70 protein-coding genes, 1 tRNA gene, 1 pseudogene and 1 riboswitch are annotated in these 93,384 nt (G+C 60.7%); of the genes and pseudogenes, 46 read left to right on the plus strand and 26 right to left on the minus strand.

What is annotated here, in order from left to right; translation table 11 throughout:
- Positions 1 to 342: transposase (locus ACLIRY_RS21250; RefSeq protein WP_413207432.1), on the plus strand; the 342-nt coding region annotated here is incomplete at its 5' end.
- 281 nt (positions 343 to 623) lie between these two features.
- Here ACLIRY_RS21250 and ACLIRY_RS21255 read toward each other — a convergent pair.
- Genes ACLIRY_RS21255 through ACLIRY_RS21270 form a run of 4 tightly spaced genes read right to left on the minus strand, consistent with a single transcriptional unit; the run spans position 624 to position 5,220 of the window.
- Positions 624 to 1,184, minus strand: coding sequence for a class I SAM-dependent methyltransferase (locus tag ACLIRY_RS21255; RefSeq protein ID WP_413207433.1), 561 nt, complete (start codon positions 1,182 to 1,184; stop codon positions 624 to 626).
- Complete coding sequence (locus tag ACLIRY_RS21260; RefSeq protein WP_413207434.1) at positions 1,181 to 1,876, minus strand: hypothetical protein; 696 nt, start codon at positions 1,874 to 1,876, stop codon at positions 1,181 to 1,183. Before ACLIRY_RS21260 ends, ACLIRY_RS21255 begins: the two co-directional genes overlap by 4 nt.
- A 3-nt stretch (positions 1,877 to 1,879) precedes the next feature.
- A complete protein-coding gene (locus ACLIRY_RS21265) occupies positions 1,880 to 2,803 on the minus strand; it encodes a hypothetical protein (RefSeq protein WP_413207435.1) in 924 nt (307 codons plus the stop codon).
- Between the two features lie 32 nt (positions 2,804 to 2,835).
- Positions 2,836 to 5,220 carry a tetratricopeptide repeat protein gene (locus tag ACLIRY_RS21270; RefSeq protein WP_413207436.1) on the minus strand — a complete coding sequence of 795 codons (2,385 nt, stop codon included), beginning with the start codon at positions 5,218 to 5,220 and terminating at the stop codon, positions 2,836 to 2,838.
- Positions 5,221 to 5,411: 191 nt separating this feature from the next.
- Between ACLIRY_RS21270 and ACLIRY_RS21275 the strand changes: the two genes are divergently transcribed.
- The 8 genes from ACLIRY_RS21275 (at position 5,412) to ACLIRY_RS21310 (ending at position 17,074) form a co-directional block, all read left to right on the plus strand.
- Complete coding sequence (locus ACLIRY_RS21275; protein WP_413207437.1) at positions 5,412 to 7,394, plus strand: methyltransferase domain-containing protein; 1,983 nt, start codon at positions 5,412 to 5,414, stop codon at positions 7,392 to 7,394.
- Between the two features lie 279 nt (positions 7,395 to 7,673).
- Positions 7,674 to 8,576, plus strand: a complete 903-nt coding sequence (locus tag ACLIRY_RS21280) for a hypothetical protein (RefSeq protein WP_413207438.1) — start codon at positions 7,674 to 7,676, stop codon at positions 8,574 to 8,576.
- A 567-nt stretch (positions 8,577 to 9,143) separates the two neighbouring features.
- On the plus strand, positions 9,144 to 10,046 hold the full coding sequence (locus ACLIRY_RS21285; RefSeq protein ID WP_413207439.1) for a hypothetical protein: 903 nt from the start codon (positions 9,144 to 9,146) through the stop codon (positions 10,044 to 10,046).
- A gap of 379 nt (positions 10,047 to 10,425) precedes the next feature.
- The gene (locus ACLIRY_RS21290; RefSeq protein WP_413207440.1) at positions 10,426 to 11,280 is read left to right on the plus strand and encodes a flagellin; all 855 of its coding nucleotides are present in this window, start codon (positions 10,426 to 10,428) and stop codon (positions 11,278 to 11,280) included.
- A gap of 391 nt (positions 11,281 to 11,671) precedes the next feature.
- Positions 11,672 to 12,163: a flagellar biosynthesis repressor FlbT gene (locus ACLIRY_RS21295; RefSeq protein WP_413207441.1), complete on the plus strand. Its 492-nt coding sequence runs from the start codon at positions 11,672 to 11,674 to the stop codon at positions 12,161 to 12,163.
- Positions 12,129 to 12,443, plus strand: coding sequence for a flagellar biosynthesis regulator FlaF (flaF, locus tag ACLIRY_RS21300; RefSeq protein ID WP_413207442.1), 315 nt, complete (start codon positions 12,129 to 12,131; stop codon positions 12,441 to 12,443). Before ACLIRY_RS21295 ends, flaF begins: the two co-directional genes overlap by 35 nt.
- A gap of 26 nt (positions 12,444 to 12,469) precedes the next feature.
- A complete protein-coding gene (locus ACLIRY_RS21305; protein ID WP_413207443.1) occupies positions 12,470 to 15,415 on the plus strand; it encodes a tetratricopeptide repeat protein in 2,946 nt (981 codons plus the stop codon).
- Positions 15,416 to 15,445: 30 nt separating this feature from the next.
- Positions 15,446 to 17,074: a tetratricopeptide repeat protein gene (locus ACLIRY_RS21310; protein ID WP_413207444.1), complete on the plus strand. Its 1,629-nt coding sequence runs from the start codon at positions 15,446 to 15,448 to the stop codon at positions 17,072 to 17,074.
- 290 nt (positions 17,075 to 17,364) lie between these two features.
- Here ACLIRY_RS21310 and ACLIRY_RS21315 read toward each other — a convergent pair whose 3' ends face one another.
- Entirely contained in the window at positions 17,365 to 19,530 is a 2,166-nt protein-coding gene (locus ACLIRY_RS21315) for a hypothetical protein (RefSeq protein ID WP_413207445.1), read from the minus strand.
- 527 nt (positions 19,531 to 20,057) lie between these two features.
- Here ACLIRY_RS21315 and ACLIRY_RS21320 point away from each other — a divergent pair.
- Together ACLIRY_RS21320 and ACLIRY_RS21325 are read left to right on the plus strand one after the other, a co-directional pair.
- Positions 20,058 to 20,885 (plus strand): DUF6134 family protein, encoded by an 828-nt coding sequence (locus ACLIRY_RS21320; RefSeq protein WP_413207446.1) that lies wholly within the window; start codon positions 20,058 to 20,060, stop codon positions 20,883 to 20,885.
- Positions 20,886 to 21,164: 279 nt separating this feature from the next.
- On the plus strand, positions 21,165 to 21,656 hold the full coding sequence (locus ACLIRY_RS21325) for a nuclear transport factor 2 family protein (protein ID WP_413207447.1): 492 nt from the start codon (positions 21,165 to 21,167) through the stop codon (positions 21,654 to 21,656).
- Here ACLIRY_RS21325 and ACLIRY_RS21330 read toward each other — a convergent pair.
- The 4 genes from ACLIRY_RS21330 to ACLIRY_RS21345 form a co-directional block, all read right to left on the minus strand.
- Positions 21,604 to 22,146, minus strand: a complete 543-nt coding sequence (locus ACLIRY_RS21330; protein ID WP_413207448.1) for a DUF3833 domain-containing protein — start codon at positions 22,144 to 22,146, stop codon at positions 21,604 to 21,606. The genes ACLIRY_RS21325 and ACLIRY_RS21330 overlap by 53 nt on opposite strands.
- Before the next feature lie 1,275 nt (positions 22,147 to 23,421).
- Positions 23,422 to 23,856 (minus strand): MarR family winged helix-turn-helix transcriptional regulator, encoded by a 435-nt coding sequence (locus tag ACLIRY_RS21335; RefSeq protein ID WP_413207449.1) that lies wholly within the window; start codon positions 23,854 to 23,856, stop codon positions 23,422 to 23,424.
- 214 nt (positions 23,857 to 24,070) lie between these two features.
- Positions 24,071 to 24,760 (minus strand): ChrR family anti-sigma-E factor, encoded by a 690-nt coding sequence (locus ACLIRY_RS21340; protein ID WP_413207450.1) that lies wholly within the window; start codon positions 24,758 to 24,760, stop codon positions 24,071 to 24,073.
- Complete coding sequence (locus ACLIRY_RS21345; RefSeq protein ID WP_413207451.1) at positions 24,757 to 25,428, minus strand: sigma-70 family RNA polymerase sigma factor; 672 nt, start codon at positions 25,426 to 25,428, stop codon at positions 24,757 to 24,759. The genes ACLIRY_RS21340 and ACLIRY_RS21345 overlap by 4 nt, the downstream gene beginning before the upstream one ends.
- Before the next feature lie 255 nt (positions 25,429 to 25,683).
- On the opposite strand from ACLIRY_RS21345, the gene ACLIRY_RS21350 reads away from it, so the two are divergent.
- Genes ACLIRY_RS21350 through ACLIRY_RS21360 form a run of 3 tightly spaced genes read left to right on the plus strand, consistent with a single transcriptional unit; the run spans position 25,684 to position 29,215 of the window.
- The gene (locus ACLIRY_RS21350) at positions 25,684 to 27,090 is read left to right on the plus strand and encodes an NAD(P)/FAD-dependent oxidoreductase (protein WP_413207452.1); all 1,407 of its coding nucleotides are present in this window, start codon (positions 25,684 to 25,686) and stop codon (positions 27,088 to 27,090) included.
- A complete protein-coding gene (locus ACLIRY_RS21355; protein WP_413207453.1) occupies positions 27,087 to 27,920 on the plus strand; it encodes a DUF1365 domain-containing protein in 834 nt (277 codons plus the stop codon). The genes ACLIRY_RS21350 and ACLIRY_RS21355 overlap by 4 nt, the downstream gene beginning before the upstream one ends.
- A 41-nt stretch (positions 27,921 to 27,961) precedes the next feature.
- Positions 27,962 to 29,215 carry a class I SAM-dependent methyltransferase gene (locus tag ACLIRY_RS21360; protein WP_413207454.1) on the plus strand — a complete coding sequence of 418 codons (1,254 nt, stop codon included), beginning with the start codon at positions 27,962 to 27,964 and terminating at the stop codon, positions 29,213 to 29,215.
- 94 nt (positions 29,216 to 29,309) lie between these two features.
- On the opposite strand, the gene ACLIRY_RS21365 is transcribed toward ACLIRY_RS21360, so the two are convergent.
- Positions 29,310 to 30,188 (minus strand): diguanylate cyclase, encoded by an 879-nt coding sequence (locus tag ACLIRY_RS21365; RefSeq protein ID WP_413207455.1) that lies wholly within the window; start codon positions 30,186 to 30,188, stop codon positions 29,310 to 29,312.
- Positions 30,189 to 30,694: 506 nt separating this feature from the next.
- Entirely contained in the window at positions 30,695 to 31,069 is a 375-nt protein-coding gene (locus ACLIRY_RS21370) for a response regulator (RefSeq protein ID WP_413207456.1), read from the minus strand.
- A gap of 783 nt (positions 31,070 to 31,852) precedes the next feature.
- Between ACLIRY_RS21370 and ACLIRY_RS21375 the strand changes: the two genes are divergently transcribed.
- From ACLIRY_RS21375 to ACLIRY_RS21465, 19 genes are all read left to right on the plus strand, one after another.
- Positions 31,853 to 33,022, plus strand: coding sequence for a patatin-like phospholipase family protein (locus ACLIRY_RS21375; RefSeq protein ID WP_413207457.1), 1,170 nt, complete (start codon positions 31,853 to 31,855; stop codon positions 33,020 to 33,022).
- 66 nt (positions 33,023 to 33,088) lie between these two features.
- Entirely contained in the window at positions 33,089 to 34,324 is a 1,236-nt protein-coding gene (locus tag ACLIRY_RS21380) for an alpha/beta fold hydrolase (RefSeq protein WP_413207458.1), read from the plus strand.
- Positions 34,321 to 35,895: a phosphopantetheine-binding protein gene (locus ACLIRY_RS21385; RefSeq protein WP_413207459.1), complete on the plus strand. Its 1,575-nt coding sequence runs from the start codon at positions 34,321 to 34,323 to the stop codon at positions 35,893 to 35,895. Before ACLIRY_RS21380 ends, ACLIRY_RS21385 begins: the two co-directional genes overlap by 4 nt.
- Positions 35,882 to 49,351, plus strand: coding sequence for an SDR family NAD(P)-dependent oxidoreductase (locus ACLIRY_RS21390; protein ID WP_413207460.1), 13,470 nt, complete (start codon positions 35,882 to 35,884; stop codon positions 49,349 to 49,351). The genes ACLIRY_RS21385 and ACLIRY_RS21390 overlap by 14 nt, the downstream gene beginning before the upstream one ends.
- Positions 49,329 to 51,740 (plus strand): ACP S-malonyltransferase, encoded by a 2,412-nt coding sequence (gene fabD, locus ACLIRY_RS21395; protein WP_413207461.1) that lies wholly within the window; start codon positions 49,329 to 49,331, stop codon positions 51,738 to 51,740. The genes ACLIRY_RS21390 and fabD overlap by 23 nt, the downstream gene beginning before the upstream one ends.
- Before the next feature lie 167 nt (positions 51,741 to 51,907).
- Positions 51,908 to 58,030, plus strand: coding sequence for an AAA family ATPase (locus ACLIRY_RS21400; RefSeq protein ID WP_413207462.1), 6,123 nt, complete (start codon positions 51,908 to 51,910; stop codon positions 58,028 to 58,030).
- A gap of 256 nt (positions 58,031 to 58,286) precedes the next feature.
- Positions 58,287 to 58,775 carry a chemotaxis protein CheX gene (locus ACLIRY_RS21405; protein WP_413207463.1) on the plus strand — a complete coding sequence of 163 codons (489 nt, stop codon included), beginning with the start codon at positions 58,287 to 58,289 and terminating at the stop codon, positions 58,773 to 58,775.
- An 8-nt stretch (positions 58,776 to 58,783) separates the two neighbouring features.
- Positions 58,784 to 59,158, plus strand: a complete 375-nt coding sequence (locus ACLIRY_RS21410; RefSeq protein ID WP_413207464.1) for a response regulator — start codon at positions 58,784 to 58,786, stop codon at positions 59,156 to 59,158.
- A gap of 257 nt (positions 59,159 to 59,415) precedes the next feature.
- The gene (locus ACLIRY_RS21415; RefSeq protein ID WP_413207465.1) at positions 59,416 to 60,861 is read left to right on the plus strand and encodes a sigma-54 interaction domain-containing protein; all 1,446 of its coding nucleotides are present in this window, start codon (positions 59,416 to 59,418) and stop codon (positions 60,859 to 60,861) included.
- Positions 60,862 to 61,139: 278 nt separating this feature from the next.
- Positions 61,140 to 62,366 carry a substrate-binding domain-containing protein gene (locus tag ACLIRY_RS21420; protein WP_413207466.1) on the plus strand — a complete coding sequence of 409 codons (1,227 nt, stop codon included), beginning with the start codon at positions 61,140 to 61,142 and terminating at the stop codon, positions 62,364 to 62,366.
- Positions 62,367 to 62,449: 83 nt separating this feature from the next.
- Positions 62,450 to 63,229, plus strand: a complete 780-nt coding sequence (locus ACLIRY_RS21425; protein WP_413207467.1) for an ABC transporter ATP-binding protein — start codon at positions 62,450 to 62,452, stop codon at positions 63,227 to 63,229.
- The gene (locus ACLIRY_RS21430; protein WP_413207468.1) at positions 63,222 to 63,989 is read left to right on the plus strand and encodes an ABC transporter ATP-binding protein; all 768 of its coding nucleotides are present in this window, start codon (positions 63,222 to 63,224) and stop codon (positions 63,987 to 63,989) included. Before ACLIRY_RS21425 ends, ACLIRY_RS21430 begins: the two co-directional genes overlap by 8 nt.
- Entirely contained in the window at positions 63,986 to 64,999 is a 1,014-nt protein-coding gene (locus ACLIRY_RS21435) for a branched-chain amino acid ABC transporter permease (RefSeq protein ID WP_413207469.1), read from the plus strand. Before ACLIRY_RS21430 ends, ACLIRY_RS21435 begins: the two co-directional genes overlap by 4 nt.
- A gap of 3 nt (positions 65,000 to 65,002) precedes the next feature.
- On the plus strand, positions 65,003 to 66,067 hold the full coding sequence (locus ACLIRY_RS21440; protein WP_413207470.1) for a branched-chain amino acid ABC transporter permease: 1,065 nt from the start codon (positions 65,003 to 65,005) through the stop codon (positions 66,065 to 66,067).
- Positions 66,064 to 66,912: an alpha/beta fold hydrolase gene (locus tag ACLIRY_RS21445; RefSeq protein ID WP_413207471.1), complete on the plus strand. Its 849-nt coding sequence runs from the start codon at positions 66,064 to 66,066 to the stop codon at positions 66,910 to 66,912. Before ACLIRY_RS21440 ends, ACLIRY_RS21445 begins: the two co-directional genes overlap by 4 nt.
- A gap of 400 nt (positions 66,913 to 67,312) precedes the next feature.
- Complete coding sequence (locus tag ACLIRY_RS21450; RefSeq protein WP_413207472.1) at positions 67,313 to 67,492, plus strand: hypothetical protein; 180 nt, start codon at positions 67,313 to 67,315, stop codon at positions 67,490 to 67,492.
- On the plus strand, positions 67,489 to 67,941 hold the full coding sequence (locus tag ACLIRY_RS21455) for a PadR family transcriptional regulator (RefSeq protein WP_413207473.1): 453 nt from the start codon (positions 67,489 to 67,491) through the stop codon (positions 67,939 to 67,941). The genes ACLIRY_RS21450 and ACLIRY_RS21455 overlap by 4 nt, the downstream gene beginning before the upstream one ends.
- On the plus strand, positions 67,941 to 68,363 hold the full coding sequence (locus tag ACLIRY_RS21460) for a DUF2218 domain-containing protein (protein WP_413207474.1): 423 nt from the start codon (positions 67,941 to 67,943) through the stop codon (positions 68,361 to 68,363). Before ACLIRY_RS21455 ends, ACLIRY_RS21460 begins: the two co-directional genes overlap by 1 nt.
- A gap of 55 nt (positions 68,364 to 68,418) precedes the next feature.
- A riboswitch (yybP-ykoY riboswitch) is annotated at positions 68,419 to 68,608 on the plus strand.
- Between the two features lie 8 nt (positions 68,609 to 68,616).
- Complete coding sequence (locus tag ACLIRY_RS21465; protein ID WP_413207499.1) at positions 68,617 to 69,192, plus strand: TMEM165/GDT1 family protein; 576 nt, start codon at positions 68,617 to 68,619, stop codon at positions 69,190 to 69,192.
- A 418-nt stretch (positions 69,193 to 69,610) separates the two neighbouring features.
- Here ACLIRY_RS21465 and ACLIRY_RS21470 read toward each other — a convergent pair whose 3' ends face one another.
- Positions 69,611 to 72,154 (minus strand): plasma-membrane proton-efflux P-type ATPase, encoded by a 2,544-nt coding sequence (locus ACLIRY_RS21470; RefSeq protein ID WP_413207475.1) that lies wholly within the window; start codon positions 72,152 to 72,154, stop codon positions 69,611 to 69,613.
- A 261-nt stretch (positions 72,155 to 72,415) separates the two neighbouring features.
- On the opposite strand from ACLIRY_RS21470, the gene ACLIRY_RS21475 reads away from it, so the two are divergent.
- From ACLIRY_RS21475 to ACLIRY_RS21495, 5 genes are all read left to right on the plus strand, one after another.
- Complete coding sequence (locus tag ACLIRY_RS21475; RefSeq protein ID WP_413207476.1) at positions 72,416 to 73,504, plus strand: ABC transporter ATP-binding protein; 1,089 nt, start codon at positions 72,416 to 72,418, stop codon at positions 73,502 to 73,504.
- Positions 73,505 to 73,543: 39 nt separating this feature from the next.
- On the plus strand, positions 73,544 to 74,500 hold the full coding sequence (locus tag ACLIRY_RS21480) for an ABC transporter substrate-binding protein (protein WP_413207477.1): 957 nt from the start codon (positions 73,544 to 73,546) through the stop codon (positions 74,498 to 74,500).
- Between the two features lie 10 nt (positions 74,501 to 74,510).
- Positions 74,511 to 76,196: an ABC transporter permease gene (locus ACLIRY_RS21485; protein ID WP_413207478.1), complete on the plus strand. Its 1,686-nt coding sequence runs from the start codon at positions 74,511 to 74,513 to the stop codon at positions 76,194 to 76,196.
- 235 nt (positions 76,197 to 76,431) lie between these two features.
- Positions 76,432 to 77,718 carry a guanitoxin biosynthesis MBL fold metallo-hydrolase GntH gene (gene gntH / locus ACLIRY_RS21490; protein WP_413207479.1) on the plus strand — a complete coding sequence of 429 codons (1,287 nt, stop codon included), beginning with the start codon at positions 76,432 to 76,434 and terminating at the stop codon, positions 77,716 to 77,718.
- A gap of 5 nt (positions 77,719 to 77,723) precedes the next feature.
- Positions 77,724 to 78,803 carry a CobW family GTP-binding protein gene (locus ACLIRY_RS21495; protein WP_413207480.1) on the plus strand — a complete coding sequence of 360 codons (1,080 nt, stop codon included), beginning with the start codon at positions 77,724 to 77,726 and terminating at the stop codon, positions 78,801 to 78,803.
- 150 nt (positions 78,804 to 78,953) lie between these two features.
- On the opposite strand, the gene rlmH is transcribed toward ACLIRY_RS21495, so the two are convergent.
- The 8 genes from rlmH to rplU all read right to left on the minus strand — a co-directional run bounded on the left by rlmH (position 78,954) and on the right by rplU (position 85,046).
- The gene (rlmH, locus tag ACLIRY_RS21500; RefSeq protein WP_413207481.1) at positions 78,954 to 79,412 is read right to left on the minus strand and encodes a 23S rRNA (pseudouridine(1915)-N(3))-methyltransferase RlmH; all 459 of its coding nucleotides are present in this window, start codon (positions 79,410 to 79,412) and stop codon (positions 78,954 to 78,956) included.
- A 156-nt stretch (positions 79,413 to 79,568) separates the two neighbouring features.
- Positions 79,569 to 79,964, minus strand: coding sequence for a ribosome silencing factor (gene rsfS / locus ACLIRY_RS21505; protein WP_413207482.1), 396 nt, complete (start codon positions 79,962 to 79,964; stop codon positions 79,569 to 79,571).
- Positions 79,945 to 80,538 (minus strand): nicotinate-nucleotide adenylyltransferase, encoded by a 594-nt coding sequence (locus tag ACLIRY_RS21510; RefSeq protein ID WP_413207483.1) that lies wholly within the window; start codon positions 80,536 to 80,538, stop codon positions 79,945 to 79,947. The genes rsfS and ACLIRY_RS21510 overlap by 20 nt, the downstream gene beginning before the upstream one ends.
- 104 nt (positions 80,539 to 80,642) lie before the next feature.
- Positions 80,643 to 81,932 carry a glutamate-5-semialdehyde dehydrogenase gene (locus ACLIRY_RS21515; protein WP_413207484.1) on the minus strand — a complete coding sequence of 430 codons (1,290 nt, stop codon included), beginning with the start codon at positions 81,930 to 81,932 and terminating at the stop codon, positions 80,643 to 80,645.
- 32 nt (positions 81,933 to 81,964) lie between these two features.
- The gene (proB, locus tag ACLIRY_RS21520; protein WP_413207485.1) at positions 81,965 to 83,194 is read right to left on the minus strand and encodes a glutamate 5-kinase; all 1,230 of its coding nucleotides are present in this window, start codon (positions 83,192 to 83,194) and stop codon (positions 81,965 to 81,967) included.
- Positions 83,182 to 84,294: a GTPase ObgE gene (gene obgE, locus ACLIRY_RS21525; RefSeq protein ID WP_413207486.1), complete on the minus strand. Its 1,113-nt coding sequence runs from the start codon at positions 84,292 to 84,294 to the stop codon at positions 83,182 to 83,184. The genes proB and obgE overlap by 13 nt, the downstream gene beginning before the upstream one ends.
- Positions 84,295 to 84,434: 140 nt before the next feature.
- Positions 84,435 to 84,692: a 50S ribosomal protein L27 gene (gene rpmA, locus ACLIRY_RS21530; protein WP_413207487.1), complete on the minus strand. Its 258-nt coding sequence runs from the start codon at positions 84,690 to 84,692 to the stop codon at positions 84,435 to 84,437.
- Between the two features lie 51 nt (positions 84,693 to 84,743).
- A complete protein-coding gene (rplU, locus tag ACLIRY_RS21535; protein ID WP_413207488.1) occupies positions 84,744 to 85,046 on the minus strand; it encodes a 50S ribosomal protein L21 in 303 nt (100 codons plus the stop codon).
- Positions 85,047 to 85,585: 539 nt separating this feature from the next.
- On the opposite strand from rplU, the gene ACLIRY_RS21540 reads away from it, so the two are divergent.
- The 3 genes and pseudogenes from ACLIRY_RS21540 (at position 85,586) to ACLIRY_RS21550 (ending at position 87,032) form a co-directional block, all read left to right on the plus strand.
- Positions 85,586 to 85,675 (plus strand) — tRNA-Ser (locus ACLIRY_RS21540).
- A 162-nt stretch (positions 85,676 to 85,837) separates the two neighbouring features.
- Positions 85,838 to 86,014: pseudogene (locus tag ACLIRY_RS21545) on the plus strand (integrase arm-type DNA-binding domain-containing protein); the annotation flags it as partial.
- Between the two features lie 145 nt (positions 86,015 to 86,159).
- Positions 86,160 to 87,032, plus strand: a complete 873-nt coding sequence (locus ACLIRY_RS21550; RefSeq protein ID WP_413207500.1) for a tyrosine-type recombinase/integrase — start codon at positions 86,160 to 86,162, stop codon at positions 87,030 to 87,032.
- A gap of 33 nt (positions 87,033 to 87,065) precedes the next feature.
- On the opposite strand, the gene ACLIRY_RS21555 is transcribed toward ACLIRY_RS21550, so the two are convergent.
- From ACLIRY_RS21555 to ACLIRY_RS21570, 4 genes are all read right to left on the minus strand, one after another.
- On the minus strand, positions 87,066 to 87,575 hold the full coding sequence (locus tag ACLIRY_RS21555; protein ID WP_413207489.1) for a hypothetical protein: 510 nt from the start codon (positions 87,573 to 87,575) through the stop codon (positions 87,066 to 87,068).
- A gap of 192 nt (positions 87,576 to 87,767) precedes the next feature.
- Positions 87,768 to 88,061 (minus strand): hypothetical protein, encoded by a 294-nt coding sequence (locus ACLIRY_RS21560; protein ID WP_413207490.1) that lies wholly within the window; start codon positions 88,059 to 88,061, stop codon positions 87,768 to 87,770.
- A 493-nt stretch (positions 88,062 to 88,554) separates the two neighbouring features.
- The gene (locus ACLIRY_RS21565; protein WP_413207491.1) at positions 88,555 to 89,358 is read right to left on the minus strand and encodes a hypothetical protein; all 804 of its coding nucleotides are present in this window, start codon (positions 89,356 to 89,358) and stop codon (positions 88,555 to 88,557) included.
- Between the two features lie 11 nt (positions 89,359 to 89,369).
- Positions 89,370 to 89,603 carry a hypothetical protein gene (locus tag ACLIRY_RS21570; protein WP_413207492.1) on the minus strand — a complete coding sequence of 78 codons (234 nt, stop codon included), beginning with the start codon at positions 89,601 to 89,603 and terminating at the stop codon, positions 89,370 to 89,372.
- A gap of 139 nt (positions 89,604 to 89,742) precedes the next feature.
- On the opposite strand from ACLIRY_RS21570, the gene ACLIRY_RS21575 reads away from it, so the two are divergent.
- From ACLIRY_RS21575 to ACLIRY_RS21595, 5 genes are all read left to right on the plus strand, one after another.
- Positions 89,743 to 90,336, plus strand: coding sequence for a tyrosine-type recombinase/integrase (locus ACLIRY_RS21575; protein WP_413207493.1), 594 nt, complete (start codon positions 89,743 to 89,745; stop codon positions 90,334 to 90,336).
- Between the two features lie 197 nt (positions 90,337 to 90,533).
- On the plus strand, positions 90,534 to 90,773 hold the full coding sequence (locus tag ACLIRY_RS21580) for a hypothetical protein (RefSeq protein WP_413203293.1): 240 nt from the start codon (positions 90,534 to 90,536) through the stop codon (positions 90,771 to 90,773).
- Positions 90,766 to 91,053 (plus strand): type II toxin-antitoxin system RelE/ParE family toxin, encoded by a 288-nt coding sequence (locus tag ACLIRY_RS21585; RefSeq protein ID WP_413207494.1) that lies wholly within the window; start codon positions 90,766 to 90,768, stop codon positions 91,051 to 91,053. Before ACLIRY_RS21580 ends, ACLIRY_RS21585 begins: the two co-directional genes overlap by 8 nt.
- A gap of 14 nt (positions 91,054 to 91,067) precedes the next feature.
- Positions 91,068 to 91,415 carry a hypothetical protein gene (locus tag ACLIRY_RS21590; RefSeq protein WP_413207495.1) on the plus strand — a complete coding sequence of 116 codons (348 nt, stop codon included), beginning with the start codon at positions 91,068 to 91,070 and terminating at the stop codon, positions 91,413 to 91,415.
- 91 nt (positions 91,416 to 91,506) lie between these two features.
- Entirely contained in the window at positions 91,507 to 92,103 is a 597-nt protein-coding gene (locus ACLIRY_RS21595) for a hypothetical protein (protein WP_413207496.1), read from the plus strand.
- Here ACLIRY_RS21595 and ACLIRY_RS21600 read toward each other — a convergent pair.
- Together ACLIRY_RS21600 and ACLIRY_RS21605 are read right to left on the minus strand one after the other, a co-directional pair.
- Complete coding sequence (locus tag ACLIRY_RS21600) at positions 92,100 to 92,465, minus strand: DUF3768 domain-containing protein (RefSeq protein ID WP_413207497.1); 366 nt, start codon at positions 92,463 to 92,465, stop codon at positions 92,100 to 92,102. The genes ACLIRY_RS21595 and ACLIRY_RS21600 overlap by 4 nt on opposite strands.
- 44 nt (positions 92,466 to 92,509) lie before the next feature.
- The coding region (locus ACLIRY_RS21605; RefSeq protein ID WP_413207498.1) for a type IV secretory system conjugative DNA transfer family protein at positions 92,510 to 93,384 on the minus strand (875 nt) is incomplete at its 5' end.

Below are 93,384 nucleotides of genomic sequence, written 5' to 3' on the forward strand. Positions count from 1 at the left end.
TGCTCAAGCAGCAAGGCGTCTTTCTCCGCTTCGCTAAGTCGATATGTCCGGGGCGTTTTCATACAAAGGTTGAATCACAACCCAGGCCGTCAGCCAACCGATTTCGCCAACCCCGTGAGCAATTACGACGCGGTAACACCTGAACAAATAGCTTCTCTCTATCGGTTACGCTGGAAAATCGAACTGGCATTCAAGCGATTGAAGAGCCTCTTAGGCATAGATGAATTGCCCGCCAAGGATCCGGATTTAGCGCGTTCCTGGCTATCGGCGAAGCTACTTACCGCTCTTTTGATTGATACCGACACCTGCAACCTGTCGGAAACTCTCCCCTCAGCACAGTAGAAGTCCAACTTTTTGGCAACTCTTCGCTTTGGCGTGGCAGCGTATTGTCGCGGCAATCATATCCCTCCGGTCCTCACAGCACCAGGAACCACCCAACATCAATCGTAAGCTTGCGGAACCAGCAAGGAGTAGAAAAGACCAAATCGATACCCTCTTAAGTTCACTATTCTAGCGCCTATGGGGCAAAGCCCTGTGAGGGGATTGTGGATTTCCTTCTAAGCTTGTTGGCGTCGGCGACGTGCTTCCAGCCCGGCTTAGGTTTTGCGTGCTTCCAGCCCGGCTTAGGTTTTGCGTGCTTCCAGCACGACTCTCGTCTGGGAAATCACATTATTATACCGTTTTTCCGCTTCGATCAGCTCGGTGCGGGAAATCTCCCCGGCCTGAGCGCGGGACAGCCAGGGGTCGTCAAGGAAATGTTCCAGCTCGACGATCGTCAGGTCGATGCCCAGGATCAGGCCGAGCGGTGTATTCCCCACCCCCTGTTCCGCCCATTCCAGGTTCCGACGCCGGTCGAACAGCAGGAGACCTTCCGGCGTGATGGGGCGGACATGGGTGGGGTCGTTGAGAAAACTGTCGTGTCGTGGATGGGGGACGATCACGGTGATGCGTGCACTCGGCGCGCTGACCCGCCACAGCTCGGTCATGATCGCCAGGAATTCTCGGGGGGTTGGTCCCAGGTGCTCCAGAACGTGGGAGAGGAGGATTTCCTCCGCAACGTTGTCCGACCAGGGCCAGGGAGTGCGTTCCAGGTCCACCACCTGATCGGGCATAAGGGAGGCTGCAGAATCGACATTCACCCAGCCTTCCAGCTTTTGCGAGCCACAGCCCAGATTCAGCTTCATGGGAGGGATCCTTTCTCCGCAGCTTCGATCCGGGCCAGGGCCGCGCGCATTTCCGCCAGTCTTTCCTCGATATTTCCCCGGCGGGTGTAATGCAGGATATGAGGGTCCGGATGGTCGCATTCCCCCGGCACACTGTTCCAGGACCAGTCGAGCCACTGGACTCGCTCCATGATCTCGGCCCGGGGCGCATTGACCGCTGTGGAGTCCAGCAGCCGGTGGTAGCCCATGAGGTCGATGACCGCTGCATTTTCCCACCAGGGGTGGGTGGTCCATTGGTCGGCCCCCCAAACCCGCTCCAGAAAGTCCAAGGTCCAGTCGCTCCGTCTCAATAGCATGATCCCCGTGTTGGGGACTTCAAAGCGTACGGCCATTCCTGGCATGGGGTGGACCCATTGGTGATGCAGGGACAGGTACAGGTCCTTGCCTTCCCTGATCTCGGTCCGAAGGTCTCCGTCCAACCGCCGTACAAGGGCATCGGCGTCGACCCAGACGACCCAGTCGTGGCCCTGGGAAAGCAGGGTTCGGATCAGCACCACCTTGTTCCAAGCCGGGGGGCGGTCGGTGACGAGTTTTCGTTCCACATGGACCTTGGCGCCCAGGCGGTCCGCCCAGGCCCGGAGGCGGGTTGCGGCAATATCTCCCATGGGGGCAAAGCCGTCGTCATAGGCCGTGGTCAGGATCAGTTCGGCCATGGATCAGAATTTCCACAAGGGGGGCTGGCCAGGTCCCTGGTCAAACAATTGGTCCAACGTGAGGGGAGAGGCATGGCGAAGCTCGAAAAAGGGGGCGGAGTCCAGTGAAGGCTTGAACAGGGCGAAGGCATTGGCAATAGCCTTGGTCGCCGCGGAATCCAAGGGTGTGATCCAGATCTCCCGGGTATCCAGGAACAAGGGATGGGTCGCCAGCCGCGCCATCTGGGCGGCATTCAGGAAAAAGCAGCCGGCATGGGGACCCACGGCAGGTTCCAGGGTCACTGTCATGCCCAGGTGGTCAAAGGCGATGGGTTGACCGGGGAAGATACTGTGCTCGCTGAGGCGCCAGTCGGGATAGCATTTGGTGAAAACTGACTTGCGTTCCCGGTCCCGTCCCAGGGGATCTTCCCAGCGGTGGGGCAACAATAAACGGGGCCTTTCGGCCAGGGGATGGGCTTCGAAGAGGCGATTCACTTGGGCGAGTTTGGCCAGGAAAAAGGCGTCCTGAAGGATCAAGTCGTCTTCCAGATAAATATACCAGTCATAACCTCCCGATCGGTCCCGCAGGACCTCTTGAGCGGCGAATCCCAGGAATAGGGGATCCTCCAATGGGACCTCCCGGTGTTCGTACCAGTCCGGAGGAATGGAGAGGTCGTCCAGCAGGTGGTGACCCCCGGTGGTGTTGACGACGATGTCCAGATCCACCGCCAGGGGATTGGCCGCAGGGTGGACCGTCGCCGTATCATGGCGGGCGCCATAGCGCCCCCGGTCGCCAAACAGGGCGGCCAGATGAAACAGGCAGGCTTCCAGATTGCGTAATCTTTCCTCCCGACGTGTGGGATTGAGCGAGGCATGTCCCGTCTCCGTCCCTGTGGGGCGGTAGTAATGCGGGATCGTCACCAGGGCCTTGGGGCGGGAAGAGGGCATCCTATGGGTTCGCTCGGCTTGCTGTTCTGGTTTCAGGGGCGCTTGTTGGTGCGGGCGCGGCTTCGCAGGATGGCCGTTTCCAGCGCGTTGGACAGGGCAAGGCCGGGGGAGGGGTCGGTGAACAGCCGGGTCTTGCCCCGGCTTGCCCGGGCCACCAGGGTTTCGCGCCAGGGGCGGTCTTGGGCCAGTCGGACGGCGATATCCACATAGGCCCCCCGGTTTCCGGCGATGGTTTCGGGGACCTCGAGGGACGTCAGGATGGCCGCGCTGTGACGGGACCACATGGTTTGGCCGGGAAGGGTGACGATTGGCAAGCCACAGTGAATGGCCTCCAGGGTGGTATTGCCACCGGACCAGGCCGGGGTGTCCAGGAAGACATCTCCCGCCAGATTGAGGCGACGGTATTGCTCCAGTGGCATCGGGGGGAGCATCAGAAGCTGGCGGTTTGGATCGGCGCCTTCGGCACGGAAGGCGGCCTCCAGCCGGGCGCGCAGCATTCCCTTGGGCGTGGGGGGGCGAGCATCGATGAAGGCCATACGGGATTCAGGGACCCGGGCAGCGATCCGACCGAGCAAGGTGTCGTCGTTGGGGTGGTACTTGGCGTGGGTTTGCAGGCTGAGGAACAGCGGGGTGTCTTCTTCCAGGCCCAGGGCGTGGCGGGCGGCGGCCCGGGCTTCGACGGCATCTTCCACGGCGAAGGCCGGGCTGTAGCGGATGGACAGGCCGGGCAAGCGGACCAGCCGTTCCGTATAGGCCAGATGGCCTGTCGGCGGTTCCATCAGGTCGCTCGACAGGAACAAGTCGATGCTGGGCAAACCGGTCGTGGCCGGATGCCCCCAGGACACCGCCTGCACCGGTGCCAGACGGATTGCGGCGAGCCGAAGCGTGTCATTGCTCATGCCCAGTTCGGGATAGAGGATCGCATCAGGTGCCAAGGTCCGCAACAGGGCGAGGGCGGGCAGGCCTCCCCGGGGAATGTGGTGGAACGCATCAGCGTTGCGGGCCACTTCGGCACTTTGCCCGTCAACCTCTTCGGCGAAGTGGAGAACGGTCACATGGAACCGGCTTCGGTCTATGTCGGTAACCCAGGCCTTGAAAAGTTTGCAGATCGTATGGTCGCGGAAGAAGGAGCTGGCCAGGACCACCGCATATCTGTCGCCCCGGTCCGGTCGGATACCCAAAGGCGTGGGGTGGAGCTTTGCCCAGCGTTCCTGGACCAGGGATAGATAGCGGCCCACGGCGCGTTGGGCGTCCAGATCGAGGGGGCCGTGGTAGGGGGCATGGAAGGGGTAGCCATGGGCTAGGGGGTCGGACTGGGCCAGTCGGTGGTCCGTGCCGGGGGCGTTGGTCGGCTGACATGGGTTGGTCGGTCGGCAGGGGTTGGGGCCAGTGCCGTCCAGATGGGCAGCCAAAGCCAGGGCAGCGGCATGGTGGTCCTTTCGGGCAGCCCGCCTTTCCCCGGCTGTCGCGTAAAGGGGGTGCAGGGCCAGAAGCATGCGCAGCCAGCGGGCCTCCAGATCCGAGGGATTCCGGGCCAGCAGGTCGTCCAGGACCGGCGGCGCTGCGGCGAAGTCACCGGCCCACCAGAGAGACAGGGCCAGGATGCGGGCGGCTTCCCCCATCTCGGGCAACCGTTTCAGAACCGTCCGGGCGAGTTGGGAAGCTTCCCCATGGCGGCCCAGGAAACGGGTTGCCCGGCAGGCCTGGTCCAAGGCTGTGGCCAGGGTCTCGCGGTTGAGTTCGGTCTGGGTCAACTGGGTGTTCAGGGTCTCCCGAGCCCGGGACAGGGCTTCCTCTCCCCGGTTCAGGCAAATCAGGGTGTCGGCGAGGACCAGGGCGGCTTGGCTGTCATTCGGATCAAGGGCGAGGGCTTGGCGGGCCTCCCTCTCCGCCTCTTCCCAACGGCGCGCCCGTTCCAGTATGCGTGCCCGACGGGCCCGGAAACGGGCGGGTCCTCCGGTGGATCCTGGTGCCGCGTCGATGGCGCTGTCGATGGCGGTTAAGGCCTCCTCCAGGCGACCCAATTGGGTCAATGCCACGGCTCGGTCATAGAGTAATTCGGGGGAGGGGGGCCCGAGAGTCAGGGCGTGGTCCAGGCTGGTCAGGGCCGGTCCGGGCGCCCCCATGAACAGTCGACTTCGACCTAGTCCTTGCCAGCCCCGGGGATCGTCCGGGCGGAGGTCCGTCAACCGGAGGTATTGGGCTTCGGCCTCCTGGACACGTCCCAGATCCAGGTTCAGCACCGCTGCAGTCAGGATCACATCAGGGTGGAAGGGGGCTTGGGACAGGGCTCTTTCGCAAGCCTCCAGGGCGCCTTCCCGATCTCCGCTGTCCATCAGGTGGAGACTCCAGCCCAGGTCTGCCCGAGCCCCGGTGGAAAGGCTGGTGGCAGCGGGGGTCCGGGAGGGCGATGGCATGGGGAACGTCCTGAATCGAAAAAGGAAGGAGAGGGGGCTGATGTCGACGGTAAGCCAATTTTTAACCTATGATAGAGGCGGAGTGTAGAAGGGAAAAGGGACCTCGGGCGGTTCTCTTTGGGATTTGTGCGCCTGGGGAAGATGTGGCACTGTTTCCATCTGTGATATGCTTGTGAAGATGGGAGACCTTCGTGGTGGTAGAGTCTGGACGGACGCTTCCCTGTCGTTTGTGTGGGGCGGCAACCTACCCCCGCTTTGAAGGAGCAATCCTAGGGAGAATTCCCAATATTTGGTGGCATTGCCCGAGTTGCGAATGCCTGCAGACAGACCCACCCCATTGGCTCGAGGAAGCCTACTGGCCGGAAAATCGGGCCGTAGACACGGGGATCGCCCAGCGCAATGTCTACCTGTCCTTGATCTTGCCCGTCCTGCTGTCGGTCTATGGTGTGACCAGGGATCATCGGTGGCTGGACCACGGGGGGGGGGATGGTCTGCTCTGTCGGCTCATGCGCGACCGGGGGTTCGATGTCTGGCGCTACGACCCCCTCTGCTCCAACCATTTCGCCATTGGGTTTGACAAGGGCGATGCCCAGCCGGGGCCTTGGCCCCTGGTGTCCCTGTTCGAAGTTCTGGAACACCTGCCCAATCCGGCCGAGGATCTGAGGGAATTGGCGGCCCTGGATGCCGACGTGATCATCGCGACCTCTGCCCCATATAGAGGTCAGGAGGCCGATTGGCCCTATCTCAGCCCTGAAATTGGCCAGCATGTCTTTTTTTGGTCGGCCAAAGGGTTGGACATTCTGGCCCAGCGGTTGGGTATGCGGCTGGTCACCGTGGCCGAGACCCACGTGTTGATCCGGCCTGAGCCCAAATACCTATCCTATGGTCCTGGGGCGGACCGGGAAACCATGCGCATTCTGTTCGATTGGGAGACAGCACTGGAGCTGGGCCTTCAAGCCTTCGGCTCCCATATGTCCAACCCCTACCGCTACGCCATATCGGATTCCGAGACGTGTATTCGGGATCTGGATGCCCGCAGGGGAACAACGAGTCAGCAGCCAAGGGGTGTGGTTGCGCAACCTTTGCCCCGTCGTCTGCCGGATCAACGGCCTCGGGTGTTGGTCGATGGGATTTTTTTCCAGCATATGAACACCGGCATTGGTCGTTATTGGGAGTCTGTCCTTCGGGAATGGGGGCAGGTGGCGTTCGGTGCGGGTGTGACTCTTTTGGATCGTTGCGGGACAGCGCCTCGGATTCCGGGAATCCGTCATCGGATCATCGGACCCCATAAATGGGGTGACTGGGACCATGAGAGCCAGCGGTTGCAGGAGATCTGCGACGAAGAACAGGCCGATGTTTTCTTTTCCACGTACTATACAGGCCCGTCTCGAACGCCCACGGGCATGGTTGTCTATGACATGATCCCGGAGCGTTTGAAGCATGACCTGACGGAGCCAGAGTGGCGGGACAAGAGAATGGCGATCGAAACGGCCGCCAGCCACCTGTGTATTTCCGAATCCACCCGAGCGGACCTTGTCGATCTCACCGGTTTGGATCCGGACAAAATCCCTATCGCCTATCCAGGTGTCGACCCGACCCTGTTCTTTCCGCCCGACCCGGTCGAGTCCAAGAGGATCGCAAAAGAACTTTATTTGCCAGAGCGCTATTTTTTGATGGTGGGATCACCAAGTGACTATAAAAACGGTGTCCTGCTATTCGACGCGCTTCGCAAAGATCCTGAACTGGCGAAGATTCCGGTGATCATCGCCACCAAGAATGGACGTTTGGACCAGGAGGATCGGGAGAATGCACAGGGTCTGACCGCCCTTGCCCATAATTTCACCGATTCAGAGTTGAACATCGTCTATGCGAGGGCGAGTGCCCTTGTTGTGCCCTCCCTGCTGGAGGGATTTAGCATGCCCCTGGTGGAAGGGGCGGCCAGCGGGTGTCCGGTCCTTTGTTCGCATATTCCCCTGTTCCGGGAGGTCTTGGGGGAGGCCGCGATTTTCTTCGATCCATTCAGCCCAGATGACCTGCTTCGGGCCCTGCGGATTGTCTTGGATGGAAAGGGAGTGGAGGCGCGTCGCTTGCTGGGATACGAGCGGGCGGCCCGCTATCGTTGGTCGAGCTGTGCCGACGTGCTGGAACAGGTTGCGCGGACCCTGGCCAGTTAAAGGACAGACAGGGGCCACGACAGGGGGTGTTTTCCCGTCACGGGGTTTTGTCCCGTCCCCCACTGGGGCCGAAAGGCCCCAGACCCAGGACATTTCTTGGCCGAAAGGCCCCAGACCGCGGGCACTTATTCATAAAAGAGAAATGGGGGTTTGGGGGCATTGGCCCCCAAATGGGTTTGGGCAATCGCCCAAAAAGGACGAGACACTGTCGTGTACCGTAAAGGACAGAGGGAAAAGGGGCCAAGGTGTTGGGAAATAGGAGTTTTTTGGGGAACTGCGATGACGGTAACTGAACCTGCCACACGGACGCCGGTGGCGCTGCTCATGTTCAACCGTCCCGGCCATGTGGCCGCCCAGTTGGACTTTCTGCGCGTCCATGTGCGTCCAGAGCGGATGTTTGTGGTCTGTGATGGCCCCAGGGGCAACCATCCGGAAGACCGGGAAAAGGTCGCCCAATGCAAGGCTTTGGTCGCCGGTATTGACTGGCCTTGCCAAGTGGAAACCGATTACGCTGAGGAGAACATGGGCTGTGGAGCCCGCGTGGCCCTGGGGTTAACCTGGGCCTTCACCCGGTCGGAACGGTTGATTGTCTTGGAAGACGATGTCCGCCCCGATCCCAGTTTCTTTCCTTATTGTGATGCGCTGTTGGGCTTGTATGCCCAGGATACGCGGGTGATGCACGTGGGGGGGAACTATTTCCACGGGACCAAGTTTCTCTGTCCCCATTCCTTTTATTTTTCTCGGTACATGCATTGTTGGGGATGGGCTGGGTGGCGGCGCGCCTGGGCGCTTTATGACCATGATATGGTGTATTGGCCGGAATTGAGGGACGAAGGATGGCTGTTTTCGTTCCTCGATTCCATGACCGCAACGTATTGGACCCGAGTCTTCGACGCGGTTTGGTCCGGGGCAATTGATAGCTGGGCTGGGAAGTGGCAATACGCCCTATGGCGCCATTCGGGCTTGGCGACCCATCCCCGGCTCAATCTGGTTTCAAACGTGGGGATGGGAGACCCGGACGCAACCCATACCCTGTCGAATAGGGGGCAAGGAGAGGAGTATCCACCCCGTGGAGCGCTCAAGATTCCCCTCGTGACGCCGCCTCATGTTCTGAGAAATTTTGTTGCTGATACGCTGCAGGAACGGACCATGTACAACGTCGACCGGACAAAAGTCTGGTGAGGAGGGCGCCGATGCAATGGAAAAGCGGGAAAGCTGGCGTTATTGAGGCTCTCTAAGAGCGCCTTCGAGATTACGTTGGGCCCCTTCTTGGCCATGGTACGCGACAGGGGGGGGGCCGTCACGGGGCTTTGCCCCGTCCCCCACTGGGGCTGAAAAGCCCCAAACGATTATTTTGGGCTGAAAAGCCCCAAACTATTATTTTGAGCCGACAAGCCCCATATTACTATTTCTGGCCGTTTGGCTCCAGACTCCGGGCTCTTCTTTTTAGATAGAGCAAATCCCGAGCAATCTGGAACAGATTGCGACGGGCGGAACGCACGCCGTAGGCGTGACGATTTGCTTCAATGTCAGAGGTTTAGAGCATGTTGCGTGAATCACATTTCACGCAACATGCTCTAAAAGAGAAATGGGGGTTTGGGAGAATTGGCCCTCAAATGGTCTTGGGCTATCGCTCAAATGGTCTTGGGCTATCGCCCAAATAAAGACCAGACACTGTCGTGTACCGTGAAGGACAGAGGGAAAAGGGGGCAAGGTTTTGGGAAATAGGAGTTTTTTTGGGGAACTGCTATGACGGTAACGGAACCTGCCACACGGACGCCGGTGGCGCTGCTCATGTTCAATCGTCCCGGCCATGTGGCCGCCCAGTTGGACTTTCTGCGCGTCCATGTGCGTCCAGAGCGGATGTTTGTGGTCTGTGATGGCCCCAGGGGCAACCATCCGGAAGACCGGGAAAAGGTCGCCCAATGCAAGGCTCTGGTCGCTGGTATTGACTGGCCTTGCCAAGTGGAAACCGATTACGCTGAGGAGAACATGGGCTGTGGAGCCCGCGTGGCCCTGGGGTTAACCTGGGCCTTCACCCGGTCGGAACGGTTGATCGTCTTGGAAGACGATGTCCGCCCCGATCCCAGTTTCTTTCCTTATTGTGATGCGCTGTTGGGCTTGTATGCCCAGGATACGCGGGTGATGCACGTGGGGGGGAACTATTTCCACGGGACCAAGTTTCTCTGCCCCCATTCCTTTTATTTTTCTCGGTACATGCATTGTTGGGGATGGGCTGGGTGGCGGCGCGCCTGGGCGCTTTATGACCATGATATGGTGTATTGGCCGGAATTGAGGGACGAAGGATGGCTGTTTTCGTTCCTCGATTCCATGACCGCAACGTATTGGACCCGATTCTTCGATGAGGTTTGGTCCGGGGCAATGGATACCTGGGATGCGAAGTGGCAATATGCCCTATGGCGCCATTCGGGCTTGGCGACCCATCCCCGGCTCAATCTGGTTTCAAACGTGGGGATGGGAGACCCAGACGCAACCCATACCCTGTCGAATCGGGGGCAAGGGGAGGAATACCCACCCCGTGGAGCGCTCAAGATTCCCCTCGTGACGCCGCCCCATGTTCTGAGAAATTTTGTTGCTGATTCGCTGCAGGAACGGTCCATGTATAATGTCTACCGGACAAGAGTCTGGTGAGGAAGGCGCAGGGGCGATGTTAGAGCGGAAAAATTGACGTCATTGCGTCTCTCTGGGTGATGGAAAAGTTGTGTTACGGTTTTGATATTTAATATTTTTTTTCCGGTTGGCCAGGTTCGTGCCCGATTTGGGAAACGCGTGAAGGCAAGTTCGGGTTTCTGAGCCAGTTTCAGGGCATTGACTCAGGTGGTGGTGGGGTATACGCTGTAGGCAATTGGAATAGGTCGTTTCCAGGGTATGCTGAATGGGCGGGTCCTGGTGTAGGTTGCGTGCAAAACAAAACGTTAAAAGTAACGTTGGGTCTTGTGCGCTATAAATCGACCACCCTCCGATGACATGAATGTCACCACGTACGGTCCTAGAAAAGGATATTTAGACCATGGCTGATCCAATCACTCTCTCGTCTGCCACACGGACAAACCTGCTGTCGCTGCAGCGCACGACCTCCCTGATCGGGAAAACGCAGGAGCGTTTGTCCACCGGTAAAGACGTGAACAGCGCCATCGATGATGCGCTGTCGTTCTTCAAAGCCCGTACCCTGAACTCCCGTGCGTCTGACCTCGCAACGGTGAAGGATGGCATCTCGGAAGGTATTCAGGTTCTGACTGCCGCTACCGACGCTTTGTCGAATGTGGAAGACATCCTGAAGCAGATGAAGGCCGTTGCCTCCTCTGCGAAGTCCACGGCTGCTGCCGATTCGGGCACCCGTATGAAGCTGGCCAGCCAGTTCAACGAGCTGCGCAGCCAGATTGATCACTTGACGCAAGATGCCAGTTACAACGGCATTAACCTGATTAAGTCGGGTGCTGATACCCTCACCGTCAAGTTCTCGGAATCTCCCTCCGCTTCCCAGCGTCAGCTGAAGGTCGAAGGGGATGTTACCGACGCGTCCGGGCTGAACGTTGCCTCTCAGAGCGCCGCCACGACTGGGTGGGGTGCGTCTGCCGGTTATGGGGCGACCATTGACAACGCGATCAATGATATCGACTCCGCGCTGACCACTGTGCGTGACACGGCTCAGACATTCGGTACCAATGCCTCCATGCTGCAAATTCGTAGCGACTTTACCGATAACCTGATCAACACGCTGGAAAATGGCGCGTCTGACTTGGTGAATGCGGACGTCAATAAAGAATCTGCCAACATGTTGTCTCTGCAGACCCGTCAGCAGCTTGGCACGATCTCCTTGTCCATTGCCCAGCAGTCCGAACAGGCTGTCCTGCGTCTGTTCTAATCGCTCTGGACGACCCCGAAGTTTTTTGGGAAAACGAAATCCCTTTGGGATGCGAACGGCGGCTGGGAAACTGGCCGCCGTTTTTGTATTTGATGTCTTGCTTCGGTCTTGCGTGGACGGGGGTGAATGCTAGGCAAAATGGGTACGGGGCCAGACCCATTGGATGAACATGGTGGCATGGGTTGGCCGAATCATGGAATATGCTTCACGGCGGTAGAGTTTTCGCCGATACTAGACCTTAGTCGTTCCACGTGCCGACGCTCACAGGGTGAGCTCACGTCCCGTGGTGCGGGAACGATGCGGGTAGCCCAAAGATAATTGGCTATTCGTGTTTCATTGGCTCGCCTGTGCGGATCTCTTACGCAACGGCATCTTTCTGGCAAAGTGTACCATGCCCCTTAAGGTTACCCTGAAGCCCAACGAAAAGATTTTGGTGGGCACTGCGGTCATCGCCAACGGTGCGACCAAGTCCGAATTGGTCATCCTTAATCGCGTGCCCGTCTTGCGTCAAAAAGATATTCTGACGGAAGAGCAGGCTGATACGGTCGTCAAGAAGCTTTATTTCGCGATTTTGAACATGTATGTGGCTCCAGATCGTGAGCGGGATTTCCATAACCTTTACTTTCTCCTGTTAAAACAGCTCATCCAATTGCCGATTGATGGGCGAGGGATCGACCTCATGCATGAGGTTTCCCTGTGCATCATCGGTGGTGATCACTACCGGGCCCTCAAGGTTTGCCGGAAACTCATCGATTATGAAGCGGAGGTTTTAAGTCATGGCGAAGGATCAAATCCAAGCCTATCAGCAGAACCAGAAGGCCAATCTGACGCCCCGCGAGGTGGAGGCGATGGCTTTCACCAAAGCTGCGGTGATGATGGATGATGCCAGGACCAAGGCCGATGACAAGGAAGCCCTGTCCCAGGCCCTAAGGTTCAATCACTTGCTTTGGACTATTATTCAAGCTGATATTACCGAGCCCAGCAATTCGCTGCCCCCGGAATTGAAGGCCAACATCATGAGCTTGTCCCTGTTCGTGGATAAGCAGACTACGGCAGTTCTGCGGTCGCGGAACGCTGAGGAAGTGGAAATTTTGATTACCATTAACCGGAACTTGGCCGCCGGTTTGCGGTCCAACCCGGGTGATCCGGTCGAAGGAAGCTGAGGCCTCGCCATGATTGCGGCCCGTTCATGAACAGGAAACAAGCCGTTGGGGTAAACCGGGGAGAAGACTCCGCAGGCGGAAAGACGGGCGCTCTTTCCGCTGCTCCCTTGGTTGTTCAAGCCGCTGCCCTTCTCGATGATGGCGATGCCCAGCGAGCAGAAATTCTTTTGGATATGCATCTGGAGCGTCATCCAGATGATCCTTTGGCTTTGGCATTTTGTGCTCTGACCCACTTGGCCCTGGACGATGCCACCGGTGCCGCAGACTTGGCCGGGCGGGCTTTGGGTCTCGCACCGGATGACGCGATATGCCTGTCCACCCTTGGTCAAATCTACTGGAAAACAGGGGATCTGCCTCGGGCAGAACAGTTCTTTCGTTTGGCCTTGAACCGTGAACCGGCCATGGTGAAGGCGGTCGAAGGGATGACTGCTGTTCTCAAGGCCACGAAGCGGTTTGATGATGTAGGCCCGGTTCTGGAAACCGCTGCCGCTGCGGCGCCCCAGAAAGCCATGTTTCCCCAAGCACTGTCCCATCATTATCGAGTCGTCGGTAAGGCAGACGAAGCTCTTGCCGCCGCGCGCCGGGCCGTGGCCATCGGTGAGGGGGAGGCTCGGTCCTGGCGGGAATTGGGCGTTTGCCTCATATCAACTGCCAAGGAAGACTCGGTAGAGGCGTTGACCCGGGCCGTTGCCCTGGGTGACGACAGTGCGGAAATCTGGAACATCTTGGGCGTTGCCCTGGGGTATCTTGAACGCCTTGACGAGGCGAGGGACGCGTTTCGCCGGGCCATAGAGCGGGCGCCTGATGGCGCCCAGCCTTGGACGAATCTTGGGAACCTGGAAACGAGGTTCAAGAAGGGAGAACGCTGCCTGGAAGACGGAATTGCGGCCTATCGGGAGGCTCTGGTCCGGGATCCGAATAGTTATGAGGTCCATAACAACCTCGCCCTCGCTCTGCGGGAATTGGGACAGAAAGAAGACGCCCTGGCTCACGCCAGGCGGGCTTTGGAGCTCCGTCCTGACGACGAGGTGGTCATGGGCACGCTGGCCAATCTGCTCCGCCACCTTGGAGAGCTGACTGAAGCCCGCGCGGTCATGGAAATGGCGTTGGAGAGGAGCCCCGATTCTCCAGAGCACCATGCCAACATGGGTCTGATTCTTCTCGTGGAGGGGGATCTGGAGGGGGCTGAACGCTATTTGCGAATTGCCGCCGAGGCAGCGGACAGCACCCCGGAAATTTGCTTGAATCTGGTCCAGTTTCTGATGGGGCAACATCGGTATGGAGAGGCTGGCGAACTGCTGAAGGGGATCCTGGCGGAGGATCCGGACCATGTTCGAACCCGTATGAGCCAAGCACTGCTTTACTTCAATCAGTATGAGTATGAAGAAGCAGAAAGAATATATCGCGATCTTTTGAAGGTTCTGCCGAAGGATTGGAATGTCCGCTATTCCCTTGGAGTCACACTCTGGAACCGAGGGAAGATGATTGAGGCGCTGGATATTGCCAAAGAATTGGTGAAGGAGCGGCCCAATGATTCGGGGGTGCTCAATTTGATTGGCTGTTGCGCCAATGATGTGTTGGAAGTGCCCTATGCCAATGGTCAGTTTCGCCGGGCGGTGGATGAGTCCCCACCGGGTACGGGTGCGAGTTTCCTGAGCAACCTGTGTTTCAACTCCCACTATGGAGATGGCCCGAGCAAGGAAGAGCTCTTCGCCATGCACCGGGAGTGGGATCAGCGCTTTGGTTCGGCTGTCACCACGCCGGGGCCAACCCATGAAAACGACCGGAATCCGGACCGTAGATTGCGTATCGGGTATGTTTCTCCTGATTTTCGCCGTCATTCTGTGGCGTATTTCATCGTTCCAGTGATTGCCAACCATGATCGCAATCAGTTTGAAGTAACCTGCTATTCCCTGGTGACGGCGCCGGATATGATGACGGACCTCATAAAGGAAAACTGTGATCGCTGGCGAGAGGCTGCGGCCTGGACCCACGACCAGTTCGCTGAAGAGGTCAAGCGGGATGAAATTGATATCCTTATTGATTTGTCCGGGCATACGGGAGACAGCGGCCTTCCCGTGTTCGTACGCAAACCGGCGCCCGTGCAGGTCACATACCTTGGGTATCCGAATACGACGGGCCTTTCTGCCATCGATTGGCGGTTGACCGATATCCATGCAGACCCACAGGGGCAGGACGAGGACCCGATGTCCGAGCGTCCCTATCGTTTGCCTCGAAGCTTTCTTCTTTACCGTCCCGTAGACGATTTGCCCGATGTCACGCCCCCGCCATTCCTGGAGAATGGCTATGTGACATTTGGGTCATTCAACAACCTGTCCAAGCTTAGTCGGACTTGCTTGCGGACTTGGATGGAAATCCTGGACGCGGTGCCGGACAGCAGGTTGCTTCTGAAAGCCAAGGTCCTGAGGGATCCGCCAACTCGGGAGCGGATCGCCCTGACATTGGCGGACTGGGGGCTGGATATGAAACGGGTGGACCTCGTCTCCTACGCCCCAACTCTGCGGACGCATATGCAGACCTACGGCAAGGTGGATATTGCTCTGGATACCTTTCCCTATAATGGGACGACCACCACCTATGAGGCCTTGCAGATGGGGGTTCCCGTGGTTGGCTGTCGAGGGACCCGCCATTCCGGACGGGTGGGAGCGAGTATTCTGACGAATCTGGGTTTGGCCGCAGATCTATTGGGAGAAGGTGCCGAAGACATGCGGGAGAAGGCCGTTGCCTTGGCCCATGACCTCCCCCGTTTAACCACCCTGCGGGCAACCCTAAGGGATATCCTGCGCGCCTCTCCCGGTCGGCAGACCATGGCCTTTATGGCCGACCTAGAAGTGGCCTATCGGGATATGTGGCGCCAATGGGTGGCCGGACCCCTAACCCATGGGTGGATCGTCACAGATCCCCGTCCCAGCAGGATTGAGGCGGAGGATGCCATCACACCCGAGCTTTAAGGGACGTGGCTGGGTGCCGTTGGTGATGGAATGAGCGCCGCTCTGCAATTGGCCCTGCGGTTTCTGGACGGTGGGATGATCGACTTGGCCGAACGCCAGGTCGCCCGTGCCTTGAAGGACACTCCCGAATCGGTGCAGGCGCATAGGGTCGCCGGACGAGTCGCCATAGCGGCGGAACGCTGGGAAGACGCTCTTGCGTTCTTGGACCGGGCCCTTGTCCTTGCGCCATTGGACCCGTCGATCCGTATCGACAGGGTGGATCCTCTTTGTGCCTTGGGGCAGACCGAGGTGGCGTTGGAAGGCCTGTTTCAGGCGGTGGATCTTGCCCCAGGTTTTGCGCCCGCCCATCATAACCTGGGGCGGCTTTTGATGAACTTGGGCCGGTTTGAAGAGGCTCTGCATGAATTGGAGCGGGCCCGGGACCTTCTGCCGGATTCCCTTGATGTGGCGGTGGATTTGGCCCGCTGTCTGCGGAGGTTGAATTGCCCCGGGCAGGCTCTCCCCCTTTTGCAGGAAGCTGTCGCTCGGGCTCCCGATCGTCCTGATCTGGTCGACGCCTTGGGGGGGGCTGCTTTGGCGGCGGCTCAGGCTGGTCAAGGTTCAGTGGCCGAGGGGGTCGATGTCTTCCGTGCAGCCTTGGCGCGTTGGCCTGACCGGGTGGAGAGCTGGGCGAACCTTTCTGCGGCTCTGATCGAAGCCCGGGACCTTCCCGGAGCCATTGCGGCAGCGGAGGAAGCTCTGCTTCGGGATCCCTCGGATGCGGGGGCCCTGGTCAATCGCTCCTTTGCCCTGTGTCTGTCTGGAGATTATGAGCGCGGCTTGGAAGACTATCGCCACCGCTGGCGGACGGATGGATTTTTGGGGAAATATGCCCCGGTTTCCTGCCCTGAATGGGATGGGGCTCCCTTGCCTGACGGGGTTTTGCTGACTCGGGGAGAACAGGGTTTGGGGGATCAAATCATGGCCGCCCGCTTTCTACCCTGGGCAGCGGAGCGGGTAGGGCGGGTGATTTTCGAATGTCATCCGACGCTGCACCGCCTGTTTCTCTGTTCCTGTCCTGGGGTGGATGTGGTGGCCCCTGGCATGGTTCCCCCTGGGTTGGATGCCTGGGTTGGCGCCATGGACTTGGCCCGACTTTCTGGAACGCGGGTGAACCATATGCCTGCCGTTGTTCCTTATCTGAGTCCACCGCCCGATGGGCCCTGTCCCCCGAAGAGCGATGGGCGCCCCAGGGTCGCCCTCGTCTGGGCCGGCAAGGACCGACCCCGGGACCGCTCTTGTCCCCTTGCGCCCTTGGCGCGCCTTTGTCAGGACGCGGGCATTCGGGCATTTTCCCTACAATTGGGGCCCCGTCGCACCGATTTGGAGATCCTGTCCGGGGAGGTTCCCGTCGAGGATTTGGCGTCGCATATTGGGGATATGGCCGACACGGCGGCGCTTCTGGCGGGAATGGACTTTGTGATTTCCGTTGATACTGGAGTCGCCCATCTCGCAGGTGCTCTTGGGGTTCCGGGCTATGTGCTCTTGCTGGCTACGCCCGATTGGCGCTGGGGGGAACGGGGTGATCACTGCATTTGGTATCCCTCCCTTCGTTTGGTCCGCCAACCCGAACCAGGGGATTGGACGGGGGCGTTTGGCGCTTTGGCCAGCTTGCTTTAGAGTGTTCCGAGATCAAGCACTGCAGGGGGACATGACAGGGGATATCTTCCCGTCACGGGGTTTTGCCCCGTCCCCCACCGGGGCCGAAAGGCCCCAGACCGCGGACATTTATTGGCCGAAAGGCCCCAGACTCCGGGCAGTTATACCAAGCGGCGCGGGTTGAAACCCAGGCCGCTTTTCTTGCGTTCAAACGCTACGCGGGCTTTTACCCGCCATAAGGCGCGGCGGCCACTTGGCCGCTTCCAAGCTGTGGACTCACCACAGCTTGGTATAACAAGCCAGTCGCCAAATTATAAAGGAAGGGGCAGGCGTCCTGTAACCAATAGAGCCGATACACTGGCCAATGCTATGATCACGGCTGCGGCCAGGATCCGGGCCAGGATTGGGCTTGTGCGGCTTTCTCTTTCCAGGGGCAAACTGTCCTCGAAGGGGGCGTCCACTTCTTCCTTCAAGTCGAAGTAACCACCCTTGGGCTTGAGATGGTCTGTCTGCTTCTGCTCTTGCCCCAATGGGGTATCTGCGAGGGGCGAGGTGTTTTCCTCAGAGTCTGCTTCGGAAGGGGCCTTTGGCTCTTCGATGCGAGGGGCCGGTTCCAGAGTCTGTGAGCTGGTGGTCGCGGCGCGCCGTTTGGCTTGCATGGAATAGGCGGCGTCTTCCAAAGCTCGCAAGTAGTCAACCCGAGGGGGGGCCTCCATGGGGGGCTCGGATGGGGCCTGTTTGGTGGCCATTTGGGCCGGAGCAGGTTGGGCCGCAGCGGGCGTGGTTTGCGCCGCGACATTGGCCTGTTCGGGCACGGGTTTTTTTTGAGTCGCAGCGGTTTGGGTCGTCGCCTTTGCCTGACTGGGGGCTGGCTTTGGGGTCGAAGCCGTTTGCGTCGCGACTGTGGCCTGTCCGGGTGTCGGCTTTTTTTGAGTCGGAGCAGTTTGTGCCGCGATTTTGGCTTGCCCGGGCACGGGCTTTTTTTGAGCCGGAGGGGTTTGGGGCGTCGCTTTTGCCTGACTGGGGGCTGGCTTTGGGGTCGAATCCGTTTGCGCCGTGACATTGGCTTGTACGGGTGTCTGTTTTTTTTGTGCCGGAGCGGTCTGGCTTGTGACCTGTGCCTGGACGGGTGCGGATTGTTTCGCCGTGACGGGGCCTGCTTCAACAGGAGCCTGGGCAGTGGGAGCAAGTCTGATTGCAGGTTTGTCGCTCTGGGTTTCTATTGGATCTGCGAGGCTGGCATTCACTTGGTTCTCCCCTTTCGACGAGGGAGAGGGTCGAGAAACATCGGGGAAATACGCAATGTTGGCTGCTTGATCGGAAGAGCCATCATTGACCGCGAAGGCCTTTGCGGGAACGGCGGATCGAATAGGCCTTCGAATTGGCTCTGCAGTCTTGGCTTCCCTACTTTGGACATCAGTGGGGAGAGCTTGCCTGGTCTCGGGCGCCTTTGGGGTTTGAGCGACAGCCTGAACGGACGCCGTGCGTTTGGCTTCGGGCGCCTTTACGGTCCGAGTGGTAGCCTGAACGGGCGTTATGCGTTTGGCTTCGGGTGCCTTTACGGTCTGAGCGACAGCCTGAACGGGCGCTGTGCGTTTGGCTTCGGGAGCCTTTACGGTCCGAGTGGTGGCCTGAACGGGCGCTGTGCGTTTGACTTCGGGGGCCTTTACGGTCCGAGTGGTGGCCTGAACGGGCGCTGTGCGTTTGGCTTCGGGAGCCTTTACGGTCCGAGTGGAGGCCTGAACGGGCGCAGTGCGTTTGGCTTCGGGAGCCTTTACGGTCCGGGTGGTGGCCTGAACGGGCGCAGTGCGTTTCACTTCGGGAGCCTTTACGGTCCGCGTGGTGGCCTGAACGGGCGCAGTGCGTTTCACTTCGGGAGCCTTTACGGTCCGAGTGGTGGCCTGAACGGGCGCTGTTCGTTTCACTTCGGGAGCCTTTACGGTCCGCGTGGTGGCCTGAACGGGAGCCGTGCGTTTGGCTTCGGGCGCCTTTGGGGTTTGAGCGACAGCCTGAACGGGCGCAGTGCGTTTGGCTTCGGGTGCCTTTGGGGTTTGAGCGACAGCCTGAACGGGCGCCATGCGTTTGGCTTCAGGCGCCTTTACGGTCTGAGCGACAGCCTGAATGGGCGCTGTGCGTTTGGCCTCCGGTGCCTTTGGGGTTTGAGCGACAGCCTGAACGGGCGCCATGCGTTTGGCTTCGGGTGCCTTTACGGTCCGAGTGGTGGCCTGAACGGGCGCTGTGCGTTTGGCTTCGGGTGCCTTTACGGTCTGAGCGACAGCCTGAACGGGCGCCGTACGTTTGGCTTCGGGTGCCTTTACGGTCTGAGCGACAGCCTGAACGGGCGCCGTACGTTTGGCCTCCGGTGCCTTTACGGTTTGAGCGACGGCCTGAGTGGGCGCCCTGCGTTTGGCTTCGGGCGCCCTTGCGGTTCGAGCGGGCGTGGCCTGTCTGGATGCGGCGGCTTGGTTGGCTTTCATCACCTCCGGCTCTGGGCGGGGCGCAACTTTTTTTGCATCGAGTGGAGAAGCTGACGTTTTTTGCTCATCTTCCACCAACCCCGTTGGTTGAGTCATGGTAGGGTCTTCTAAAATTTCGAGAAACCAATCGTCTGACGGCTTCTTCGTCTCGGTCGAGTCGCCAAGTAGGGAGCGCAATCCGCGGCCCCGTTCACCCGTGTCGCGAGGCCGTTCGATGCGCCGGTTTCTGTTGCCACCATCCGGCATTTCGCAATCCCTCTCAGGAGCTTAGGTCGATCCGTGCGTCTGGAGTCATCTTTGTTTCCCAGACACTGGCATCCTAGCCTCTGGTCTCTTAACAAAGTGTCTAAATAATCATAGTGCATTCGATATGATTGACGCGAGTCATCGGCGTTCGGGGCGTCTTCGGATCGTACTTAGGTCAAGACAGTCGATGGTATCATACTTCTTTTTGGCTATGGCAATGATCCTAATGCCCGTTCCGTTCGTTCAAAGGTGGACATCCCTCGAACGAACGGAACGGATCCATGGTTCACCATTCCTTGTTTACGCTGCTGACTGGCTTGCGCTTGCTTCTCGGGGGCGTGACGCCATTGGCCCTGGTCGGTGTGGCACCGGCCGGGGCCCAAGTCGGGGCCCAAGTCGGGGCCCAAGTCGGGGCTCAAGTTGGGGCTCCGGTCGGGGAAAGAGGAGCTCTGGGGCAGCCCCTGGAAGAGTTGGCCCGTCGCGCCATGGAGGCCGACCGGTTTCTTGGTGCCGAACTGGTTTGCCCCATCACGCGGGATGGGACACCTGTGGGAGAACATCGGGTGACCTTTAGACGCGACGGAGAGCTCCTGCGGGTCCATGCCCGCTCCAGCATCACGGTCACATTGGCGTTTATCCCGGTTTATCGTCTCGATTATGACAGTCGGAGTGTGTGGAGGAATGGGCTGCTGGACAGCCTGTCGGCCCATACAGACGATAACGGGAAGGAAACGAGGGTTGAGGTGTCCCGCAACGCCGAAGGCGCGCTGGTCTCAAAAGTGGGCGGTGAGTGGGCTCCCCGGAAAGGTGCGGTCTATCCCACCAACCATTGGAACCCGGCCGTATTGGGGAGTGAGGAGGTGTTGAACACCATTTCGGGAGAGATGAATCGCGTCACGTTGACCGATTTCGGGGTGGAGACACTGGATGCCGGGGCTGGCCCCATTTTGGCCCACCATTTCCGCTATGGAGGGCAATTACGGGCAGATGTCTGGTATGACGAGCGGAACCGCTGGGTGAAACTGGCCTTCGACGGATCCGATGGGTCCCGGATCGAATATCTTTGTGATAAACCTCGGGGGAAGAAATCCGCTTTGCGGGACGAATGATCCTGGGCCTTGTTGGGCAAGCTGACCAAACGGGACTTTTGTTTTCGAGAATTTTTTATTTAAAATCAATGGTTTCTCTTTATTCCCCGGGCTCATCTTTATAAAAGAGAAATGGGGGTTTGGGGGCATTGGCCCCCAGATGGGCTTGGGCAATCGCCCAAAAAAGACGCATCACTGTCGTGTACTGTGTTCGTCGCTTGTGGCCGGTCGACGGGGAAGCCGGTATCCACGGTTCCGCAAAGTGTTCGAGCCACGGCTTGATTCCACGGGATTATCGCTATGACAGAGTCTTCTTCCAACGCATTAACCGACGCCCTTGCCTTAGAGGCTGGGGCCAATGCCTATTTGGCGTTTTGGAGTGGTCTCACGCCCTTGACCTTGGATCGTCTTGATACGGTTGTCGCCGACGAGATCCACTTCAAGGACCCCTTTAACGACGTTGTGGGAAGAGAGGCCTTCCGCGCAGTTCTGGCCCATATGTTCGAGAAAACCAAGAATCCCTCGACTACAATTGTCCATTGGGGGTGGGGCGGACCGGATTTGGTCATGGTTCGCTGGCGCTTTTCCGCAGATGTCCCGATTCTGGGAAAATGGGTGGTGGAAGGAATGAGCGACATTCGCCTCGGCGCGGATGGGCGTGTGGTGTCCCATATGGATCACTACGACGCCGCAGAGCAGCTCTATGCCCGCTTGCCTGGCCTGGGCGGGCTGTTGGGGCTCATTCGGCGGCGGATGTCTGCGGGTGTGCGTCCTGGTGGGACGGTTGGGTGATAGGGGGGGCTGGTTTGGCGAAGGACAAGGTGACGCGGCCGATATCGATTCCCCAGCGACTGACGGTGGCCTTGTTAAGCATCACACCACCGGGCTGAAGGAACATCCAGTCGTCGAAATTGACCCGCCATGTGGACTCCCCCACAGGCAGGTTCAAGGTATATTGGAAACGGAAGGCATTGCCCGCCCGTTCTCCCTTGGCGACACCGATGACATCCTGGGCGAGGCCCTCATAGGTGGTTTCGCCCGTCTTGGTCAAATGCCAGACCCGACGCTCCTTTGCTCCGTCGGCGTAGGAGAAGTGCTCGTCCAGGGTTAGAATGTTGTTTTCCCAGGTGCCCGCTATATCGACGGTGAACTGGCGCCGAACGGTACCAAAGCGGTCCTCGAAGAAGCCCCAAGCCTTGGTGGTTCCCTGGAAATAGTCCTCCAGGACGAGTACGGGTGGGGTGTCGTTGAAATCCGAGAGTTTCATGGGCGCACATCCCATCAGAGAGGAGATACCCAGGGTTAAGACCAACGCGAAGGGCGCGCAGACATAGCCGGTCTCCGCCGAGGGTGTCGTGATGCCCTGCTTACGTCCCCCTTTGGGGAGTAGATCAGTTGTTTCTGAATCCTCCGGTCTTTCCCCGGGCCAAATCGCCCTGAAACGACGTTTCGTTGGACGCGTCGAGATATGCACTGCTGTGAGGGAAGGCAAAAAAAGACCCGGAGCATCCGCTCCGGGTCCAGTTTACATCGTCCCCGCTATTGGGTCCGTTTCCTTGCCAGCAATGGGACTTACTGGAATGGAAGGTAAGTCCCGCTGTCCTGCCAGACAAAGCGCCACGAATCAGGACGATGGAGGGGCATCGGAGAGTCCCTTGATTGCAGGTGGAATTGTATACATGCTAAGCCGACGTCGTCAATGGGGCGGGTCTTAAAGATCTTCTCTTTTGCCATTATGCAACTGATTATAGAAGAATTTATATCCCTTTTCCCAGATCTGAAGGTGCTGTGCGGAGTCCAAGAAGGTGGTCTGGGCGGTGTCGTTGAAAACATGTATACAATGAGGCAGGTTGCCGCCTGCCTGCTTTTCGATGGGGTGAATGCTCAAAAATCAAATGTTTAGATGAAATTGGATCCGCTTGACCACGGTACACGATAGGGAATGTTTTCCCGTCACGGGGCTTTGCCCCGTCCTCTACTGGGGCCGAAAGGCCCCAGACCCCGGGCTAAAAAAGGGAGGTTTGGGCAATCGCCCAAAAAAATATAAGAGACCGTCATGTCCCGTGCCGCTAGGTTTAAGGATATGATTTTAGGTCAAATGATCCGCCTTAAATCGATTCCGATTTAGGGCGATTTCATCTAAGGATCGCTATCCTGCTCGAATGCGCGATGGGTATAGGGATTACATGTGACGCCGTCGCTGCCGATCACCTTCGACTCCAGAGAATCGTTTCCGCTCCCACATTTGGCCAGAAGCCGGTTTGGTGGGAGAAGAGCATTCCGATAAGCGGAGATGGCCTGGAGGTGGTTGCGATTATAGGGGCGATCGGCCATCAAATTTGTTGACTTGGGGGATAACGCTTTGACCCAGGATGGGAAAGGCGGCGCTTTCTTTTTGTCCCCCGATCCGATCTGGGCCATGGGTCTTGCCTTGCCCCAATGGCCCCGGCTCGACAGAGAGCACAAGGCTCTGGCTGATTCGTCAGGGGGGGCGGTATGCTCTTGGCCCTGGTTGCAGCCTTGTCTTACCGAGGGACGGGGAAGGTGGAGGACTTCCTCACCCGCTCCCGAAGCGGATATGGTCGGTCCAGGCCCGTTCCACCTTGGCCAGGGATTCATTGGCCGAGCTGAGACCGGTCGGGGACAGCTCAAAGCGGCTCAATCCGTCGGCGAGCTGTGCTTGCATGCTTCGCATGGACTCGCACAGAGCAAGCCCCTTGTCAGTCAGTTGCAGGCGTGTGGCTCGTCGGTCGTGTGTACTGCGTTCCTGGGAAATGTAGCCCGATTCGGTCAGTTTTTTGATGTTATAGGAGACGTTCGAGCCGTGGTAATATCCTCTGTCCTTGAGGTCGCGGATCACCACGTCCTCAGTTCCGATGTTATGGAGGAGGAGTGCTTGAACTGCGTTGATGTCGTCCACGCTTAGTCGGCGCAGTTCCGCTCGGATGACATCGAGAAAATGTCGGTGCAGACGCTCAATGAGGCGCACCATGTCGTGATATTGCTCTTGCAAGGGTTGATCGTCCCTAATCGTCGCGACCTGTGTTCGCGATAGTGAACCACTTATGATCTTTTGGTTATCCTGAGTAAAAAGGCAAGCTTTTGAGCTTGATTGCCCCTTTTTTTGTGAGGATGGAGATAAAATTATTACGCCTCCATTCCAATAAACGTTTGGAATGGCGGTCATACCGGGGTGGCGTTTAAGCCTACAGGCCCGTGAAGGGTTGGATCATGCGGCCGAGCAGGCTGGTATATCGCAGGGGCGCATCGGTTATGATGAGGCAAATGCACCCCTCAGCACCGGTCAAAGGGGCATGGATCGTGTCCTGGGTGGCTTCTGCCACGTCACCCCGGGCAAATCTTTGGGAATCATCGGTGAAGGAGCCGGTGAGCACCAGGGTCCATTCGCTCCCCTTATGTCCATGGGTCGGCAGGGGGGTGTGGGCAGCCACCTTGAACAGGCGGGCATTTGAGCCTTCGGCGCCTCGGGGCATCAGGCGGATGTGGCGGACGCCAGGAGCGAGACGTTTCCAGGGAAGTGGGCCGCTTTCGTCTGAAAGAGAAAGATAGGCGCGAATGGGGGCAGGCAAGGCCGCAAGTTCCCCTCCGCCCCCCTTCGGCGGGACGGGGGGAGGGGGAGAAGGAGACACCTCCTCCGGTTCATCCAGGCGGGCGAGCAACCTGTCCAAGGCGTCTTTGTTCAGGGAGTCAGGCTCCAAAGCGTCGAGCAAAGCCCCTCCCACCCGTTCCAGGTCGGCGACTGCAGCTCGACAAATGGGGCAGAAGGTGAGGTGGGCGGCCACCAACAGGGAGATTCCCTCGCCCAGGGTGCCCGAGGCATAGGCCGCCAACACCTCGGGTTCCAGGTGGTGCATGGGAAGGATGGCGGGCGTCATGACGGGTCTTCTCCAATGGTTCCGCGTAGCCGGTCGAACGCCAAGCGCAAACGGGATTTGACCGTACCGAGGGGCAGTCCGAGTCGCTCTGCCACTTCCATGTGGGTCAGGTCCTCGAAAAAGGCCAGATGAACCACTTCGGCTTGCTTTGCAGGAAGGCCCTCCAGGGCCTTCTTCACGCGATTGTCCCGCTGTTCGCTTTCCAAGACATTGTCTGCGTTCTCAGGCCCTTCGGGGGTCAACAGGGGGTCGCAGGGATCCAGTTCCGGTCGTCGTTCCTTGCGAATGCTGTCTATCCACAGGTTCCGGGCGATGGTGAAAATCCAGGTGCCGGGCCCTGCTTTGGCGGGATCGAATCGGTCGGCCTTGCGCCAGACGGACAGCATGGCCTCCTGCGCCATATCCTCAGCGACCGCATCGGATGCTCCCTTGCGGCGAAGATAGCTTTTCAGCCGAGGGGCATAATGTTGGAACAGGGCGATGAAAGCCGCCCTGTCCTGGCGTTGGGCAACCCGGACGATCATGGCACCGTGTTCCGCAGTCAATCCAGATGACGTGGTGACTTTGGGGGTGGGGTCCAGGCTCACGGATGCGCTCCGCGAGGCGAGGAAGGCCGATATGGATCGCTGGGCGTCCCATCCGGTCGCGCTGGTGCGTGGCTCATTCATACCCTTTCTTACGATCCGGATCTTTCTCTGGATCACTGCTTTAGGGTGTCACCCTATTCGGCTCTTCTTTCTATTCCCCAAATATTTTTTTACCATTCCGCAAGGGGTTTGCCGGGCAGGCTGAGGAGATGAGGGCAAAGGGAAGCTTCAAGAGGTGGTGAACCAATTATCGCTTATATGCGTAGTCAGTACCACATACTCTTAAATAGGGTGCCGCTGTGTCGCGGTAAACCAATGCCACAGGGAAACAACGCCGTGCCACCCATTCCCGACAGTCTCTCTCTTCCGTCTCCGCCGATTTCCCGCCTGTCCATTGCTGTTGTTGGGACGGGGATCGCAGGTCTTTCCGCGGCGTGGTTGCTCGCTCAACGACATGACGTGACCCTGTTCGAAAAGGAAAGCCGTTTGGGCGGTCATTCCAATACCGTCGAGGCCCCCCTTCCCGAGGGAGGGACCATTGCAGTGGACACGGGGTTCATTGTTTACAATGCCCCGAATTATCCCAACTTGGTGGCCCTGTTTGATCATCTGGGGGTGACCACGCGGGATACGGATATGTCCTTTGCTGTCTCGGCAGACGGGGGCGGTCTCGAGTATTCGGGAAGCGGGTTGGGTGGAGTGCTGGCCCAGCCGAGCAATGCCTTGCGTCCCCGCTTCTGGTCCATGATGCGTGATTTGGTCCGTTTCTATCGGACGGCAGCGAAAAGCTTGAAGGATCCGGAGATCACGGCCCTGTCCCTGGGAGACTTCCTGCGGCGGGAGCGGTACGGCAAGCCCTTCATCGAGGATCATTTGCTGCCCATGGGCGCGGCCATCTGGTCGGCTCCCCCGGCAGAGATGGAGGCCTACCCGGCGGCCGCCTTCATCGAGTTCTTCCGGAACCATGCGTTGCTGGACTTGGGAAACCGGCCCCCCTGGCGGACGGTTGTCGGCGGATCGCGGGAATACGTTATGCGGTTGCGCGCGGCCTTTGCTGTTCCTCCGAAGCTGGGCCTGGGTGTCCGAAGGATCAAGCGGGATCCCTCGGGTGTTATCGTTCAGGACGGTTCTGGGAAGAACCATGGCTTTGATCATGTTGTCATTGCCACCCATGCCGACGAGGCCCTCGGTCTGTTGGCTGATCCGTCTGGGGAAGAGCGCCGTTTGTTGGGGGCGTTCAAATACCAGGCCAACGACACCTGGTTGCACCGGGACAGTGACTTGATGCCCCGCCGACGCCGGGCCTGGGCTGCTTGGAACTTCCTGCTCGATCGGCGCGAGGGACGGAATGTTCCGCCAACGGTGACCTATTGGATGAACCGCTTGCAGCATCTGGAGACAACGCACAACCTGTTCGTCACCCTGAACCCCCCTCGCCCCCCCAGGGAGGATCTGGTGCTGGAACGGTTCAGGTATGACCATCCCCTGTTCAATGGCTTGGCGATGCGCGCCCAAAAGGAACTGTGGCGCCTTCAGGGGCAGGGAAATACCTGGTTCTGCGGGAGTTACTTCGGGGCAGGCTTCCACGAGGACGCTCTCCAATCCGGGTTACTTTGCGCCGAGCGCTTGGGTGGCGTCCGTCGCCCCTGGCGGGTTGGGAACGAAAGCGCCCGGATCGCCCCCTGGCCGAACGACGTCAAGGGGCCCGGGGGGGTGGGGATGAACGCCATGGCCGCCCAATGAGCGTCTCCCCTCTCTCTGGTGCCATCCTCTATCATGGTTCGGTGCTTCACCGACGTCTGAGGCCCAAGCGGCACCGGCTGTCCTATAAGGTGTTTTCCCTGGCGGTGGATCTGGAGTCCCTGGACAGGTTGGACCGGGAATTCCGCCTGTTCGCCCATAACCGCTGGGGATTGTTCTCCTTCCATGACCGGGACCATGGGGCATCTGATGGGACGCCCTTGCGTGCCCATGTGGAGGGGGTGCTGGGCCGAGCCGGGATCAATCTGGCCGGGGGGAGTATTACCCTGTTGTGTTATCCGCGTATCTTGGGCTTCGCCTTCAATCCGCTGAGCACCTATTACTGTCGTGACAGCCAGGGGGCATTGCGGGCGATTCTTTACGAAGTGCGCAACACGTTCGGGCAGTGTCATTCCTATTTGATTCCCGTCGAGGACCCAGACGCCCCCCTTGTGCGGCAAACCTGTCCCAAGGTGTTCTATGTCTCGCCCTTCATGGAGATGGAGGGCGCCTACCACTTCCGCATGTTGCCTCCGGGCGAGCGGGTGGCCCTATCCATTCAGCAGACGGATGGGGAGGGGCGGACATTGCTTCACGCTTCCTTCGTCGGCGAGGGAGAGGGGATGACCGACCGGGCGCTGCTGCGGGCCTTCCTGCGGTATCCATTGATGACCGTGAAGGTCGTGGTGGGAATCCATTGGGAGGCGTTGCAACTGTGGATGAAGGGGATGCGGCTCGTGCCGCGGCCTGCGCCTCCTGGCGAATCCGTGAGCCTGCATCCACCAAAAAACGATACCGTCGGAGATCCGAAGACAGGCTCTGTTCGTAGGTAGAACAAGACAACGTTCGGACGATCCAAAAGAGGTAACTCTCCATGGCTTCACGGAAATCCGCCAGCACGCTGGTTCTCGCCCTCAGCGCTCTCCTGCCCGGTGCAGAGGCCCGGCAGCCCTGGAGTCGTGGCCTTGCCCGTCTGGCCGGAGAGTTGCGGATTGGGCGCCTAACCCTGGAAACACCCAATGGTGAGCGCATGGCCTTCACCGGTCGGGACAGTGCCGATGGCCCCCGGGGCGTCCTGACCCTGCGCTCCGATAAGGGCGCCAGGGCCATGTTCACCGGAGGGGAAGTGGGCTTTGCCCAGGCCTATATCGACGGCTATTGGGACAGCCCCGATTTGACGGCCCTGATTCGATTGGCTGCGGTCAATCAGAATCACATCGGGCTGTCGCGCATGGGGCTGGCACCGGCCCATTTGGTCAACCGCTTACGCCACCTGTCCCGGCCCAATTCGAAAAAGGGGGCAAAGCGCAACATCGCCTACCACTATGACCTGGGGAACGCGTTCTACGCTTGGTGGCTCGACCCGTCGATGACCTATTCCTCGGCCCTGTTTGAGACGGGAGAGGAACACCTGGTGGATGCCCAGCGCGCGAAGTATCACGCCTTGGCCAGGGAGTTGGACCTGAAGCCCGGGATGTCGGTTCTTGAAATCGGTTGTGGTTGGGGGGGCTTTGCGGAAGTGGCGGCCAAGGACTACGGCGCTAAGGTCGTGGGGATTACTCTGTCAAAGGAGCAATTGGCCTATGCCCAGGAACGGATCAACAGGGCGGGTCTTGCCGAACAAGTGGAGCTCCGCCTTCAGGATTACCGGGATGTGCCCGGACAGTTTGACCGGATCGCCTCTATCGAAATGTTCGAGGCGGTGGGGGAGGAGCATTGGTCCATGTATTTCGATGTAATCAAGGATCGACTGCGGCCCGGTGGCCGGGCGGCCCTGCAGGTGATCACCATTGCAGAGGATCGGTTCGAGACCTACCGAACCGGGGCTGACTTCATTCAAACCCACATTTTCCCGGGTGGCATGTTGCCCACCGTGCCCCTTCTGCGGGAGAGAATCACCCAGGCGGGACTGCAATTCCGCGAAGTCCGGCGCTTCGGGGAATCCTACGCCCGGACCCTGGCCCTCTGGCAGAGGGATTTCCAACGGTCCTGGGGGGAGATCGCCCGGATGCCCGGATTCGATCGGTCGTTTAAACGGATGTGGGAATACTATTTGGCCTATTGCGAGGCAGGATTCAGCGAGGGATCCATCGATGTGGGACTCCACCTCGCCTTGAAACCCCAATAGCATCCCACTTTGCGCAAATTGCCCTAAAAGGGGAGGGGGTGGGTGCGCACCGCCTGTTTCCGTTTCCTATGAAAACCGGGTTTATGGAGGCCGCTTATCCGAACTCGACCCGGTTGCGTCCATTTTCCTTGGCTTTGTACAAATACTGGTCGGCGCGTCGGATCAGTTCGGTGACCGCCTCGCCGGGCCTGTAGATGGTGACGCCAAAAGACATGGTCTTGTGGCCGACCTGGGGCAGTTCGTGTTCCGCGACGATGGACCGGAGTTTTTCGGCCAGCTTCGTAGCGCCTTCCAGGGAGGTTTCGGGGCAAATAACGGCAAATTCCTCTCCTCCCCAACGACCGAGTATATCCATTTGGCGGATGTTGTCTCTCAGGATATTCGCCATTTGGATCAAGACGGTGTCGCCTACCGGATGGCCGTGTTGATCATTGATCAACTTGAAACCATCCACATCGCCGATCATGACGGTCAGCGTCGTTCCATAGCGATTGGCTCTCTCCACCTCGGACCGGAAGGTCTGGTCGAGAAAACGGCGGTTTCTAAGGCCGGTCATTTGGTCCGTGACAACCAGTCTTTCAAGTTGACGGCTTTTCAAGGTCAGTTCAGCGTGCGCTTCCACCAGGGCGTTTTGCGCTTCCTTCAGGGCGGTGATATCCACGGCGATGGAATACTTGGCCATCTGACCGTCATGCCAGGGGATCAAGGTTTCTTCCATCTGATACCAGCGGTCGTTGGCCTCATTGAAATGTTCGAAAACGATTTTTCCGCGCCCGTTTCTTTTCCGGTTTGCGACCATTTCTTCCAGTGGGCAATGGATACAGCGGGTGTCCTGACCATAGATACGGCTGTGGCAGGTGTCGCCGATTCCTGCGCCCGCCAGTTTGCGCATGGCGGTGTTCACGGCCAAGATCTTCAGTGTTGTCGCGTCGACCACATATACGGGGAAGGGAATGGCATCTTGTGCCGCCATCCAGGAATCCCAAGGATCGAATGCATCAGATGAGTCGACATAAATCATAGGGTTTCGAACCGCGTCTTATTCCCCTGCCAAGGTGGCCAGCGGAGCTAATACCATGATTGGTTTGGTGAACCAACTTACAGGTCCGGCTATCGGTGCGTCTACAATCATTCTCGCTCCGACATGGAGAGGGCGCGGATTGAGGGGGAATTCGAGGGGAGTTGGAAAAGAGGGGCCGGATTCCTCGGGAAATAAGCGCTACTAGAAGGTGTGGAGCTCAGTGGAGCGGCTTCTTTGCGCGGTCATGCCCTTTTTTCAGCATACGAGAGTGTTTGGGGGAAGCCTCGTAGCGCGGCGCGAGCGTCTGTCGGTGCCTCGAATTGGGGATCAGGGATTCCGGATTCGGCAGAGGGCTGGATTGGTCAAAGGACCTGTCTTGCCGAACGCCTTGAGCGTGTCGTGACAAGGGTAGGGCTCAGGCTTCGTCTGGCCTTATGTGAGGGCGCGTGTTTGGACTTTTAGATGTAATGCTCGATTAGGTTGTTGAGCAGGGTGGAGAATTTTTCCTGGTTGATTGGTTTTAGGATGTATCCTTTTGCTCCGGCGTTTATCGCTTCCATGACCATGCTTTCCTGCCCCAGGGACGTCACCATGATAATCAAGGTGTTGGGTTTATCTGCTAGGATTCGGCGGGTGGCCTCGATACCATTCATATCGGGCATGGTGATGTCCATTGTGATCAGGTCCAATGCCATATTTTCGCATTGCTTTATCGCCGCTGCGCCGTTTTCGGCCGTTGCGACGACCTTGTGGCCCAACTCCATAACCATGCGTGAAATCTTCTTCCGCATGATCAGGGAATCGTCAACAACGAGAACTGAAAGACTGTTCATATCTAGTATTCCTCTTTCATCTCCGTATAATCCAAAGAAATTTTTATGAAAAAATAGAGTGTTTCTCTATTTTTTCATTCCGTTGAATGGGTTTCTGCGTTCCCAATTCAAATTTATTGTGTTTTCCTTTTTAGGATCTAGTCTCGGGTCTGATTTTTGCTGGGCGATGATCAGTGCGATGGGTTCAGTGTCTCTCGTCTCTTTCCGAGGTCAGAAGTGATGGCAGGAACCTCCTTACTTTAGGTGATCTTCCCGTCGGTTTCGCGAGATGATTTCAAGGTCGTTTGATCTACTTGAAATCATCATGTTTCTCGTTGATCATCTTTTTGTTGTTGAGCTGACCGTATCGCAGAAAACTTGGTGTTCTGTCCAGGGCTTTCCGACGTCCGGGATGGGTCTATTTTGAAGGGGCAGGGAAGGGATGCACATCCGGGAACTGAGTTTATGGAGATGTAAGGCTGGGAGCGATACGGGGATTTTGGCAATTGGCCGTCTGGCTGTGTTGCAAGGTCCCTCGTCGGCGGCGCGGTGGCGGGATTTTTCCTGAGGGAATAAGAGGCCATTGGGAAGGCGTGTTTGGCGAATGGTTACAGTAAAAAGTAGCAAAAATTTGCCAGAAATTGTTCCTTGCATGTTTCTCATCTTTAAGGCTAGCTAGTGCTGCAAATACATCCGAGGTCGGGGAGAGACAGGTTGGCAAAGACGGGGGCGATGAAGTCCACGGCAAGGCCATTTCTTGTTCCAAAGGCCATTCTTGACGTCAAGGCAGAGGGGTGATGGGCGATGGCTACAGTAAAAAAGCAGAATTCGACTGTTGGGGATGAAGATCCGCTTCGGCGGATGTTGGCCATGGACGGAGGCGGCATCTACGGCCTGTTCACCGTGCTTATGCTCAAGGCGCTTTGCGCCGAGAATAGCCGGTTTCTTAAGAAAGGGGATGTCCGGGTATTCGCGGGCACCTCGGCCGGGGCGCTTTCCGCCCTGTCGCTGGCCGCAGAAGAGGACCCCAGAAGCATTGTCGTGAATGGGCATTTGGAGGAGATGTTCGAGGATCCCCGCCTGTACGGCATCAAGCCGGGCCTGAGGCGGGCCCTGGGAACCCTCGGCCTGACCTCCTGGACGGGCGCCCGGGATTCGGAAAGCCTGATGCGCGAGAAGTTTGGCGAGATGACTCTGGGTGATTTGCCCAATAAAGTGGTGATCTGCACCTTTGACCTGTTTGGTGACCCGGATATGGGGGGGCAGCAAAAGTGGCGTCCTCGCATGTATCACAATCTGAAGGGACAGAAGCAGTCCGTCTTGGATCTGCCGGTATGGAAGCTTGCCTTTGGCGCCACGGCGCCGGTGGGCTGGCGATCTGTTCGGCACGGGATCACCGATGGCGGTATTTTCGCCGACAACCCTATTCTACCGTCTATCGCGACACTGTTGCAGGCAGAGAAGTTGTGCGCCCGTGAGGGGGATGAGGAGCATCGTCTTGCAGAAACCCTTCCCGACGATTACGCCTGCCTTGCGAACTTTCGGATGCTGTCCCTGGGGGTCGGAAACAAGATTCCCCATTATCAATGGCGGAACTTTGACCTGGGCTACCTCAGCTTCAACCTGTTGCCCACGAATATGAAAGACAAATTCTATTGGGCGCCCTTATGGCACCTGCTGTTGGAACCCGGCGTCGAAGGGGCAACCGAACAGGCCTATGCGTTCTTGGGGAAAAGCCATTTCCATCGGCTGGATCCGGGTGTGCTCGGCTTTCCCATTCCTCCGGTTCTCGGAGCAATGTACCTTTGCAAGTATAATTCCTGGCGGGATTTCATCGCGAAGAACATTCGCAAAGGGATGAACGAAGAGTTGGCCCGTTTGGACATTCAGCAAACTCTGGGTTGGCTATCAGAGCAATGGCACTCGACTTCCGAAGAGGTGGATGGCCCGTCAAAAACCGTCGCTGCGGAGTAATTGGGCAATGGCTAAGAAGGAGAAAGCGGTCAAACGCCCATGAGCTCGCACAGGACGGTGGGGCGTATGAAAGTGGAGCAAGACAGTTCGGGTACATTTAACAGGTTGACGGCCAAGCAACGCCTGCTGCTCGAGACGGTCCTGAAGGATCGAACCCGAGCGGCTCAGGTGGCGCGCGATTATGGTCTGACACCCCCTTGGGAGCAAGGCGCACCGGGGGAGCAAGCTGCGCCGGTTAAACGTTCCGAAGCCCGTAAACCCGATATCGGCCAAGCTGATATGGGCGAGCCTAGTCGACGCTCCCCCGATGAGTCGCGCCAGAGAGAGGGAGGATCCTCCACGGCAGATGCCAAAGGGAACCTCTCTTCGGTTGGGTTGGGGGCAGGGCCGGGGAAACCGCTGTCTCGTTTGGCCGGGGCGCTGTCCAAGGCGTCCGGGTCGATGGCTGCGCTCGCCAGCGGCAACCCCATCACGGATATGGCGCGTCTGCTCGTGACCCTCCTCGGGGATGCACTGCGGGTCCAGGGCGAGGTGGAGGAGGGGCGCGAATCCCCGCTTGTCGGCATGCGCACGCAGGGAACGCGCTCTCCCTTCTTTTGCATTCACGCCCTGCTGGGCTCCACCTTTCACTATTTCGCTTTGGCGAATTTGTTGAGTGAAGACCAGCCGTTTTACGCCCTTCAGGCACCCGGCCTGGAAGGGGGGGCGGGCTTGAAGCGGATTGAGGATTTTGCGGCCTTCTACCTTCCCTTCATCCGCGAGGTGCAACCGAGGGGGCCCTATCGGATCGGAGGATATTCCTTCGGTGGTTTGGTGGCTTACGAGATCGCCCGCCAGCTTTCTGCGCAAGGGGAGGAGGTGAGTCATCTGGTCATTTTTGGCACCGATGTGCCCGTCTCCCAGTCCCTTCCGAAGCTCTTCACGGCTGTGGAGTTTGCCAGTCGGTTTGGCGAAGATGCCTTGAAGAATTTGGTGATGCCGTTCTTCTCCTATGACAAGCGCATTGAAGTAGAGCAGGGAGCGGGGGCCTCCACTTATTCGCCCGCATTGGTGCGCGTGGTGACGGCCCATTGCCTTGCTGCGGCGCGCTATTCTCCAAAGCCCTATCCCGGTTCCCTGACTCTTCTGGAAACCTTGGAACAGCAGATTTTGAATCCCCTTGATGCGGCACGGGGTTGGGACCGCCTGGCTGTTGGCGGTGTCGAGACCCTGACCGTTACCGGCAACCACTTGAGCATGCTCGACGAGCCCCACATCCAGGACTTGGCGCGCAAGCTCGACATGATTCTCGCGGGACCATGAACGCACCCCTTTCTTCTCCGAGCGGACGGGTTCCGCCGACACAGTGGCACCTTTTGCTCCTATCGGCAAAATCCGAACCGGCGCTCAGCGGGCTTCTTGAGGACGCAGCGCGTTATTGCGCTTCACCAGGGGCGGCAAAGCTGGCGGATGTCTCCTTCACGCTGTTGAGGGGGCGCGAGCGCTTTCCCTTGCGCCGGGCCCTGGTCTGTCGTGATGCCCAGGATGCTGCGGCGGTTTTGGCGGGGCAGTATCCGGAGCGCATGCTGGCCGCAAAGACTGCCGTGAAGGACCGGGGGGTCATCTTTTCGTTTGGTGGCGCGGGGCAGGGGGATGAGGCCTTAGGCGGTGCACGCGCGCTTTACCGGTCGGACCCCGACTTTCGCGAGGCGGTGGACCGTTGCATGGTCCTTATGGACGATCATACCTCGGGGGATTGGCCGGGCGTGTTTCTTTCGGACGACCCGGGGCGGGACCGGATGACCCTGGTCCTCGACAGACCGGACATCGGCGGATCGGTCCTGTTCATTTTCGAATACGCCTTGGCTTCGTCTTGGATCAAGCGCGGCTTGCGGCCTCAAGCTTTAACCGGCCGTGAGGGGGGGGAGGCGCTCGCCGCCCATCTCGCCGGGGGGTTGTCCCTGGGGGACGCCCTGGCCTGGGCAAAGGCGCCGGGCGCAGCGCCCCTGTCTCTGGGCTCGACCTCCATTCCGGTCCATGCGGCGGACTCCATTCCCGATGATGGCGCTCCCCTTATCCTGGAGGTGGGCAGTGGCCGGATCATTGAGGGAGGGGGCGACCGTGGGGGCCTCCCGCCAAAGGGGGGCGATGTCTGGTTGGGCGTTTTTGACGGCGTTCATTGGATGATGAATACCCTGGCTGAGCTCGCCATTCGCGGCGTCGCTGTGGATTGGTCTGCCTATTTTGCCCATCGGCCCGGGCGGCGCGTGTCCTTTCCTACCTATCGCTTTGACCGCCGGTCCCATTGGTTCCCCGTGGAGAGGGAGGCCGAGCCGCAGCCTTTGGGATCCCTGTCCGAACGGCGAGGCCTTGGGGAAGGGGAGGACATCAGGCAACCCTCCCCCCCGCCCGCCCGGTCAATGCAGCCTCCCCAGGTGGTCCTGCCCCAACCGGTGGAAGAGCCCAAGGTGTCCGCGTCGCGGCAAGGGGAGATCGCGGCCTTTTTGCGCGATACCTGCCAGACCATGCTGGGGATCGAACAGATCGAATTGGACGATAACGTCATTCAAATGGGCATGGATTCTCTGAACGTCATGCAATTGAGTAAGCTCGTAACCGAGACCTTCGGAGTTCGGATCGCCCCCCATCACCTGTTCTCCAGGCCCGATATCGGCAGTCTCGCGGAGAAGATCGCAGGCTTGTGCCCGGAGGCTTCCCCGCCGATGCGCCGACCGGCGGCTGAGGATGACCCGAGCCCACAGGAGGATCCACCCTTGGATAACGCGGCGACCTCTCGTTTGGTGGATTTCGTGTCGGGGCTCTCCGACGGACAGATCGATCTGATACTCAAGAAACTGGGCGGTCCGGAGGCCAATCGTAATGTCCGAGGGTAAGGGGGGCGAGGCCTTGTGGAGCCCGGTGTGTTTTCAGGCGGAGGATCTTCGGCGGTTCGCCAAGGAAAGTTATGACGTCAACCCGTTGCATATGGACGAGGCCTACGCCCGGAAAAGCGCCTTTGGGCGGCGGGTCGTGTTCGGGGCACTGGGGGCTTTGGCCTGTTTGGAGCGTCTGCCGATCTGTCCGGGCCAGTGGTTGACTCATGTTACGGTGGAATTCCGCCAACCCATTTTTCTGGACCTTGAGTATGCGGTGCATGTGGTGCGTCCGGCAGACGGTGCGCCAGGATCCGAGAGCGAAACCCGTGTCGAACTGCGTGACGGGGATCTTGTCCTGTTGCGGTTGATCGCCGGGTTTGGCGAGGGCGTCCCCCCGTCGCCGGGTCTTGAGGACCAACCAGGGGAGGCCTTTCCCCAAACGGCGGATCCGCGCCGGATCCCCCAGGTCCTGTCCGACGCGGAATTGCTGGCCGAACCCATGGTGGAGGGCACCCACCAAGCGCGGGCGGAAGCGGGGCGCTTCCCGGCTTGCGAATTGGCCCTGCGTCTGGCGAGCTACCTGATCGGCATGGAACTGCCCGGACGGCGGGCGCTGTTCTCCCGGGCGACCCTGCGGTTTCCCAAGGGGCGGCCGGTGGCGGTGGATGACATTGTCCGTTATCGCCTGACCACCCGCAGTTTCGAGGATACCTTTGGCGCCTTGTCCCTTGATCTGCGCGTCTGGTCGGCAAATGGTCTGGTGGCGGAAGGGGAACTGGCGGCCTTTGCCCGGAAGGACATCCCTGTCGCCGCGAAAGGGGGGCAAGGGGTCCGGGATTCCTTGGATCGTCGCTTGGCTGGCAAGGTGGCTCTGGTCACCGGGGGCTCCCGGGGGCTGGGGGCAGCCTTCGTCAAGGCTCTGGCTTGGCGGGGGTGCCATGTGGCGCTCAATTACCGGTCCAGTCAGGAGGAGGCGGAGGCTCTGGCCGATTCCCTTCAGGATGCGCCGGGGAACCTGCTCCTGCTGCGGGGGGACGCAGGGGATCGGGCCTGGTGCGAGGAGGCCCGCGCCCAGGTGCTTCGGCGGTTCGGCAAGCTCGACATTCTGCTGTCCAACGCCTGTGCACCGCCGGTCACTTTGGGCACCTCTGAGTCGTCCAAAGCGGCGGTCCGGCGCTATATCGACGAGAATTATGCGCTGGCGGTGACGCCCATGGAGGTTTTTCTGCCCGATGTGGCGGCCCAGGGCGGGGCGGTGGTGGCCCTGTCCTCGATCATTCTGGAGACGGAGGGGGCGGAATGGCCCCAGTACCGTCGCTTGAAAACGGCGGTCGAGGCCTTCGTCCAATCTGCGGCGGCCCGGGAAGACGGGGTGTCTTTCCTGCTGGTCCGCCCGCCCGCCCTTCTGACCGAGATGAGCAATACGCCAGCCCGGGCAGCTCAGGCGCTGGATCCGGCTTTGGTCGCTGGCCGGGTGGCGGATGCGCTCGCCCAACCGGAGACGGGTCCTGTCCGGATTCTCAACGACTTTACCCTGTCGCCTGCTGACACGATCCCAAACGACACGATCCCAAACGACACAGTCCCAGACGACACAGTCCCGGACGACACGATCATGGTGGCGGCCAGCTTCACCCATGATGGCCTGCGCCCCTCCGTGGAGCACTGGCTCCAGACCTTGGGGCGCCCCGCGGCCCTCCAGTTGACACCCTATGCCCAGATGTTCCGCGACATGCTGGACCCGGCGGGCCTTCTGGTGGCGAACCCCCAGGGGCTGAATGTCCTGTTGATTCGGGTTGAGGATTGGCTGCGCAACGCCACCGAGGACCCGGAGGAAGGGCTGGATCGAACGGTCCCCCCCTCGGCGCGCGAGCGGGCATTGTTGCGGGATAGTCTTGCCGCTTTTCTCGAAGCCCTGGGGGCTTACGGCAAACGGGGCCGGTGCGTTACGGCCCTGATCCTCTGCCCGGCGTCGCCCGCCAAGGGCCAGCATCCGGAATGGGGGACGCTGCTGTCCGAAGCGGAACAGGGCCTGCGCGAGGGCGCGCCCAAAGCGGTCGCCGACTTGATCTTCCTGGCCGCCGAGGATTACCACCGCGCCTATGGGGTGGTGGAAACAGGCGCCGGGGAGAGCGCGGAGGACATCCACGATCCGGTGCGCGATGCCCTGGGCCATATCCCCTATTCGGCGTCCTATTTTAATGTTCTGGGGACCCTGGTCACGCGCTGTTACGCCCATGCCCGGCGCATGCCCTATAAGGTCTTGGTCCTCGATTGCGATAATACCCTTTGGGGAGGGGTCTGTGGGGAGGCCGGGCCAAAGGGTGTTCAGGTGGACGGCCCCTATCGGGCGTTCCAGTCCCTTCTGGTGGAGCAGTCCAAGCGCGGCATGCTGCTTTGCCTGTGCAGCAAGAACCAGGAAGAGGATGTCTGGGCCGTCTTCGACGCCAATCCGGACATGCCCTTGCGGCGGGAGCATATCGTTGATGGCCGGATCAATTGGGAGCGGAAATCGGAAAACCTCCGTTCCCTGGCCGAAGCCCTGAACCTGGGGCTCGACAGTTTCGTTTTCCTCGATGATTCGCCGGTGGAATGTGCCGAGGTCCGCGCCGCCCGACCGGAGGTCACGACCATCCAATGGCCGACCGATGCGACGGCTATCGCGCGGTATCTAGAACACCTCTGGGTCTTCGACCGCTTCCTTGCCACCGACGAGGACGCCAAGCGCAGCTCCCGCTATCGCTCCCAGGTGGAGCGGGGGCGTTTGCTGGACCAGTCTTCGGATTTCGCCACCTTCCTGCGCGACCTCAACCTGACCATTGACGTTGCCCCCCTGGCAGAGGCGGACCTGCCCCGGGCCGCGCAGCTCACCCAACGGACCAATCAGTTCAACTTCTCCACCCGGCGCAAGACCCTGGGAGAGGTGCGCCAATGGCTTGGCGAGCCAGGGCACGAAGGCTGGTCCGTGCGCGTCAGCGACCGGTTTGGCGACTATGGCTTGGTGGGTCTCCTGCTGCTGTGCGAGACAGGCGACAGCGCCCTGGAGGTGGACACCTTCCTGCTGAGTTGCCGTGTTTTGGGGCGCGGCGTCGAACATCGAATGTTGGCCCATGTGGGGGAGATGGCCCGGGATCGGGGGCTTGCCTCGGTGTGCATCGGCTTTGCGGTGACGGCCAAGAACAAACCGGCCCGCATGTTTCTGGACTCGGTCCTGCCCGCCGCCGCAGAGCAATCGGAGGACCGGTTTGACCTGGAGCTGCCGACGGAAACGGTGGCGGCGATCACCTTTTCCGTCGCCGAGGACAAGGGGACTGTGGAGGACGAAGCGACAGAAGGGGCTACCTCTCCGGCTCCGGTTGATCCCTCCTCCACCCGGGCGCGGGAGACCCAACTCACCACCATCGCCGACGTCTCCGACCTGGCCGAGCTGGCCCGGGTTATCGGCATAGGGGCGACGGCGACGGCCTCTCCGGCTCCGCTGGGTGTGACGGCTGCGGCGACCTCTTCCCCCGAGGGAAGCGGGGAGACGGTCTCCACGGATCTGAAAGCCCTGTTTGCTTCGGCCCTGGGCATGGCGCCCGAAGCCCTGGACCCCGACCGACCGCTTGAGGGCTATGGGGTCGACTCCATGAAGATCGTGGAGATCACGGTGGCCTTGAAGCGCCTTCATCCCGACCTGCCGGTGACCTTCCTGTTTGAACACAAGACCCTGTCCGGTGTCGCAGAGTCCCTGAGCCGGATGTATCCTGACAGCGCACCGCCCCCGGTTCCACTTCCGTCCCCACTTTCGCCCAAGGGGGAGGTCCGGTCCGCTCCGGCCCTGCCCAAGGGGGAGCCGGAAGAGGGGCCAGAGGATGGGGATCGGATCGCGATTATCGGCATGAACGGACGCTTCCCCGGCGCCCCCGACCTGCCCACCTTCTGGCAAAACCTGAAGGCTGGCCATTGCGCCATCGACGAGATTCCGGCGAACCGGTGGGAAGTGGATGTGTTCCACGATCCCAAGGGCGGAGAAGGCAAAAGCTATACCCGGGTTGGCGGTTTCCTCAGGGATGTGGACCGCTTCGACGCCGGCTTCTTCCGGGTCTCGCCGCGGGAAGCGGAATTGATGGATCCCCAACAACGGCTCATGCTGGAAAGCGTCTGGGGTCTGCTGGAGGACGCCGGGTACACGCGGGAGACCATCGATCGGGACACGGGCGTGTTCATTGGCGCCCTGTCCAATGATTACGCGGCCTATGCCAATACGGCGGCCCTGGTCTCCGGCGGGGCTTACCGGAACGCGGATTTCTATCAGATCCCCAACCGGGTGTCCTATTTCTACGATCTGCACGGCCCCAGCCTGATGATCGATTCCGCCTGTTCCGCATCGGGGACGGCCCTTCATTTCGCCTGTCAGAGCCTGCGGGATGGGGGCTGCGGCATGGCTGTGGTGGGCGGGATCAACCTGTTCCTGCACCCCAGCCGGTTTGTCCAGTACAGCCAGATGCGGATGATCTCGCCAAGCGGCAAATGCAGCCCCTTCGGCGCCGAGGCCGATGGCACCCTGTTCGGCGAAGGTTTGGGCACGGTTCTGCTCAAACCCCTGGCCCGGGCGCGGGCCGATGGCGACAATATTCATGGGGTGATCCTCTCCACCGCCGTCAATTCCGGGGGGCGGTCCAATGGCTTCACCGTGCCCGATCCCCGGGCCCAGGCCGATTTGATCGCCCGGGCGATCCGCGATGCGGGGATTGGCTCGGAAACCATTGGATATGTGGAAGCCCATGGCACGGGCACGCCCTTGGGCGACCCCATCGAGGCCCGGGGACTGACCATGGCCTTCTCGGAGACGTCCTCGGAACCGACGGCAGGGGGCGCGCCGTCGGTCTGTGCCCTGGGGACGGTCAAGGCGAACATCGGCCATCTGGAAAGCGCCGCGGCCATGTCCGGGTTGATCAAGACCCTGTTGCAGATGAAGCATCGGACCCTGGCGCCGACCCTGCATGCGGAAACGCTCAACCCGAATATTCCCTTCGCCTCCACCCCCTTTCGCCCGCAACAGGGGGCGGCCCCCTGGGAGCCCGCCGTTCCGCAGGGGGCGACCACAGCGCCTCCGCGCCGGGCAGGCATCAGCAGTTTTGGGGCTGGGGGCTCCAACGCCCATATCATCGTCGAGGAATTTTCCCCCAACCGCAGCCCCGTGGCATCCGCCGTTCGTCTGTTTCCCTTTTCGGCTCACCGGGAGGGGGCGCTGGTCAAGCTCGTGCGCCGCTTCGTGACCCTCCTGCGGTCCGAGGCGGGCGCCGAACTGGATCTGGCCGATATCGCCTTTACCCTGGGTGCGGGGCGGGAGGCCCTGCGCGAGCGCTTGGCCGTCGTGACCGAGGGCCGGGAGGCGCTGACCGAAGCCCTGGAAGACTGGCTGTCTGATCCGGAGCGGACCGGTGGCCGGGAGTGGGTGCGGGGAAGCCTGCCCCAGGACAGGGACGCAGCACCCGAACGCCGTGCCCTGAAAGCGGCGTCCTCCGACCGGGGAGCCTTGATGGACTTGGCCCGCTTCTGGGTCGTGGGGGGCGAGGTCGATTGGTCTGTGTCCCATGGGGGCGAGGCTGGAGAAGGACGGGCGCCCCGCCGTGTGTCGTTGCCCCTCTATCCCTTCGGGGGGGCCAGCCATTGGCTGGCGGGGGCGCCGAACCTGTCTTTGTCACGCCTGCTGTCCCTTTCTTCGCCGTCACCAACGGGTGCATCCCCATCCCCATCCCCATCCCCGTCTCCATCCCCGTCCGTGGTAGAGTCAGACTCCTCCGTGACGCGGCGGTTGTTTGGCCCGGATGACCCGGTGATCCGGGATCATCGGGTCCGTGGTCAGGCCATCCTGCCGGGTGTCGCCTATCTGCAGGAGGCCCTGGTTGCTGCGGGGCTCGCCGATGGCCGTCCCTGCCGTCTGGAGCATGTGGTCTGGTCCCACCCCTTCGCCCTGGAGGCCGGGGCGAAGACGCTGGAAATCCGTCTCGAGGCTCGGGAGGGGGCCACCGCTTTCACCATGCGCACCGGGGGCGTTTCCGAGGGGCGTGCCCATGCCCAGGGGACCCTGCGACCGGTGGCGGTCGAAACCACGCAGGCACCGGAGCGGATCGACCCCGAACGGATCCGCGCCCGCTGTCCGACGGTTTTTGATAAGCCAACGGTCTATCGCCGCTTCTCTGAGATGGAGATTGACTATGGCCCCCGCTTCCAGGGGGTCGAGCGGATGCTGTTCAACAGCCAGGAAGCTCTCGGTTTTCTCTCCCTTCCCTCCGGTTGCGAAGGGGAGACGGCGGACATCCTGCTGCACCCGACCCTGTTGGATGGCGCCTTGCAAACGGCCCTGCTGTTCGCGGCCGAACCGGGGACGCCCTTCCTGCCTTTCTCCCTGGACAGCCTGGAGGTCTTCGGTCGCATGGAGGGCCGGTGCCTCGCCCATGTGACGCGCAACGGGGGCGGAGGCCTGGATATCGCCGTGGCCGGTGCGGATGGGGCGGTGTGCATGGCCCTGACCAATCTGGTCCTGCGGGAGAAGATCGGTCCCCTTGACGGTCTGCTCCACCTGCCCCAGTGGGAGGTCCTGGGCCCTGTCCGGGAGAGGCCGGAACCGGCGCCTGCGGATCTTGGCGTTCTGGTGATCGGTGGCGCCGCTTTCCCCGACCTTCGCGACGCCATCACCGCGAGCCATGCCGGGGGGCGTGTGCTGGAGCGGCCCAACGGCCTGGAGCCGGACAAGGCGGACCTGGAGGAGGCTCTGGCCCACTTCGGCTCCGTCGACCGGGTCTATGTCCTGGGCGGACTGGTCCGGGATCCCCTGGCCCTCGATGACCTCGACGCATTGTCCCGGGTCGAAGAACAGGGGGTGCTCTCCTTCTTCCGTCTGCTCAAAGCCTTGCATGCGCGGGGTCTCTCCCGGACCCCCATGCAGGTCCGGATCCTCACCAATGGCGCCCATGCTTTGACGGCGGAAGAGCCGGTCACGCCCCAGGCGGCGGCGCTCATCGGTCTGGCCAAGGTGGCGGCCAAGGAATTCCCCCGGCTGGACATCGCCTCTGTCGATCTGGGTCGCGAGGATCTGGAGCGCTGCCAAAGCGCCGAGGATTGGGCGCGTCTGCTCCGCCTCGTCCAGGCCGAACCGGGCAACCGGGGAGAAGAGGTTCTGATCCGGGGGGGGCTGCGCTACGGTCGAACTCTGCGGCCGCTGCGCTTGCCCGCGTCCGGCCCGGAGCCTTTCCGCGAGGGCGTGACCTGCCTCGTTCTCGGGGGGACGGGCGGTCTCGGCTTTGCCTTCAGCGAACATTTGGCACGGTCACGCAAGGCCAGGCTGGTCTGGCTGGGACGGCGTGCCGAGGATGACACGATTCGCGCTCAGATCGCCCATATCCGCGAGCTGGGGGGCGATGCGCTCTACCTGCAAGCGGAGGTGACAGATCCCGAGGCGGTGGCGACTGCGGTCGCCTCTGCCAAGGCCCGCTTCGGTCCGATCCAGGGGGCTGTCCATTCGGCCATCGTGCTGGAGGACAGGACACTGGCCAATATGGAGGAGGCCGCCTTCCGCCGAGCCCTCGACCCCAAAAGCCGGGGAACCGTCTCCCTGTACCGGGCGCTGCGGGATGAGCCGCTCGATTTCTTCCTGTTCTTCTCCTCCATCAACTCCTTCCAAGCCTCCATGGGGCAGGCCAATTATGTGGCGGGCTGCCATTTCAAGGATGCCTTCGCCCGCGCCCTTCAAGCCCAGCTCGGAGCCCATCGGGGCGGTTTGGCCTCTGGGCCGAAGGTGCGTGTTATCAATTGGGGCTTTTGGGGAAGCGTCGGTGTCGTCGCATCCGAGGACTACCGCGCCCGACTGAGCGCCGAGGGCCATGGCTCCATCGAACCCGCAGAGGGTATGGCGGTGATCGAACGGGCTCTCCGTCAGACCCTGCCCCAGGTGGTCGCCCTGAAGGCCGATGCGGCGCGGCTTCGGGAGATCGGTGTCGATACCGGCTCCCGTGCCGTTCTACTGGGCGGTGACGGCTGCGCCATCCCGGGCGGGCTCCCCCGGACCTTGCCCGCGCCCCGGGTTGCCGCCGACCGGATGGGCCGGTTCCAGGAGGCGTTTGAGGAGTTGGAGGTTCTGGGCTGCCGCATGTTGTTGCGCAGCTTCCAGGATATGGGCGTCCTGACAGGGGGTGGGGAGCGTTGGACCAAGGAGAGTTTGCGCGACCATCTGGCCATCGTTCCGGCCTATTTCGACCTGTTCGAGGCCTTCCTCGACCTGCTGGCCGGGCGGGGTGCCATCGCCATCGCGGGCGAGGCGGTGGAAGCTTTGGCTCTGGTCGCCGATCCCGCTTTCCAGGCCGCCGACGGCGCGGCGCTGGAGAGCGAATGCGAGCGCCTGGGCGAGACTTGGCCCGAGTTGCGCGAACGCCTGCCCCTGCTGTTGGCCTGTTTCCGCGCCTGGCCTGAGGTGTTGACGGGGCGCCGGGCCCATATGGATGTCCTCTTCCCCAAGGGCGAACTGACCCTGGTGGAGGGGATCTACAAAGGTAACGAGATCACGGCGGCCTATAACGACGCCCTGGCCGAATTGGTCCGTGACACGGTGGAGGCCCGCCTTGCGCGCGATCCCGCCGCGACCGTTTCGATCCTGGAAGTGGGCGCGGGGACCGGTGGCACCAGTGGACCGGTTCTGGCTGCCTTGGATGCCTTCGGCGACCGGGTCCGCTATGTCTATTCCGATGTCTCCCGAAAATTCCTGCGGGAGGGCGAGGCCAAGTTCGGCCAGGGGCGGCCCCACCTGTCCTTCCACCCCTTCGACCTGGACAAACCCCCGGCGGACCAGGGCTTTGAGGCGGGGGCCTTCGATCTGGTGATTGGAACCAATTGCGTCCATGCCACCCGGTCGATCCTGGAGACGCTCGGGTTCCTCAAGGTGGTGTTGAAGCGCAATGGCCTGTTGTTGCTCAATGAGTTCACCGAGCGGCTCGACTACAACACCCTGACGTTTGGTCTCACTACGGGCTGGTGGCTGTTCCAGGATCCCGAGTTCCGCATCAAGGGCTCGCCCCTGCTGGATCGGGAGGGCTGGCGTCTGGCGCTGGAAAGCCTGGGCTTTGGCGCGCCGCGTTTTGCCGCGCCGATCCTGCCCAACCGCAGGGAGCCCGGTCAACATTTGATCGTCTGCGAAAGCGATGGGCTCTGCGTGACCCGGTCTGCGGTTCACCCTGATCCCGCCTCGGCTGCCTCCCCTGAGGCTGTTCCGTCGGTTGCTCTGCCAAACGCCGCGTCGGCGGCAGCGGTGGAGACCACGGCCGCCTCTGACGGTGGGATGGAGAAGGGCACGCGTCTCTATGTGAAGGGTGTGTTTTCCGACGTGCTGAAAATGCCGCTGGCCGAGGTGGAGGATCACCTTACCTTCGATCACTTCGGCGTTGATTCGTTGCTGGCCATGTCGATTTTGGATCGGTTTGAGCGGGATTTCGGCACACTCTCGCCGACTCTGCTGTTTGAACAGATCACCGTCACCGACCTCGCGGCCTATTTCATCGAAACCCAGGGCGCCCGATTGGCGGACCTCGTCCAACCGGAACCGGCATCCGACGTTGCTCCGCCTGCTCCTCCGCTCGCCCCTCTACCTGCCCGCCCGCTGGAGGGAGGAGTTCCCCCGGCAACCGTTTCTGTTTCCGTGCCCCCCCAAAAGTTGGCTCCGGTGCCCCTGGCCCGAAGTGGCTCCGCTGATGTGGCGATCATTGGGCTGTCCGGACGCTATCCGAAGGCCGAAACTCTAGAGCGGTTCTGGGACAACCTCGCCCGGGGACGCAATTGCCTGACGGAAGTTCCCGCCGACCGCTGGGATTGGCGGTCCGAGGGTGGCGGTCCGGACGCCAAAGGCGGCCGCTGGGGTGGTTTCCTGACCGATGTCGACAAGTTCGACTCCCTGTTCTTCAACATCTCGCCCCGCGAGGCTGAGCGCATGGCGCCGGAGGCCCGGCTGTTCCTGGAAACGGTCTGGCAGGCCCTGGAACAGGCGGGCTATACGCCCAAGCGGTTCCGGGCGTTGAGCCAGGGACCGGGCCGGGATATCGGCGTCTTCGTCGGCTGCATGTACCAGCAATACCCCCAGCGCACCCGGAACAAGGAGGTCGGGGGCGTGCTTTCGGCGGCGTCCTATTGGTCGATCGCCAATCGGGTGTCCCATTTCCTGGACCTGCACGGTCCCAGTATGGCGATCGATACGGCCTGCTCTTCCGCGCTGTCGGCCATTCACATGGCCTGTGAAAGCATCCGGCACGGTGACTGTGCCGCCGCCATCGCCGGAGGGGTGAATCTGACCCTGGATCCGGGCAAATTCATAACCTTGCGTGACGCCGGCATGTTGGGCTCCACGGCGGAGAGCCGCAGCCTGGGCGACGGGGACGGTCTGATTCCCTCCGAGGGGGTCGGGGCGGTTCTTCTCAAGCCCTTGGACCGGGCCGTGGCCGATGGGGATCGGATCCAGGGGGTCATCAAGGCCAGTCTGGTTAACAACGATGGCCGGACGGGCGGGTTCACCGTGCCCAACCCCAATGCCCAGGCCGATCTGGTGACCGCAGCCCTGGACCGGGCCGGGATCCATCCGGAGACCATCGGCTATGTGGACATGGCGGCCAATGGCTCGGCCCTGGGGGATCCGGTGGAGGTCACCGGGCTGACCAAGGCTTTTCGGCGGCGGACCGAGCGTGTTGGTTTCTGTGCGGTCGGATCGGTCAAGTCGAACCTGGGCCATCCGGAGGCGGTCTCCGGCATGGCGCAGTTGACCAAGGTCCTGCTGCAATTCCGTCATCGGACCCTGGCGCCGACCCTGAACGCAGACCCCTTGAATCCCAAACTGCGCCTGGAGGACACCCCCTTCCGTCCGCAACGGACCCTCGCGCCCTGGGAACCACCCACTGCAGAGATGTGGCCGGAGGCCGGGCCGCCCCGCAGGCGTGCCGCGATCAATTCCTTCGGTGCGGGCGGAACCAACGCCCATTTGATCGTCGAGGAATACCTTGCGCCCCCTTCGACAGCCGGGATGCCGGGTGCTTCATCCACCGGAGAGCAGATCATCGTCCTGTCCGCGCGCACGGAAGAGCAGCTTCTGGAGCGGGCGCGATACCTGCTCGCCTTCCTGAGAGAGGCGGACGGAGACCGGCCCAGTTTGGCAGATCTGGCCCATACCCTCCAGGTGGGACGGGAGCCCATGCGCGCCCGCCTCGCTTTCGTCGCCAGGGACCTGGAGGACCTGGAAAACAGGCTCGCCGCCACCTGCGCCACTTGGGGGGAGGCTGCGGGAGCGGAGGCCGGAGGCGGCGACGGGACGGTCTTCCGCAATGACCCCGCCGCAGGGCGCTCACCCATGCCTTTGTTGCTCGATGGGGAAGAGGGCCGCGCCTATCTGGCCAGCGTCATCGCCGGGCGGAAATTCGCAAAGATCGCCCAGCTTTGGGCCTTGGGGCTTGATATCGATTGGGCGCTGCTCACTCCGGCGCGGGACGCAACCGGCAGCCCCCGGCTCTGTGCCTTGCCCGGCTACCCCTTTGCCCGGATCCGGCATTGGGTTCCCGATGGGGGACGTCCAGATGGAGCGGGGGCCGAAGGAGGGGACACTTCGGAAGCATCCGCATCGAAACCACGGCCCCAGCCCGTTCGGGCTGCGGCTCCGGTGGTCCAGCCCAGGCCCGCACCGGTGCCCGCACCTGCTCCGGTGGGACGCAGCGCGCAAGCGGTGCTGCGGGAGCGGTTGAAGACCTTCATCGCCGATATTCTCAAGCTGTCCGAGGCCGAAATCGACTTCGATATCGAGCTGAGGGAATACGGGTTTGATTCGATCAATCTGACCGAATTGACCAAGCGGGTGAACGACAGCTTCGGTCTCGACTTGACCGTGGATCTGTTCTTCGGGCATCCCACGATTGAGCGCTGTGCCCGCTTCCTTTGGGAGGAATATGGCGGCCGTATCACCGGGGTGGAGTCCGTGTCCACTCCGATACCAGAGCCTCTCCCTCCGGTGGTCGAGGTTGAGGCGCCTGTCTCCGAGCCCGTCGAAGAGTCCGTCGAAACCGGGGAACCGGTGGCGGCCCGGGTCCGGGAGATCCGCCAGATTGCAGATCGTGCCGTCGAGACCGGGGGAGGGCCGATCGCCATCATTGGCATGGGGGCGACCATGCCCGGGTCGGAGGACCTGTCGTCCTTTTGGGAGAACCTCGTCGCCGGGCGGGACCTGATCGCGGATATGTCCGAGGATCGCTTGCTTCGGATGGGGGTGAGCCGAGAGGAGCTGATGGACCGCTTGGACATCCCCGTCCTCCGGGGGGGCTTTCTCAATCGGATCGATGCCTTCGATTCCCTGTTCTTCGGGATTTCACCGCGCGAGGCCCAGTTGATGGATCCCCAGCAACGTCTGCTGCTGGAAGTCGTCTGGCAGACTATTGAGGATGCGGGCTATCCGCCTTCCGAACTGGCCGGGGGTCGGATCGGGGTTTTCGTTGGCGTGGGGAATCACGACTACGCCAAGCTCTATCAACGGGTCCATGGCCAGCCCTTGGCCCATGCCTCGACGGGTATGATGGTCCAGTCGATTCTTGCCAATCGGGTGTCCTATCTGTTTGATTTCCATGGTCCCAGTGAAATTGTCGATACCGCCTGCTCCAGCTCGACCGTGGCGCTCCACCGGGGGGCCCAGGCGATCCGCGCCGGGGAATGTGAGTCGGCCCTGGTGGCGGGGGTGAATGTCGTCCTCGATTGGCATGGCTATGCCGTGCTGCAAAGCGCGGGGATCCTCAGCCGGGATGGGCGGGTGCGGTTGTTCGATCCCGATGGCACCGGTTATGTGCGGGGCGAAGGGGTGGGCGCGGTTCTGTTGAAACCGCTCGCCCGTGCCATCGCTGACCGGGATCATATCCACGGGATCATTCGGGGAAGTGCGACGAACTTCGACGGCAAGACCTATTCCATGACGGCTCCCAACCCCCTGGCCCAAACGGCAGTGGTGCGCGACGCCTTCCGGGCTGCGGGCCTTTCGCCGACCGAGATCGACCATATCGAGGCCCAGGGCACGGGGTCGCCCCTGGGGGATCCGGTGGAGATCACCGCGTTCAAGGGCGCCTTCCGGGACCTTCTGGCAGACGGGGGACAGCCCCTGGGTGAGGAGTCCCGATGGGGAATCGGCTATCTGAAACCGCGCATTGGCCATCTGGAGTCCGCCTCTGGCATGGCGGGTCTGATCAAGGTCCTGTTGGCCATGAAACATGGGGTCATGCCGGGGAGTTTCAGCACGCAGGAGAACGCCCTGGCTGCCGCTTCCCCAGCCAATGTCCCGGTTGGGCCTTTCCAGGTGACCCGACAGAGTCAGCCCTGGACTGCGACGGATGGGAGGCCGCGTCGTGCCGGTCTCCACTCCTTCGGTTTCGGTGGGGTCAATGCCCATGTGGTGCTTGAAGAGTATGGGCAAAATCATGGGGCGTGAGGGGGGGCGTGAGGGAACGCGCCAGGGGGAGCGCCAGGGGGAGCGTGAGTCCGGTATGATCGGACAGGGGAACGGAACGACCGTCGTCTTTCCGGGACAGGGCGCCCAGCGCAAGGGGATGCTCGGTCCCGATCTGGTCGAGGCGTTTCCCGAGCTTCTACGGGAGGCCGACGCCATTCTCGGGTATTCCCTGGTGGAGCTGTGTCAGCAGGACCCGCGACGGGAACTGGACCGCACCTGCTTCACCCAGCCCGCGCTCTATGTGGTGAACGCCCTGAGCTACCTGTTGCAGATGAAAGGGGGGGCTCCGGAACCTGCCTGGGCCGCAGGGCATAGTCTGGGGGAATACAACGCCCTGTTGGCTGCGGGCGTCTTCGATTTCTCCACCGGCCTCCGTCTGGTGCGCAAGCGGGGTGAGCTGATGGATCGGGCCACGGGTGGGGGGATGGCCGTTGTCCTGGGGATGGCCCCGGACCGCATTCAAGCGCTTCTGGCCGAGAACGATCTGTCCATTGATTTGGCAAACCTGAATGCTCCGGAGCAGACGGCCATTTCCGGCCTTAAGGCCGAAATTGAGCGGTCCCGCGCCCTTTTCGAAGGCGCGGGTGCACGGTGGGTGCCCTTGAGGGTCAGCGCCGCCTTCCATTCCCGGCACATGGCGGAGGCTTCCCGGGAGTTTGGTGCTTTCCTCCAGGGGTTTGCTTTCTCCCCACCCCGGTTTCCTGTCCTCTCGAATGTGTCCGCCCGGCCCCATGATCCCCGGCGTTTCGCCGACACCCTGGCGCGCCATTTGGTGGCACCCGTGCGGTGGACCGAAACGGTGCGCTATGTGATCGCTGCCGGTGCCGATCGGTTCGAGGAAGTCGGGCCGGGAAAAACCCTCACCGGATTGATTGGACAGATCCGTCAGGCGTCCCCTCCTCCTCCTCCTCCTCCTCCGCCGCCGCCCCCTCCGCCCCCCGCCTCTTCATCCACTCGGGCGGCAGCTGGGGTGTCAATGCTGGAGTCCGGACGGTCGACGCTGCGTGATATCCGTGCAGAGTCCTTGGGAAGTCAGGCTTTTCGCGAGGCCTATGGCTTGAAATACGCCTATCTCGCCGGGTCAATGTACAAGGGCATCGCGTCCGAGGACCTGGTGGTCCGTCTGGGGCGGGCCGGTCTCATGGGCTTTTTCGGAACCGGTGGGCTGAAGCTGGAGCGGATTGAGGCCGCTATCCTGTCCATCCGCAGCCGCTTGGATAAGGGGCAAGCCTTTGGCATGAATTTGCTGTCCGATCATGCCCGTCCGGACCGGGAAATGGTCGTTGTCGACCTGTTCCTCCGCCATGGCATCGATGTGATCGAGGCCTCGGGCTACATGCAGTTGACGCCGGCCGTGGTGAAATATCGCTTGGCCGGACTGGTGTCCGATGACCGGGGAGCCCCGCTGGCACGGAACCGGGTCATCGCCAAGCTCTCCAGGCCCGAGGTCGCCCGCCTGTTCCTCGCTCCGGCCCCTGAGGCCATGGTCGATTCCTTGGTGAAGGACGGGGCGATTACTCGGGAACAGGCAAGGCTGTCTCGCCTTGTTCCCATGGCGGATGACATTTGTGTGGAAGCGGATTCGGCGGGGCATACCGACCGTCGGCCCGTATCAGCCCTTTTTCCCGCTGTGCGCCGCCTGCGGGACGAGATGGCGCGCGCCGGTTCCTTCGCCCAATCGGCATCGGTTCGTGTGGGACTGGCCGGGGGAATCGGAACCCCCGATGCTGCGGCTGCTGCCTTCGTTATGGGGGCAGACTTCATCATGACCGGGTCAATCAACCAAGCTACGGTCGAGGCGGGGATCAGCGATGCCGTCAAGGATATGTTGGTCCAGGCCGATGTCCAGGACACGGATTATGCCCCTGCGGGCGACCTGTTCGAGATTGGATCCCAAATCCAGGTCCTAAAACGGGGGCTGCTCTTTCCATCCCGGGCGAATAGGCTCTATGAACTCTATCGTATGTATGACTCTCTGGCCAGTATTGATGCCAGAACACGGGAAAATATAGAGAAAAACTATTTTCGGAGATCCTTTGAGGATGTGTACGAAGAGACACGACAATATTGGTTGGCTACGAATCCAAAAGAGATACTGAGAGCTGAGAAAGAGGAGAAGGTCCGAATGGCTCTCGTGTTTAAATGGTACTTTGTTCACACGATGCGCCTTGCTTTGATGGGGAGTGAAGAACAACGAGCAGATTACCAAGTACATTGCGGGTCGTCTCTTGGGTCCTTCAATAGATGGGTGCAAGGTACACCCTTGGAACAGTGGGTGAATCGCCATGTTGACGGTATCGGCGAGCGATTGATGGTGGGCACGGAAGAGGTGCTCCGGGATTCATTTTGGCAATGGTGTGGCGTTTAACGCGGGTTTTATGCCATAAGGTTAAATGTGGGTTTTAAGTATTTAGCGCGTTCCGTTTGATGGGCGGCGATCCGGCTTCTGATCCTCTGGATCTGGAGTGCCGGATGGCCTGCTGGCGTTGAAAAGAGTCACTTGATTGGTTTGGAAACGCGCTGGGGTGGGAAATTATGGTAGAGACAATCGCCGGATATGAGCTCGGTGAGCGCCTTTTTTCCGGCCAGCTGTCCGCAGTGTATCGAGGGAAACGCGGGGACGGCCGGGAGACGGTTATTATTAAGGTGTTGGATCAGAAATATCCGACAGCCGAACAGATGGCACGATTGCGCCACGAGTTTGCCATCGCTTCCCGCCTCACAGGGGAAGGGACGATCAAGGTTTTCGCCCTGGAAAAGTATGGCAATACCCTGGCGATTCTCATGGAAGACATGGGGGGAATCGATCTTGGTCGATGGATTCAGAACAGTCAGCCCAGCCTGTCCGAATTTTTCCCTTTGGCGATTCGTCTGGTGGATATTCTCGACGGTCTGCACCGTCAGGGGATCCTTCATAAGGATATCAATCCCAGCAATATTCTCATCAATCAAAGGACGGGGGACCTTCGGCTGATTGATTTCGGCATTGCCAGCGAGCTGGCAATGGAACGCCAGCAGGCAGCCAATTTGAACGTCCTTGAGGGAACCCTGGCCTACATGGCGCCGGAACAAACCGGGCGTATGAACCGACCGGTGGACTACCGTGCGGATTACTATTCCCTTGGGGCGACTTTCTATCAATTACTGACTGGACATTTGCTTTTTTCCTCGTTGGATCCGCTGGAAATCGTGCATTCCCATTTGGCGCGGAAGCCGACGGCTCCGTCCGACCTGAACCCCAGTGTTCCATCGGCACTCTCTGCAATTGTCCTCAAGCTGTTGGCGAAGGGCGCCGAAGACCGCTATCAGAGTGCCGCCGGGTTGAAAGCGGATTTGGAACGCTGTCAGGACCTTTACGCCTTGGTTGGCGGGGACGTGGACTTCCCCCTTGGCCAACAAGACGTTTCCGACCATTTCCACTTGCCGCAAAAACTCTACGGACGCGAATCCGAAATCGAAACGCTTTATGCGACCTTCGACAGGACGCGGCGGGGAGCGGCAGAACTGGTGCTTGTGGCGGGGTATTCGGGGGTTGGCAAAACGGCTTTGATCGAAGAGGCCCGCAAGCCCCTGGCAGGGGGTAAGGGGTATTTCATTACCGGGAAATTCGATCAGTACCGCCGGGAAACACCCTATGCGTCGATCATTGCTGCGTTCCAGGGGTTGATCCGCCAGTTGCTGACCGAACGGGACGAGCAGATCCAGGACTGGAAGGCCAAGTTGTTGGACGCCTTGGGGGATTTGGGGCGGATTGTCACCGATACGATTCCGGAAGTGGAAGCGATCATTGGTCCCCAAGGGGCATTGGATGAGATCGGTGCAGCAGAGGCGGAGAAACGCTTCACCGAGACCTTCGTGCGTTTCATTCAGGTGTTCTGTCAAGAGGAGCATTCCCTCCTTCTCTTCCTGGACGATCTTCAATGGGCTGATTCCGCCTCTCTGAAGCTGATCAGGCGTCTGATGGCTGGCCAGGGAGAACATCACCTTTTGATCATCGGAGCCTATCGCGATAATGAGGTTTCGCCCTCCCATCCCCTTGTCCTGGCGATTGAGGATATCCAGAAGAACAAGCGGGTCGAGACGATTTTCCTCAAACCTCTGAAGGAATCCGGGACGCGGGATCTTGTGGCCGATACGGTGGGCCGGACCGATGAGGCGGTCGACGAGCTGGCGGGCTTGATTTTCCGTAAGACCAAGGGGAATCCGTTTTTCATCAACCGCCTGCTTTCAACGATTTATGATCAGGGCCTGCTCTGGTTCGATGGTGAAAAGCGATGTTGGTCTTGGGATGCCCGGAAAATCAGCGAAATGCAGGTCAGCGACAACATCGTTGAGCTGATGGTGAAGCAGCTGCGCCAGCTGCCGCCGGGCACGCATTCCTGCCTTTTGATTGCCAGTTGCCTGGGGGGGCAGTTTGACGCCCGCATGATCTCCGTGGTGAGTGGTCAATCCTTGCATGATATTATCGCGGCCCTGTCCAAGGCGGTCCGGGAAGACCTGATCGTGCCCGTTGCTTCGTCCCTGCGCTACGCCCAGTGGATAACGGAGGAGGACGGACCAAGCGATTCGGTTTCGACGCAATACCGCTTTTGCCATGACCGCATTCATGAAGCCGCCTATTCGCAACTCTCCGACCGGGAGCGGTTGGAAACCCACCACCGAATCGGTATGGCGATGCTGGAGTCCGTTTCGGACGCCGATCTTGAGGACCATCTGTTCGATATTGTCGACCAATTGAACAAATCAGTCGAATTGTTGGTCGAGGATGCGGATCGGGCAAGGGTGGCGCAGCTTAATCTTGAGGCGGCGAAACGGGCGCGGGCTTCTGTGGCAAATAGCGCGGCTTTAGCCTATCTCGACGCGGGTATCGGTTTGCTTGGCGACATGGGGTGGCACTCTGAACATCGGACCATGTTCGATCTCTATTACAACAAGACAGAGTGCGAATTCCTTTGCGGACATCTGGCGCGCTCGGAACAGTCCTTCGACATCACGATTTCCCAGGCGCAGGACAATTGCGAGAAGCTCGCGATCTATGAATTGATGATGCGCATCCATTTGACCAGCAACAAGTTTGGTGAAGGCTTGAGGCTGGCTCGGGAAGCATTGAGCCTTTACGGAATGGCTTTGGCTTTTGATGACCCAAAGGTCATGCAGGACTTGGCCAACAAGGAGTTGGAGGAGGTCGAGGCCCGGTTGGCAAATCGCGACCTGAAGTCCCTGCTTGAAGCCCCCTTGCATGGCGATGAGGAATTGGGTCGACACTTCGCTATCCTGTTCCGGGTTTGGACTCTCTGCTTCCTGGGTGGTCACCTGCCGACCATGAACTATGCCGGATTGAAAATTGTCTCCCTGACTCTTGATAAGGGGAATGATCAGTATTCATCCTTCGGTTATATCGTGTACGCCATGATTCTGGTGGCAGAGAAGGAGAACTACAGTCAAGCCTACGAATTCGGCATGCTGGCCATGGAAATGAACCGGCATCTCGGCAATGTGGCAGCGATCCCTCCTATCAATAACCTGTTTGGCCATATTATTAGCCACTACAATATGCACTACCGTAATATCGTGGATATCTTTCAGGAATCCTACGAGGCAAGCCTGCGGAGTGGAGAGGTTGAATGGGGTGTTTGGGCGGTTAGCTTTATTTATCTATGCCCCTTTATCGAAGGACGGCCTCTCAACTCTTCCATCATACTCATAGATAAATTCTATGATTTTATCAGGCAGTCCGGAAGTGAAGCAATCCTGCACCTGACCAGTTTCCATAAAAACTTTATTTTGAACCTGAAAGGTGAAACGGAAACAGCAGATTCTATCGACACGGAGTTCTATCGCGAAGAAGACTTGATAGAGTACCTGAATAATTCGGAATTCGAATACGGGTGGCTTTGGTATTACCTATACAGGTCATTCCTGTTCTACCAATACGGGGATTGCGCCAAGGCTTTGGAGTATAGCATCAAGGCGGAAGAGAAGAAGATATTCGCCCCCGCCTTTATGAAGTATGCGGAGCAAACCTATTACCACGCGCTGATTCTGGCGGCGAACGGGACGACTCTTCCCGTGGAAAAGCGGCAGGAAACCGTGATCGCAATTGAGGGGTGTTGCGAGCGTTTGGAGAAATGGGCGAACTCTTGTCCGGAAAACTATCGCCATAAATATCTATTGGTTTCTGCAGAGTTGGCCCGCTTGCGGGGCGAGGACAACAAGGCCGGAGACCTGTTTGATGAAGCGATCAAATCCGCGCGCGAGAGCGAATACACTCAGAATGAAGCCCTGGCCAATGAGCTTGCTGCTTTGTCCTTGATCGGCCGTGGCAAGGAAACCGCAGCCCAGGGATATCTGATTGAGGCCCATTATTTGTATGAGCGCTGGGGGGCGTCGCGGAAGGCGGAACAACTCCGTGCCCGCTACCCCTCTCTCCTTCGGAGGGTGGACCTGCCGACGATGGTGGGGGTGTCGACGACGAAAACCGATACGGTGTCTTTGGATTTGGTCGCCATCATCAATGCGTCCCAAGCCCTGTCGGCGGAAGTGAATCTGGGGCGTGTTCTCGAAAGTTTGATGCGCATCCTGCAAGAAAACGCGGGTGCTCAGAATGCGCGCCTTTTGCTGCGTAGCGGTGAAACTTGGCGTGTGGAGGCAGATCTCTCGGGGCGCTCCATCGAGGTTTTGCAGTCGCGAATGGTCTTGCTCAACGCGCCGACCGATGACCAGTTTCCCCTTCTTCTGCTGCGCTATGTGGCGCGTAGTGCGGGCAATGCCGGTGAAGGTCGGGCGACAGAAAGTCCGGACCGGACAGATGAGGAGGGCATCACAAGTGGTGTGAGGGTGGAAGAGGCCGGATTGGTGGTCATTGATGACCTTTCTGCGGACTCCACTTATCGCCATGATCCCTATGTGGTTAAACATCAGCCTCGGTCCGTCCTTTGTCTGCCTGTGCGCAATCGCAATCGTCTGGTCTGCATTCTTTATCTGGAAAACAACTTGGCCACGGGCGTCTTCAATCCGGAGCGGGTCGAATTGTTGAGGATGATTTCCTCGCAGGTCGCCATTTCCATTGATAACGCGCGGCTCTACGATCACTTGGAAACCCAGGTAACGGAGCGGACCACAGAGTTACAGTTGGCGAAGGAAGAGGCAGAACAGGCTCAGGCGCGGGTTGCCAATCTATTGGATCACTCCGGCCAGGGCTTCCTGTCCTTCAATGCCAGTTTGGTCGTGGACCCCAATTACAGCCGGGCCTGTGTCGCGATGTTGGGAGAAGTTCCGGCGGGGAAGGATGCAACGCAGGTGCTTTTCGGAGACGATGCGCGAAAGGCGGAATTGTTTCGGCTGGGCGCCGGAATTGTGTTCAAGGAAAAAGATCCCTATCAACGGGAAGTGATCCTCTCGCTGTTTCCCGGTGAAATTTGCCGTGGCTCTCGCATTCTGAATGTGACCTACACGCCCTTGGATAACGGCCATATCATGACCGTGTTGACCGATATCACCGAGGAACGGCGCCTTGAGGAGACGGTCCGGAAGGAACATCGGGGATTACAGATGGTGGTCGCCGCTGTGACCGAAAACCGTGATTTCTGTGATGCGGTCGCCTCTTTCCAGGACTACTTGGATCGGGGATTGGCGGCGACCTTGCTGGCAGGGAGCGATCCGCGTGACGTTCTGGAAAAGGTGTATCGGGAGGTTCATACGTTTAAGGGAACGTTGAACCAATTCAGTTTCCTCCATGCGCCTGAGGCGCTCCATGCGTTGGAGGAGGAACTTGCGGAGGTGTCTCGGGACTCCGAAGGGGTGACCGTCGCCGATATTGCCGGGCTGTTCGCCGTCGCGGGTCTGTCAGAAAGTTTCGAAAAAGATTTGAAGGGGTTATGTCAAATCCTGGGAGATGATTTCCTGGAAGGGGGCGCACGGGTCTCCTTGACGGCGACGCAGGCGGTCATGCTGGAACAACTGGCATCGAGCCTGCTGAAGGGCGATCCGGTGGATGTGACCGCAGCGGAAATGCGGCGTCTGTTGGTGGATATTGGGTATCTGCGGAAGGTTCCCTTGCGCGATGTCATGATCTCCTACGAGCGGGTGGTTCGGCAGGTTGCAGCTCGATTGGAAAAAGAAATTGGGCCGATGCAGGTTGAGGGCGGTCATGATGTCTGGATTAATCCGGAGCAGTATGAACCCTTCTTGCGCTCGCTTGCCCATCTGTTCCGGAATTCGGTGACGCATGGGATCGAGGATCCGGATGATCGCGTGTTGGTCGGCAAGGAAGAAGCCGGAAAAATCGCCTGTTCGATCAGCAAAGAGGGGAGTTCTATTGTCCTGCTGATTGAAGATGATGGGTGTGGAATCGATGCTGATGGCATCCGGAGGAGGGCGTTGGAGGCCGGACTGGTCGAGACTGAGGTGATCAATCGCCTGTCTCGGGAGGACGCGATTGATTTGATCTTCCTCGACAGGATGACGACCAAGAAGAAAGCCGACCTGTTTTCCGGTCGGGGCGTCGGTCTGTCGGCCGTGCGGGCGGAGGTCAGGCGGTTGGGGGGAAGCGTGACTGTCCGCAGCGAGCAGGGGCAGGGGACGTCCTTTGTCATCACCTTGCCGCTCTCCTCCGACGTGTCTTTGACCGAAACGGTCCATGACCGGGGAGAAGCGTGAGGTCATGGACGGGGCATAGGCAGAACGATAAAGCGGCAAGTCGTTTCTGAAGAGTGCTAAGCGTTATCGGTGCTGTTTGAGTTTTTACCGCCTTCGGTTCCGACGATGCTTGATTAGGTGCGTCAAACCGGTTAATCCAAGTAGAAGTTCAGTTTTCTCGCTGCCCATCCTTTTAGGGGAGACCAAGATGTTAGGCCCCAAGATACCAGGATCTTCTGAGAGTAACGCCTTTAATAAAAGCGTTGTCTCGTCCCTGTTGTCATCCATTCTAGCCCGGGTCAAATACGTACTGGGGGAAGAAGCGAATATCGAGGTACGAGAGGTGTTGTCGATTGATAGCGCCGTCGATAAGCTTCACCTGCATGACATGACCGTTCTGGCCGGGCTCGGCTCTCCGGTCAACGTCCTGGTGGCTTTCAGCTTCGAGGAAGATTTGGTTGTGGGGCTATTCGAAGGTATGGCCGAGGGATTGGAGTTGGATGGCGAGGACATAGATCTCTATAAGGAGGAATGTGCCGCCGAAGCGATCAATATTGTTTTAGGGTTGAGTACGGCCGACCTTCAGTCCGAGGATATTACCATCAGCTTGTCTCCGCCCGTAGTGCTGGACAATGCACGGTGGATCCACCGCCATAAGAATGCCCATTTCGCCTGCATGCGATTGACGACGGATAGGGGATTTCTGGATGTGAACGTCGTCGGTCCCCGGGATCTGTTCGACGAACGCATGAACTACACAGTATAGGAATCTCAATGTCTTCCCTTCGTGTTCTCGTCGTCGATGACTCTCTTATTACGGTGAAAAAAATCACCGGTATTCTCGCTGAATTAGGACATAGCGTCGTTGGTACCGCTGGTACTGGTGCCGGTGCCGTATCCGCCTATCGGGAGTTGAAGCCGGATATGGTGACCATGGATATCACCATGCCGGATATGGATGGCGTGGAGGCTACACGCCTGATTATTGAAGAATTTCCGAGCGCCACAATTATTATGGTCACCTCCCATGGCCAGGAGCGGATGTTGTTCAACTCCCTTGAAGCGGGCGCCAAGGGTTATCTTTTGAAGCCCTTGAAGAGAGACAAGCTGGAAAGCCTTATCGAAAAGGCTATGACGCGGGGCGTTTGACGCTAGAGCGGAATGAGGAAAAGTGTGTGCGGTTTTCCGTCTCATTCCGCTCTAACGATATGATTTGGATCACGTTTATGAAATCAGGTCGGGCAGACTTGATTTCATAAACGTGATCCAGGCCTTGACGACCTTTGGGTTCGCTCCACGGGGCGTCGTCGGGGGCCCTTCCGTTCAGGTGATGCGAACCTTCCGGGTTGGGGGGCTCGCTTCCTGCACAGGGGTCCCAGGCCAGTCGGATCGGGGGCGGACGCGACATGAACGAACAAGATGTGCGTCGTCAGGCTGCTAAATCCTTGTCGGCGCTGTTTGACACCCTGTACGAGGGGGCTTTCGCGGTTGATTTATCCGGGCGGGTCACCTGGATGAACCATAAGTTCAAGGCGCTGATCGGCTGGAATGGCGCCGAACCGGTGGAAGGCCAACCCATCGAGGAGGTTTTGCCTAAAAGTCGTATGCACCGGGTTCTGGAAACCGGGCAGGCGGATCTTTTAGATCTGGTGCCTTTGGGACGCCACCAACTCACCGTTTCCCGCCTCCCCCTGCACGATGACTCCGGAACCCTGGCCGGAGCCATGGGCGTTATCCTCTATGACCGGTTGCATAGCCTGAAGCCTCTGGTTGACCGCTTTCAAACCCTTCAGGAGGATTTGGAGAGGGCCCGCCAGGATTTGGCCCGAAGCCGGGCGGCCAAGTACAGTCTTGCCACGTTCGTTGGCGGGGCAGAGGGGGTGCGCGCGTTGAAACGCCGTGCGCGCCAGGCTGCCGACCGCGAGGCTCCCGTCCTCATTACCGGTGAGACCGGGGTGGGCAAGGAACTGCTGGCCCATGGCATCCATGCCGCTTCGGGGCGGGCGGCCAAACCCATGGTGCGGATCAATGTCTCGGCAATCCCCGAAGGTCTTTTGGAAGGCGAATTGTTTGGCGCCGCGCCGGGCGCCTATACGGGGGCTGATCGCAAGGGGCGGGAGGGCAAAGTCAAGCTGGCCGACGGGGGCACCTTGTTCCTTGATGAAATCGGCGACATGCCCCTGGCTCTGCAAACCAAGCTGCTGCGGGTGCTGCAGGAACAGGAGATCGAGCCGCTCGGTGCCAATAGGGTCATTCCCGTGAACGTGCGCGTCATCTCCGCCACCAGCCGGGATTTGCCCGCCATGGTCGCCGACGGTAGCTTTCGGGCCGACTTGTTCTACCGCCTGAACGTTCTTCCTCTCCACGCCCCAGCCCTGCGGGATCGGCTGGAAGATTTGCCGTTGCTTTGCGATGCCCTGCTGGAGGGGATGGCCGAGCGGGATGGTGGCGTGCCCCGGTCCGTTACGGAGGAAGGGCTGTGTCGCTTGGCTGACCACGACTGGCCAGGGAACGTGCGCGAACTGCGGAATGTCCTGGAGCAGGCCGTCGCGGCCGCGGAGGACGACCACCTGGGGCCGGAAATGTTCGACGCCCTCCTGCCGCCGCCAAAGAGGAAGAGGTCCGCGCCGGTCCCACCCTCGGCGGTCGGGGAGGAGGGACGGATCCGTCCCTTACGCGATCTTCTCGCCGAGACCGAGGCTGCGGCCATTCGGGCGGCCCTTGAAGCCACGGGTGGCAATCGGGGGCAGGCTGCCAAGGCCTTGGGGATTTCCCGCAGCCAGTTTTACGAGAAGCTGGCCTCCATGGAGGGGGCAGAGCCCCCCGTCCGGAAAGCCGGACAAACCCAATGACCGTCCGGAAAGCCGGACAAACCCAATGACCGTCCGGAAAGCCGGACAAGTCTGGTGATTGTCCGGGAAACCGGACAATGTCTTATAATTTATTGAATTTCCTTGTATATTCTCCTGAGGCTGAGTGATTTGTCCGGAATCCCGGACAGGGGGCGATCGAACCCGCAGCGCTGATTTGCGGAGATCTGCGGGTTCTGGCTTTGGCATGTCTTGTGCACAAGACTACGGGAAAACTCCCCCGTAGAGGGGACAAGCGAACAGGTTCCAAGGAGGAATTCATGTCCCTGCCCCGTACTCTCGGGCTGGCTTTGGCTGGTCTTGCCCTTTCGGCGACCGCTTCGGTGGCCGTTTCAGGCGCCTGGGCCGCCGACCCCGTGAAAATCGCCCATGTCTATGGCAAGACGGGCGCGCTCGAAGCCTATGCCAAGCAATCCCATACGGGCTTGATGATGGGGCTGGAGTATCTGACCCAGGGCACCATGGAGGTGGCCGGACGCAAGATCGAGGTCATCGAGAAGGACACCCAAGGCAAGCCCGACCAGGGCCGGGCCCTGTTGGCCGAGGCCTATGGCGATGACGAGGTGGACTTGGCGATTGGCCCCGTGTCTTCCGGTGTGGCGCTGGCCATGCTGCCGGTGGCTGCAGATTATGCCAAGGTCCTGATCGTTGAGCCGGCCGTGGCGGACAGCATCACCGGCGAGAACTGGAACCGCTTCATCTTCCGCACCGGGCGCAATTCCTCCCAGGACGCCATCGCCAATTCCAAGGCTTTGGGCAAGCCCGGCGTGAAGATTGCCACCTTGGCCCAGGATTATGCCTTCGGACGGGACGGTGTCGCCGCCTTCAAGGCCGCCTTGAAGGGCTCGGGGGCCGAGGTGGTCTTCGAGGAATATGCACCCACCGACACAAAGGATTTTACCGCCCATGGGCAGCGCCTGTTTGACGCCCTGAAGGACCAGGCCCCAAATGACCAAGATGGCGAAAAAATCATCTTCGTGATCTGGGCTGGGGGCGGCAATCCGCTGGGCAAGCTCAAGGCGATGGCGCCGGAACGCTATGGCATCGAATTGTCCAGCGGCGGCAATATCCTGCCAGCCATGGCGGCCTACAAGGATCTGCCGGGGATGAAGGGAGCGACCTACTATTATTATGACATCCCCCAGAACGCCATGAATGCCTGGCTGGTCAAGGAACACTTTGCCCGATACGGCGAGCCCCCCGATTTCTTCACGGCGGGCGGTTTCGCCGCAGCCTCCGCCGTGGTTGCCGCCCTGGAAAAGACCGGAGGCGACACCGACAGCGATAGCTTGATCGAGGCGATGGAAGGCATGTCCTTCATGACTCCCAAGGGCGAGATGACCTTCCGGCCCGAAGACCATCAGGCCATGCAGGACATGTACGCCTTCAAGATCGACGTGAAAGACGATGTGGCCTGGGGCATCCCTAAGCTGACCCAGGTGATCAAGCCCTCTGACATGGACATCCCCATCCGCAACAAGCGGTAAGTCCCCCTGTCGGCATCCGGGCGGGCCCCGCCCGCCCGGACAGCTCTTTTCTTCCCCCATGCGTTCCCCTGTCGAGGATGTCCATGTTGGACCAAAAGGAACATCCGGTCCTGGTGACCGAAGGCCTGACCATTCGCTTTGGTGGTCATGTGGCCGTGAACGAGGTCTCTTGCGGTTTCGACCGGGGGACTCTGACGGCCATCGTCGGCCCCAATGGGGCGGGGAAGACCACCTATTTCAACCTCATTTCCGGCCAGCTTCCCGCCACCAGTGGCAGGGTGCGCCTGCATGGGGAGGACATCACTGGCCTGTCGGCCCCCAAACGCACGGAACGGGGCATCGGTCGGGCCTTCCAGCTCACTAACCTGTTCCCCAATCTGACGGTGCAGGAGAACGTGCGGCTGGCGGTGCAAGCCCGCACGGCCCATGGGTTCAGCCTGTTCTCCATGGCCAGCAGCCATGTGGAAATGATCGAGGCCGCAGACCATGTCCTGGGTCGGGTGGGGTTGCTGGCCCGGGCCGAGGACATCGCCGCGACCCTGCCCCATGGAGATCAGCGCAAGTTGGAGGTCGCCCTGCTGCTGGCCCTGGAACGGGATGTCCTGATGTTCGACGAACCGACCGCCGGGATGAGCGTCGACGAGGCCCCGGTGATCCTGGACCTGATCCACGAAATCAAATCCGACCCCTCTAAGACCATCCTGCTGGTGGAGCACAAAATGGACGTGATCCGCTCGCTGGCCGACCGGATCATCGTCTTGCACAACGGCTACCTCGTGGCCGACGGCGACCCGGAGGAGGTCATGGGTAGCCCCATCGTCCAGGAAGCCTATTTGGGAACGGGAGCCGCCGACCATGTTTGAGACCGACAGCCAGTCCTCGATGCGGGCCGACGCCGGGCGTCCCCCCCTGCTGCGCCTTTCCGGTGTCCATACCCATATTGACCAGTACCACATCCTCCAAGGTGTGGACCTCGAGGTGCCCGAGGGTGCTTTGACCATGCTGTTGGGGCGCAACGGGGCGGGCAAGACCACGACCATGCGCACCATCATGGGTCTGTGGACGGCCAGCGCGGGGGAGATCACCTTTGCCGGGGAGCGCCTGAATGGCCTGAAGACTCCGGACATCTCCCGCAAAAGCATCGCCTATGTGCCGGAGACCATGGGCATCTTCGGCGGGTTGACCGTGCGGGAAAACATGGTCCTCGCCGCCCGAACGGGCCCCATGGACGAGGACCGGTTGCGCTGGATCCTCGACCTGTTTCCGGCCCTGGAGAAGTTTTGGAATGCGCCGGCGGGCGCCCTGTCCGGCGGCCAGAAACAGATGTTGGCCATCGCCCGGGCGGTGATTGAACCCTCCCGGCTTTTGTTGATCGACGAACCGACCAAGGGGCTCGCCCCGGCCATTGTCGGCGCCCTGACCGAGGCGATCCGTCAGCTCAAGGGATTCGGGGCCACCATTCTGATGGTCGAGCAAAACTTCGCCATGGCCAAGGCGGTCGGCGACACCGTGGCGGTCATGGACAGTGGACGCATTGTCCACAGGGGATCCATGGCCGACTTGGCGCAGAACAAGGACCTGCAGGAAGGACTCCTGGGCCTGAGCATGGAGATGCACCAATGAGAGCGGCGGCCTCCCGTTTCCGCCTTTTCGGCGCCTGTCGTCCCTCGCCTGTCCAACTGCTGGTTCCCGGGTTGATGGTCGTCGCCCTGGTGCTGGTGGGCAATCCCTCCACCTGGGTGACTTTGACGCTGGCCGGGCTGGCCATGGGGATGATGATCTTCATCATGGCCTCCGGCCTGACCCTGGTCTTTGGCCTGATGGATGTCCTGAACTTCGGCCATGGGGCCTTCATTTCCCTGGGTGCCTTCGTCGGCGTCACCGTCATGGCGGCGTTGTCGCCCTGGATGGCCTCCCCCTCCCTGGCGGCAAACCTGGGGGCCATTGGCTTGGGCGCCCTGGTGGCCATGGCCGTGGCTGGGGGCTTCGGCTACCTGTTCGAGCGGACCATCATCCGGCCCGTCTATGGGGATCACCTGAAACAGATCCTCATCACCATGGGGGGGCTGATTGTGGTGGAGCAGGTGATTTATGTGCTCTGGGGGCCGGATGCCATTCCCATTCCCCGGCCCGATAGCCTGAAGGGCGCCTTCGCCTTCGGTGATGTGGTTCTGGAGAAATACCGGATCTTGGCGGTCTGCCTCGGCCTGGTGATCTTTGCGGCCATGAGCCTGACCCTGAGGCGCACCAAGATCGGCCTGCTGATCCGCGCCGGGGTCGAGAACAGCGAGATGGTGGAGACCCTGGGCTATCGGATCGGCGCCCTCTTCATTGCGGTGTTCGTGGTGGGCTCGGCCCTGGCGGGGCTGGGCGGAGTCATGTGGGGTCTCTACCAGGAGGTCATCACCGCACCCATGGGCATGACCGTAATGATCCTGATCTTCATTGTCGTGATCATCGGCGGCCTGGGCTCCGTCGAGGGGTGCTTCCTGGGAGCCTTGTTGGTGGGACTGATGAACAATTACACCGCCTATCTGGCCCCAAAGGTGGCACTGGGGTCGAGCATCCTGCTGATGGTGGCGGTCCTGATGTGGCGGCCTGAGGGTCTGCTTCCTCCGGCGAAGGGACGGTAGGTCATGATCTTCCAGCGCATTCTCTCCGGCGACCTGCCTCGCTCCAGGGTTCTGGCCGTTCTGATCGGCGGCATCGTTCTCGCCCTGGCCTTCGCGCCCTTCCTGTTCCCCGGCACCCGCTCGCTGGATACGGCGGCGCGCATCTGCATCTTCATCGTTCTGGTGGCCAGCTATGACCTGTTGCTGGGATATACGGGCATTGTTTCCTTCGCCCATACCATGTTCTTTGGCCTGGGGGCCTATGGGGTGGCCATTGCGCTCTCCAACCTGGGGCCCAGTTGGGGGGCGGTCCTGCTGGGAACGGTGGGAGGCCTGGCCCTGGCTGTGGGGCTCGCCTTGTTGATCGCCCTGTTTTCCCTGCGGGTTCGGGCCATCTTCTTCGCCATGGTGACTCTGGCTGTGGCCAGCGCCTTTGCCATCCTGGTCAGCCAGCTTTTCCATATCACCGGGGGAGAGGATGGTCTCAGCTATCAAGTCCCCCACGCGCTGTCTCCGGCCTTTAAACTGATCAAGGCCAAGGTTCTGGGGGTCCGGCTGGATGGGCGCCTGCTGAGCTACTATCTGGTGTTTCTCAGCGCCACGGGTCTGTTCCTGCTGCTCCTGAGGGTGGTGAACTCGCCCTTTGGCCGGGTCCTTCAAGCCATCCGCGAGAACGGCTTCCGGGCCGAGGCCATCGGCTATACCACCGTGCACTACCGGGCCATCGCCACCTGTCTTTCTGCGGGTGTGGCCGCCTTGGCCGGTGTGTTGATGGCGCTTTGGTTGCACTACACGGGGCCGGTGACGACCCTGTCCCTTGATATCATGGTGGATATCCTGCTGATGGTCGTCATCGGGGGGATGGGGACGCTCTATGGTTCCATCATCGGGGCGACCCTGTTCATCCTCGCCCAGAACTACCTGCGGGAGGTCATGGATCTGATCGCCCAAGCCACGGTTGGTGTGCCGGTGATCCCCGATCTGTTCGCACCGGAGCGCTGGCTGCTCTGGCTGGGGGTACTGTTCATCCTGAGCGTCTATTTCTTCCCGACCGGCATGGTTGGGCGATTGAGGGGATCCCAACGATGACATCCATCACCAAACCCAGAAGCGCCTATGCTCCCCTTTGCGGCTACGAAATCCACGTCACCGAGTGGGGGGATCCGGCTGCTGAAACCGTGGTCCTCTGGCATGGGTTGGCGCGCACGGGGCGGGATTTCGACCCCTTGGCCCAGGTGCTGGCCGAGAACTACCACGTCCTCGCACCCGATACCCTGGGACGGGGGTTCAGCCAGTGGTCCCGCGACCCGAAACGGGACTATTGCCTCGCCACCTATGGGGACCATGCCCTGGCGCTTCTGGCCCATTACGGCCTGGACCGCGTGCGCTGGGTGGGGACTTCCATGGGGGGCGCCCTGGGAATCCACCTGGCCGGAGGGCGGTTGCGGGATCGGATCAGCCATCTGGTGGTCAATGACATTGCCCCGGAGTTGATCCCTGCGGCCGTTGAGCGGATCCTCGCCTACGCCGGAAACCCGCCGACCTTCGAAACCATGGTGGAGCTGGAGAATGTCCTGCGGACCATTTACAAGCCCTATGGCTGGTTGTCCGATGACCAGTGGCGACAGATGGTGGAAACCTCGGCCCGGCGCATGGATGATGGTCGCCTGACGGTTCACTACGATCCCATGATGGTGGAGCAGTTCCGCAGTCACCCCCAGGATTACACCCAATGGGAGGCCTGGGACGCCATCACCGCCCGGACCTTGCTCTACCGGGGGGCCAACAGTGATCTGATCACCCAAGAGTGGGCCGAGGACATGACCCGGCGCGGTCCCAAAGCCGACTTGCGGATCTTTCAAGGCATGGGCCATGCCCCGGCGCTGAATGTCCCCGAACAGATCGAGCCCATTGTCGCGTTCCTGGAAAGCTGAGTTTTCCGTTTTCGGTCAATGCGTTTGGCTCCCGGTCTCACCGCTGGGCTCGGTACACGATAGTGTCTCGTCCTTTTTGGGCGATAGCCCAAACCCATTTGGGGGCCAATGCCCCCAAACCCCCATTTCTCTTTTATTGATCAGAACCCGGGGTCTGGGGCCTTTCGGCCAGCAACTGCCTGGGGTCTGGGGCCTTTCGGCCCCAGTGGGGGACGGGGCAAAGCCCCGTGACGGTCCCCCCCTGTCGTGTTCCCTCACCGATGGGAGTTTTTTGCACGTTGGGTCTTGCATAAGAATCGCTCAAGATATATCTTGAGTGTGTTGAAACATAGCTAAGGAGGTCTCGTGATGAGACACGTATTTAAACTTGGTCGGATGGGCTGCGGATATCAGGCTCGGGATGACTTCGATATGGGCGGAGGTGGTCGTCATGGCGGCGGCGGTCCAGGTCTGGGCCGAGGGCATGGCCCAAGGTCAGGTCGGGGAGGTCCCGGCAGGGGCCATGGGCATGGTTCTGGCAGGGATTTTGGCCCGGGTGGTCCCGAGGGCTGGGGCGGGCATCGCCGCCGCCGGGGTATGATGGACGCCGAGGAACTGCGGTTGGTTCTGCTGTCCCTTCTGTCCGAACAACCCCGCCACGGCTACGACCTGATCCGCGGGATCGAGGATCTGACGGGCGGCGCCTACGCCCCCAGCCCTGGCGTGGTCTACCCGGCGCTGTCCCTTCTGGCAGACATGTCCCTGGTGGAGGAGGCCGAATCCGAGGGAACCCGCAAGGTTTTCGTGATCACCGAAGCGGGGACGGCGGACCTCGCCGAAAAGACCGAGCAGGTCCAGGCGGTTCTTGCCCGGTTGAAGGCCCTGGCCAACGACGAGGCCCGGGTAGATGTCACCCCCGTGCGGCGGGCCATGGATAATCTGCGCACCGTCCTGAAAACCCGGTTGTCAAAGGAGGACGCCGATAAGGACATGGTCCATGACATCGCTGCCCGCCTGGATGCCTTGGCCCAGGACGTGGAGCGTCTGTGATGTCTGGTTTAAGGGTCGATCGACTGCGGAAGCGCTTTGGCCTTCCCCCGCTTCCCCCCCTTTCTCCCATGACCGATCTTGAACCGGACGAGGAGTTGTCCCCCATGGCGATGAGCACCGCCCGCGTCCCCACCCCCAATGGCAGCCGGTATCTCCAACAACTCTGCAAGCATTGGTCCCATAACCTGTCCGTCGAGTTCACCCCCGAAGCGGGGACGGTCGCTTTCCCCAAGGATGGTCACGGCGCGAACTGGCCTGGAGATGCCCTCTTGACCCTCGAAGCCGAGGAGGCCCATTTGCTCTGTACCCTGACAGGCAGCGTTTCCGAGCAGGTGGAGGCTTTGAAGGATGTGGTGTCCCGGCACCTGGACCGCTTCGCTTTCCGGGAAGCCCCCCTGGCTTTCGATTGGGTGGATGGGTAACCCGCAGGGCAAAGGGGTGTTGACTTGTCAAACGCTCCGGGGCGGCTTATGGTCCGCCCCTGTCATTGGGGAGTAGCCGCCCTCGGGTAAAGGGGGGGATGCATCAACAGACTTGGGTCCGCCCGTCCTGGGACGGACCCATGGTGTATCCGGCATGTTGCTTGGCGAGACCTTTGGCTTCGACACCTGTCTCGACGGATCGGGCGGGGTGGCGAGCCATTGGTCCTGTTTGCCCGATCCCTTTTGGTGTTCCATGGAAGCCCTGTTCCTGTCCACGGGTATCGTGGCCATTGCCGAGATCGGCGACAAGACCCAGTTGCTGGCCCTTGTCCTGGCGGCGCGATTCCGCAAACCCCTGCCCATTATCCTGGGTATTCTTGTTGCCACGTTGGCAAACCATGGCTTGGCCGCCTGGGTGGGGACGCTGGTCGCCGATTGGCTGGGCGCGGATACGCTCCGCTGGGTTCTTGGCCTGTCCTTCCTGGGCATGGCGGTCTGGATCCTGATCCCCGACAAGGTGGACGAGGAAACAGCGACGGTCTCTCGCTTCGGCCCCTTTGTCACGACCCTGGTCTCTTTCTTCCTTTTGGAAATCGGCGACAAGACGCAGATCGCCACCATTGCCCTGGCGGCGCGGTTCGACGATCTGCTTTTGGTTACCCTTGGAACCACCTTGGGCATGATGATTGCCAATGTGCCTGCGGTTCTTTTGGGCCATGTCGCCGCGACCAAGATCCCCATGCCGCTGGTCCACGGCCTGGCTGCTCTGATTTTCGCGGTCCTGGGAGTCCTTGCTTTGGCAAATGCGGGCGACCTGTTCTCTTTATGATGGGAAGAGAGCATTTTGCGCAAACGTGGTCGCGGTGCACGACAGGGGATGTTTTCCACTCACGGGGCTTTGCCCCGTCCCCCCCCCTCTTTGGCGAGGCTGGGGGCCGAAAGGCCCCAGACCCCAGGCCCAAAAAGACGAGACACTGTCGTGTACCGTGGAGTCACAAATGAGGTGAGATGCTCTAGAGTATTCCGAGATCTATATAATTAGAGTGAAACCCGAAATGACTCTCATTATTTCAACCGCTTGGTCGTCATTCCCGCGCAGGCGGGAATCCAGGGTGGGAGCAGGCAAGGGAAGCAAATCCCGCGACGCCAGTGCATTTGAGCACCGGCAGCGAAATCAACCCTGGATGCCCGTTTTCACGGGCATGACGGAAACCTTTAATTTCACGGCATGACTTTTGGGTTGAGCTCTAAGGCAGTGGCGGGAAAAGGGGCGTCCGCAACCGCGTCCGGTAGCGGCGCCAGGATCCCAGTCCGCCTTCCAGGGCTTTCTCCAGTCCCAGGCGCAGGCCGCCGAGGATGACCAGCCAGACCAGCATGTACAGCCAAACCCATGCGATCAGGCTCCAGGGAATGGCGGGTACCACCCAGCCGAAGCCGCACATGAGGACGGCAACGGCCTGGGTCAGCCCGATGGCCACCAGTAGGGTGGGGGCAGGGTGAGGGCGTGAAAGGAACCACCCCTTGGTTCGGGCCACGAGCAAAAGCAGATGGCCCCCCGCGACCAGTTGCAGGAACATCACAGATTGCAGATGGGCTTCATCCGTCAGACCGAAAACGCCATGGCGGGTCGGGTCAGAGAGGATTTCCATGCCGATCAACAGCAGGCCAAAGGATTGGACGAGGGAGGCCAAGCCCAACCCCCCGGCGATCCCTATCAGATGGGGCATGCGCCAGCGCGTTGGCTCCGGCCCAGCCGAGGTCCGGTCATAGGCGATGGCCATGATGGGGATGTCGTCCAGCAGGGACATGACCACGATCATAACCGCCGTCAGGGGTTGGAACCCCAGGAAGATGGTGGACAGGACAACCAGGGCCATGATGTCCATGGTCAGGGCGACCCGGTAGATGGTGTAGCTGGTGATCCGCAAGAAGATGCGGCGGGATTCCTCGATAGCCTTGGCGATCACCGACAGGCCCGGCGCGGTCAGGATCACCCCCGCAGCGCCCCGCGCGGCATCCGTGGCCCCGGATACGGCCACCCCGCAATTGGCCTGTTTCAGGGCCGGTGCATCATTGACCCCGTCGCCGGTCATGGCGACCACATGCCCCCGCTTCTGCAGCGCTTTGACGATGGCGTATTTGTGCTCGGGAAAGACCCGGGCGAAGCCGTCGGCCCGTTCGATCAGATCGACCACCGCCGCAGGGGGGTTATCCGGGTCCATGTCCCGGGGAAAGCTCTCCGCTGCCGTGGCGATGTTCATGCCCAGACCCAATTGCCGGGCTGTTTCCCGGGCGATGGCCGTGTCGTCACCGGTGATCATCTTCACCGAAACGCCCCGGGCCCGCACAGCCTCGATGGTTGTGCGGGAATCATCCCGCGGGGGATCGAACAGGGGGAGAACGCCCAGGATCACCCAACTGCTTCCCCCATCATCGGACCGGGCGACGGCAAGGGCGCGATAGCCCTTGGCTCCCAGCTCCGTCACATGGGTGTCCACCATTCGGGCGACCTCCGCCCGGGGGTGGGCCAAATCGACAATGGCTTGGGGGGCACCTTTGGTGGCGAGGAAGGTCCGTCCATTTGGACCTTCAACCACGGCTTCGGCGCGCTTGGAGACCGGGTCGAAGGGGGTGAAGGCCGAGATGCTGTATCCGTCCGGCAGATCAGTTGAGGCGGAGGCGGCCAGCACCGCCGTATCGATGGCGTCATTCCCCGGGCGGGAGGCCAGGGCGGCAACCAAAAGGGTTTCCGCAGGGTCATTCCGCTCCACGGCCAGGGGGGTGTCCAGGGTTAACTGGTTCTTGGTCAATGTACCGGTTTTGTCGGAACATAGGATGTCCACTCCCGCCAACTCATCAATGGAGGAGAGGCGCGAGACGATGGCCTTGTCTCTAGAGAGAGCCAGCGCGCCCAGGGCCAGGGTGATGGAGAACACCGCAGGCATGGCCACGGGGATGGAGGCGACCAGCAGAATCAGAACGAATTGCAGGATATCCAGGGCATCGGTCAGACCCCAATTGTTGGACACCACGATGTCCCGGTAGACCTGGACGGCGACCATCACCAGAGCCAGCACCAGCGCCGTGGCGATCAGGATGTTGCCAATCTGGAACATGGCCTTCTGGGCGTGACTCTCCGCTCCGGCACCCGCCACCAGACGGGCCGCCCGCCCGAGAAAGGTCTGTGCTCCGGTGGCGATGACGACGCCTTCAACCTCCCCTTGGCGCACGATGCTGCCCGAATAGGCGATATCGCCCATGCCCTTGGAAACGGGAAGGGATTCCCCGGTCAGGGAGGCTTGGTCAATGGAGGCGAAATCCCCCGTGGTCAGACGCAGATCCGCCGGAACGATGTCCCCCAAGCGGATCCGGACGATGTCCCCGGTCACCAGCTCCTTGGCTTCATGGGTGGCCCAGACCCGGTCCCGCAGAACCCGCGCCTGGGGAGCCAATCCCTCCCGCAGCGCAGCGAGCGCGGCGTTGGCCTTGCGGTCCTGCCAGAATTCCAGGGCGGCGTTAAAGACCAGCAATCCGAAGATGATGGTGAAATCCTCCCACCGCCCGAGCAACAGGGAGACCAAGGCCGCAGCCTCGATCATATAGGCGATGGGGCCCGTGAAATGGCTCAATGCCTTCGCCAGGAGGCTTTCGGTCTTTTCCGGCAGGGCATTGGGTCCCTGCTCGTCGAGCCGTCGGCTTGCCTCTTCATTGCTCAGGCCCCGGCTGGGGTCGACGGTCAGGGCGGACAGGACCTCGGAAAGGGGGGCGGTTTCAAAATCAGCGAGGGGCATGGTTGCATAGACTCCAGACCGCGAGCGGGCTTTGAACGCGGGGATGGGCGGAAATAGATCTCAGGTAGGAAGACACACTAACCGTTTGAGGGAAAGAGAGAACACCCGGAAGGGGGCGAAGTGATGACGCAGTGCACCTTAAACGAGGTCTCCCTGACCGTTTTCTTGGGTTGTCACAAAAGGACAATGGTTCCGTCACGAAAATGAAAAGCCCCCCGAGTAGGGTGTCGTCCATGACCTTCTCATGGAGACCTTCATCCAATGCCAGCGATCGATGACGTGAGCGGACGCGCGACACCTGTCTTGATGCAAGGCATTTGCCAGACCTTTGGGCAAACACAGGTCCTGAAATCCCTGTCCCTGGAGGTCTCCGCCGGCGAGACCGTGGCCCTGTTGGGGCCGTCCGGTTGCGGTAAGACAACCCTGCTGCGTCTGGTCGCCGGACTCGCCCGCCCCACCGGGGGACGGATCCTGATTGGAAACACCACCGTTGTCGATGCGGAAGGGGGGGCCTTCGTGCCGCCGGAGGGGCGGAAGATCGGCATGGTCTTCCAGGATTACGCCCTATGGCCCCATATGAGCGTCGCCCGCAATGTGGCCTTTCCCCTGGAAATGCGCGGCATTGGTAAAAGTGAGCGCGAATCCCGGGTCGTCGAGGCTTTGGAACTGGTGGGATTGGCTGGCCTGGGGGACCGGGCGCCGGGCACCCTGTCGGGGGGGCAGCAGCAACGCGTCGCCCTGGCCCGGGCCATTGTCGCCCGTCCCCCGGTCATTCTGTTCGACGAACCCCTGTCCAACCTGGACCGGGAATTGCGGGAAAGTTTGGTCGTGGATATCGCCGCCTTGCTGCGGCGTTTGGGCATGACCGCCCTGTACGTCACCCACGACCATGGGGAAGCCTTCGCCATCGCCGACCGGGTGGCAATTCTGCGCCAGGGCGACCTGCTGCAGGTGGCTGCGCCGGAAGATCTGGTTTCCCGCCCCGCCACCGTGGATGTGGCCAGCTTCCTCAAGCTTGGGGTGATCCTGGATGGTCAGGTGGAGGACGGGGCGCTTGTCCTCGGATCCCAACGGCGCCTTCGCCCGCCCCAGGGGTTCCTCAATGGGGACCGCTCCGGGCAGCTTTTCCTCCCCCGATCCGCCCTGACCGCCGCGGCGCCCCAGGACGGGGTTCTGGCTGCGGTCGCCCGCCATTCGGCCTTCCGGGGCGATGGCTATTCGGTTCAGCTCGAGCTGGAGGAAGGCAGCTTCCTCGATCTGCATTCTCCCCAGCGGGTCGCCCAGGGGGAGCAGGTCGGGTTGTCGGTTGCCTGGGATCGGGCGCGCTGGTTTCCCCAAGTTCTCCTCTGATCGTCTCCACCCCTATCTTTGCAAAAAAGGAATTCGTTCATGCATCCGATGAAGTCCCTTGTCCTGGGCGTCGCCGCTTTGGCGTTGAGCTCCACCGCTGCCCTGGCCCAGGATCTGACCGTCTACACTGCCGGTCCGGCCAACCTGATCGATGATCTGGTCGCGGGCTTCAAGGCCAAGACGGACATGGACGTCGGCGTGTTTCAGGCCACCACCGGCAAGGTCATGGCCCGCCTGGAGGCCGAGGCCGCCAGCCCGGTCGCCGATGTGGTCATCTCCGCCTCCATGAACACGGCTATGAAGTTTTCCAAGAAGGGCCTGTTGATGCCCTACGACAGCGCCAACGCCGCCACCGTTCCTGACTTCCTGAAGGGCAAGGATTGGGTCGTTCAGGGCATCTCCGCCCTGGCCATTGCCTGGAACCCCAAGTCCGGCACGCCCCGTCCCGAGGATTGGATGGATCTGACCAAGCCCGCGTACATGGATCAGGTGACCATGCCCGATCCTGCGGCCTCCGGCTCCGCCTTCGAGTTGGTCTCCGCCCTGACCGCTCAGGAGTCCCTGGGGTGGCCCCTGTTCGAGAAGCTGGCCGCTAACAAAATCATCGTCCCCGGCGCCAATGCCCAGGCCCTGAACCCGGTGCTACAGGGCGCCAAGGGTGTGGTCTTCGGTGCAGTGGATTACATTTCCTTCAACAAGAAGGCCGCCGGTGAGTCCCTTGAGGTCATCTTCCCCAAGTCCGGCACGGTGATTGCGCCCCGGCCCATGATGATCCTGGCCTCCACCCAGCATGCGGATGCGGCCAAGGCCTTCATCGACTATGTGCTGTCCGACGAGGGGCAAGCCATGGTCGCCAAGACCAATTTGATGCCCTCCCGCTCTGACGTGTCTGCCGACCGTCCGCTGATCGCTGACCTGAAGATCCTCGACGACCGCTCCTCCGAGGACCGCAAGGACCTGCTGGCGCGCTTCGCCGAGATCACCGGCACCAAGTAAGGGGCGGGATGTGCGCAAGGTCCTGAATTTGGGAGAAGGCGGCGCACTCGCCGCCTTCGTTATCCCCATTCTGCTGGTGGTGGTCGCGCTGCCCCTGGTCTTCGTGGTGCTCCAGGCCATTTTTCCGGACCTGGGCTCCGGGTCCCTGGCCGCGCCTTTTTCGCAGGTGGCGGAGACCTTTGGCGATCCGGAAATCGCAGGCTGGACCTTGAATACGGTGCTTTTGGGCGTCTCCGTGGTTATCGGGGCGTCCCTTTTCGCCATTCCCCTTGGGGTGTTGAGGGGCCTGTTTCGGGTTCCCCTGGCGGAGTTGTGGGACCTGCTGTTCCTTGTTCCCTTTACCATCCCTCCATATATCGCTGCCCTGGGCTGGATCATGACCCTGCAGCCCGGGGGCTATGTGCAACAACTCCTGGGCTTCAACCTGGGACCCTTCCTGTTTTCCTTCTGGGGGGTGGTCTTCGCCATGACCCTCAATGTTTTCCCTGTCGTCTATTTTGCCGTGTCGCGCACCGTCGCGAGCATTGGCGGGCGCTATCTGGAGGCGGCCCGGGTCTCGGGCGCGAGCCCCATGCGGGCCTTCTGGCGGGTGACCCTACCGCTGGCCACCCCGGCCATTGCCGCCTGCCAGTTGCTTGTCTTTGCCATGGCCATCGAGGAATTCGGGACGCCTGCCGTCCTGGCCGCCCGGTCGGGCTTCCTGGTCCTGGTGACCGGTGTGGAGCGCAAGCTGTCGGACTACCCCATTGACCTGCCGGGTGCGGCTTTGCTGTCGACCCTGTTGGTGGTCTTGGCCATGGGCGCCTTTGCTCTGCAAAGCTGGGTGGTCAACCGGCGGGATTACCGGACCGTTGGCGGCAAGCAGGCCCGCATCGACCGGCGCGACCTGGGACCCTGGACGGCGCCGGTTGTGTTGGGCTTTTCCGTCGCTGCCTTCCTGGGCGCCGTCGTGCCCGTTGCTGCGGTGATTCTGACGGCCTCGACCCGGACCATTTCCGGTGGTTTGAACCCCGATAACTTCTCGCTGGACCATTTCGCCCAGGTCGTCGCCAACCGAGGCGGGGCCATGGACGCCCTGGAGACCAGCCTGAGTTTGGGTGTCGTTGCTGCCCTGGCGACGGGGGTGATCGGGACGTTGACGGCCTATATCGTCGTGCGCCACAAGGGGCCGGTGAGTCGTCTGCTGGATTTCCTGACCCTGATTCCCAATACCATTCCGGGAATCGTTGTGGCCGTTGGCCTGATCCTCGCCTGGACCCAGCCTTGGTTGCCGATTACGCCCTACAACACGATTGTTGTTCTGGTTCTGGCCTATTGCTGCCTGCTGCTGCCCTATCCCGTCCGCTACGCCAACGCGGCCCTCCGCCAGATTGGCCCGAGCCTGGAGGAGGCCGCGCGGGTGAATGGAGCCAAAGCGCGGGTGGCCTTTGTCCGCATCCTGGTTCCCTTGATTGCACCGTCGATGATTGCGGCCATGTTGCTGGTCTTCGCCGTGGCGGCCCGGGAGCTGGTGGCCACGATCCTTCTGGCGCCCATTGGGACCAAGACCGTCGCGCTCTTCATTTGGCGTCAGTTTGAGCAGGGGTCGGTGGGGCTGGGGATGGCGATGAGCAGTTTTGCCATAGCCATCACCATGGTGATCCCCATCCTGGTGACTCTGTGGACGCGGAAGCGGGAAGGGGGACTGTTGGAATAGGGCGACTCGCAATTATTGGTAGATTAATTTGAATAAAATTATCTTAAATTTAAATGCTTGCTGTTTGCGTCGAATTGCAGAAAAATAACCCCTCTAAGTTGCGCGGCACTGCTTCACACTGGACGGAATGGGTCCGGGGCGAGCCGAGCTATTGAACGCGACTCCTGTCAATGCGCCTCGATCCAATGGATCTTGATCCGAGGAGGCGGCGCCATTCTCAATTAAGGGGAATAGCATGACCAACGGCGAGAGTACCCAGGACACGGCCACAAGCACCGAGGGATCCACGACCGGATCCACAACCAGTTCCACAACCAATTCCACAACCAATTCCACAACCGGTGCCACGTCCAGCACCTCTTCTTCTTCCAGTTCTGGCTCGTCGCCGGCCTATACGGGGGTGACGCCTCTGGCCACGGAGATTGCCCAGCCAGCGGTCTACAAGTACCCCGGAGAAGCCCTGGGGCCGGATGAAATGCGCGTGACCTTGGCGGGATCGGGTATGGGAAACATGGTTCGCCGCACCCAAGCCGATTGTTCCATTTTCGTCGAATTGGGGAACGGGGATTCATTCGTCTTTGACTTGGGCATCGGGTCGTTGGTGAACTACCAAACCATGATGATTCCCTTCAGTCGCATGACCAATATATTTATCAGCCACTTGCATATGGATCACATGAACGACTTGCCCGGGCTTTATGCCTTCGGTCCAAGCGGTGGCCGTTATCAGCCGTTACGGGTCTTTGGTCCTTCTGGGCAGACGCCGGACCTGGGTCTGCGCCATTCCATCGAAGGCATGAAGCAATTCTGTCGTTGGCACACGACCAGTTTCGCCACGGCCCAGGCTATCGACGGGTCCTATGACATAGAGGTCAACGAACTGGATTTCCGGGCCAATCCCGGCATCGCGTACCAAGAGAATGGGGTAACGATTACGCATTGGCCTGCGTTGCATGTGATCGACGGAGCGATCAGTTATCGGCTGGACTGGAATGGCCTATCCTTTGTTTGGTCCGGCGATACGGAACCGAACCACTTCCTGGTCAAACATGCTGCGGGGGCCGACATCCTGGTGCACGAGACCTTCCCGACCCTGCGGCGTTGGGATACGGTTTTCCCTGGTACGACCCAGGGCTATCTGGGGAACCTGTCCACGTCTCACACCAGTGCCCTGTGCTACGGCAAGGTCCTTTCCTTGACCAAGCCGCGTATGGCGGTGACCAATCACTGTGTTTCCGACGATCAGGAATGGACGGATATTGTCACCGACATCCGGGTGAATTGGCCTGGTCCCTATCAGCTCGGCTCGGATTTCATGGTTTTCAACGTGTCCAAGGACGCCATCGTGACCCGGAAAGCGGCGATCAACGACCAAAGTTGGGGATCGAACATCGGCCAGGCAACGTCTTCTACGGCGCCGCTCAACAGTGCGGATTTCCGTTCTCCGGCTATTTTCGACGCCGCACTGACTGACTGTGGCGGGCCGGCGGGGGGCATGTCTTCCGATACAAGCCAGAGCTGACGGCCATGGGAAATGTCCGACGGGATCGGATACCACTCAGCATCATTGGCGGTTTTTTGGGGGCGGGAAAGACGACGCTTCTGAATCACCTGCTGACCAACGCCAACGGCCACCGCTTCGCGGTGGTCGTCAACGACTTCGGTTCGATCAATATCGATGCGCGCCTGGTCGTATCGGTGGAAGGCGAGACGATAGCCTTGAGCAATGGCTGCATATGCTGCGTCATTCGCGAGGATCTGGTGAACGAAGTCGCGCGCCTTTGCTTGGCGGAGGACCCGCCGGACCATGTGATCATCGAGGCTAGCGGAGTCTCTCGTCCCCTCCAGGTGGTGGACTCCTTTCTGCGGCCCGAGATGCAAGGTCTCGTGGACCTGCGCAACATCATCACCCTGCTGGACGCCGATCAGGTGGCCGGCGATGGGGGCGTCGAAGCGGAGACCTATGCGGATCTGGCTTACGCGCAAATTGCTGTGGCCGATCTGGTCGTGATCAACAAGACAGATTTGGTATCCCGGGAGCAACTCGCCAAGGTTCGTTCCCAAGTCGAGAAGATCGTTCCCCGTGCCCGCATTCTGGAGACTCGCCAAGGGGTCATTCCGGTGGACCTGTTATTCGGGGCCGAATCTAGCGGCGCAGCGTTGGCCGTGGCATCGGGGCGTGGTTCCGACGGGCTGGGGCATCAAAGGCAGGGCGCCGGGCAGGGTGAAGGACATGCCCACGAAAACACCTTCGCCACTTGGAGTTTGAGGGACAACGAGCGGGCCTATTCCTTTGATGCTCTGCAACGAATCGTCGAGCGGTTGCCCCGTGAAATCTATCGGGCTAAAGGACTTGTCCGCTTGGACCTGAACAATGGGGATCATGGGGTTTTGCAGGTGACCGGACGGCGGGGATGGTTGCGCCTGATGCCATCGCTGTCGGAAAGGGCGGTGGAAACGGAGGTGGTGTTCATCGGTCGGCCCGGAGCGGCAGACGAAACATCCCTGCGGACCCTCTTCGAGGAGGGTTGGAGGGAGGCCAACGACCCCTCGTCTCCCGTTCACCGGGTGGAGGACCTGCGCGCCTTCAAGGTGGAATTCATATAAGCCGCTAGAGTATTTCGAGGCCAAGTTGGGTCGCTTCGCGACCCAACTTGGCCTCGAAGACACTCCAAAATTTATCGAATGAAAGGAAAACGGGGCCAACTTGACTCAAGCTGATCCTGTTTCCCTTTAAGCGATCGGCCCCTGTCGCTGCTACGCTCGATGGTACGGATGCCCTTCGGAAATACACTGGGCACGAAACAGCTGTTCGGCCACCAAGGCACGGACCAGCATATGGGGCCAGACCATCTTACCAAGAGAGAGAAGCTTGTCTGCCCGGGCCTTGAGGGCTTCCCCATGGCCATCGGCGCCGCCAATGGCAAAGACCACCGCCGGACGGGCCTCCAAGCGGCGTTGATCCAAGTCCTGGGCCAAGCGCTCGCTGGTCCAGGTCTCGCCCCGTTCGTCCAGGGCGATGACATAGGCCCCCGAAGGGATCTGCGCGAGGAGAAGATCGGCCTCCCGCGCCATGCGGTCCGCTGGGGGGAGGGGGCGCTTCTCTTCCACCTCCAGCACCGGTAGACCGCCCTTCAGGCGCCCCACATAGTGCTCGAACAGGGCACGCTCCGGCCCCTTCCTGGCGCGGCCGACCGCCGCCAGTATCAGTTTCATGGCCCGGATCCGCTGCTCTGCTTAGAGCAAATCCCGAGCAATCTGGAACAGATTGCGACGGGCGGAACGCACGCCCTAGGCATGACGATTTGCTTCAATGTCAAAGGTTTAGAGCATGTTTCGTGAAACACATTTCACGCAACATGCTCTAAACCGTCACCCGACGGCAGGCTGAGCCACAGCTCGCTCCTCCGTGCCCGGCGTCAACCACATCTTTTCCAGATTGTAGAAGGCGCGGACTTCCGGGCGGAACAGGTGGACAATGATGTCCCCGGCATCCAAGAGTACCCAGTCGCCTTGCTGCTGACCCTCTGCGGTCACCCGAAGGCCTTGGGCCTTCAGCTTTTCCTTCAGATTCTCGGCCATGGCAGTGACATGCCGGGCAGACCGCCCGGAGGCGATGACCATGGTATCGGCGAAGCTGGATTTTCCGGCCAGATCGATGATCGTGATGTCCTCGGCTTTGTCTTGATCGAGGGCACTGTCCACGAGGCCAGCCAGGGTGGCGGGGTCGTGGATCGTCTGTTGGAGGCTAGTTATTGTCCTCTCCATTGGTTAAAGCGCACCCGAAACCATCCCATCCCCGGGCACGGATTGCCGTGGCTGAGGCGGAATGTCTCCGAATGGGTAGAAACACCCAACTGGGTGGCGTTTGCCTAGCGAGTATTCCGGCGGCTTTCGTCGGAATACGATAACGGGCAAAACGCCGAGCGGCCCGCCCGGCCAGTGCTCCTTTAGAATAGGGTGCGCGATCGAAAACTGCAATGGGCATGCCGCGTACGATCTCTCGCCAGCGGTGCCAGCTGGGAAGTTGCTTCAGATTGTCCGCTCCCATCAGCCAGACGAAGTCCACCTGGGGGAAGCGCTGGCGCATACGGGCCAGGGTTTTCGCGGTCAGGCGCACCTTCCAGCGATTCTCCAGGTCCAACACGCGAATCCGGGGATCCCGGGCCGTGACCCGTCTGGCGAAGTCCAACCGGGCATCGAAGGGGGCCATGCCTGCCCGGGGCTTGAGGGGATTGCCCGGACTGACCAACCACCAGACGGCATCCAGGCGCAGACGGGACAGTGCCATGCGGCTGATGTGCAGATGGCCATCGTGGGCCGGATTAAAGGAACCACCCAAAAGCCCAATCCGTCCCCGTCGTCGGGATCCCCAGTGTGACGGCGCCGGGCGGGACGTGGAGGCCCGGGAGGGAGGCCGAGACGGAGAGTCGGAGGCCAGCAGGGTCACGGACGGACCTGCCCTGTGCCGCGGACCTTGTATTTAAAGATGGTCAGTTGTTCGACCCCCACGGGGCCTCGGGCATGCATGCGTCCGGTGCTAATGCCGATCTCTGCACCCATACCGAACTCGCTCCCGTCGGCAAATTGGGTTGAGGCGTTATGCATGACAATGGCGCTGTCCACTTGGGTCAGAAAGTGCTCTGCGGCCGCCTGGTTTTCGGTGATGATGCAGTCCGTATGCTGGCTGGAATGGGCTGCGATATGGGCGAGGGCCTCGTCCATGGTCTCGACCACCTTCACTGAAACGATGGCGTCCAAATATTCCGTGTCCCAATCGGCCTCCGTGGCCGCTTCCACGGTTGCGGAAACCGCTTGGGTCCGCTGGTCGCCCCGGACCGTGCAGCCCGCTTTGACCAAGTCATCGAGCAGCAGGGGTAGGAGAGTCGCAGCGATCTGCTGGTCTACCAGAATGGTCTCTGTCGCCCCGCAAATGCCGGTGCGGCGCATTTTGGCGTTGAGGGTTACCGTCCGGGCTTTCTCCAGATCCGCGTCGGCATGGATATAGGTGTGGCAAATACCGTCCAGGTGCTTGAACAGGGGCACCCGGCTTTCGGCGCTGACCCGTTCGACCAAAGAGCGTCCTCCCCGGGGGACGATGACATCAATATACTGGGTCATGGTCAACATTTCGCCGACGGCGGCCCGGTCTGTCGTGGGAACCATTTGGATGGCATCCCCGGGCAACCCCGCGTCCTTGAGGCCCTCGACCAAACAGGCGTGAATGGCGCGGCAAGACCGGACGCTCTCCGACCCCCCCCGTAGGATCGCGGCATTGCCCGCCTTGAGGCAGAGGGCGCCCGCGTCGGCGGTGACATTGGGGCGGCTTTCATAGATCACGCCGATGACCCCCATGGGCACCCGAACCCGCTCGATGCGCAGACCGTTGGGACGGTCCCAGGCGGCCAGGACCTCACCCACGGGATCGGCCAGATTGGCGATGGCCTCCAGGCCGTCGGCCATGGCGTCGATTCGTCCGTCGGTCAGCTCCAGACGGTCAAGCAGGGCAGGGGTCAGGCCCTTGGCCCGCCCGGCCTCCATGTCCTTGGCGTTTTCGGTCTGGATCTCGGCCTTGCGGGCACGGAGAGCGCGGGCCGCATTGACCAAGGCCTGATCCTTCACCGGGCGCGGGGCGAGACCCAGGATGGCCGATGCCGCGCGGGCCCGCTGGCCCATCTCCGCCATCATCGCGGGGACATCAAGGCTATCGGTGGTGCGGTCCAGGATATCGCTCATCGTTCCGTCTCCTTCGGTCCATGTTTGCCGAATCAAGGCGTGGCTTGCAGGTCTGTATCCGAAACCGAGGCCTCGCTGTGGCTCGGGTCGGCGCTGTCAGAGGGGGGGGCGTAGGCTCGGGCACCGCCCTCCAGGACCATGTCGTCCCGGTGGATCAGGACCTCCCGTCCCCGGTATCCCAACAGTGCTTCGATCTCGCTGCTCTGGTGCCCCATGATGGTCCGGGCGTCCTCGGCGGGATAGGCCATCAACCCCTTGGCCAGGGGACGGCCTTCGAGGTCGACCACGCGGACGGCGGCGCCCCGTTGGAAGTCTCCCTCGACGGCTCGCACGCCTGCGGGTAGCAGGCTGCGTCCTTGGGACAGCGCCTTGGCTGCGCCCTCGTCCACGGTCAGGCAGCCCTCTGCCTTGAGGGCTCCGGAAATCCAGGTTTTGCGGGCGGCCATGGGCTCGCCTTCGGGCAGGAACCAAGTGTGGCGGCCCCCCTCCCTCAGGCGCTTCAGGGGGTGCATCTCCTTGCCCGGAGCGATAACCATGGCGCAGCCCGCGTCCAGGCAGATGCGGGCCGCCAGGATCTTGGTGATCATGCCGCCGGTGCCATGGGGAGTCAGTGCGGCGCCGGCCATGCCAGCGATTTCCGGCGTGATGGTTGTAACCTCGGGAATGAAGGCTGCTTTGGGATCCTTGTTGGGGTCGGCGGTATACAGGCCATCGATATCTGATAGCAGGATCAGGGTGTCGGCGCTGGCCATCTGGGCCACCCGGGCGGCGAGCCGGTCGTTGTCACCGAAACGGATTTCCTGGGTGGTGACGGTGTCGTTCTCATTGATCACCGGAATGGCACCCAGTTTCAAGAGGGTGTCAATACAACTCCTGGCGTTGAGATAGCGGCGCCGGTTTTCCGAATCGTCCAGGGTCAGCAACACTTGGGCGACGGTGAAGCCGTGCTCGGCCATGACCTCCTGATAGGCATGGGCCAACCGGATTTGTCCGGTGGCGGCGGCGGCCTGCTTGTCCTCCAGGCGCATGCGTTTGGGGTCGAGGCCCAAGTACCGGCGGCCTACGGCGATGGCTCCGGAGGAGACAATCAGCACTTCCCGCCCTTCGGCGCGCAAGGCGGCGATGTCCTTGGCCAGGGCATCCATCCAGGCGCGGCGGATATCGCCGCTACCCTGTTCCACCAGAAGGGCCGATCCGATCTTGATGACGACGCGCCGGGCCCGAGCGAGGACCGCGCGTCCGCGGAGGCTTAAGGTGCCCATGTGGGGGTATCTCCTGCCCCATCGTCGTCATCGCCCCCTTCCCCGTCATCCCAAACCACATCCTGGGCGGCGGCGTTGTCGGCGCGGGCGGCTTCTTCGTCGCGGGCCTGCCGGGCGGCGTCCACATGTTCACCCATTTGGCGCAGGACCTCGGGCAGATGGGCGCCGGAAACAGCGGAGAACGCCATCACCGGTTTGCCGATGGCATCGGCCAGGGCGGTGACCCGATCGGCAACTTCTTCCTGGGGGAGGGCGTCGATCTTGGAGAGGGCGACGATTTCGGACTTGTCCGCCAAGCCATGGCCATGGGCGTCCAGTTCCTCACGGACGACGCGGTAGGCGTCCACGAAATCATCCTGTGTGGCGTCGACCATATGCAGCAGAACCGCGCAGCGTTCCACATGGCCGAGAAATCGGGTGCCGAGTCCGGCACCTTCATGGGCGCCTTCGATCAGACCGGGGATGTCGGCGATGACGAACTCGCGCTTATCCATATGGACCACCCCCAGGTTGGGATGCAGTGTGGTGAAGGGATAATCGGCGATTTTGGGTCGCGCGCGGGTGACGGCGGCCAGCAAAGTCGATTTGCCTGCGTTGGGCAGGCCCACGAGGCCGGCGTCTGCGATCAGTTTCAGGCGTAACCAGACCCACAGTTCTTCTCCGGGCCAGCCGGGATCGGCCCGGCGGGGGGCTTGGTTGGTGGAGCTTTTGTAATGGGCATTGCCGAAGCCGCCGTCGCCGCCTTTGGCCAAGCGGATTCGCTGTCCGGTGCGGGTCATGTCGGCGATCAGGGTTTCCCGGTCATCATCCAGGATTTGGGTGCCGACGGGGACCTTGATCACCAGGGAGGCCCCGGATTTGCCAGAGCGGTTGTCGCCGGACCCATCGCGGCCTTTCGGTGCCTTGAAATGCTGCTGGTAGCGGAAATCGATCAGGGTATTGAGATTGGGCACAGCCTCGACGAAGACATCGCCGCCCCGCCCGCCGACGCCACCATCAGGGCCTCCGAACTCGATAAACTTCTCGCGACGGAAGGCCACGCAGCCATTTCCACCATCGCCGCTTTTGATGAAGATCTTGGCTTGATCGAGGAACTTCATGGGGCACCGCGTTTCGCGAGAGGGAAAGGAAAACGGGGGTGATGCGGGAGCAACGGCGAAAGGGGGGAATGTGACCATTCCCCCCTTTCGCCGAAACCAGACTGTGGGCTCTGCTTTAACCAGAGCGGTGGTTTCCGGCGTTACTCTGCCGGGACCACGGAAACGAACATACGATTGCGGAAGCCCTTGTTGAACTTCACGTGGCCATCGGTTTTGGCGAAGATCGTGTGATCCTTGCCGAGGCCGACATTGGCGCCCGGATGGTACTTGGTTCCGCGCTGGCGCAGGATGATGTTACCGGGGACGACAACCTCACCGCCGAACTTCTTGACGCCAAGGCGGCGGCCTTCGGAGTCACGTCCGTTACGGGAGCTACCACCGGCTTTTTTATGGGCCATGGGAGGATCTCCTTGGAATTATCTAGGGATCACTCGGAGCGTGCGCCTTAATCAGGCGCCAGCGATTCCGGTGATACGAATCTTTGTCAAGGACTGCCGATGACCGGCCTTCCGGCGATAGTTCTGGCGACGTTTTTTCTTGAAGATAATAACCTTCTTGTCCCGGAACTGGGCGATCACCTGCCCGGTGACCTTGGCGCCCTCGACGAGGGGAGCTCCGATCTGATCGCCAACCGCCAAAACGGAGTCGAACTCCACGGTCGCGCCTTCTTCGGCCTCGAGCTTCTCGATGTCGATGACGTCGTTCTCGGCGACTTTATATTGCTTGCCGCCCGTCTTGATGACCGCGAACATGACGTATTCCTTCGGTAAAGGGGGGTGCCCTTTGGGTAAACTGGTGTTGGCGGATCCCGGGGATCCGCGACGGAAGGCGCACTATACTGATGCGCTTGGCCGAGTCAACGGTCGAATGACGGTCTCGTGACGTTTCCGCTTCTCGTCCCCTGTCCAACCGATTTTACGGCGTGGAGAGGGGAAGGGGAGGAGGGATTCGGCCTTCTTGTCAGTTTGGTCTTCGCTGTCCCAGAGAGGGCCAGGGGATCCAAAACGACGCGCGACAGTGCCGCAAAAGGGGGCGAGCCGTCAACGGGGATGGCAATGCGGTGACGGGAGCGGGCGGGGCTCGAGGTGCGGGAGGCGCTCTCCACCTCGGGGGCCATAGAGAAATGAGGTGTAAGAAGATTGAGGTGGATTGCACAGGGTTCAGTGTGATTTTGATGCTCAGGCTTGGATCTTACGGTTCAGTGCAAAAGGGCGTTGCAAAGGTCCTGTGCTTGGACTAGGTTGCGCGCCTTCCCGAGGTGAATGGGGTCCATTCGCCAAGACCAGCGTGCGGAGAGGTGCCAGAGTGGTCGATTGGGACGGTCTCGAAAACCGTTGTACCTTCGCGGGTACCGTGGGTTCGAATCCCACCCTCTCCGCCAGTTTTCTTCCTGAATTTCCCTAAATACAGCTGGAAAACAGCGGAAACCAAGCGATTTTGACCCCGGCACGGCGCGCCGGGGTTCGCTTGCGTTCGCCCATATTCGCGCGTAAAGTATGGACTGAAATATGGACTGGTTTCGGACCTGCTTCGGTATTCTCCCATGAGCAAACTCACGGCACTTCAAGTCTCGCGCGCGACGAAACGGGGCCTTCTGGGCGACGGGGGCGGGCTGTACCTGAAGGTCACGGAGACGGGGACGAAATCCTGGGTCTTCCGCTTCCGGGAAAACGGGCGGCTGCGGCACCACGGATTGGGCTCGGCGGAGACGCTGAGCCTCGCCGAGGCGCGGGAGAAGGCGCTGCTCTGCCGCAAGATGCGGCTGGAGGGCATCGACCGCCATCGAGGCGAAGAAGCGGCGGCAGGCCACGGCCCGGCTGGAGGCGGCGCGGTCCATCACCTTCGCCGAATGCGCCGAGGCTTATATAGAGGCGCACCGGGCGGGGTGGAAAAACCCCAAACACGCCCTGCAATGGCCCTCGACCCTCTCCGCCTATGTCTATCCGGTCTTCGGCCCGGTGTCGGTGGCCGATGTGGACCGCACGCTGGTGCTCCAGGTCTTGGAACCCATTTGGAACGACAAGACCGAGACGGCGACGCGTCTTCGTGGGCGGATCGAGAAGATTCTGGATTGGGCCCGGGTGTGCGGCTACCGGGAAGGGGAGAACCCGGCCCTGTGGAAAGGGAACCTGTCCCTGGTCCTGCCCGCCCCGGGCGCGCTCAAGAAGGTGAAGCATCGCCCGGCGCTGCCCCATTCGGACATGCCGGACTTCTGGGCGCGGCTCGATCGCGTCGGCGGGGTGGCGGCGCTGGCCCTGCGCTTCGACATCCTGACCGTCGCCCGCCCCGGGGAGACCCGAGGAGCGACCTGGGACGAGATCGATTTGGACGCGGCCCTATGGACGGTCCCGGAAGAGCGCATGAAGGGAGGCAAGGAACATCGCGTACCCCTGTCTCCCCAAGCGGTGGCGGTGCCGACGGAGGCCGCCAAGCTGCGCAAGGACAAGCTGATTTTCCCAGGCTTGAAAAAGGTGGATACGCCGCTGTCGGATACGTCCCTGACGAAGGTGCTCCGCGACCTGGGCGAAGGCGATATCACCGTCCATGGATTCCGCTCGACCTTCCGCGACTGGGCGGCGGATTGTACCGAGGTGGCCCGCGAGGTCGCCGAAGCGTGCCTCGCCCACACCCAGGGGAACAAGGCGGAGCAGGCCTATTGGCGCTCGGACATGATCGAGAAGCGGCGGGTGTTGATCGAGGACTGGGCGCGCTTCTGTACGGGAAAGGCCCCCGGATAGGGGGCTTTTCCGGATCGGTGGAGCGTTGCGCTGTCACGCCTCGTCCTCCAACTTGTGCTCGAAGCACTCCCCCAAGAAACTTGCCGCGCGGGGCGTGAAGACGGTGTCTCCGGCGAGATCGACGATGCCCAGTCGGGAGAACCGCGCTTGTTCTCCGAAGGACGCTGCGTTGTAGTGGATCGAGACTTGAGGATTCGATGTCACCGCGTAGAGGAACTCGATATCTCCGTGGAGGGTGTTCGTTGGACAGATGCCGTAGCCAAGGGTTCCGGTGAAGGGCGTCTCTTCTGGGATTCTGCCGTTTTCGGAGGAAATGGCGGCGATCACCTCGTCATATTGGTTGCAGAGGTGCTGAAGGAGCCGGGCGGCGGCATATTCGCCGTCGTCCAGTCCACGTTCGGCCTGGAACCACTGCAGGAAGGGCAGAATGTCGGGCAGAACCGAACTCGGGTACCCGTCGGAATGCCGGTAGAGCAGGATGGAGGGCTGTTCGAGCGGTTGCTCCGGTCGCTCGTAGAAGGCGATGTGGGATCGTGTGGCCATGGTAAAAGGGGGTTAAAACGCCGCCCACGCAACAGGCCGACGAAAAACCCCGTCAAGGAGGAACCCGGAGGGGCAAATCCTTTACGGGGTGTCGGCCTGTTAAACTCGTGGCGCGTTTGCCCCCTTCCATGGCTTATGGGATGCCACGCCCCAAGCGCCCGTGAGGGCTCCTTGGGTTAATTGGTTTCCATCCTACGCGGTGATCATTGCCACGATCAGCAGGATCGCCCCACCGATGCCGAGCATGGTGAAGGGGGCGTAGTCGCCGCCGATTCCATAGGAGCAGGACCGGAGAGGGAATCGCTTTCTCAGGGCGTCATCGCAAACCATCCCCGCGAATCCGAAGGCGAGGAGCAGCCCCACCGCGATGAAGGCGAGACAAAAGACCAATCCCCACCAATGGAGAGAATAGGGGTCTTGAGCGAGGAGTTCGGAAAGGGGCTGGTCGCAACGGGCCGGATCGCAAGAGGATGCGTCGGGGAACATGGGTGAAGAGGGTTAGCGGGTCGTTGAACCGCCCTCCTTCGGGATGCGCCGCGCGCACTCGATGAGGTCGGCGAGGGTCACCCCTCACGCCCCCGAGGGGGCGCACCGTGGAAGCAGTACCGACCTCAGCCAATCCACCATCGGATGGGATGAAATGTCGCGTGATCCTGCTTCCACGCAGGGTCACGGACGGAGGTCGGATGAGGTCGCGTTACCGCTGGTCATCGTGTTCCGCCCTTTCGCGCGCAGTTTAGCACGCGCGGGACCGGTCAAGGCGGCATTGCCCGGCACGCCCCCGGAGCCCGCCCGGGCGCCCGAAAAGGCAACCCCACGGGCGGTTGAACAACACCTATCGTCGGCTGGGCCTTCGCATGGCGCTCCGCCATGAGGTCGCCCTCACGAGCCGCCATGTGGACACGCGTGATCGTGGTCCCGAAAGCCAAGGGAAGCCGGTTAGATGTTGTTCCCCCAGATTTTACCAGACTGGGGATCCCTATGCCGCGTCTTCCCGGCCAAAGGCCCGTTCGGTCAGGTGGCGGTCGGTGCCCGCGCGCAAGGCGTCGATGGCCGGATCGCACAGGTCCCGGTGTTCGAGCACTCCGGTTTGGGACAATCCCTCGAACAGATTGCGTTTGCCGTCGTCGGTGGCGACACCCAGGGCCGCGCGGGCGAAGTCCATGCGTTCACGAAACAGGCCCTTGCCCTTGGTGAGTTTCAGGAAGAGGTCGATTTGCAGCTTGGGCGGCAAAGCGTCGTCGGCGCTGGGCAGGTCGCCGCGAAAGTCCTGGAACAGGTCGAGCACCGTCTGGGTCTCCGCCGCCTGTTCGTCGGAGAGCATAACCTCCATGGCCGTGTCCTGGGCGAAGGGATCGGAACTCTCGCTCTCCAGGATCGTGCGGAAAATGTCCGCGTCGTCAGGCTCCTCGCCGAGGAGTTCCTTCTTGTGATCCTCCAGTTCCTTCTTTGCGTCTGGATCGCCGGTTTCCGCTCGGTGGAAGGCGTCGATGGCGGCGACGGCTTGGGTTTCGCGAACCGTCGCTGTGGCGGCTTCGGCCTTGCCGGTTCCAATGTCGGCCTGACCGTCTCGTTCAATGGCGTCCGCCGGTTTCAGAGCCGCGATTTCGCGTTCTATGGTCGGGCGGGCATTGTCCAAGGCCGCTGCTGGAATACGGAGATACAGGCTTTGCGTCTCCGTTGGCAATTTCTCGAACCCCGGAATATCGAAGTGCGGCGGCCTTTCAGAAAACGCCTCCTCCGTCTCGGTGTTTCGGTTCGGACCGCGTTCCGCAGTGGACATTCAAGAGAAGATTAGGGGCAAGTGTCGAGGGGCAGAAGGTTCTTGCGGCAAAGTTCGGCGACGGCTTCGTTGTGTGCGTCCTTCCGCATCTGTTCGGCTTCCCGAACCTTCTCTTCCCCTCGACGGACTTTCTCCTCCGCCTTCTGGCGATCCACCGCCGCCGCGTCGCGTTCATCCTCGAACCGCTTGAGCAGTTCGGGATTGGGCTTCTGGACGACATCTCCGGCCCGGGCGCCTTCGGTCATGGGGAAACATGTTACAATACAGAATGTTAGCAACATTCCCACTTTGGCGCATTTTTGGGAAAGAACGACCCGCCTGTGGACTGACCTCACCCGTCGGGGACGCCCCACCATGCCGAAGAAAAAACCTCACCCCCCTCGCATGACCCCATACGCCAATCGCCGCAGTCGCAAGTATCTCCACCAGTTGGAAGTCATCCGCCTGTTCGAGGCCGCGCGGACCACCGGGCGACATGGACTGCGGGATTCAACGCTGGTCTGGCTCATGTACCGCCATGGCCTACGAGCCAGCGAGGCGCGGGCACTGACCTGGGGACAGGTCGATTTCGAGCACATGCGGCTTCACGTTCAGAGGAAGAAGAAGGGATCGCCCTCCACTCATCTCCTCGGAGCCTTCGAAGTGGGCGCCCTCATGCGGCTCCGACCGGAGGGCGCCACGCCCTCCACGCCGGTCTTTATCAATGACCGTGGAACGCCGCTTTGTCATTCCACGATCTACAAGCTGATCGACCGGGCCGGACAGGCGGCGGGCTTGGACGTTCGGGTCAATACCCACATGCTGCGTCACTCTTGCGGCTTCCATTTGACCAATGTCCTGGACCGCCAATACCGGAAAATCCAAAAGTTCCTCGGCCATCGCGATTTGAAGCACACGGCCCGCTATACCGAACTGGACGACAGCAAATTCAACGACATTTGGGACGGAGAAATTGACGATCCGACTGTAAAACCGTAAGAATTTCCCCGTGTTTTCTTCCGGAAAAGAGCGTCTCACATGAAATCCCATCTTTCCCAAAAATGCGCCTTTTTGGGAAAGTCGGCTTTTCTTTAGGTGAGGACGTGGGCGTTCTCTTCAATGCCTCTTCCTGAACCATGCTGTATTTGGGAGCAACGACCCTTGCACGGAAGGCTCCGGCTTCCTAAACTCAAGGCATGACGAAAATCGTTCAAAGCTCCGTCGCCGAATTTCCCGCCGCGCTCGCCAAGGCAGGCGTGAAGGAGGATCAGTTCGTTTTCGCCCAGGTCCTGGACGCCGAGGATGTCGCGAAACTCCACGAACTGCGTCGTCTGGCACAGGAGGGCCTGGAGAGCGGTGAGGTGTCCGAAGAAGAAGCCTTCGAGGATATTCTTGGCGATCTGTACGGACAGTATCCCCAGCTGAAAGATGGCTAAAGCGGTATATAGCCGTGCCGCTGTCGCCGATTTGAAGACCATCGCCCGGTACATCGCTCAGGACAACCCTGAGAGGTCGGGATCATTCGTCCATGAAATCCGGGTCCGGTGCGGGAAGAGAGCAGACTTCCCCATGAGCGGGCAGAGCAGACCGGATATCGCACCCGGGATGCGGTCATTCGCACACGGAGCCTATGTTGTCCTGTACATGCCCCTGGAAGATGGCATCTCTGTTGTTCGTGTCATTCACTCGTCGCGAGATATTCGAGCCGCCTTGTAACCCGAGGGCATCCCATGCGCTTTGATCGCGAGATATCTGATCCCAAATTGGCCGAATGGCTGCAAAATGCCCCGGAAGAGGAACTGGTCGCCCTCAAGAAATACGCCGACGAGAAAGAGCGTGCCGAGGCGCGTGTCGCGCCGCCCGAACCACAAGAATGGACTGACGCTATGAGAACGAACAAACCGTCAACCGCTTCAGGTTCCGTGACTGCGGCTGTCGGACGTGTCCACGAGGATGGCCTGTCCACCGATGAACTGACCGCCTTGGTGAGCGTGCCGGGGGCTTGGGGCGTGGCCGGTTCTGCGGACGAGGTGTGTGATCGGGTAACCCAGCGTCTGCGTGAGGCGGCAAGGAAATGAAGAGCGCGGCCCATCGAGGACGCCGCGCTCTTACATCCTTTAACGTATGAATACTTAAATATTTTCCCTTTGGTCGATGCGGAGTCGGAGCATGGCTAAATCAAAAGATGATAGTCGTAGAAAATATCGTACAGAGGATCTTGCGCGATCTGCGGCAATTTACGGCCTATCGGATAAGTTTGATATTTTCGAGCAAGTAAATCTTATGGGATTGGATGATAATGCCATGCGAATTGATGCTGTGGCACGCTGCCTCGATACTGGATGGATGATAGGGTTGGAGTTTAAAAAGTCACATTTATTTATGAGTGAGTTTTCAAAGGCAATTCGGCAGGCTATACATTACAGAATTTCTGAGATTAATGATAAGCGTTTTCCAGAATATATTGGTTGTAGGCTTCCAGCTATTGCTCTTTTTCCGGATTGGCTCGGAGAACACGATGATGATGTAACAAGTTATTTGAAAGAGTCTGAGGGAATGAGGATTGTAGCTGAAAAATTCAGGGTCGGTACAATGCGGGAAATGAATAAAGGGAGAATCAGCTTCATTATGGGGCAGGCAGCAATTTGGCACTCATCAACAGGTTGGACAAAGAATGCGGAGAGTGTATTGTTCGGCGACATAGGATTTGCTTCGGTTAGAAAGAAAGACAATAGAATAAATCCCATTCTTCCTGAATATTATTAATACTCCTCCGCCAGCATGATCGTTAAAACCCGCGTCGTTTTCGTCGGGTCCGTGGGGTCGTCCGACCCGACGGTCATGGCTTCGTCGTAGCAATCGATTTTCCAAAAGATCTTCCGGCCCTCGGCGGTGAAGGCACCGAAGTCATGTTCGCCGTGGGGGTCGTTGTCCTTGGTGAAATCGTCGTAGCTCTGGATTGCCTGGATGAGGTCGTAGACCACGCGGGAGCCGAGGGCCTGGATGCCCTGGGTGAGCATGACCTGTCCGCCGATGAAGGTCGTGCGGAAGGCATCGTTCAGCGTGCGGATGCGGAGGCGGCGTTCGGCCTCGGTCATTTCCGGGCCGCGTTCGTTGGGGGTGTTCATGGAAAAAGGGGTTAGGAAGGAAAGGAGGGGAGCGGACTGCTCCCTCAGGGGCTCGTGCCCCGGGTCTCGGGGAGCTCGGCGGGGGGCATGCGGGCTCGCGTGCGCAGGTCGCTCCGCCGGTAGTAGGGCAGGCTGCGCAGGCGCAGCGGGTCGCGGTTGCCATGGAGCACCAGCAGTTCATTGTCCCGTAGGCGGATGAGTTGGTCGGGCCGCATGAGGGGCGACTGGTGCAGGCCGTCCGAAGGCTTGAACCAGTTGAGCCGGAAAGCCGTACCCAGGCGGGCCGAGAGGTTCTGCGCCGTGTCCAACCCCATGCCGCCGAAATAGCTCTCCGTGCCCACGCTTTCCAGGATGGCCGAGGCTTCGTTCTGTCCGTAGTTGGCGGACAGTTGGGAGAGGGATTGCAGGATCAGCCAGAAGCCGACCCGGTACTTTCGCGCCGTGGCGGCGAAGGTGGGGAAACCGGGGATACGCAGATGGGCGAACTCGTCGAGGAGCAGGAAGACCGGCAGGCGGCCCTTGCGCTCCTTGAGCAGGGCGGAACAGAGCTCCGTGTAGAAGAGGGACAGGAGGAAGCGGAATGTCCCCATGTCCTGCTGGCGCACCATGACGAAGAGGGCCGTCTTCTCCTCCTTCATGGCCGCGAAGTCGAAATCATGGTGGCTGGTCAGGCGGGCGATGTCCGGATTGCCCAACAGGGAAAGGGCGGTCGCGGCGGTGGAGACGAAGGAGAGCATCATCTTCTCCGGCGCCGCGTTGGTGAAGCCCTTGTAGTCGTCGAAGGTGGCCGGATCGTTCAGCGTGTTCTCGACGATGAAGCGGTCGGTCTCGGTGCCGCCCGCGTGGGCGTCGAAATGGTTCAGGCGATAGAGGACGCTCGCCAGCGTGACGGTCTCGCCCTCGGGGCTGTTTTTCAGGG

The sequence above is a fragment of the Rhodospirillum sp. A1_3_36 genome, from assembly GCF_047263945.1.
Classification (GTDB): domain Bacteria; phylum Pseudomonadota; class Alphaproteobacteria; order Rhodospirillales; family Rhodospirillaceae; genus Rhodospirillum.

What these genes read in the sequence shown, in the direction of transcription:
- ACLIRY_RS21305 (WP_413207443.1), top strand. Translation starts at nt 12,470, where the DNA reads ATGAACAGGAAACAAGCCGTTGGGGTAAACCGGGGAGAAGACTCCGCA.
- ACLIRY_RS21410 (WP_413207464.1), top strand. Translation starts at nt 58,784, where the DNA reads ATGTCTTCCCTTCGTGTTCTCGTCGTCGATGACTCTCTTATTACGGTG.
- ACLIRY_RS21425 (WP_413207467.1), top strand. Translation starts at nt 62,450, where the DNA reads ATGTTGGACCAAAAGGAACATCCGGTCCTGGTGACCGAAGGCCTGACC.
- rlmH (WP_413207481.1), bottom strand. Translation starts at nt 79,412, where the DNA reads ATGAAACTGATACTGGCGGCGGTCGGCCGCGCCAGGAAGGGGCCGGAG.
- ACLIRY_RS21255 (WP_413207433.1), bottom strand. Translation starts at nt 1,184, where the DNA reads ATGAAGCTGAATCTGGGCTGTGGCTCGCAAAAGCTGGAAGGCTGGGTG.
- ACLIRY_RS21415 (WP_413207465.1), top strand. Translation starts at nt 59,416, where the DNA reads ATGAACGAACAAGATGTGCGTCGTCAGGCTGCTAAATCCTTGTCGGCG.
- ACLIRY_RS21585 (WP_413207494.1), top strand. Translation starts at nt 90,766, where the DNA reads ATGGCTAAAGCGGTATATAGCCGTGCCGCTGTCGCCGATTTGAAGACC.
- ACLIRY_RS21390 (WP_413207460.1), top strand. Translation starts at nt 35,882, where the DNA reads ATGTCCGAGGGTAAGGGGGGCGAGGCCTTGTGGAGCCCGGTGTGTTTT.
- ACLIRY_RS21320 (WP_413207446.1), top strand. Translation starts at nt 20,058, where the DNA reads ATGGTTCACCATTCCTTGTTTACGCTGCTGACTGGCTTGCGCTTGCTT.
- gntH (WP_413207479.1), top strand. Translation starts at nt 76,432, where the DNA reads ATGACCAACGGCGAGAGTACCCAGGACACGGCCACAAGCACCGAGGGA.
- ACLIRY_RS21475 (WP_413207476.1), top strand. Translation starts at nt 72,416, where the DNA reads ATGCCAGCGATCGATGACGTGAGCGGACGCGCGACACCTGTCTTGATG.
- ACLIRY_RS21445 (WP_413207471.1), top strand. Translation starts at nt 66,064, where the DNA reads ATGACATCCATCACCAAACCCAGAAGCGCCTATGCTCCCCTTTGCGGC.
- ACLIRY_RS21370 (WP_413207456.1), bottom strand. Translation starts at nt 31,069, where the DNA reads ATGAACAGTCTTTCAGTTCTCGTTGTTGACGATTCCCTGATCATGCGG.
- ACLIRY_RS21465 (WP_413207499.1), top strand. Translation starts at nt 68,617, where the DNA reads ATGGAAGCCCTGTTCCTGTCCACGGGTATCGTGGCCATTGCCGAGATC.
- ACLIRY_RS21345 (WP_413207451.1), bottom strand. Translation starts at nt 25,428, where the DNA reads ATGAATGAGCCACGCACCAGCGCGACCGGATGGGACGCCCAGCGATCC.
- ACLIRY_RS21560 (WP_413207490.1), bottom strand. Translation starts at nt 88,061, where the DNA reads ATGTTCCCCGACGCATCCTCTTGCGATCCGGCCCGTTGCGACCAGCCC.
- ACLIRY_RS21435 (WP_413207469.1), top strand. Translation starts at nt 63,986, where the DNA reads ATGAGAGCGGCGGCCTCCCGTTTCCGCCTTTTCGGCGCCTGTCGTCCC.
- ACLIRY_RS21310 (WP_413207444.1), top strand. Translation starts at nt 15,446, where the DNA reads ATGAGCGCCGCTCTGCAATTGGCCCTGCGGTTTCTGGACGGTGGGATG.
- ACLIRY_RS21360 (WP_413207454.1), top strand. Translation starts at nt 27,962, where the DNA reads ATGGCTTCACGGAAATCCGCCAGCACGCTGGTTCTCGCCCTCAGCGCT.
- ACLIRY_RS21515 (WP_413207484.1), bottom strand. Translation starts at nt 81,932, where the DNA reads ATGAGCGATATCCTGGACCGCACCACCGATAGCCTTGATGTCCCCGCG.
- rpmA (WP_413207487.1), bottom strand. Translation starts at nt 84,692, where the DNA reads ATGGCCCATAAAAAAGCCGGTGGTAGCTCCCGTAACGGACGTGACTCC.
- ACLIRY_RS21315 (WP_413207445.1), bottom strand. Translation starts at nt 19,530, where the DNA reads ATGAAAGCCAACCAAGCCGCCGCATCCAGACAGGCCACGCCCGCTCGA.
- ACLIRY_RS21440 (WP_413207470.1), top strand. Translation starts at nt 65,003, where the DNA reads ATGATCTTCCAGCGCATTCTCTCCGGCGACCTGCCTCGCTCCAGGGTT.
- ACLIRY_RS21420 (WP_413207466.1), top strand. Translation starts at nt 61,140, where the DNA reads ATGTCCCTGCCCCGTACTCTCGGGCTGGCTTTGGCTGGTCTTGCCCTT.
- obgE (WP_413207486.1), bottom strand. Translation starts at nt 84,294, where the DNA reads ATGAAGTTCCTCGATCAAGCCAAGATCTTCATCAAAAGCGGCGATGGT.
- ACLIRY_RS21355 (WP_413207453.1), top strand. Translation starts at nt 27,087, where the DNA reads ATGAGCGTCTCCCCTCTCTCTGGTGCCATCCTCTATCATGGTTCGGTG.
- ACLIRY_RS21470 (WP_413207475.1), bottom strand. Translation starts at nt 72,154, where the DNA reads ATGCCCCTCGCTGATTTTGAAACCGCCCCCCTTTCCGAGGTCCTGTCC.
- ACLIRY_RS21280 (WP_413207438.1), top strand. Translation starts at nt 7,674, where the DNA reads ATGACGGTAACTGAACCTGCCACACGGACGCCGGTGGCGCTGCTCATG.
- ACLIRY_RS21480 (WP_413207477.1), top strand. Translation starts at nt 73,544, where the DNA reads ATGCATCCGATGAAGTCCCTTGTCCTGGGCGTCGCCGCTTTGGCGTTG.
- ACLIRY_RS21595 (WP_413207496.1), top strand. Translation starts at nt 91,507, where the DNA reads ATGGCTAAATCAAAAGATGATAGTCGTAGAAAATATCGTACAGAGGAT.
- ACLIRY_RS21385 (WP_413207459.1), top strand. Translation starts at nt 34,321, where the DNA reads ATGAACGCACCCCTTTCTTCTCCGAGCGGACGGGTTCCGCCGACACAG.
- ACLIRY_RS21495 (WP_413207480.1), top strand. Translation starts at nt 77,724, where the DNA reads ATGGGAAATGTCCGACGGGATCGGATACCACTCAGCATCATTGGCGGT.
- ACLIRY_RS21260 (WP_413207434.1), bottom strand. Translation starts at nt 1,876, where the DNA reads ATGGCCGAACTGATCCTGACCACGGCCTATGACGACGGCTTTGCCCCC.
- ACLIRY_RS21330 (WP_413207448.1), bottom strand. Translation starts at nt 22,146, where the DNA reads ATGGGATGTGCGCCCATGAAACTCTCGGATTTCAACGACACCCCACCC.
- ACLIRY_RS21290 (WP_413207440.1), top strand. Translation starts at nt 10,426, where the DNA reads ATGGCTGATCCAATCACTCTCTCGTCTGCCACACGGACAAACCTGCTG.
- ACLIRY_RS21265 (WP_413207435.1), bottom strand. Translation starts at nt 2,803, where the DNA reads ATGCCCTCTTCCCGCCCCAAGGCCCTGGTGACGATCCCGCATTACTAC.
- ACLIRY_RS21455 (WP_413207473.1), top strand. Translation starts at nt 67,489, where the DNA reads ATGATGGACGCCGAGGAACTGCGGTTGGTTCTGCTGTCCCTTCTGTCC.
- ACLIRY_RS21365 (WP_413207455.1), bottom strand. Translation starts at nt 30,188, where the DNA reads ATGGCGGCACAAGATGCCATTCCCTTCCCCGTATATGTGGTCGACGCG.
- ACLIRY_RS21340 (WP_413207450.1), bottom strand. Translation starts at nt 24,760, where the DNA reads ATGACGCCCGCCATCCTTCCCATGCACCACCTGGAACCCGAGGTGTTG.
- ACLIRY_RS21400 (WP_413207462.1), top strand. Translation starts at nt 51,908, where the DNA reads ATGGTAGAGACAATCGCCGGATATGAGCTCGGTGAGCGCCTTTTTTCC.
- ACLIRY_RS21580 (WP_413203293.1), top strand. Translation starts at nt 90,534, where the DNA reads ATGACGAAAATCGTTCAAAGCTCCGTCGCCGAATTTCCCGCCGCGCTC.
- ACLIRY_RS21295 (WP_413207441.1), top strand. Translation starts at nt 11,672, where the DNA reads ATGCCCCTTAAGGTTACCCTGAAGCCCAACGAAAAGATTTTGGTGGGC.
- rsfS (WP_413207482.1), bottom strand. Translation starts at nt 79,964, where the DNA reads ATGGAGAGGACAATAACTAGCCTCCAACAGACGATCCACGACCCCGCC.
- flaF (WP_413207442.1), top strand. Translation starts at nt 12,129, where the DNA reads ATGGCTTTCACCAAAGCTGCGGTGATGATGGATGATGCCAGGACCAAG.
- ACLIRY_RS21270 (WP_413207436.1), bottom strand. Translation starts at nt 5,220, where the DNA reads ATGCCATCGCCCTCCCGGACCCCCGCTGCCACCAGCCTTTCCACCGGG.
- ACLIRY_RS21555 (WP_413207489.1), bottom strand. Translation starts at nt 87,575, where the DNA reads ATGGCCACACGATCCCACATCGCCTTCTACGAGCGACCGGAGCAACCG.
- ACLIRY_RS21460 (WP_413207474.1), top strand. Translation starts at nt 67,941, where the DNA reads ATGTCTGGTTTAAGGGTCGATCGACTGCGGAAGCGCTTTGGCCTTCCC.
- ACLIRY_RS21285 (WP_413207439.1), top strand. Translation starts at nt 9,144, where the DNA reads ATGACGGTAACGGAACCTGCCACACGGACGCCGGTGGCGCTGCTCATG.
- rplU (WP_413207488.1), bottom strand. Translation starts at nt 85,046, where the DNA reads ATGTTCGCGGTCATCAAGACGGGCGGCAAGCAATATAAAGTCGCCGAG.
- ACLIRY_RS21590 (WP_413207495.1), top strand. Translation starts at nt 91,068, where the DNA reads ATGCGCTTTGATCGCGAGATATCTGATCCCAAATTGGCCGAATGGCTG.
- ACLIRY_RS21380 (WP_413207458.1), top strand. Translation starts at nt 33,089, where the DNA reads ATGAAAGTGGAGCAAGACAGTTCGGGTACATTTAACAGGTTGACGGCC.
- ACLIRY_RS21575 (WP_413207493.1), top strand. Translation starts at nt 89,743, where the DNA reads ATGACCCCATACGCCAATCGCCGCAGTCGCAAGTATCTCCACCAGTTG.
- proB (WP_413207485.1), bottom strand. Translation starts at nt 83,194, where the DNA reads ATGGGCACCTTAAGCCTCCGCGGACGCGCGGTCCTCGCTCGGGCCCGG.
- ACLIRY_RS21565 (WP_413207491.1), bottom strand. Translation starts at nt 89,358, where the DNA reads ATGTCCACTGCGGAACGCGGTCCGAACCGAAACACCGAGACGGAGGAG.
- ACLIRY_RS21450 (WP_413207472.1), top strand. Translation starts at nt 67,313, where the DNA reads ATGACTTCGATATGGGCGGAGGTGGTCGTCATGGCGGCGGCGGTCCAG.
- ACLIRY_RS21600 (WP_413207497.1), bottom strand. Translation starts at nt 92,465, where the DNA reads ATGAACACCCCCAACGAACGCGGCCCGGAAATGACCGAGGCCGAACGC.
- ACLIRY_RS21335 (WP_413207449.1), bottom strand. Translation starts at nt 23,856, where the DNA reads ATGGTGCGCCTCATTGAGCGTCTGCACCGACATTTTCTCGATGTCATC.
- ACLIRY_RS21430 (WP_413207468.1), top strand. Translation starts at nt 63,222, where the DNA reads ATGTTTGAGACCGACAGCCAGTCCTCGATGCGGGCCGACGCCGGGCGT.
- ACLIRY_RS21325 (WP_413207447.1), top strand. Translation starts at nt 21,165, where the DNA reads ATGACAGAGTCTTCTTCCAACGCATTAACCGACGCCCTTGCCTTAGAG.
- ACLIRY_RS21375 (WP_413207457.1), top strand. Translation starts at nt 31,853, where the DNA reads ATGGCTACAGTAAAAAAGCAGAATTCGACTGTTGGGGATGAAGATCCG.
- fabD (WP_413207461.1), top strand. Translation starts at nt 49,329, where the DNA reads ATGGGCAAAATCATGGGGCGTGAGGGGGGGCGTGAGGGAACGCGCCAG.
- ACLIRY_RS21570 (WP_413207492.1), bottom strand. Translation starts at nt 89,603, where the DNA reads ATGACCGAAGGCGCCCGGGCCGGAGATGTCGTCCAGAAGCCCAATCCC.